The organism is Flavobacterium esculini (assembly GCF_048284325.1).
In the GTDB taxonomy this organism is placed as follows: domain Bacteria; phylum Bacteroidota; class Bacteroidia; order Flavobacteriales; family Flavobacteriaceae; genus Flavobacterium.
Map to the genome: position 1 here is coordinate 1 of NZ_JBLVPI010000017.1, position 102,256 is coordinate 102,256.

88 protein-coding genes and 6 tRNA genes are annotated in these 102,256 nt (G+C 34.6%); 36 read left to right on the forward strand and 58 right to left on the reverse strand.

Features of this window, described 5'->3' with window-relative positions; genetic code table 11:
• Positions 1 to 283 precede the first annotated feature (283 nt).
• Positions 284 to 1,228, forward strand: a complete 945-nt coding sequence (locus ACNQGG_RS14105; RefSeq protein WP_417965012.1) for an alpha/beta hydrolase family protein — start codon at positions 284 to 286, stop codon at positions 1,226 to 1,228.
• Positions 1,229 to 1,516: 288 nt separating this feature from the next.
• Here the strand turns inward: ACNQGG_RS14105 and ACNQGG_RS14110 are convergent, their stop codons facing one another.
• Complete coding sequence (locus ACNQGG_RS14110; protein ID WP_417965145.1) at positions 1,517 to 1,843, reverse strand: transposase; 327 nt, start codon at positions 1,841 to 1,843, stop codon at positions 1,517 to 1,519.
• Between the two features lie 228 nt (positions 1,844 to 2,071).
• Here ACNQGG_RS14110 and ACNQGG_RS14115 point away from each other — a divergent pair, with 228 nt between their 5' ends.
• The 5 genes from ACNQGG_RS14115 (at position 2,072) to ACNQGG_RS14135 (ending at position 6,816) form a co-directional block, all read left to right on the forward strand.
• Positions 2,072 to 2,842, forward strand: a complete 771-nt coding sequence (locus ACNQGG_RS14115; RefSeq protein WP_416856934.1) for a helix-turn-helix domain-containing protein — start codon at positions 2,072 to 2,074, stop codon at positions 2,840 to 2,842.
• Between the two features lie 78 nt (positions 2,843 to 2,920).
• The gene (locus tag ACNQGG_RS14120; RefSeq protein WP_416856935.1) at positions 2,921 to 3,547 is read left to right on the forward strand and encodes an NAD(P)-dependent oxidoreductase; all 627 of its coding nucleotides are present in this window, start codon (positions 2,921 to 2,923) and stop codon (positions 3,545 to 3,547) included.
• A gap of 176 nt (positions 3,548 to 3,723) precedes the next feature.
• A complete protein-coding gene (locus ACNQGG_RS14125) occupies positions 3,724 to 4,119 on the forward strand; it encodes a VOC family protein (RefSeq protein ID WP_417965015.1) in 396 nt (131 codons plus the stop codon).
• Between the two features lie 143 nt (positions 4,120 to 4,262).
• Positions 4,263 to 5,723 (forward strand): sialate O-acetylesterase, encoded by a 1,461-nt coding sequence (locus tag ACNQGG_RS14130; protein WP_417965017.1) that lies wholly within the window; start codon positions 4,263 to 4,265, stop codon positions 5,721 to 5,723.
• A 301-nt stretch (positions 5,724 to 6,024) separates the two neighbouring features.
• Positions 6,025 to 6,816: a C1 family peptidase gene (locus tag ACNQGG_RS14135; protein ID WP_416856938.1), complete on the forward strand. Its 792-nt coding sequence runs from the start codon at positions 6,025 to 6,027 to the stop codon at positions 6,814 to 6,816.
• Positions 6,817 to 6,968: 152 nt separating this feature from the next.
• Here ACNQGG_RS14135 and ACNQGG_RS14140 read toward each other — a convergent pair whose 3' ends face one another.
• A complete protein-coding gene (locus ACNQGG_RS14140) occupies positions 6,969 to 7,196 on the reverse strand; it encodes a CDGSH iron-sulfur domain-containing protein (RefSeq protein WP_416849124.1) in 228 nt (75 codons plus the stop codon).
• 404 nt (positions 7,197 to 7,600) lie between these two features.
• On the opposite strand from ACNQGG_RS14140, the gene ACNQGG_RS14145 reads away from it, so the two are divergent.
• On the forward strand, positions 7,601 to 8,653 hold the full coding sequence (locus ACNQGG_RS14145; RefSeq protein WP_417965020.1) for a glycosyltransferase family 9 protein: 1,053 nt from the start codon (positions 7,601 to 7,603) through the stop codon (positions 8,651 to 8,653).
• 46 nt (positions 8,654 to 8,699) lie between these two features.
• Complete coding sequence (locus ACNQGG_RS14150; protein ID WP_417965022.1) at positions 8,700 to 9,155, forward strand: VOC family protein; 456 nt, start codon at positions 8,700 to 8,702, stop codon at positions 9,153 to 9,155.
• A gap of 247 nt (positions 9,156 to 9,402) precedes the next feature.
• On the opposite strand, the gene ACNQGG_RS14155 is transcribed toward ACNQGG_RS14150, so the two are convergent.
• The 6 genes from ACNQGG_RS14155 to ACNQGG_RS14180 all read right to left on the reverse strand — a co-directional run bounded on the left by ACNQGG_RS14155 (position 9,403) and on the right by ACNQGG_RS14180 (position 20,100).
• The gene (locus ACNQGG_RS14155) at positions 9,403 to 10,893 is read right to left on the reverse strand and encodes a LysM peptidoglycan-binding domain-containing protein (RefSeq protein WP_417965024.1); all 1,491 of its coding nucleotides are present in this window, start codon (positions 10,891 to 10,893) and stop codon (positions 9,403 to 9,405) included.
• A 703-nt stretch (positions 10,894 to 11,596) separates the two neighbouring features.
• A complete protein-coding gene (locus tag ACNQGG_RS14160; RefSeq protein WP_039109077.1) occupies positions 11,597 to 11,917 on the reverse strand; it encodes a hypothetical protein in 321 nt (106 codons plus the stop codon).
• A gap of 201 nt (positions 11,918 to 12,118) precedes the next feature.
• Positions 12,119 to 14,386, reverse strand: coding sequence for an aconitate hydratase (locus ACNQGG_RS14165; protein ID WP_417965026.1), 2,268 nt, complete (start codon positions 14,384 to 14,386; stop codon positions 12,119 to 12,121).
• Between the two features lie 125 nt (positions 14,387 to 14,511).
• Positions 14,512 to 17,283 (reverse strand): bifunctional aconitate hydratase 2/2-methylisocitrate dehydratase, encoded by a 2,772-nt coding sequence (locus ACNQGG_RS14170; RefSeq protein WP_417965028.1) that lies wholly within the window; start codon positions 17,281 to 17,283, stop codon positions 14,512 to 14,514.
• Positions 17,284 to 17,637: 354 nt separating this feature from the next.
• The gene (locus tag ACNQGG_RS14175; protein WP_417965029.1) at positions 17,638 to 18,591 is read right to left on the reverse strand and encodes an AAA family ATPase; all 954 of its coding nucleotides are present in this window, start codon (positions 18,589 to 18,591) and stop codon (positions 17,638 to 17,640) included.
• A gap of 78 nt (positions 18,592 to 18,669) precedes the next feature.
• Complete coding sequence (locus ACNQGG_RS14180) at positions 18,670 to 20,100, reverse strand: peptidylprolyl isomerase (protein WP_417965031.1); 1,431 nt, start codon at positions 20,098 to 20,100, stop codon at positions 18,670 to 18,672.
• Between the two features lie 781 nt (positions 20,101 to 20,881).
• Between ACNQGG_RS14180 and ACNQGG_RS14185 the strand changes: the two genes are divergently transcribed.
• On the forward strand, positions 20,882 to 22,324 hold the full coding sequence (locus ACNQGG_RS14185) for an alpha-amylase (RefSeq protein WP_417965033.1): 1,443 nt from the start codon (positions 20,882 to 20,884) through the stop codon (positions 22,322 to 22,324).
• Positions 22,325 to 22,513: 189 nt separating this feature from the next.
• Positions 22,514 to 24,103 (forward strand): peptide chain release factor 3, encoded by a 1,590-nt coding sequence (locus ACNQGG_RS14190; protein WP_417965035.1) that lies wholly within the window; start codon positions 22,514 to 22,516, stop codon positions 24,101 to 24,103.
• 129 nt (positions 24,104 to 24,232) lie between these two features.
• On the opposite strand, the gene ACNQGG_RS14195 is transcribed toward ACNQGG_RS14190, so the two are convergent.
• The 20 genes from ACNQGG_RS14195 to ACNQGG_RS14290 form a co-directional block, all read right to left on the reverse strand.
• Entirely contained in the window at positions 24,233 to 24,592 is a 360-nt protein-coding gene (locus ACNQGG_RS14195; RefSeq protein WP_416856947.1) for a hypothetical protein, read from the reverse strand.
• Positions 24,593 to 24,884: 292 nt separating this feature from the next.
• Positions 24,885 to 25,196, reverse strand: a complete 312-nt coding sequence (locus ACNQGG_RS14200; protein WP_416844038.1) for a DUF3467 domain-containing protein — start codon at positions 25,194 to 25,196, stop codon at positions 24,885 to 24,887.
• A 52-nt stretch (positions 25,197 to 25,248) separates the two neighbouring features.
• Entirely contained in the window at positions 25,249 to 29,562 is a 4,314-nt protein-coding gene (rpoC, locus tag ACNQGG_RS14205; protein ID WP_417965038.1) for a DNA-directed RNA polymerase subunit beta', read from the reverse strand.
• 255 nt (positions 29,563 to 29,817) lie between these two features.
• The gene (rpoB, locus tag ACNQGG_RS14210) at positions 29,818 to 33,630 is read right to left on the reverse strand and encodes a DNA-directed RNA polymerase subunit beta (RefSeq protein WP_416854980.1); all 3,813 of its coding nucleotides are present in this window, start codon (positions 33,628 to 33,630) and stop codon (positions 29,818 to 29,820) included.
• A 278-nt stretch (positions 33,631 to 33,908) separates the two neighbouring features.
• A complete protein-coding gene (rplL, locus tag ACNQGG_RS14215) occupies positions 33,909 to 34,277 on the reverse strand; it encodes a 50S ribosomal protein L7/L12 (protein ID WP_039109063.1) in 369 nt (122 codons plus the stop codon).
• A 90-nt stretch (positions 34,278 to 34,367) separates the two neighbouring features.
• On the reverse strand, positions 34,368 to 34,880 hold the full coding sequence (rplJ, locus tag ACNQGG_RS14220) for a 50S ribosomal protein L10 (protein ID WP_039109062.1): 513 nt from the start codon (positions 34,878 to 34,880) through the stop codon (positions 34,368 to 34,370).
• A 22-nt stretch (positions 34,881 to 34,902) separates the two neighbouring features.
• Positions 34,903 to 35,592 (reverse strand): 50S ribosomal protein L1, encoded by a 690-nt coding sequence (gene rplA, locus ACNQGG_RS14225; RefSeq protein WP_416847062.1) that lies wholly within the window; start codon positions 35,590 to 35,592, stop codon positions 34,903 to 34,905.
• A gap of 13 nt (positions 35,593 to 35,605) precedes the next feature.
• On the reverse strand, positions 35,606 to 36,043 hold the full coding sequence (gene rplK, locus ACNQGG_RS14230) for a 50S ribosomal protein L11 (protein WP_416844032.1): 438 nt from the start codon (positions 36,041 to 36,043) through the stop codon (positions 35,606 to 35,608).
• A gap of 68 nt (positions 36,044 to 36,111) precedes the next feature.
• Positions 36,112 to 36,663, reverse strand: a complete 552-nt coding sequence (gene nusG / locus ACNQGG_RS14235) for a transcription termination/antitermination protein NusG (RefSeq protein WP_417965040.1) — start codon at positions 36,661 to 36,663, stop codon at positions 36,112 to 36,114.
• A gap of 10 nt (positions 36,664 to 36,673) precedes the next feature.
• On the reverse strand, positions 36,674 to 36,871 hold the full coding sequence (secE, locus tag ACNQGG_RS14240) for a preprotein translocase subunit SecE (RefSeq protein WP_039109059.1): 198 nt from the start codon (positions 36,869 to 36,871) through the stop codon (positions 36,674 to 36,676).
• Positions 36,872 to 36,889: 18 nt separating this feature from the next.
• Positions 36,890 to 36,960: transfer RNA gene (locus ACNQGG_RS14245), tRNA-Trp, on the reverse strand.
• A gap of 61 nt (positions 36,961 to 37,021) precedes the next feature.
• The gene (tuf, locus tag ACNQGG_RS14250) at positions 37,022 to 38,209 is read right to left on the reverse strand and encodes an elongation factor Tu (RefSeq protein WP_039109058.1); all 1,188 of its coding nucleotides are present in this window, start codon (positions 38,207 to 38,209) and stop codon (positions 37,022 to 37,024) included.
• Positions 38,210 to 38,268: 59 nt separating this feature from the next.
• Positions 38,269 to 38,340, reverse strand: a tRNA-Thr gene (locus ACNQGG_RS14255).
• A 68-nt stretch (positions 38,341 to 38,408) separates the two neighbouring features.
• Positions 38,409 to 38,489: transfer RNA gene (locus ACNQGG_RS14260), tRNA-Tyr, on the reverse strand.
• Positions 38,490 to 38,551: 62 nt separating this feature from the next.
• Positions 38,552 to 38,625: transfer RNA gene (locus tag ACNQGG_RS14265), tRNA-Thr, on the reverse strand.
• Between the two features lie 90 nt (positions 38,626 to 38,715).
• Positions 38,716 to 39,018, reverse strand: a complete 303-nt coding sequence (gene hpf / locus ACNQGG_RS14270; protein WP_039109464.1) for a ribosome hibernation-promoting factor, HPF/YfiA family — start codon at positions 39,016 to 39,018, stop codon at positions 38,716 to 38,718.
• Positions 39,019 to 39,052: 34 nt separating this feature from the next.
• Entirely contained in the window at positions 39,053 to 39,949 is an 897-nt protein-coding gene (locus ACNQGG_RS14275; protein ID WP_417965043.1) for a tyrosine-type recombinase/integrase, read from the reverse strand.
• A 69-nt stretch (positions 39,950 to 40,018) separates the two neighbouring features.
• Positions 40,019 to 40,213 carry a 30S ribosomal protein S21 gene (rpsU, locus tag ACNQGG_RS14280; protein ID WP_035670421.1) on the reverse strand — a complete coding sequence of 65 codons (195 nt, stop codon included), beginning with the start codon at positions 40,211 to 40,213 and terminating at the stop codon, positions 40,019 to 40,021.
• Between the two features lie 262 nt (positions 40,214 to 40,475).
• A complete protein-coding gene (locus ACNQGG_RS14285) occupies positions 40,476 to 41,618 on the reverse strand; it encodes an acyl-CoA dehydrogenase family protein (protein WP_417965046.1) in 1,143 nt (380 codons plus the stop codon).
• A gap of 17 nt (positions 41,619 to 41,635) precedes the next feature.
• Complete coding sequence (locus tag ACNQGG_RS14290; RefSeq protein ID WP_417965048.1) at positions 41,636 to 42,520, reverse strand: ComEA family DNA-binding protein; 885 nt, start codon at positions 42,518 to 42,520, stop codon at positions 41,636 to 41,638.
• A 278-nt stretch (positions 42,521 to 42,798) separates the two neighbouring features.
• Between ACNQGG_RS14290 and ACNQGG_RS14295 the strand changes: the two genes are divergently transcribed.
• Positions 42,799 to 44,436 carry an amino acid permease gene (locus tag ACNQGG_RS14295; protein ID WP_417965050.1) on the forward strand — a complete coding sequence of 546 codons (1,638 nt, stop codon included), beginning with the start codon at positions 42,799 to 42,801 and terminating at the stop codon, positions 44,434 to 44,436.
• A 76-nt stretch (positions 44,437 to 44,512) separates the two neighbouring features.
• On the opposite strand, the gene ACNQGG_RS14300 is transcribed toward ACNQGG_RS14295, so the two are convergent.
• From ACNQGG_RS14300 to ACNQGG_RS14320, 5 genes are all read right to left on the reverse strand, one after another.
• Positions 44,513 to 44,740: a PspC family transcriptional regulator gene (locus ACNQGG_RS14300; RefSeq protein WP_099714538.1), complete on the reverse strand. Its 228-nt coding sequence runs from the start codon at positions 44,738 to 44,740 to the stop codon at positions 44,513 to 44,515.
• A 97-nt stretch (positions 44,741 to 44,837) separates the two neighbouring features.
• Positions 44,838 to 46,109 carry a DUF2851 family protein gene (locus tag ACNQGG_RS14305; protein WP_417965052.1) on the reverse strand — a complete coding sequence of 424 codons (1,272 nt, stop codon included), beginning with the start codon at positions 46,107 to 46,109 and terminating at the stop codon, positions 44,838 to 44,840.
• Positions 46,110 to 46,165: 56 nt separating this feature from the next.
• On the reverse strand, positions 46,166 to 46,648 hold the full coding sequence (locus ACNQGG_RS14310) for a 3'-5' exonuclease (protein ID WP_417965054.1): 483 nt from the start codon (positions 46,646 to 46,648) through the stop codon (positions 46,166 to 46,168).
• A 99-nt stretch (positions 46,649 to 46,747) separates the two neighbouring features.
• Entirely contained in the window at positions 46,748 to 48,109 is a 1,362-nt protein-coding gene (locus ACNQGG_RS14315) for a pyridoxal-phosphate dependent enzyme (protein WP_417965056.1), read from the reverse strand.
• Positions 48,110 to 48,342: 233 nt separating this feature from the next.
• On the reverse strand, positions 48,343 to 50,301 hold the full coding sequence (locus ACNQGG_RS14320; protein ID WP_417965058.1) for a putative porin: 1,959 nt from the start codon (positions 50,299 to 50,301) through the stop codon (positions 48,343 to 48,345).
• A gap of 177 nt (positions 50,302 to 50,478) precedes the next feature.
• Here ACNQGG_RS14320 and ACNQGG_RS14325 point away from each other — a divergent pair, with 177 nt between their 5' ends.
• A complete protein-coding gene (locus ACNQGG_RS14325) occupies positions 50,479 to 51,138 on the forward strand; it encodes a ribonuclease HII (protein WP_417965059.1) in 660 nt (219 codons plus the stop codon).
• A 1-nt stretch (position 51,139) separates the two neighbouring features.
• On the opposite strand, the gene lipB is transcribed toward ACNQGG_RS14325, so the two are convergent.
• Positions 51,140 to 51,844 (reverse strand): lipoyl(octanoyl) transferase LipB, encoded by a 705-nt coding sequence (lipB, locus tag ACNQGG_RS14330; RefSeq protein ID WP_417965061.1) that lies wholly within the window; start codon positions 51,842 to 51,844, stop codon positions 51,140 to 51,142.
• A 283-nt stretch (positions 51,845 to 52,127) separates the two neighbouring features.
• Here lipB and lysS point away from each other — a divergent pair, with 283 nt between their 5' ends.
• The 3 genes from lysS (at position 52,128) to ACNQGG_RS14345 (ending at position 54,523) form a co-directional block, all read left to right on the forward strand.
• A complete protein-coding gene (gene lysS / locus ACNQGG_RS14335) occupies positions 52,128 to 53,837 on the forward strand; it encodes a lysine--tRNA ligase (RefSeq protein ID WP_417965063.1) in 1,710 nt (569 codons plus the stop codon).
• A gap of 94 nt (positions 53,838 to 53,931) precedes the next feature.
• Entirely contained in the window at positions 53,932 to 54,162 is a 231-nt protein-coding gene (locus ACNQGG_RS14340; RefSeq protein ID WP_417965065.1) for a DUF433 domain-containing protein, read from the forward strand.
• A 97-nt stretch (positions 54,163 to 54,259) separates the two neighbouring features.
• Positions 54,260 to 54,523: a DUF5615 family PIN-like protein gene (locus ACNQGG_RS14345; protein WP_417965067.1), complete on the forward strand. Its 264-nt coding sequence runs from the start codon at positions 54,260 to 54,262 to the stop codon at positions 54,521 to 54,523.
• Between the two features lie 137 nt (positions 54,524 to 54,660).
• On the opposite strand, the gene ACNQGG_RS14350 is transcribed toward ACNQGG_RS14345, so the two are convergent.
• From ACNQGG_RS14350 to ACNQGG_RS14370, 5 genes are all read right to left on the reverse strand, one after another.
• Positions 54,661 to 55,632: a transporter gene (locus ACNQGG_RS14350; protein ID WP_417965069.1), complete on the reverse strand. Its 972-nt coding sequence runs from the start codon at positions 55,630 to 55,632 to the stop codon at positions 54,661 to 54,663.
• Positions 55,633 to 55,636: 4 nt separating this feature from the next.
• The gene (locus ACNQGG_RS14355; protein ID WP_417965071.1) at positions 55,637 to 56,674 is read right to left on the reverse strand and encodes a cytochrome-c peroxidase; all 1,038 of its coding nucleotides are present in this window, start codon (positions 56,672 to 56,674) and stop codon (positions 55,637 to 55,639) included.
• Between the two features lie 169 nt (positions 56,675 to 56,843).
• Entirely contained in the window at positions 56,844 to 57,641 is a 798-nt protein-coding gene (locus ACNQGG_RS14360; RefSeq protein WP_417965073.1) for an MbnP family protein, read from the reverse strand.
• A gap of 113 nt (positions 57,642 to 57,754) precedes the next feature.
• Positions 57,755 to 58,093: a hypothetical protein gene (locus tag ACNQGG_RS14365; protein ID WP_417965075.1), complete on the reverse strand. Its 339-nt coding sequence runs from the start codon at positions 58,091 to 58,093 to the stop codon at positions 57,755 to 57,757.
• 214 nt (positions 58,094 to 58,307) lie between these two features.
• A complete protein-coding gene (locus ACNQGG_RS14370; protein ID WP_417965077.1) occupies positions 58,308 to 60,122 on the reverse strand; it encodes a hypothetical protein in 1,815 nt (604 codons plus the stop codon).
• A gap of 266 nt (positions 60,123 to 60,388) precedes the next feature.
• On the opposite strand from ACNQGG_RS14370, the gene ACNQGG_RS14375 reads away from it, so the two are divergent.
• Positions 60,389 to 60,808 carry a hypothetical protein gene (locus ACNQGG_RS14375; RefSeq protein ID WP_417965079.1) on the forward strand — a complete coding sequence of 140 codons (420 nt, stop codon included), beginning with the start codon at positions 60,389 to 60,391 and terminating at the stop codon, positions 60,806 to 60,808.
• Positions 60,809 to 60,851: 43 nt separating this feature from the next.
• On the opposite strand, the gene hemL is transcribed toward ACNQGG_RS14375, so the two are convergent.
• From hemL to ACNQGG_RS14400, 5 genes are all read right to left on the reverse strand, one after another.
• Complete coding sequence (gene hemL, locus ACNQGG_RS14380; RefSeq protein ID WP_417965081.1) at positions 60,852 to 62,138, reverse strand: glutamate-1-semialdehyde 2,1-aminomutase; 1,287 nt, start codon at positions 62,136 to 62,138, stop codon at positions 60,852 to 60,854.
• Between the two features lie 32 nt (positions 62,139 to 62,170).
• Positions 62,171 to 63,067 (reverse strand): glucosaminidase domain-containing protein, encoded by an 897-nt coding sequence (locus ACNQGG_RS14385; protein ID WP_417965083.1) that lies wholly within the window; start codon positions 63,065 to 63,067, stop codon positions 62,171 to 62,173.
• Positions 63,060 to 63,914: a 1-aminocyclopropane-1-carboxylate deaminase/D-cysteine desulfhydrase gene (locus ACNQGG_RS14390; protein ID WP_417965085.1), complete on the reverse strand. Its 855-nt coding sequence runs from the start codon at positions 63,912 to 63,914 to the stop codon at positions 63,060 to 63,062. The genes ACNQGG_RS14385 and ACNQGG_RS14390 overlap by 8 nt, the downstream gene beginning before the upstream one ends.
• 133 nt (positions 63,915 to 64,047) lie before the next feature.
• Positions 64,048 to 65,883 (reverse strand): T9SS type A sorting domain-containing protein, encoded by a 1,836-nt coding sequence (locus ACNQGG_RS14395; protein ID WP_417965087.1) that lies wholly within the window; start codon positions 65,881 to 65,883, stop codon positions 64,048 to 64,050.
• 429 nt (positions 65,884 to 66,312) lie between these two features.
• Positions 66,313 to 66,651, reverse strand: a complete 339-nt coding sequence (locus tag ACNQGG_RS14400; protein WP_417965089.1) for a hypothetical protein — start codon at positions 66,649 to 66,651, stop codon at positions 66,313 to 66,315.
• A 122-nt stretch (positions 66,652 to 66,773) separates the two neighbouring features.
• On the opposite strand from ACNQGG_RS14400, the gene ACNQGG_RS14405 reads away from it, so the two are divergent.
• The 8 genes from ACNQGG_RS14405 to ACNQGG_RS14440 all read left to right on the forward strand — a co-directional run bounded on the left by ACNQGG_RS14405 (position 66,774) and on the right by ACNQGG_RS14440 (position 74,365).
• Complete coding sequence (locus ACNQGG_RS14405; protein WP_417965091.1) at positions 66,774 to 66,950, forward strand: DUF5522 domain-containing protein; 177 nt, start codon at positions 66,774 to 66,776, stop codon at positions 66,948 to 66,950.
• Between the two features lie 238 nt (positions 66,951 to 67,188).
• Positions 67,189 to 69,171 carry a urocanate hydratase gene (locus ACNQGG_RS14410; RefSeq protein WP_417965093.1) on the forward strand — a complete coding sequence of 661 codons (1,983 nt, stop codon included), beginning with the start codon at positions 67,189 to 67,191 and terminating at the stop codon, positions 69,169 to 69,171.
• Positions 69,172 to 69,220: 49 nt separating this feature from the next.
• Positions 69,221 to 69,757, forward strand: a complete 537-nt coding sequence (locus tag ACNQGG_RS14415) for a DUF4136 domain-containing protein (RefSeq protein ID WP_416856981.1) — start codon at positions 69,221 to 69,223, stop codon at positions 69,755 to 69,757.
• A 262-nt stretch (positions 69,758 to 70,019) separates the two neighbouring features.
• Positions 70,020 to 70,415, forward strand: coding sequence for a group III truncated hemoglobin (locus ACNQGG_RS14420; protein WP_417965096.1), 396 nt, complete (start codon positions 70,020 to 70,022; stop codon positions 70,413 to 70,415).
• Positions 70,416 to 70,516: 101 nt separating this feature from the next.
• A complete protein-coding gene (locus ACNQGG_RS14425; RefSeq protein WP_417965098.1) occupies positions 70,517 to 71,650 on the forward strand; it encodes an esterase-like activity of phytase family protein in 1,134 nt (377 codons plus the stop codon).
• Positions 71,651 to 71,751: 101 nt separating this feature from the next.
• On the forward strand, positions 71,752 to 72,249 hold the full coding sequence (locus ACNQGG_RS14430; protein WP_417965100.1) for a hypothetical protein: 498 nt from the start codon (positions 71,752 to 71,754) through the stop codon (positions 72,247 to 72,249).
• Positions 72,250 to 72,418: 169 nt separating this feature from the next.
• The gene (locus ACNQGG_RS14435; RefSeq protein WP_417965102.1) at positions 72,419 to 72,562 is read left to right on the forward strand and encodes a hypothetical protein; all 144 of its coding nucleotides are present in this window, start codon (positions 72,419 to 72,421) and stop codon (positions 72,560 to 72,562) included.
• A gap of 45 nt (positions 72,563 to 72,607) precedes the next feature.
• The gene (locus tag ACNQGG_RS14440) at positions 72,608 to 74,365 is read left to right on the forward strand and encodes an aromatic amino acid hydroxylase (RefSeq protein ID WP_417965104.1); all 1,758 of its coding nucleotides are present in this window, start codon (positions 72,608 to 72,610) and stop codon (positions 74,363 to 74,365) included.
• 132 nt (positions 74,366 to 74,497) lie between these two features.
• Here the strand turns inward: ACNQGG_RS14440 and ACNQGG_RS14445 are convergent, their stop codons facing one another.
• From ACNQGG_RS14445 to alaS, 5 genes are all read right to left on the reverse strand, one after another.
• Entirely contained in the window at positions 74,498 to 75,118 is a 621-nt protein-coding gene (locus ACNQGG_RS14445) for a DUF4230 domain-containing protein (RefSeq protein WP_417965106.1), read from the reverse strand.
• A 2-nt stretch (positions 75,119 to 75,120) separates the two neighbouring features.
• Positions 75,121 to 76,077, reverse strand: a complete 957-nt coding sequence (locus ACNQGG_RS14450) for a GSCFA domain-containing protein (protein WP_417965108.1) — start codon at positions 76,075 to 76,077, stop codon at positions 75,121 to 75,123.
• A gap of 131 nt (positions 76,078 to 76,208) precedes the next feature.
• A complete protein-coding gene (locus tag ACNQGG_RS14455; protein ID WP_417965110.1) occupies positions 76,209 to 77,066 on the reverse strand; it encodes a hypothetical protein in 858 nt (285 codons plus the stop codon).
• Between the two features lie 130 nt (positions 77,067 to 77,196).
• Positions 77,197 to 77,976, reverse strand: a complete 780-nt coding sequence (locus ACNQGG_RS14460; RefSeq protein WP_417965112.1) for a hypothetical protein — start codon at positions 77,974 to 77,976, stop codon at positions 77,197 to 77,199.
• A 227-nt stretch (positions 77,977 to 78,203) separates the two neighbouring features.
• On the reverse strand, positions 78,204 to 80,840 hold the full coding sequence (gene alaS / locus ACNQGG_RS14465) for an alanine--tRNA ligase (protein WP_417965114.1): 2,637 nt from the start codon (positions 80,838 to 80,840) through the stop codon (positions 78,204 to 78,206).
• 384 nt (positions 80,841 to 81,224) lie between these two features.
• Between alaS and ACNQGG_RS14470 the strand changes: the two genes are divergently transcribed.
• The 7 genes from ACNQGG_RS14470 (at position 81,225) to ACNQGG_RS14500 (ending at position 88,072) form a co-directional block, all read left to right on the forward strand.
• Positions 81,225 to 82,202 (forward strand): M23 family metallopeptidase, encoded by a 978-nt coding sequence (locus ACNQGG_RS14470; protein ID WP_417965116.1) that lies wholly within the window; start codon positions 81,225 to 81,227, stop codon positions 82,200 to 82,202.
• A 92-nt stretch (positions 82,203 to 82,294) separates the two neighbouring features.
• Positions 82,295 to 82,627: a MerR family transcriptional regulator gene (locus ACNQGG_RS14475; protein ID WP_035670311.1), complete on the forward strand. Its 333-nt coding sequence runs from the start codon at positions 82,295 to 82,297 to the stop codon at positions 82,625 to 82,627.
• Between the two features lie 61 nt (positions 82,628 to 82,688).
• Complete coding sequence (locus ACNQGG_RS14480; RefSeq protein ID WP_416849188.1) at positions 82,689 to 83,282, forward strand: LemA family protein; 594 nt, start codon at positions 82,689 to 82,691, stop codon at positions 83,280 to 83,282.
• Between the two features lie 149 nt (positions 83,283 to 83,431).
• Positions 83,432 to 83,869 (forward strand): TPM domain-containing protein, encoded by a 438-nt coding sequence (locus ACNQGG_RS14485; protein ID WP_417965147.1) that lies wholly within the window; start codon positions 83,432 to 83,434, stop codon positions 83,867 to 83,869.
• On the forward strand, positions 83,869 to 84,666 hold the full coding sequence (locus ACNQGG_RS14490; RefSeq protein WP_417965118.1) for a TPM domain-containing protein: 798 nt from the start codon (positions 83,869 to 83,871) through the stop codon (positions 84,664 to 84,666). Before ACNQGG_RS14485 ends, ACNQGG_RS14490 begins: the two co-directional genes overlap by 1 nt.
• A 158-nt stretch (positions 84,667 to 84,824) precedes the next feature.
• Positions 84,825 to 85,238, forward strand: coding sequence for an RrF2 family transcriptional regulator (locus tag ACNQGG_RS14495; protein WP_417965120.1), 414 nt, complete (start codon positions 84,825 to 84,827; stop codon positions 85,236 to 85,238).
• A gap of 245 nt (positions 85,239 to 85,483) precedes the next feature.
• Positions 85,484 to 88,072, forward strand: coding sequence for a TonB-dependent receptor (locus tag ACNQGG_RS14500; RefSeq protein ID WP_417965122.1), 2,589 nt, complete (start codon positions 85,484 to 85,486; stop codon positions 88,070 to 88,072).
• A 95-nt stretch (positions 88,073 to 88,167) separates the two neighbouring features.
• On the opposite strand, the gene ACNQGG_RS14505 is transcribed toward ACNQGG_RS14500, so the two are convergent.
• Positions 88,168 to 90,993, reverse strand: a complete 2,826-nt coding sequence (locus ACNQGG_RS14505) for an outer membrane beta-barrel protein (protein WP_417965124.1) — start codon at positions 90,991 to 90,993, stop codon at positions 88,168 to 88,170.
• A 111-nt stretch (positions 90,994 to 91,104) separates the two neighbouring features.
• On the opposite strand from ACNQGG_RS14505, the gene ACNQGG_RS14510 reads away from it, so the two are divergent.
• A complete protein-coding gene (locus tag ACNQGG_RS14510; protein ID WP_417965126.1) occupies positions 91,105 to 91,854 on the forward strand; it encodes a DUF2490 domain-containing protein in 750 nt (249 codons plus the stop codon).
• Between the two features lie 138 nt (positions 91,855 to 91,992).
• Complete coding sequence (locus tag ACNQGG_RS14515) at positions 91,993 to 92,241, forward strand: hypothetical protein (RefSeq protein ID WP_417965128.1); 249 nt, start codon at positions 91,993 to 91,995, stop codon at positions 92,239 to 92,241.
• A gap of 50 nt (positions 92,242 to 92,291) precedes the next feature.
• Here the strand turns inward: ACNQGG_RS14515 and der are convergent, their stop codons facing one another.
• Positions 92,292 to 93,602 carry a ribosome biogenesis GTPase Der gene (gene der / locus ACNQGG_RS14520; protein WP_039109002.1) on the reverse strand — a complete coding sequence of 437 codons (1,311 nt, stop codon included), beginning with the start codon at positions 93,600 to 93,602 and terminating at the stop codon, positions 92,292 to 92,294.
• A 213-nt stretch (positions 93,603 to 93,815) separates the two neighbouring features.
• Positions 93,816 to 94,697 carry a GTPase Era gene (gene era, locus ACNQGG_RS14525; protein ID WP_416836183.1) on the reverse strand — a complete coding sequence of 294 codons (882 nt, stop codon included), beginning with the start codon at positions 94,695 to 94,697 and terminating at the stop codon, positions 93,816 to 93,818.
• Positions 94,698 to 94,814: 117 nt separating this feature from the next.
• Here era and ACNQGG_RS14530 point away from each other — a divergent pair.
• A tRNA-Met gene (locus ACNQGG_RS14530) sits at positions 94,815 to 94,887 on the forward strand.
• A 32-nt stretch (positions 94,888 to 94,919) separates the two neighbouring features.
• A tRNA-Met gene (locus ACNQGG_RS14535) sits at positions 94,920 to 94,992 on the forward strand.
• 218 nt (positions 94,993 to 95,210) lie between these two features.
• Here ACNQGG_RS14535 and istB read toward each other — a convergent pair.
• Genes istB through ACNQGG_RS14550 form a run of 3 tightly spaced genes read right to left on the reverse strand, consistent with a single transcriptional unit; the run spans position 95,211 to position 97,512 of the window.
• Positions 95,211 to 95,948 (reverse strand): IS21-like element helper ATPase IstB, encoded by a 738-nt coding sequence (gene istB / locus ACNQGG_RS14540; protein ID WP_417965131.1) that lies wholly within the window; start codon positions 95,946 to 95,948, stop codon positions 95,211 to 95,213.
• Positions 95,949 to 95,965: 17 nt separating this feature from the next.
• Positions 95,966 to 96,958 carry a Mu transposase domain-containing protein gene (locus ACNQGG_RS14545; protein WP_417965133.1) on the reverse strand — a complete coding sequence of 331 codons (993 nt, stop codon included), beginning with the start codon at positions 96,956 to 96,958 and terminating at the stop codon, positions 95,966 to 95,968.
• Positions 96,955 to 97,512, reverse strand: coding sequence for a hypothetical protein (locus ACNQGG_RS14550; protein ID WP_417965135.1), 558 nt, complete (start codon positions 97,510 to 97,512; stop codon positions 96,955 to 96,957). The genes ACNQGG_RS14545 and ACNQGG_RS14550 overlap by 4 nt, the downstream gene beginning before the upstream one ends.
• A 59-nt stretch (positions 97,513 to 97,571) precedes the next feature.
• Between ACNQGG_RS14550 and ACNQGG_RS14555 the strand changes: the two genes are divergently transcribed.
• Positions 97,572 to 97,697: a hypothetical protein gene (locus tag ACNQGG_RS14555; protein ID WP_417965137.1), complete on the forward strand. Its 126-nt coding sequence runs from the start codon at positions 97,572 to 97,574 to the stop codon at positions 97,695 to 97,697.
• A 108-nt stretch (positions 97,698 to 97,805) separates the two neighbouring features.
• Here the strand turns inward: ACNQGG_RS14555 and ACNQGG_RS14560 are convergent, their stop codons facing one another.
• The 3 genes from ACNQGG_RS14560 to ACNQGG_RS14570 all read right to left on the reverse strand — a co-directional run.
• Entirely contained in the window at positions 97,806 to 99,746 is a 1,941-nt protein-coding gene (locus tag ACNQGG_RS14560; protein ID WP_417965139.1) for an OmpA family protein, read from the reverse strand.
• An 11-nt stretch (positions 99,747 to 99,757) separates the two neighbouring features.
• On the reverse strand, positions 99,758 to 100,687 hold the full coding sequence (locus tag ACNQGG_RS14565; RefSeq protein WP_417965141.1) for a PorP/SprF family type IX secretion system membrane protein: 930 nt from the start codon (positions 100,685 to 100,687) through the stop codon (positions 99,758 to 99,760).
• 51 nt (positions 100,688 to 100,738) lie between these two features.
• The coding region (locus ACNQGG_RS14570; RefSeq protein WP_417965143.1) for a gliding motility-associated C-terminal domain-containing protein at positions 100,739 to 102,256 on the reverse strand (1,518 nt) is incomplete at its 5' end.

Genomic DNA, 102,256 nt, shown 5'->3' on the forward strand with positions numbered 1-102,256 from the left:
TTTTGTTCTCTCTTAACGCATCAGGATGCTTTTTTTTGTAGTCATAATATCCTATTTTAGTTATCTTCGTAAGATAATCAAAATCTACAATGATGCTACCGAAGGTTTAGTTCAACAGCCGTTTGGCAAGATTGGGGTTTTAGGCTGAATTTAAAGATGGTTTTGTACTTGAAAAGTTTAGTAATAATCCGAAAATAAATCTTAATTTAGCACCAAACCCGATGATTACCAGAACGTTGTAGGAAATGCTCCAAAAAAAACCTAAAAATTATAGATAAAATATATGATAAAAAAAAATATCGTGATTGAACTTAAAGCAGAAAAAAAACTAAAGAATCTCTCTTTTTTTTTCAGAATATTCTTTCTATTGCTTTACTTGATGACACTAAATCAAGTAAAAGCTCAATCATTAGACTTTATAAAAATAGAGAATGTAACATTTAAAAGTGAAGGAGTAACTCTTGCTGGCTCAATTTTAAATCCTAAAAAGCCATTTGCAGCAGTTGTAATTATTCATGGGTCTGACCCTGTAAAAAGGGAAATGGAGTTCGCTGAACGTCTTGCCAAAGAAGGCATAGCTGTATTAACATATGATAAACGCGGAGTTGGAGAATCTGGTGGAGTTTATGCTGGTCCAGAAGTTGGGACAAATAACATTGATTCAGTTAATTTAACTCTATTAGCAAAAGATGCAAGCGCTGCCGTGAACAAACTTCATCAACTGTATAAAAATATACCTATAGGTCTTGTTGGTTTCAGTCAAGCAGGATGGATAATCCCAATTGCTGCAAGTAAAAATCCGTTAATAGAATTTATGGTTTTATTTAGTTGCCCAACAATTACAACTTTGGAACAACTTAGATTTCAGTTTTATACCAATGGGAATAATAATTTTTGGGAAAATCACACAGAAGCAGAAGCACGTGAACATATCAATAATGATTCTGACAGGTATCAATTTACAGCTACTGACCCAAAGATTTCCTTGAATACTCTTTCTATTCCAGGACTTTGGCTTTTTGGTGAGAAAGATATCCAAATTCCAGTAAAGTTGTGTATAGAGCAATTAAATACATTTAAAGTTCAAGGCAAACCTTTCGAATATACCTTGTTTTCAACATTAGGACACAATACAGCTTCTGGCAATATTACAGCACCTGTTGATATTTCAATTCAATGGATAAAACAGAAAGCTTTGAACATTAAGAAGTCTAAAGCATCAAAATAAAGCACTGCCTACAACAGCTACAACGGATTTGAGCAATTGGCTTAATGGGAAAATGGTTTTGTATTTGGGAAATTAGGCAAATCCGAATAATGGGCTTAATTTAGTCCCATACTGCTTGTAGCGCGAGAACGTCAGGCTGTGAAAAAACCTCTTTTTTTTTCTAAAAACCTCCAAATTTCATGATACTGCAATTCAAATCAAGCCTTATAACGAAGTCTTTTTTTCAGGCTGCTATTTAATTGAATAAAAATTGTTAGCTGTATTTAGCTTTAAACAAATCTTTTTTTATTAAAAGCAAGGCTTTTGCCTTGTAGGGCGAGTTCCATTTTTGGGTTTGGCAATCAAATCCGGAACGCCGAGTATATTGATACTGCATTTAATGTTATACACAAGCATAATCAGGCTGTGTTCTCCATTTACTTTTTCCAATCCCGTTAAGTAGAGCCATTGTATTTCAATGTTTCTAAAACATTCGTTTTCTAATTTACAACTACTTCTTAAACCATTGTGATAACCGTATAAATAGATCTTAAGAAATACTTGGCTGGTATAACTCGGACGACCTTTTTTTTGAGTGTTTGAACTGAGAAACCAAGTTTTATCAAATCTATATATTCAACAAAAGCGTCTATAAACCGAACTTGATTGTCTAGACTTATTGCGTCTACTAAACTTGAAAAACGCATTTGTTGGCGGGAAATTCCGGTGATGTGTTGCATTCTTAAAAATAAGAATAATCTTCTTTTTATACAAGTATTTTGCTATATTTGGTTGTAGTACAACAGAAGTTTTTTCACAGACTGACGTTAGCGGTAATTCCACAAACCCTCACAATAAGAGTAAATGAACTTTAAAAACATCCTTCCTGATAAATCTATTTCGCTTTTTGTGAAAAATATTTGGGTGTTTGAAAATAAGGACAAAAACATAAAAACCTGTTTACCTTTTTTTGCAGATGGTTTCCCCGGATTAATGTTTCAGCAAACCGATAACGGATTAATCGTAAAGCCACACAACAAAATAATGCCAGAAATTTTTCTTTACGGTCAAACAATCAAACCCATTGAACTGGAAATTTCGGGAACATACCTCATCCTGATTTTCCAATTGTATCCTTTTGTTTTAAGAACATTTTTCAATATCGCTCCGCAAAGTATAAACGATAATTGCTACTATTTGGAAGACACCGTAGACAATATTGCTCATCTTAACCAGCAATTGGTATCGTGCAAAACCGTAAAAGATAAAATTGAAATCATCTCAAAGTTGCTTTTATTGTATTTTGAAAAGAAAAGGCAAAATCTTGATTTTGAAATACGACAAGGCATAGAAAGCATTATCCACACAAAAGGTCAGGAAAGCATTCGTGCGGTTGCCGAAAAATCAAATCTCAATATACGTACTTTTGAACGTAGATTTTTGAATGAAACGGGACTTTCAGCCAAACAATTTGCTAAAATCATCCAGTTTCAGGCTTCACTGGAACAACTAACCATAAAAGATTACACCAAACTCACCGATATTGTATATCAAAACGGTTTCTCAGATCAATCTCACTTCATCAAAGTATTCAAGGCTTTTACAGGCAAAACACCAAAAACTTTTAATAAATAAAAGAACTGTCGTTTTTATTCTATTTTACACGGTTTATCCGTCGCAATTTTGCCTCATCAATTTTAAAAATAGAATAAAATGAAAGTAATAATTTTTGGTGCAACAGGAACAGTTGGCGTTGAAATCGTAAAACAAGCATTAAATAAAGGCTATGATGTTACAGCCTTTGTTCGCAATCCTGAAAAAATACAGAACCTCAATCATGTCAATCTTACTATTTGCAAAGCTGATGTTTTGAATGTAAGCGAAGTAGAAAATGCACTGCAAAATCAAGATGCAGTTTTGTGTGTTTTAGGTGACGGAAAAGCCGGAAAAATAAGAGCCTCGGGAACAAAAAACATCATTGATGCAATGAATAAAAAAGGGATTAAAAGGTTGATTTGTCAAACCACACTCGGTATGGGCGAAAGTTATGGAAACCTCAATTTTATTTGGAAACACATTATGTTTGGAATGTTGCTCAAAAAAGCATTTCAAGACCATCAATTACAAGAAAAACACATCTTAAATAGCAATTTGGATTATACAATCGTAAGACCAAGTGCATTAACTGATGGCGAAATTACCAATCAATACAAAATTGGTTTTGAAGGAACATACAAAAAACTCAACCTTAAAATAGCACGGACTGCTGTTGCAGGCTTTATGTTATGCCAACTGAAAACCAACGAATATTTGAAAAAAGCAGTAAGCATATCTAATTAAAAAAAAATAAAATTCGAAGATCCCGCTCTTTACGCGCCTGCGAAAATACACGAAACCTTAGCGGTAAGTTTTCTGACAACCGCATAATAAACGTAATTGAATATAGCTTTTTGCATATAAAAAGCATTAAATCCATACCTTAGTTTTCGCAAATAGACATCTAAAAATTTAACCTTATGGAACCTAAAATGATATGGGCGAATCTTGTCTCAAATGACTTAGACAGGACAACCAAATTCTACACAGAATTAGATTTTAAAACAAATGGCAATCGTACGGAAGAGTTGTCGAGTTTCTTTTTTGGCAATGATAAATTTATTATTCATTTCTTTGCGAAAACAAGATTTGAAAGCTTTGCGAACAGTGAGGCTGCAAATCTTGAAAAACAAAACGAGGTGATTTTTTCTCTTTCTGCACAAAGTAAAGAAGAAGTTGATCAATGGTTCATAAAGGTCAAGAAAGCTGGCGGAAAAATTTATGCTGAACCGCAGGAATTCGACAAGGGATACACTTTTGGATTTGCAGATCCAGATGGTCACAAATTCAATGTCTTATATTGGCCGGGAATGTAATTCATCCTGCCGCAATCCCTTTCACCAAATTGACAACATCAGTTCTGAAAAACTTCTTCAAAATACCGACAATCAGAAAACTGAATAATCTTTATCCACGGGCTGAGCTTTAATCATCCCGTGCTTTTTTAAATTATAAAAATATGTGTTCCAAAAAATTGATTTTCTTATCTTTAACTGTTTTACTTTTAGTTACTTTCAACCTTTTTAGTCAAGTTACACTCCCGAAAATTCTGGGACATAACATGGTTTTACAACAACTGAAAGAAGTACCTGTGTGGGGAACTGCCAGTCCAGGCGAAAAAATAGCGGTTGCTTTTGCTGGACAAAGCAAAACAACGGTTGCCGACAGCTCTGGAAAATGGTCAGTGAAACTCAGCCCGATGAAAGCATCATTTACACCACGCGAAATGACTATTAAAGGAACAAATACAATCCTACTAAAAAATATATTGGTCGGGGAAGTCTGGCTTTGTTCAGGCCAATCGAACATGGAATATGCTATGCGAAAATATAGTAAATTCCAATCAGCAGTAAAGGGGAACCGACCTCCTGAGGATGATTTAAACACAGCAAATAATCCCAATATCCGCATTTTTCTCGACCGTCGAAAATACATGGATCCAAGTCCGGAACATCTCGGTTGGGACTCGGCAATTGGGCGGCCATTGGTTGATTTTTCGGCTGTTGGTTATTATTTTGCGAAAGACTTATATGCCAAATTACATGTGCCTATCGGAATGATTGCTGCAGCAGTGCCTGGTAGCCGGATTGAACCTTGGATTCAGGCTTCTAAAATGGAAATAGCTCCTAAAATGAAAAACGGAAAAACGCTAGACAAACTAAGTGCGGATGGTGGCGATCCCGGTAAATTTTATGACAGCATGATACAACCGCTAATTCCTTTTACATTGAAAGGAATTCTATGGTATCAGGGAGAATCAAATTGTTTTCTGAACGAAAATATCCGTTATGCTTATAAGTTAAAAACACTAATAGAAAGTTGGCGTACCGATTGGAAAGATAAAAAATTACCTTTTTATTTTGTTCAAATAGCGCCCTACAATTATTCTGCTGCCAAAGATGTTCGTCAACATACTACTGAAAATCTTCCCGAATTTTGGGAAGCACAGGCGCTGGCATTGCATTTAAAGAATACAAGCATGATAGCGATTACCGATTTAGTCGACAGCATTGCTGATTTACATCCTGGATACAAATGGGAAGTTGGTCACCGTTTAAGTCTAGTTGCCGCAAATAAAGCATATGGACAAAAAAATGTCGTTTGTTCCGGACCTGCATATCAAAAAATGAAAATAGTACACCATACCATTGAAATCACTTTTTCAAATGTAGGAAGTGGTTTAGCAAGCCGTGATAAAAGACCTCTTACCTGGTTTAGTATAGCAGGTGTGGACGGGAAATTTGTACCGGCAAAAGCGGAAATAGAGGGCTATAAAATAATCGTTTCTGCTCCCGAAGTTCCACATCCCCTTTCGGTGCGTTTTGGTTGGAACGAGGCTGCTCAATCCAATTTTATCAGCAAAGAAGGACTTCCTGCCATTCCTTTCAGAAGTGATAATCCGTGGGATAAACTTTTTTAATAAAACAATTTCATCAAACCAAAATAGAAGTTATATACTTCTATTTCAAATAGGTAAATCTTTAAATATTTGAAAAAAATAGGAAGTTTTTAATTTTTTGTAATAAAACACTATCTTTTAATGAATTATGAAGACTCGCTCGGATGTCTTATAATTTCTCATTTTTTAATAATCGACCAATCGAAAAGTAGATTATTTACAAGTACTTTAACAATGTATCCACACACTTGCTAAAACCAACCTTAACATCTATCTTGTGTCCGAATATACGTATAATTTCTAAACACTAAAACCAAAATTTATGCCAGCAGGAGGTAGAGTAACAGGTAGAATACTAAATTGTGTTCCCTCTTTTGATAAAGAAAACGATTGGACACTCGATAAGGCAATCGTTGAAGGACTAGTAATAACTGACTTTCCAGAGACTTTTGATTTGCGTGAAGACTGGTGGGAAATTGGGGACCAACTCGAAACATCCGCATGTGTGGGTTGGGCATCTACACATGGACTACTTAGATGGCATCTTGTTAAAGAAAACCGGATCAGTAAGGAAGATCAACTGTCATCATGGCTGACATGGATGGCTGCTAAAGAAACTGACCAAGATGATACTACAACATCTCAAGATATTAATTCCGGGGTATGCTTGAAAGCTGCACTGGACATATTACGAAAATATGGTGCTGTTCACGAAAAAGACCTTCCGCTAGATACAGACCTATTCAGTACGAAATTCAAAACAACAGAATTCACTGATTTGGCCGCGCAGATGAGGATTAAAGGCTACTACAGGGTAATCAATAACGATGACTGCAATGTGGATTATCTACGCATGTGGATTTCAAGTCAAGGTCCTGTACTTGCTTTGGTAGACACTGATAGTCAATGGGCTATAACCTCAGAACACAAGTTTGAAGTATATGATATGGAAAGTATGCATGGTGGTCACGCCGTAGCCATTGTGGGGTATACTGAAGATTATTTTATCGTTCGCAACAGCTGGGGTACCGATTTTTGCGACAATGGTTATGTTTATTGTTCAAACGAATATGTAACCAAGGCTTTTTGCGAGGCATACGGAATATTACTCTAAGAATAAACAGAACCAAAAAAATAAAGCCACATGAATTGTGCGGCTTTATTTTTTTCAGGAATACTTCAATGTTCCGTCTTAAAATAACGATACACAAAGCAATCTATACTAGATTATTCTATTTTTATCCAATAAAAGAAAAACGGTATTCTTTAATTCGTTTTCATTGGCGGCAAGTCAAATGCTTCTGCTTCATGTTCAAAATTATTGCGGTGTGAACCATCACAAAAAGGTTTATTGGATGATAATCCACAACGACAAAGACCCAATGCGGTTCTTCCTTCCAGTCCATAAACTTTACCTTCGAAGTCCATTATTTCGAAATCACCCTCTATTTTTATAGATCCATTGCGATTAATTATTAGTTTCGTCTTACTCATAGCGCTGTTTAATTTTTTAGAGTTCAAAGATTGCAAAAATATATCCTGACAGCTCAGCAATAGCGATTTTTTTATGATGTAAAAGGCTAATTTACATTAATTCTATATAATATAAAAAGTGAATTATGAATTAATAGCAGTCAACTGAACCAAGTAAAATCTGATACCAGATCAATTACAACCACACTTCCCCTCTTTAGGAAGGGGACTTTGCACAAGTATAAATTCTCGTTCTCTTTTTATTTTATGGGATAAGCCGAATGATTTCCATCTATATTGTACATTTGTCAAGTACGTAGTACATTTCTGGGCTGTGTTTAATTATTTCATATTTTGTTTCATGAATATTCACAACCTTTTTAATTTTAACTGAAAAGAATTCAATACCCTATAACATTAAAAGCATGAGTGTCTTAAAAAAAGTAAATGAATATAGAAGGATAATAACACACAACCTGACTAAAAACATTGGCAGTTCACAAAAGAATCAAAAAATTGATTTAACTCAAAAAATCGAAATTAAAAGAGTTTTAATTTCAAGGCCAAATCATAGATTAGGAAACCTTTTGTTGATTACGCCGCTAGTGCAAGAAGTTATCTTCACTTTTCCAGAGTGTAAAATTGATCTATTTGTAAAAGGAGGGCTAGCTCCTATTGTTTTTCAAAATTATGAAAACATCAATTACATTATAGAACTCCCTAAAAAGCCTTTTAAAAATTTAATAGCTTATTTTCAAGTTTGGATAAAAATCAAAAAACAACACTATGATATTGTTATAAATGTAGATAAAGGTTCTTCATCAGGAAGATTGTCTGCGCAATTTGCTAATGCAAAATATAAGTTTTTTGGCGAAGTTGATGAAAACATTCAATTAAAATATAGCGATTATGAGCATATTGCAAAATATCCGGTGTATGAATTTAGAAGTTTTTTAACCAAATTAGGATTTGAGAATAACGAGAATCCCGTCCCATCATTAGACATTAAGCTAAGTTCTTCAGAAATTGCTGAAGGTCAAAAAATAGTGAAAGAAATAGTAAAAAACGATATAAAGACAATCGCTATTTTTACCTATGCTACTGACGATAAATGCTATTCAGAATCCTGGTGGGAAGAATTTTATGACCGTTTAAAGAAGGAATACCCCAATTACAATATTATGGAAGTGTTACCTGTTGAAAATATTTCACAAATTGGATTTAAAGCACCTACCTTTTATAGTAAAGACGTTCGTGAAATTGGGTCAGTAATTGCAAATACCGTGATTTTTATTGGTGCCGATAGCGGTATTATGCATTTGGCCAGTGCTTCACTAACCCCAACTGTTGGTTTGTTCTCACGTCCTAATATAAACATGTATGCGCCTTACAACAATAATAGTGTGGCGATAAACACCAATAACAGTAATACGGATGATTGTATTAAAATCATCAATCGTATTCTTACTGCAAACTGATTTAGTACTACCCTTTTTCCTTATCAAAAACCAAAATTAAATAGCTATGAAAAAAACACTCTTTTTACTTCTTTCATTTGTATTCACTGTATCAATTTGGGCGCAGGACAAAAACTCATTTTCTTTAACTATGGATCATACTGCGCTATCAGTAAAAGATTTGGATCGTTCGGTTGATTTTTACACAAACGTTTTGAAACTTAAAGAAATTACTAACTTAACAAGAAAAGAAGGCATCCGTTGGATTTCTTTAGGAGATGGAAAAGAATTGCATTTGGTTTCTACTATTAAAGATCCCGTTACAATAAATAGAGCGGTACATCTTGCTTTTAAAGCCGTCAACTTTGATGGACTGGTAAAAGTATTGGAAAACCTAAAGATCACTTATTCTGACTGGCCAGGAACGCTTCATAAAATTAACGTTCGTGCTGACGGTATTAAACAGATTTATTTTCAGGATCCAGATGGCTATTGGATTGAAGTAAACAGCGTTGAAAAATAGATTACCACTTTTAAAAGCTACAGCTTCATCCTTATATCCCAAATTTAGGCAAGAGAACTGAATAATAAAGCGAATAAAAAGACCCGGAAATAAAAAAACTCAAAACAATAATGAGAAGTTAATCCTTGTCTTTTTTGGAAGGTATAAAAAGTTTAAAGATGAAATCACATTTGATAAAACAAAAAACTCCCCAGTTTCCTGAAGAGTTTCCATTATATGTAAGAGTCGTATATTTTCTAAAATTTGATTATTGTAAAACGCGATTGATTTGGGTTAATTTTTTTTCATAATATTTCTCTTTAACAGATGAAATTACAACACCTCCACCTACAGAGGCATGAATGAATTTTATATCACCATCGCAAACTTCAACAACCATTCCAACATGATTAATACGGCTTCTTCCATTAGTTTTAAAGAAAATTAAATCTCCTTTTTGAGCATCTTCTGGATTGACAACAACTCCTAAACGGGATTGTTCTAAAGAAGTTCTTGGCAATTTGATATCAAAAGCTTCAAATGTGTTACACATTAAACCCGAACAATCAAAGCCTGATTTTGAAGTTCCACCTGACTGGTATCTAGTTCCGATATTAGATGAAGCGGTTTCAATCAATTCATCTAAAAAATTAGGATTCGAAGCCGGTTTTACAAAACTTTTGAATTCCCAATTGTTGTTTTCAACATTTTTGTATTTCTCGTTATCATTACCAATATTTGTAAATTCATGTGTTGTATTTTCAGTATCCGAAACTGCTACACTTTCATTAGTTGTATTAGCGTATCGAATGTTTAATTTATACCCAACACGGAGCTTATTTTTAATTTCAGGATTTTGCTTTTCCAGTTCCTGAACCGTAATTCCGTATTGTTTTGCAATACCGTACTTGGTTTCTTTTGGCAACACTTCCCGAACAATATTTTCATTTGAAGTATTTAAACTTTCAGTTGGGTTTGTAACCATTACCAATGCTGCCTTTGAGAAATCATTTATTGGTTGAATAATAGCAGCCGGCTCTTGTATGGATTGTATTTTATTTTCTTGAGGTGCAACTGCGATTTCAGTTTTTAGTGATACGTTTGCAGGAATATTAATTTTTTGCCCCACTTTAAGTGATTTAACTCCTAATGTTGGATTGGCTTTATCGAATTCCTTGATTGTGATTCCGTATTTTTTTGTAATGGAATACTTTGTTTCTTTTGGCAAAACCTCTATAACAGTTTGTTCTGCAATAGCACTTTCGGTTTCAGCAATTTGAGGTTCAATTGCTACAGGTACTTTTTGTGAAGACTTTTTTACTTGGGGAACAACTGCGATTTCGGTTGAAGTTGCATTACCGGGAATTGTAATTTTTTGACTTATTCTTAATCCTGAAGTTTCTAATGTAGGATTGGCTTCGTTTAATTCTTTTACTGTAATCCCGTATTGTCTTGCGATTCCGTAAAGTGTTTCTTTGGCAAGTACTTCGTGTTCTTTCCCGAAATAATTTGTTGCAATCTTAGATTTGGTATTGGTATTTTTTGGTGCAGTAACAGGAATTAATAATACTGAATTGAGTTTTAATAGATTCTTGGCTTTTGGATTTAGTTTATAGATTTCACTTTGTTTTACATCATATTTCTCTGCAATACTCGAAATGGTTTCTCCTTTTACGATGGTATGTTTCTTGGTGCTTTCCTGAGAAAAAAGTACAATACTATTCAATAAAAACAATGTTACAACTAATCTTAAACTCATATTCATTTATTTCAAATTACTTACCCCATTTTTATTCTCCTTAGCAATTTCGGGATATAATTATTAAATCTCGCTAGGGTTTGTTCCAACTATCTTTATTTTAAAAATAAAAAAAGGCATCTCTTTTTAAAAAAGAGGGCAATAATATTTTATTTTAAAATCTAGTTGGTTTTTTTGTTCGAATTGCAAAAGCAACTTAAACTGTAACGCAGTACAATCCAAATGTATTGTTGCGCTGAAAATAAATATTTTAATGAAGAGATGATTTGTATTTACAATCAAAAAAAACTTCGCTGAAAAATTTATCTACAAAAAGGCTAATTTAAGTTATAAAATTCAAAAAACAACATTTTTTTTTGATTTTAACGTGTAAAATAAAGAAAACGCCTGTTTTTCAGCATTTTTAAGGGCTTTTAAGAATGAAAAATTACATTTTATTTAAACTGACACTATTCACTTCTTTTTTTTAAATCGTAAAATCCAAAAGAAATCGTCTTCCCGATTTCTAGCCCTGATGAAAGTGGAAAGCCTTTTAAAATGGAATTGTATTTTTTCCTGAGAAAGAAGAGCGACCGGCGGAAGCTCCTTTTTTATCTTGGAAAAAGCAATTCTATGAAAAAGCTTGAAGCGGTCAGCAGGAAATAGCTCCAAAAAAAACCACCCCATTTTATTTGAAGTGGTGCTTTTAGTTCTTTCGCTTTCTTTACATTACATGAACATCGTGCCATTTTTCTGCAAGTTTACTGAGGTTAGCCCGCATTAAATCATCAGGAGTCATTGCAATCCTAAACTCGCAATTGGCTTCAAAATTTAAAAACCAAGGTTCAGCAATAGATGGAATAGCGGAAGCATCAGGAACTTCAACTACCATAACCGCACCTCGATTACCGTCTTGTTCAGAAAAATAAATACTCTCTGGTTTAATATCTTCAATCACTCGACTGATGATCTCACCTGCTGTACCATTTCTAGCCATTGAGTTGAAAGGCTCAATAGGGAAGATAACATTAACTAACATTCTCATCGCAATTAGATTTAAAATTAATAGTAACTAAAGATACAAAATAGTCGAATCATTTTAAACCTCAAAATACTTATTATCAGTATTTTAACGTACAATTAATATGTTTTAAAATGAGACATACCGCTCTTCTAAAAAACCCCATGAAACAAAAAAACTCCCAAGTTACCTTGAGAGTTTTAAATATAAAATATTTTAATTTACTTATGCATTACTAGCAGCAGCAATTAAGTTTAATGCTGAACCAGCAACGAACCAACCAATTTGCCCTTCGTTATAAGTATGGTTTGCCAAGATAATATCTTTGGTTCCATCCGCATGAACGAATTCTAATGTTAATGATTTTCCTGGAGCAAAATCTACTAAATCTGTGAAGTTGATAGTATCATCTTCTTGGATTTTGTCGTAATCTGCTTCATTAGCAAATGTCAATCCTAAAAGACCTTGTTTTTTAAGGTTTGTTTCGTGAATACGAGCAAATGATTTTACCAATACTGCTTGAACACCTAAGAAACGAGGCTCCATAGCTGCATGCTCACGAGAAGAACCTTCTCCATAATTGTGATCTCCCACAACAATAGATGGAACTCCAGCCGCTTTATATGCACGTGCTACTGCAGGAACTGCATCATAAGTACCAGTCAATTGATTTTTAACCGAATTGGTTTTATCTGTGAAAGCATTAACTGCCCCAATCAACATATTGTTAGAAATATTATCTAAGTGACCACGGAAACGCAACCATGGACCAGCCATAGAGATGTGGTCAGTAGTACATTTTCCGAAAGCTTTGATCAATAATTTAGCTCCTGAAATATTTTTACCGTCCCAAGGTTGGAATGGCGCCAATAATTGCAAACGATCTGAAGTTTCGCTAACTACGATTTGAACTCCTGATCCATCAGCAGCTGGCGCTTGAAATCCTGCATCTTCTACAGCAAATCCTTTTTTAGGCAATTCATCACCATAAGGAGCGCTCAATTTCACTTCTTCACCGTTATCGTTGATCAAAGTATCAGTAATAGGATTGAAATCCAAACGACCTGAAATTGCTAAAGCAGCAACCATTTCTGGGGACGTTACAAAAGCGTGTGTGTTTGGGTTACCATCCGCACGTTTAGAGAAGTTACGGTTGAAAGAGTGAACGATTGTATTTTTCTCTCCTTTATCTGCTCCTGCTCTATCCCATTGTCCGATACATGGTCCACAAGCATTTGTAAATACTTTGGTTCCCATTTTTTCGAAAGTAGCGATGATTCCATCTCTTTCGATTGTATATCTAATTTGCTCCGAACCTGGGTTGATACCAAATTCCGCTTTTGGGCTAATTCCTAATTTAACTGCTTGGTTTACGATAGACGCAGCACGAGCCATATCTTCGTAAGAAGAGTTCGTACAAGAACCGATTAATCCCCATTCTACTTTAATTGGCCATCCATTAGCAGCAGCTTCTTCTTTCATTTTAGAAACTGGCGTACCTCTGTCCGGAGTAAAAGGACCATTAATGTGTGGCTCTAATTCAGAAAGGTTAATTTCAATAACTTGATCAAAATAAGTTGCTGGATCAGCATATACTTCTGGGTCTGCAGTTAAATAAGAAGCTACTTTATCAGCAGCATCTACTACATCTTGACGACCTGTGGCAGAAAGGTATCTTCTCATGGACTCATCATAACCAAATGTAGATGTGGTAGCTCCAATTTCGGCACCCATATTACAAATAGTTCCTTTTCCAGTGCAAGACATTGAAGTAGCTCCTTCTCCAAAATATTCAACAATAGCTCCCGTTCCACCTTTTACAGTAAGAATATCAGCTACTTTAAGGATAACATCTTTTGGTGCAGTCCAACCAGAAAGTTTTCCAGTTAATTTTACACCTATTAATTTTGGAAATTTTAATTCCCATGACATTCCTGACATTACATCTACGGCATCAGCTCCACCAACACCAATAGCTAACATCCCTAATCCACCTGCATTTACAGTATGCGAATCTGTACCAATCATCAATCCTCCAGGGAATGCATAATTCTCCAAAACGATTTGGTGAATAATTCCTGAACCCGGTTTCCAAAAACCAATTCCGTATTTATCAGATACTGAAGAAAGAAAATCAAAAACCTCTTTAGATTGTTTATTTGCTGCAGCTAAATCAAATTCAGCTCCATTTTTAGCCAAAATCAAATGATCACAGTGAACCGTTGTTGGAACAGCAACAGTTTTCTTTCCAGCGTGCATAAATTGCAATAAAGCCATTTGAGCTGTTGCATCTTGACAGGCTACTCTGTCCGGAGCAAAATCAACATAATCAACACCTCTTGCAAAAGCTTTAGATGGAGTTCCATCCCAAAGGTGCGTGTATAAAATTTTCTCAGTCAATGTAAGCGGGCGACCCACTATCTCACGTGCTGCATCAACACGACTAGTCATGTTCGCATACACTTTTTTAATCATTTCAATATCAAATGCCATAAGATTTATGTTATTGGTTTTGTTATTCTATTTTAGAAATCACAAGATACAAAAAAATAGAGTACAAAAAAAAGCCTGAGTCTCATGACTCAGGCTTTTAAATTATAATTAACTAATTATGTGAATTATTTAACTAATAGCTTATGAGAAGGCGCAAACTTAGTTAGATTGATACCTTCCACAGCAATTTTATATTCTTCTATTGTTGGAGTTCTACCAAGGATTGTAGATAAAACCACAACTGGTGTAGAGGAAAGTAATGACTCTCCCTTTTTACCTTCAGTATCTTCTACTACTCTTCCTTGGAAAAGACGAGTAGATGTTGCCATTACAGTATCCCCTTTGGCCGCTTTTTCCTGGTTACCCATGCAAAGGTTACATCCCGGGCGCTCTAGATATAACATATTTTCATATGAAATACGCGCCGCAGCTTTAGGAACATTATCGTCGAATTCGAAACCAGAGTATTTTTGTAAAATTTCCCAGTCGCCTTCTGCTTTTAATTCATCAACAATATTATAAGTAGGAGGAGCTACAACCAGTGGTGCTTTAAACTCTACTTTACCTTCTTGCTCATCAATATTCTTAAGCATTTGAGCAAGGATTTTCATATCTCCCTTGTGAACCATACAAGAACCGATAAATCCAAGATCTACTTTTTTAACTCCTCCATAGAAAGATAAAGGTCTAATGGTATCGTGAGTATATCGTTTAGAAACATCAGCATTATTTACGTCAGGATCAGCAATCATTGGCTCAGCAATCTGATCAAGATCTACAACAACTTCAGCGTAATACTTAGCGTTTGCATCCGGTCTTAGTGCTGGTTTCTCGCCAGATATAATCTCAGCGATTCTCTTATCAGCTATAGCAATCAATCCTTTAAGAACTTGATTTTTGTTATCCATTCCCTTGTCGATCATAATCTGAATTCTGCCCTTCGCTATCTCAAGAGATTCAATCAAGGTATAATCTTCAGAAATACAGATAGAAGCTTTTGCTTTCATTTCTGCAGTCCAGTCCGTAAACGTAAATGCTTGATCCGCATTAAGAGTTCCAAGGTGAACCTCAATGATTCTTCCTTGAAACACATTCTCTCCACCAAATGTCTTAAGCATCTGAGATTGTGTAGCATGAACTACATCTCGGAAATCCATATACCCTTTCATGTCTCCTTTGAATGTTACTTTCACAGATTCAGGAATTGGCATTGAAGCTTCTCCAGTAGCAAGTGCAAGAGCAACTGTTCCTGAGTCAGCACCAAAAGCAACACCTTTAGACATTCTTGTATGAGAGTCACCACCAATGATGATAGCCCACTCGTTTACAGTAATATCATTAAGTACTTTGTGAATTACATCAGTCATTGCGTGATAAACGCCTTTCGGGTCACGAGCTGTAATTAAGCCGAAGTCGTTCATGAATTTCATTAATCTAGGAATATTTGCCTTAGATTTATTATCCCATACCGAAGCAGTGTGACAACCTGATTGGTAAGCACCGTCAACGATTGGAGAAATCACAGTAGCAGCCATAGACTCTAATTCTTGAGAAGTCATCAAACCAGTTGTATCTTGCGAACCAACAATATTTACGGTAACACGAACATCTGAACCAGCGTGTAAAACTTTACCTGGAGTTGTACCAACCGCATTTTTATTAAATATTTTTTCTACAGCTGTAAGACCTTGTCCTTCAACAGAAACTTCTTTTGACGGAGCATATACAGGCACAATAGCAATACCAAGTGTCTTTGATGCAAATGTTTGCAATTTTTTTCCAAACACGATTGCGTATGATCCACCAGCTTTTATAAATTCAATTTTCTGAGGCGTAAATGCCTTAGAAATATCTATCAATTCTTTATCGCCTTTATAAAGTTTCTTTGTCTTTGTGTTGATTGTAAGAACAGTTCCAGTAGCAACAGAGTATGTTTCTTCAAGAACTGGATCACCACTTTCATTGCGAATAGAATTACCATCCGCATCAAGCTTTTTTACCCAGTTTTTAAGATCAAGACCAATACCTCCAGTAACATCAACAGTTGTAAGGAAGATAGGAGAAATCCCGTTTGTTCCTGCAACAATTGGAGCAAAATTAACAAATGGAACATAAGGACTTGCTTGTTTACCAGTCCAAAGGGCCACATTGTTTACACCTGACATTCTTGACGAACCTACACCCATCGTACCTCTCTCAGCAATCAACATCACGCTTTTGTCAGGATGTTGTGCTTGCAGCTCCTTAATTTCCTCTTGTGCTTGAGGAGTAATCATACATTTACCATGAAGTTCACGATCTGATCTTGAGTGCGCTTGGTTACCCGGAGAAAGTAAATCAGTTGAAATATCTCCTTCACCAGCGATGAATGTAACTACCTTAATTTCTTCAGCTATTTCTGGTAATTTTGTAAAAAACTCAGCCTTTGCGTAACTTTCAATAATTTCTCTAGCAATTTCATTACCGCTTTCAAATGCCTCCTTAAGACGGTCTGTGTCCGCATCATAAAGATATACTTGTGTCTTAAGAACTTTTGCAGCTTCTTTCGCAATAGCGGCAGCATCACCTAAGGCAATATCAAGCAATACCTCAATTGAGGATCCACCCTTCATGTGTGATAATAACTCAAATGCAAAAGCAGGCGTAATTTCAGCAACTACTGATCGACCTAAAACGATTTCCTTTAAAAACTTAGCTTTCACATTAGCAGCAGGAGTAGTTCCTGGAACAACATTATAAATAAAGAATTTAAGAGAATCAACTCTATTTGCGTTAGCTAAATCTTTAATTTGTGCAATGATTTCGCTTAGTAATTCAGCACCATCAATTGGCTTGGGATGAAGACCCTGAATTTTTCGTTCTTCGATCTCCTTGATGTAATCGTTATAAGTGTTCATAATGATATCTTTTCAATGTTGTATGGCAGATTTCCTTGATTATTTCAAAATAAAAAAGCCATAATATTAGTTTTTTTTATTGGTGATGCAAAGTTAAGAATTAAAGATGAGAATTTAAAAAAAACAGCAAAAGATGCCATTTGAATCATAATATTTATAAATAAAATAAATATTATGTGTTTTATTGAAAAATTCTGAAAATCAGAAAGATTATTTGTATAATTACTACTCTAGAAGACAAAATCACCTTTTTACGATGATTATTTTTTCATTTTTTTCTAAATAATAATACTAAATATGTGATATTGTACGAGTCAAAAGGGAAATTATTAATTTATGACTAAAAACAACTCCTTAAATCAATTTATCAATAATCATTTCCTCGGTAATTCCTTCCGCATCAGCTTTGTAATTTTTGATTATTCTGTGACGCAAAATTCCGGTAGCCACTGCTTTTACATCCTCGATATCCGGTGAAAATTTTCCATTAAAAGCAGCATTGGCTTTAGCAGCCAAAATTAAATTTTGCGAAGCTCTTGGTCCTGCCCCCCAATCCAAATAATTTTTCACAAATTCATTCGACAAAGGATTGTCTGGACGCGTTTTGCATACCAGCGTTACCGCATACTCAATCACATTATCAGCGACAGGAATCCTGCGAATTAACTGTTGAAAATCAATAATTTCCTGCGCCGTAAATAACGGATTTATAGTGTTATTCAAATCGGAAGTCGTACGTTTTACCACTTGTACTTCTTCTGAAAAAGAAGGGTATTCGAGTTTTATAGCAAACATGAATCGGTCTAATTGCGCTTCAGGCAAAGGATAGGTTCCTTCCTGCTCAATAGGATTTTGAGTGGCCAAAACAAAATAAGGCAAATCCAATTTATAATTCTCCCCGGCAATTGTAACGGAACGTTCCTGCATCGCTTCCAGCAAAGCTGCCTGTGTTTTAGGTGGTGTTCTGTTGATTTCGTCTGCCAGAATAATATTCGAAAAAATAGGCCCTTTTATAAATTTGAATTTTCGACTTTCATCTAATATTTCGCTTCCCAAAATATCCGATGGCATTAAATCAGGCGTAAACTGGATTCTTTTGAAATCAAGGCCTAAGGCTTGCGCCAAAGTATTTACCATCAATGTTTTTGCCAATCCCGGAACACCAACTAAAAGCGCATGACCTCCTGAAAAAATACAAAGTAAAATTTGATCTACCACCGCATCCTGACCTACAATGATTTTAGCTATTTCGATTTTTAGTTCATTTCTTTTTTGAACTAAGTTATGTATTGCTGCTACGTCAGACATTTTAGAATGTATTTTAAATTAAAAAGAGTTAACGATATGAATTCATAAAGCTAACTCTTTTTATTTATTTTATAAAAATTATTTTTTTAACCAGTTGTTTGTAAAAGCACAATCTCTGTATTCACCGATAATTTTAATGTAGGTTTCTTTGATTTTTTCATCAAACCATTTTCCGATTGCCTTGATTTGTTTTTCTTTCAATGCTAGGTCTTTAATTTTGATATAATCCTTAGCATAATCAGCCGTATGTTCGTTTATTCTATTAGTTACAGTAATCAACTTGAATTTTTTCTTTCCTTGCTCATCTTCCATGAATGGCGCAGTAATTTCTCCTTCTTTCAAATTTGAAACCTGACCGTATAAACTAGGATCCATTTTTGTTAATTCAAAACGAGTATCCTGTGTTTTTGGATTGATTAATGCTCCACCATTTGCTCTTGTTTCTTTTTCGTCAGATAAAGTTCTTGCTGCTTCTGCAAAAGTTATTTCCTTGTCCTCAATTCTTTTTCTAATCAAAGCAATTTTCTCTTTCGCCTCTTTCAGTGATTCTTCAGAAACTGCTGGAGTCAATAATATATGACGCAATTCTATTTCTTGTCCTTTTATTTTCTCTACATATATAATGTGATATCCAAAATCCGTTTCAAATGGAACAGATATTTCTCCTTCGGCAAGTCCAAAAGCAACATCTTTAAATTCCTTTACAAAAGGCGTTTTACGATTCATTTTATAATACCCTCCATTAGATCTTGAACCTGGATCTTGCGAATACAGAACTGCTTTAGTGGCAAAACTGGAGCCTTCCTGAATTTCTTTTTTGAAACTATTTAGTTTGTCAATCACTTTTTGTTTTTCAGCCTCGGAAACTTTAGGCTTAATCACGATTTGTGCTACTTCCATTTCCGCACCAAAAACTGGAAGATCAGTCGCAGGTATAGTTTTGAAAAAATTACGAACTTCTTCAGGTGTTATTTCAACTGCATCAATAATCTTTTTTTGCATTTCCGAAGTAAGCTTCTGTTCTTTTAGAATATCAAAGAAATAGGTTCTAAACTCTTCTTCAGAATTTTTTTTATAATACTTCACTACTTTATCTAGAGACCCTAATTGTTCCGTCATATAGTTAACTCGATCATCCATCATGCCTTTAACTTCGGAATCCGTTACTTTAAGACTATCTTGTATCGCTTGATGTGCATACAATTTGTCTTCAAGCAGTTTCCCTAACATTTGACATCTTGTAATGTCTTTTATTGAATTTCCTTGACTTGACAATTCTAGATAGGATTTATCAATATCAGAGTCTAATATAATGTAATCTCCAACTGTAGCAATTACACCATCAATTTTTTGTTTTTGATTGGATTGTATTTTATTAGTAGTAGTAACAACTGCACTATCTTTAATAATTTCCTGTGCTCTGGTAACCACACATGAAAAAAGCAAAAGAAAAAAAGAAAGTGCAATTTTATTATTTATGAATTTCATTTGTATTTTTTTTAATGGCATTTTTTTAATTTATTTTTATCGTAAAGTATCGTTATTTTTCTTGTCTTTAAATCCGTATGATAAAGGGTATATTAATTTTGGCCAAATATACACTTTAAGAATCAAGAAATGAATTGAATTTAACAATACAATTACTTTCAAATCTTTAAATTTAAAACGAACAAAAATAACAATTCAATTACATAATACAAGTTTCCTCACTAGTATTAACAAAAAATTATAAACGCATTTATTTATCGCCTTATTTACTTCGTAAATCTTATAAAAACCGCACTCTACAGACTAAATAAAATGTTTTAAATACAACTATTTAAATCGACTCTCCTTTATCTTTTTTTGGCTTCTACTCCTTTCTGAATTATTTATTTCCGAGACGAACTTGTTTTGAAATCTTTAAATAGGGCTCAATATTCTTAAAACACTTTTTAGACAACGTAGAAAAAACTCAAAAAGACGCCTAAAATTCTCATTTTAAGACTAGTATTCAAAAAGTTTTTAACACTATTACGTTTTCGTAAAGAATTAAAATACCCCTTATGCACATCATGTGAGAATTTGTATAAATTAGCCAAAAAATAACATTTTATTCAAATAAATAACATAAAATTATATTTAATACATTTATTTAATCCATTTGTTTTCATTTTGATAAAATCTAATTTTCACCTTCAACCGTAAACTAATAAAAAAGGGTAAAACCCATATTCTATAAAATTAACATCCTACTCTATTTTTAATTGCTATTAATCAAATCTATTATTTAACCTAAATTATTCATTTTATGAAAAACCAAAATTTCAAAATTTATCTTTTATCAGCCTTATTAGTTGGCTTTTACTCGTGTAGTTCAAATGATGCTATAGTAACAGATTCCCCTGCAACAGCTTTACAATTCAAAGTAATCGATGTAACTCATCATGACGGACACCCATTCAGTACCGGAAAAACGACTACTTCATTAACAGCGAAATATGTAGCCAATCCTGGAGGCGGTGTCATGATGCAAGCCTTTTATTGGGATGTGCCTTCGGGAGGAACCTGGTGGAATACAGTCAACACCAAAATAACCGAATGGTCCAATGCAGGGATCGGATCCATCTGGCTTCCTCCGGTATCCAAGGCACAAAATGGTGCATTTTCTATGGGATACGACCCTACTGATTATTTTGATTTTGGAAATTACAATCAAAATGGTTCTATAGAAACCCGATTTGGTTCTCGTACAGAATTAGAAAGTCTAATAAGCAAAGTACATACGGAAAACATGCAAGTATATGCTGATATTGTAATTAATCACAATAGTGGCGGTCAATTAGAAAATAACCCTTTTACGGGAACACAAACCTATACTAATTTCACTGGTGTATCTTCAGGAAAATTTCCAAGAACCAGTGCTGATTTTTATAAAAATTCCTATGCAAATAATGACGAAGGCGCTTTTGGAGGATTCCCAGACTTGGCCCATGTTGTACCAAATGTACAGGATTGGCTTTGGAAAAGAGCTGATGGCGTGGGTAAATACTATAAAAACACTATGCACTTTGATGGCTGGAGATTTGATTATGTAAAAGGTTTTGGTCCTTGGGTTGTAAATCAATGGAATGCTAATGTAGGCGGCTTCTCTGTTGGAGAATATTGGGACTCCAATGTAAACACGTTAGAATGGTGGGCAAATAATGCCAATAGTTCGGTTTTTGACTTTGCCTGCTACTACAAAATGAACGACGCATTTGATGGAAACGACCTTACTCTTTTGAATGATGATATGATGTGGAAAAGAAATCCGTACAAAGCAGTTACTTTCGTTACCAATCATGACACGGACGAAATTTGGAAAAAAGAATTAGCGTATGCTTATATTCTGACACATGAAGGGTATCCTACTATTTTTTACAGAGACTACGAAGAATGGTTGAATAAAACGAAAATGAACAACCTGATTTGGATTCACAACAATAAAGCAACCGGTACGACTTCAATTTTATATGCTGATACTGATGAGTATATTGCTCGAAGAAATGGTTACAATGGAAATCCGGGATTAATCGTTTACATTAATAATTCATCCACTTGGCAAGAAAGATGGGTTCCTAGCAATTGGACTAATGCTCAGATTAAAGATTTTACCGGTAACTCAACTTGGATACCTACAACTCAAGGAGACACATGGGTAAAAATTCAGTGTCCCCCAAATGGATATTCCGTTTGGTCTATTAATATGTAATCTACAAATATTCTAAAGGCTGCCTGAAAAGGCAGTCCTTTTTTATAGGTCAAATGAGCTTCAAAATTCTATAATTGATTTTAAAAATTAAAAGAATATCACCTTCAAAATTCATATAATCAATTAAGAGTATACTATTTTTTTAATTGGCATTTATAAATAGTACTTTTGCAAACTATTTATACAAACATGGGCTTTTTAGAAGAAATACAACGCAGAAGAACTTTCGGGATTATCTCACATCCTGATGCCGGTAAAACAACACTTACTGAGAAACTCCTCCTTTTTGGTGGGGCCATCCAAGAAGCAGGTGCTGTAAAAAACAACAAAATCAAAAAAGGCGCTACCAGTGACTTCATGGAAATTGAACGTCAGAGAGGAATTTCGGTTTCTACTTCGGTTTTAGCATTCAATTATAAAGACAAAAAAATAAACATACTCGATACTCCCGGACACAAGGATTTTGCGGAGGACACTTTTAGAACCCTAACGGCTGTTGACAGCGTTATTGTTGTTGTCGATGTTGCCAAAGGGGTTGAGGAACAAACAGAGAAATTAGTAGCTGTTTGCAGAATGCGAAAAATTCCAATTATCGTATTTATCAATAAATTAGATAGAGAAGGAAAAGATGCTTTTGACTTAATGGACGAAGTGGAACAAAAACTGGGCTTAACAGTTACACCGCTAAGTTTTCCAATTGGAATGGGATATGACTTTCAAGGGATTTATAATCTTTGGGAACAAAATATTAACTTGTTTAGTGGTGACAGTCGAAAAAACATTGAAGAAACTATTGCTTTTTCTGATGTCCAAAATCCAGAATTAGAGAAAATCATTGGACAGAAACCTGCTGACAGATTACGTGAAGAATTAGAATTAATAGACGAAGTATATCCAAAATTTGATCGTCAGGATTATTTAGACGGAAAATTACAACCTGTATTTTTTGGTTCTGCTTTAAATAATTTTGGGGTAAGAGAATTATTAGATTGCTTTGTTCAAATTGCTCCATCGCCAAGACCAAAAGATTCAGAAACTCGATTAGTTGACCCTAAAGAAGAAAAAATGACTGGATTTGTTTTTAAAATCCACGCCAATATGGATCCAAAACACAGAGACCGTTTAGCCTTTATAAAAATTGTTTCTGGAACTTTTGAAAGAAACAAACCGTATTATCACGTTCGCCAAAAAAAGAATTTAAAATTCTCCAGCCCAAATGCTTTCTTTGCCGAAAAGAAAGAAATAGTAGATATCTCCTATCCTGGAGATATTGTAGGATTACATGATACCGGAAATTTTAAAATTGGAGACACTTTGACTGAAGGCGAAATCATGAGTTTCAAAGGAATTCCTAGTTTTTCACCAGAGCATTTTAGATACATAAACAATGCTGACCCAATGAAAGCCAAACAGCTTGACAAAGGAATTGATCAGTTAATGGACGAAGGTGTAGCACAATTATTCACCTTAGAGATGAACAATAGAAAAATTATTGGAACTGTAGGTGCGCTTCAATATGAGGTGATCCAATATCGTTTAGAACATGAATACGGTGCAAAATGTACATATGAAAATTTTCCGGTTCATAAAGCGTGCTGGGTGAAACCAAATGATGTGAAAAGCGATGAGTTCAAAGAATTTAGAAGAATCAAACAAAAATTCTTGGCGCATGATAAATACGGGCAATTGGTATTTCTAGCCGATTCTGATTTTACGATTCAAATGACGCAAAATAAATATCCAAACGTTAAATTATATTTCACTTCTGAATTCGAGTAATTCGCAGAAAAAAAAAACAACTTCGTTTTTACATCAATTTTAAAATCTGAAGTAAAAAAATAATTGCATAAAAAAACGCTAATTTAAAAATTAGCGTTTTTTTTATGTCAATTAAAAATTAATTTAAGATTAAGCAACCATACTTTCTAAAGCTACTGCCTTTTTCAAAAAAGCTTTGATTAACAAACGGTTTGGAGCTGTTCCAGAAGTAATAACTTGTTTTTTTGTATTAATACCTTCCGTAGAAATAGTATTGTTTGGATCTTGTTTAGAACCCATGAACCAAAGCACAAAATTCATATTATTAGAAACCGTATTTGTCGAAACATTATTTTGTTTTGCAACACTAACCACTTCAATAGCATTAGCTGCTAAATTATTATCAGTAGATTGACCAAAAGCAGAAACATTAGATAATAAAATAATTACTAACAACATAAAAATGTTGCTAATCTTTTTATTACTTGCATGTTTTGAAAAATGATTCATTTGTATCTTTTTATTAAATCAAATAAGATGTTGTTCTTATTCTGATACGAAACTATACCATTAACTTTCTAATAAAAAATATTTTCGATGAACCACCGTTTTACCTGTTTAAGCGACAAAATTTCAATATCAGCACTGCTTAATCTTAGTATAAATGCCTTAATTAATATTTCAGCTCCACATCTCCAAAAAGGTTAAAAGAGACCGATTAAAACCATTATCCCTTAGAAAAAACGCATCATTAAAAAAATAAACAAAAAAAAAGGCTCCATTTCTGGAGCCTTTTCTATAACTATGCTTGTCCTGCTGGACCAAAATTAAGTGGAATTGGAGGTTGTTCGGTGTCTTTTATTTCGCCATGGGCGGCTTCAAAGCGGTGAATATTTTCTCCAATAGCTTTCAACAATCTTTTGGCATGCTGAGGTGTCAAGACAATTCTTGATTTTACCTTAGCTTTAGGAATACCAGGCATGATACTTACAAAATCTAAAACAAATTCTGAAGAGGAATGATTGATTATTGCCAAATTGGAATAAATCCCTTCGGCCGTTTTTTCATCCAACTCAATGTTGATTTGTTCTTGTTGTTGATTTGAATTGCTCATAAATATTTTATTTTTCCATTCCCCTCTCCAAAGGAGAGGGTTAGGATGAGAATTAATAAATGTATTCCTCTTTATTAGCCATCATATCATTGTAATCTTCTTTTGAACCTACAATCGTATTGTCATATTCTCTCATACCAGTTCCGGCAGGGATTCTATGCCCTACAATTACATTTTCTTTCAATCCTTCTAAGTAATCGATTTTACCTGCAACAGCAGCTTCGTTCAATACTTTAGTAGTTTCTTGGAAAGATGCAGCAGATATGAATGATTTCGTTTGAAGTGATGCTCTAGTAATACCTTGTAAAACTGGTGTTGCTGTTGCAGTAACAACATCACGAGCTACAACAAGATTTTTATCAGTACGTTTTAAAAGAGAGTTTTCATCACGCAATTCACGAGGCGTAATAATTTGTCCTTCTTTTAAAGCACTAGAATCTCCAGCATCTTCAACTACTTTCATACCATATAATTTATCATTTTGAACGATAAAATCTTTAGTATGAATCAATTGATCTTCTAGGAATAAAGTATCGCCTGGATCTTGTACTCTTACTTTACGCATCATTTGACGTATTACTACTTCAAAGTGTTTGTCGTTGATTTTTACTCCTTGTAAACGGTATACTTCTTGAATTTCATTTACCAAATACTGTTGAACAGCTGCTGGCCCTTGGATTCTTAAAATATCGTCTGGAGTAATTGCACCATCAGATAATGGCACCCCAGCTCTTACAAAGTCATTTTCTTGAACAAGAATTTGGCTTGATAATTTAACCAAGTATTTTCTAATGTCACCAAATTTAGATTCGATAACAATCTCACGGTTTCCTCTTTTGATTTTTCCAAAAGAAACTACACCATCGATTTCAGAAACAACAGCTGGATTTGAAGGATTACGAGCCTCTAACAACTCTGTAATTCTTGGTAAACCTCCTGTAATATCTCCTGATTTAGAAGAACGACGTGGAATTTTCACCAATACTTTACCTGCTTTAATTTTCTCACCGTTTTCAACCATCAAGTGGGCTCCAACTGGTAAGTTATAAGAACGAATTAATTCATTGTCTTTACCGTAAACCAATAAAGTTGGAATTAATTTTTTAGCTCTAGATTCAGAAATTACTTTTTCTTGGAAACCAGTTTGCTCATCAATTTCAACCATGAATGATTGACCTTGCTCTAGATCTTCGTAAGCAATTTTACCGGTAAACTCAGAAACAATAACTCCATTATATGGATCCCATTTACAAATTATATCTCCTTTAACAACCGATTGACCGTCTTTAACAAAGATACTAGAACCGTAAGGAATGTTATTAGTACTTAATAAAATACCTGTTCTCTCATCGATTAATTTTAATTCAGTTGAACGAGAAACTACAATATCAACTGCATTACCTTCACTATCTTCACCTTTAACAGTTTTTAAATCTTCAATTTCCAGTTTACCATTAAATTTGGTAACAATACTAGACTCTTCAGATATACCACCCGCAACCCCACCAACGTGGAATGTACGTAATGTCAACTGTGTACCAGGTTCTCCAATAGATTGTGCTGCAATTACACCAACCGCTTCACCTCTTTGTGTCATTTTCCCTGTAGCTAAATTTCTACCGTAACATTTAGCACAAATACCTTTCAACGCTTCACAAGTTAATGGTGAACGAACTTCCACTTTCTCGATAGGAGAAGCGTCAATTGCTTTCATTATAACTTCTGTAATTTGTTCACCAGATTTAACTAAAATCTCGCTAGTTAAAGGATTGATTAAGTCTTGTAATGCAACACGACCTAAAATTCTTTCTCCTAGAGATTCAACTATTTCCTCATTCTTTTTCAATGCTGATACTTCAACACCTCTTAATGTACCACAATCTTCGATATTAACAATAACATCTTGAGATACATCGTGTAATCTTCTTGTTAAATATCCTGCATCGGCCGTTTTCAAAGCCGTATCCGCAAGACCTTTACGCGCACCGTGAGTAGAGATAAAGTACTCAAGGATAGAAAGACCTTCTTTAAAGTTAGAAAGAATTGGGTTTTCAATAATTTCACCACCACCAGCAGTAGATTTTTTTGGCTTAGCCATCAAACCACGCATACCTGTTAACTGACGAATTTGTTCTTTGGAACCCCTCGCTCCAGAATCAAGCATCATATACACAGAGTTGAAACCTTGTTGGTCTTCTCTAATGTTTTTCATTGCTAACTCTGTAAGTTGAGCATTCGCTGAAGTCCATACATCAATAACTTGGTTGTAACGTTCGTTATTAGTGATAAGACCCATATTATAATTTGCAGAAATACCTTGAACTTGTTCTCTGGCGTCTGCTATTAATTTAGGTTTTTGATCTGGAATTCTAATATCACCAAGAGAGAATGACAATCCACCTTTGAAGGCAAATTTGTAACCCATGTCTTTCATGTTATCCAAGAAAGCCGCAGTTGTAGGTACATCAGTCGCGCTTAAAACGTGTCCAATAATATCTCTAAGGTTTTTCTTGGTCAATACATCATTGATATATCCAGCTGCTTCCGGTACTACTTCATTAAATAATACACGACCCGCAGTAGTTTTAATGATTTGGAAAACCAAGTCACCTGCTTCATTAAAATGTTTTGCTCTAATTTTAACAGAAGCATTCAATTCTAATCTTCCTTCATTCAAAGCAATATTTACTTCTTCAGCAGAATAGAAAGTGATTCCTTCTCCTAAAATCTTAAGCTCAGGAGTTGATAAACGTTCTTTGGTCATATAATATAGACCCAAAACCATATCCTGAGAAGGTACCGTGATTGGAGCACCATTTGCTGGATTCAAAATATTGTGAGAACCCAACATTAATAGTTGTGCTTCCAAAATAGCTTCTGGTCCTAATGGCAAGTGAACTGCCATTTGATCCCCATCAAAATCCGCATTAAATGCAGTACAAACTAAAGGGTGCAATTGGATTGCTTTTCCTTCAATTAATTTTGGTTGGAATGCTTGGATACCTAATCTGTGCAAAGTAGGAGCACGATTCAGTAATATTGGGTGACCTTTGATAACATTTTCAAGGATATCCCAAACTACAGGCTCTTTCTTATCTATTATTTTCTTAGCTGATTTTACAGTTTTAACAATTCCTCTTTCTATCAATTTACGGATAACGAAAGGTTTGTATAATTCTGCCGCCATATCTTTTGGGATACCGCATTCAGATAATTTCAATTCTGGCCCAACAACAATTACCGAACGAGCAGAATAATCCACACGTTTTCCAAGTAAATTTTGACGGAAACGTCCTTGTTTACCTTTAAGGGAATCAGATAATGATTTTAATGGTCTGTTTGATTCTGTTTTTACTGCAGAAGCTTTACGAGTATTATCGAAAAGTGAATCTACAGATTCCTGCAACATACGTTTTTCGTTTCTTAAGATCACTTCCGGAGCTTTAATCTCCATTAATCTTTTCAAACGGTTGTTACGTATAATTACACGACGGTATAAATCATTTAAATCGGAAGTTGCAAAACGACCTCCATCAAGTGGCACAAGCGGACGTAATTCTGGTGGAATAACCGGTACCACTTTCATAATCATCCATTCGGGACGATTTTCACGGTTCAAGTTAGACTCACGGAAAGATTCAACAACTTGTAATCTTTTTAATGCTTCTGTTTTACGTTGTTTAGACGTTTCATTGTTAGCATTGTGTCTCAATTGATAAGACAAAGCATCAAGATCAATTCTTGCTAATAAATCCATAATACACTCTGCTCCCATTTTGGCAACAAATTTATTAGGATCAAAATCATCAAGATACTGATTGTCAGCTGGAAGTGTATCTAAAATATTTAAATATTCTTCTTCTGTCAAAAAGTCTAGTCTTTGCAAAGATTCACCTTCTGCATTTTTAGCGATACCTGCTTGGATAACTACGTATCTTTCGTAGTAGATAATCATATCTAATTTCTTAGATGGAAGACCAAGGATATAACCAATTTTGTTTGGAAGAGAACGGAAATACCAGATATGAGCAATCGGCACAACAAGATTGATGTGACCTACTCTGTCTCTACGTACTTTTTTCTCAGTTACTTCAACACCACAACGGTCACAGATGATCCCTTTGTAACGTATTCTTTTATACTTACCACAAGCACATTCAAAATCTTTTACTGGTCCGAAAATACGTTCACAGAAAAGTCCGTCACGTTCTGGTTTGTGCGTTCTGTAGTTGATAGTTTCCGGCTTCAATACTTCACCTCTTGATTCTTTCAAAATAGATTCAGGAGAAGCAAGTCCTATTGAGATTTTATTAAACCTTTTTACAGGGTTTTTATCTTTATTGTTATTATTTCTATTATTCATCATAGTTTTTACTATTGATTTATTTGCAATTAAAAATTGATTTTGTACAGACGTAGCAGTGCTGCGCCTCTATCACCTCGAATTACTTCTCTAAACTTCAAATAAAATTTTGAAGTGCTAATTATCGTATAGACGTTGCAGTACAACATCTCTACCGTAAAAAATCGGAACGGGTTACGGGTATAAATCCTAAAAACTTATATAAATGCCAAAGTAGAGACGCGATTAATCGCGTCTCTACAGTTGACAAATTTTAATTTATTCTTCTAAACGAATGTCAAGTCCAAGACCTTTCAATTCATGCATCAATACATTGAATGATTCCGGTAATCCTGGTTCTGGCATAGATTCACCTTTTACGATGGCTTCGTAAGTTTTTGCTCTACCGATAACATCATCAGACTTCACAGTCAAGATTTCTCTAAGAGTACTTGATGCTCCATAAGCTTCAAGTGCCCAAACCTCCATCTCTCCAAAACGTTGCCCTCCAAATTGAGCTTTACCTCCAAGTGGTTGTTGTGTAATCAACGAGTATGGACCTATAGAACGTGCGTGCATTTTATCGTCAACCATGTGTCCAAGTTTCAACATGTAGATAACTCCTACTGTTGCCGCTTGATGGAAACGTTCTCCTGTACCACCATCATATAAATGTGTATGTCCAAAACGTGGTATTCCAGCTTCGTCAGTCAATTCATTGATTTGATCAAGAGTTGCTCCGTCAAAAATTGGTGTAGCAAATTTTCTACCCAAGTTTTGTCCCGCCCAACCAAGAACAGTTTCATAAATTTGACCAATGTTCATACGTGAAGGTACACCTAATGGGTTCAACACGATATCAACTGGTGTTCCATCTTCAAGGAAAGGCATATCTTCATGACGAACGATGCGAGCAACAATACCTTTGTTACCGTGACGTCCAGCCATCTTATCCCCAACTTTCAGTTTACGTTTTTTGGCAATGTATACTTTAGCTAATTTCAAGATTCCTGCTGGCAATTCATCTCCAACAGTAATAGTGAATTTCTCTCTACGCAATGCACCTTGTAAATCGTTCAACTTAATTTTATAGTTATGAATTAAATCATTAACCATTTTATTAGTTGCATCATCAGCAACCCATTGACCTTTACTTAAGTGAGCAAAATCTTCAACAGCATAAAGCATTTTTTGAGTATATTTCTTACCTTTTGGTAATACTTCTTCACCCAAATCATTCATTACACCTTGAGATGTTTTTCCGTTAACGATCAAGAAAAGTTTCTCTACTAATTTGTCTTTTAATTCAACAAATTTAGTTTCAAATTCCATTTCTAAAGCGCCTAAAGCATCTTTATCCTGCGTACGTTTGCGTTTATCTTTTACTGCTCTTGCGAACAATTTTTTGTCTAAAACAACACCATGTAAAGAAGGAGACGCTTTCAATGAAGCATCTTTTACATCACCTGCTTTATCTCCGAAGATTGCACGAAGCAATTTCTCTTCCGGAGTAGGATCTGATTCTCCTTTTGGAGTAATTTTTCCGATAAGAATGTCGCCAGGTTTAACTTCGGCTCCAATTCTGATCATACCATTTTCATCTAAATCTTTAGTAGCTTCTTCAGAAACGTTTGGTATGTCATTCGTTAATTCTTCGTTACCTAATTTAGTATCTCTAACTTCTAATGAATAATCATCAACGTGAATAGAGGTAAAAATATCGTCACGAACTACTTTTTCAGAAATCACAATCGCATCCTCGAAGTTATATCCTTTCCATGGCATAAATGCAACTTTTAGGTTACGACCTAAAGCTAATTCACCATTTTGAGTTGCATATCCTTCTGATAACACTTGACCAAGAATCACTCTGTCCCCTTTTCTTACGATAGGTTTCAAGTTGATACTTGTTCCTTGATTGGTTTTTCTAAATTTAATTAGATTGTATGTTTTTTCATCAGGCTCAAAACTTACCATTCTTTCTTCCTCAGAACGATCGTATTTGATAGTGATAATATTAGCATCTACATATTCAATAACTCCATCTCCTTCAGCGTTAATTAAAACTCTAGAATCAGAAGCTACCTGACGCTCTAAACCAGTTCCAACAATTGGAGCTTCAGGACGAATTAATGGTACGGCCTGACGCATCATGTTAGATCCCATCAAGGCTCTATTCGCATCATCATGTTCTAAGAAAGGAATCAAAGAAGCTGAGATAGAAGCAATTTGATTTGGAGCAACATCAGTGTAATCAACTCTTGTTGGTTCAATTACCGGGAAATCACCTTCTTGACGTGCAATTACATCTTCGGCAGTAATTTTTCCTGTAGCATCCATTTGAATATTTGCCTGAGCAATCATCATTCCTTCTTCTTCTTCTGCGCTTAAGTAAACTGGAGTAGACACTAAATCTACAGTTCCGTTAGTTACTTTACGATACGGTGTTTCGATGAAACCCATTCCGTTTACTTTAGCATAAACACCAAGAGAAGATATCAAACCAATGTTTGGTCCCTCAGGAGTTTCAATTGGACATAAACGTCCGTAATGCGTATAGTGAACGTCACGTACCTCAAAACCTGCTCTTTCTCTCGAAAGTCCACCTGGTCCTAGTGCAGATAATCTTCTTTTGTGTGTAATCTCGGCCAATGGATTCGTTTGATCCATAAACTGAGACAACTGGTTTGTTCCAAAGAAAGAGTTGATAACAGATGATAATGTTTTAGCATTAATCAAATCTATTGGTGTAAACACCTCGTTATCTCTAACGTTCATACGCTCTCTAATAGTCCTAGCCATACGCGCTAAACCAACACCGAATTGTTGAGACAATTGTTCTCCAACTGTTCTAACACGACGGTTTGATAAGTGATCAATATCATCAATCTCCGCTTTAGAGTTGATCAACTCGATCAAGTACTTTACAATGGTAATGATATCTTCTTTGGTAAGCACTTGCTTTTCCATTGGGATATCTAAACCAAGTTTTTTATTCATTCTGTAACGACCTACTTCACCTAAGTTGTAACGTTGGTCAGAGAAGAATAATTTATCTATAATACCACGAGCAGTTTCTTCATCAGGCGGTTCTGCGTTACGCAATTGTCTGTAGATATGCTCAACAGCTTCTTTTTCAGAGTTTGTTGGATCTTTTTGTAGGGTATTATGAATGATGGCATAATCACCTTGATTAGCATCTTCTTTATGCAACAAAATAGATTTAACGTTAGAATCAATGATTTCTTCCACATTATCTTTATCGATAATTGTATCTCTATCAAGAATTATTTCGTTACGTTCGATAGAAACTACTTCACCAGTATCTTCATCTACGAAATCTTCATGCCATGTGTTCAATACACGGGCAGCTAATTTTCTACCTACATATTTTTTCAGACCTGTTTTAGAAACCTTAATTTCTTCAGCAAGATCAAAAATTTCAAGAATATCTTTATCTCTTTCAAAACCAATTGCTCTAAAAAGAGTAGTAACTGGTAATTTTTTCTTTCTATCGATATAAGCATACATTACGCTATTAATATCTGTAGAAAATTCTATCCAAGAACCTTTAAAAGGAATTACTCTTGCAGAATACAATTTTGTACCATTTGCATGGAATGATTGACCAAAGAAAACACCCGGTGATCTGTGTAATTGAGATACAACTACACGCTCAGCACCATTAATAACAAAGGTACCACTTGGTGTCATATAAGGAATTGTACCAAGATATACATCCTGAACAATTGTTTCAAAATCTTCGTGTTCTGGATCAGTACAATATAGTTTTAACCTTGCTTTTAAGGGCACACTATACGTAAGACCTCTTTCTATACATTCTTGAATTGTATAACGTGGTGGATCTACAAAATAATCAAGGAATTCCAATACAAAGTTATTTCTTGTATCAGTAATTGGGAAATTTTCCATGAAGGTATTGTAAAGCCCTTCGTCGCCTCTTTCGTCAGATTTAGTTTCTAATTGAAAAAAATCTTTAAACGATTTAACCTGAACATCTAGAAAATCTGGATAATCAGGAATGTTTTTTGTAGAGGCAAAATTCAATCTTTCAGTCTGATTTGTTATCATCAATGGACAAAATTTTGATTAAAAAAGTAATTTTTTTTTGTACAAATATTGATTTATTTATACTTTCTTTTTACAACCATTACATCTTTAAAAACCAATTTAAGATAACTACTTTCTTATTATCTGTTAATTTTTTTTCCTCGTAATGGGTAAAATGAATTTGTTTTAAAAGGCTATTATGTAATTATACAAGGTAGACTTTTGTTATACGAAAAATGGTTTAGGTCATTGGGCGACTAAACCCAAGACCTAAACCTTATTCTTTAAACAGAGTTTAACTATTTAAGTTCAACCTCAGCTCCAGCTTCTTCTAAAGATTTTTTAAGCCCTTCAGCTTCTTCTTTAGAAACACCTTCTTTTACATTACTTGGTGCGCTATCAACTACATCTTTAGCTTCTTTCAAACCTAAACCTGTAAGTTCTTTAACTAATTTTACAACTGCTAATTTAGAAGCACCTGCTGCTTTTAATACAACTGTAAATTCTGTTTGAACATCTTCAGCAGCAGCTTCACCACCACCTGAAACTACTACAGCTGCAGCAGCCGGTTCGATTCCGTACTCATCTTTTAATATTGTTGCTAATTCGTTAACTTCTTTTACTGTTAGGTTAACTAATTGTTCTGCGAATTGTTTCAAATCTGCCATTTTTTCTATCGTTTTAAAATGATTTGTAAAAATATAATTTATTTATTGTGCGCGTTTTTTAAATAAAATTAGAGTAAGACTCTATTTTTATTATGCTTCCACTTCTTCTGTAGCCTCTTCGCTTTTTGCGAATTGGTTTTGAAGAGCAGATATAACTCTCTGTGCTGGTGACTGCAATAATCCAATAAGTTCGCCGATAAGCTCTTCTTTAGATTTAATAGTTGCTAATGCATCTAATTGATCATCTCCAATGTAAATTTCAGAGTTAATAAAAGCTCCCTTTAATACAGGTTTAGCTGATTTTTTTCTGAAATCTTTGATTATTTTACCAGGAGCGTTTGCTATCTCAGAAATGAATATAGCACTATTACCAGTCAAAACTGAAGGTAAATCTCCATAATCATTAGCTGAAGCTTCCATTGCTTTTGCAAGCAAAGTATTTTTAACCACTTCTAATTTAATACCTGCTTTAAAGCAAGCTCTTCTCAAGTTTGAAGTTGTTTCTGCATTCATTCCAGAAATATCAGATACATAAACAATGTTTGTACCAGCTAACTGTGCAGTTAAAACTTCAATCGCGATTGATTTTTCTTCTCTAGTCATACTAAAAATTTTTAACTACCAATTATACTGCTTTAGGGTCCAAAGCAATTGCAGGACTCATAGTGCTAGTTAGGTAAATACTTTTGATGTAAGTTCCTTTAGCAGCAGTTGGCTTAAGTTTGATTAATGTTTGAATAATTTCGTGTGCATTGTCAACGATTTGTTCGCTTCCAAAAGAAATTTTACCAATTCCTGCATGCACAATACCAGTTTTATCAACTTTGAAGTCAATTTTACCAGCTTTAACCTCTTGAACAGCTTTAGCAACATCCATAGTTACAGTACCTGTTTTAGGGTTTGGCATTAAACCTCTAGGTCCCAAAATACGACCTAATGGACCTAATTTACCCATAACAGAAGGCATCGTGATAATTACATCAACATCCGTCCAACCGTCTTTAATTTTTTGTAAATAATCGTCAAGACCTACATAGTCTGCACCAGCTGCTAACGCTTCCGCTTCTTTGTCTGGAGTAACTAATGCTAATACTTTAACGTCTTTACCAGTTCCATGAGGTAATGTTACCACACCTCTAACCATTTGATTCGCTTTTCTTGGATCTACACCCAAACGAACTGCGATATCAACAGACTCATCAAATTTTGCAGAAGCAATTACTTTTATCAATGCAGCTGCATCTTTTAAAGAGTATAATTTGTTCTTTTCAATTTTTGAAGCAGCCTCTTTTTGCTTTTTTGTCAATTTTGCCATGTCTTTCTCTTAATTAAAAAGGAGAATCTCCTGATACAGTTATACCCATAGATCTAGCTGTTCCAGCAATCATACTCATAGCAGAATCGATTGTGAATGCATTTAAATCTACCATTTTATCTTCAGCAATTGCTTTGATAACATCCCAAGTAACGCTAGCTACTTTTTTACGATTTGGTTCACCAGATCCTGACTTTAGCTTTGCAGCTTCCAATAACTGGACTGCCGCTGGAGGAGTTTTTACAACAAAATCAAATGATTTGTCTTTATACACAGTAATTTGTACTGGGCATATTTTGCCGGGTTTATCTTGGGTTCTAGCATTAAATTGCTTACAGAATTCCATGATGTTTACCCCAGCAGCTCCTAAAGCAGGTCCAACCGGTGGCGACGGGTTCGCAGCACCTCCCTTAACTTGTAGTTTAACTACCTTACTAATTTCTTTAGCCATTTTTTAAAAAATTTAACACTACAATCATTGGAAGCGATTGTAATGGATATTATAGATGTAACAAAAAATTATACTTTTTCAACTTGCATAAAACTCAATTCCAATGGTGTTTTTCTTCCGAAAATCTTAACCATTACTTCTAGTTTACGCTTTTCTTCATTGATTTTCTCAACTGTTCCATTGAAACCATTGAAAGGACCATCAATAACCTTAATAGTTTCTCCGATATTGAAAGGAATAGCACGAGTATCTGTATTCACAGCCAATTCATCTACCTTACCTAACATTCTATTCACTTCAGAAAGTCTTAAGGGGACAGGTTCTCCACCTTTAATTTCACCTAAAAAACCAATAACACTTGTTATAGACTTGATAATATGAGGTATTTCACCTATTAGATTTGCCTCAATCATAACATAACCAGGAAAATAAACTTTATCTTTTATTATCTTTTTTCCTTCTTTTACAGTAACTACTTTTTCAGTAGGAACTAGAACTTGCGAAACATAATCACCCATCCCTAATCTTGCAATTTCGGTTTCGATATACGCTTTCACTTTATTTTCTTGTCCGCTTACTGCTCTAACTACATACCACTTTTTAATACTACTATCTGCCATAACAAAAAAATTACGCTTTTATCCAGTTAAAAAATCCAGCCAAAGCTTTAGCGAAAATTTCATCTACTCCCCAAGTTGCCAAAGCGAATAATACTGAAAAAACAGCAACAACAATCGTTAGACGTTGCACCTCAGCCCAAGCCGGCCAAGTTACATTTGACTTTAATTCTTCAAATGCTTCTGATATGTAATTAACAACTTTTGTCATTATGATTTAGTTTATTTGCACGGGCGGAGGGATTCGAACCCCCATCAACGGTTTTGGAGACCGCTATTCTACCCTTGAACTACGCCCGTCTGTTAATAAAAGCCAGTAACAACCTAAGAAGTTACTGGCTTCTAATTTATTTAATTAGGATTATGCTACAATCTCAGTTACCTGACCTGCACCAACTGTTCTACCACCTTCACGGATAGCAAAACGTAAACCAACATTTAATGCAATTGCACTAAGCAATACAACATCAATAGTTAAGTTATCTCCAGGCATAACCATCTCTACACCTGCTGGTAAAGTAATGATACCTGTTACGTCAGTTGTACGTACATAGAACTGTGGACGGTAGTTATTATGAAATGGTGTATGACGACCACCTTCTTCTTTTTTCAAGATATAAACCTCAGCTTTAAAAGTAGCGTGTGGTTTAACTGAACCTGGCTTACAAATAACCATTCCTCTTTTGATATCTTCTTTTTGAATACCTCTTAAAAGAATACCTACGTTATCTCCAGCTTCTCCTCTATCAAGGATTTTACGGAACATCTCAACTCCTGTAATAGTAGAAGTTAATTTTTCAGCTCCCATACCAATGATTTCAACTGGATCTCCTGTATTAGCAACACCTGTTTCGATACGACCTGTAGCAACAGTTCCACGACCAGTGATTGAGAATACATCTTCAACAGGCATCAAGAAAGGTTTTGCAACATCTCTTACCGGCTCTTCGATCCAAGCATCAACAGCTTCCATCAATTCAAGAATTTTTGGTACCCAAACTGGATCATTATTCAATCCACCTAAAGCTGAACCTTGAACAACAGGACCATTATCTCCATCATATTCGTAGAAAGATAACAAGTCTCTGATTTCCATCTCAACTAATTCAAGTAATTCCTCATCATCAACCATATCCACTTTATTCATGAATACAACCATTCTAGGAATACCTACCTGACGTCCTAAAAGGATATGCTCACGTGTTTGTGGCATTGGTCCATCAGTAGCAGCTACAACAAGAATAGCACCATCCATTTGAGCAGCACCTGTAACCATGTTTTTTACGTAATCCGCGTGACCTGGACAGTCAACGTGAGCGTAATGACGATTAGCAGTTTCATACTCAACGTGAGATGTATTAATTGTAATACCTCTTTCTTTTTCTTCAGGAGCATTATCAATTTGATCAAATGATTTTGCTTGACAGTAACCAGCATCAGATAATACTTTCGTTATTGCTGCAGTTAAAGTAGTTTTTCCGTGATCTACGTGTCCAATTGTACCTATATTTAAGTGCGGTTTGGAACGATTAAAATTTTCTTTTGCCATTTTACTTAATTTTTAATCTTAGTTATTATAATTTATTAGTGTTCAAATATTTCATTTTGAGCCAATGTCGGGAATTGAACCCGAGACCTCTTCCTTACCAAGGAAGCACTCTACCCCTGAGCTACACCGGCAGAGAAATCTTCATTTCAAGTTCAATATTTCAAATTTATAAAATTCGATTTCCTTAAACTTCATTTTGTGGGGAGAGCAGGATTCGAACCTGCGAAGTTTACACAGCAGATTTACAGTCTGCCCTCGTTGGCCGCTTGAGTATCTCCCCTTTTATTGATTTCCAGTACTTTAAAAGAACTATTTCCAAACGCTTTGGAAACAAATTTTTAGAGCCGGCGGAGGGACTCGAACCCACGACCTGCTGATTACAAATCAGCTGCTCTAGCCAACTGAGCTACGCTGGCAATATCAATAAAAAAGTCCGCTATTTCTAACGGACTGCAAATGTAGAGATTTTATCTCTCAATCAAAACATTTTTTCAAAAAAATTTATATTAAATGTGCGAACTTATTTTTTCTTTCCTTTTTACTAACAATCGTTCTAAAGATTCAGCACAAAGCTCCACCGCTTCTTCAAAAATTTTACACTGCTTTTTAACCACAAAATCATCTCCCGGAACATTAATTTTTATCTCAGCAATTTTGTTCTCCTTATCACTTGTCTTTTCAACTTTCAAAAAAACATCCACTGATACTACCTTGTCATAATATTTTTCTAATTTGTCCATTCTTTCTTGAACAAAATCCACTAGCTTTTTGTCAACAGTAAAGTTAACTGCATGAACATTTACCTTCATAATCATTATTTTTTAATAGTTAAACATTTCCGAATTACTTCTGATTCCTTGGATGCGCATCTTCATATACTTTTTTTAGTTCTGCTAAACTACTGTGTGTGTATATTTGCGTTGACGCCAAACTGGAATGCCCTAATAATTCTTTTACTGAGTTCAAATCGGCTCCGTTATTTAATAGATGAGTTGCAAACGTATGTCGCAATATATGCGGACTCTTTTTTACTTTCTCGGAGACAGCACTAAAGTAAGAATTTATTAATCGATACACAAAAGAATCATTTAATTTTAACCCTTTTTTTGTGAGAAAAAAATAATCGTCATCCACTATCGACAACACAGAGGAACGCTCTTTAAAATACAAAGAAAGCTGATTTATAATTATCGGTAAAACTGGCAATATCCGCTCCTTATTCCTTTTCCCCAGCACTTTGACCGTACCGGCAGATAAATTAACATTAACTACTTTTAAATGAATCAATTCCGTTCTTCGCATGCCAGTAGTGTAAAACAAATCGACTATGAGTTTATTTCTGATTTCCTCAAAGCCCACTGGATTTTTTACATGACTCAACGCATCCTCAAGTTCTTTTTCAGAAAACGGAATTTGCAATAACTTAGGAGTCTTTAGCGCTTTATGTTTCAATAGCGGACTCACCTTTATTTGTTTTGTTTTTAATAGAAATTTATAAAATGCTTTTAAGGATGCAATTTTTCTATTAACCGATGTATTTGAAATATCATTATCAACAAGAGAAACAATCCAAGTTCTAATTTGACTATAATTGACTTGATCAATGCTCTCTTGATCAAAATGAATCATATTGAACGACTCAAAAGATGCAATGTCATTGCAATATGCAGTTACAGTATGCGAAGAGTATTTTTTCTCCAACTGTAAATAATCCCGAAATGCATCTTTATTTGTAGCCATAAAAAAACCGTTAGCATCAAAGTTATAAAACTTTAATGACTAACGGTACTTTATTCTAATAGATATTGACTAACTCTCTAAGTTATCTCTCATATTTTGGATATAAGCCGCTTTTTGAATTTTGATTCTATTGGTAACTGAAGGCTTAATAAAAGCAGTACGTGCTCTTAGTTGACGAACAGTTCCTGTTTTATCAAATTTTCTTTTGTAACGTTTTAACGCTCTATCGATATTTTCTCCGTCTTTAATTGGTATAATTAACATAATATAGACACCCCCTTTCTTTAAGTGTGCAAAAGTAAACATTATTTTGAATTACGAGTCATGAATTATAGATTATTTTTGGGCGTGCCGGCGGACACCTCTTTTATCATTCACAAAATGACTTTACATCCGCCGTCAGGCTGTTCGTTTCAAGTCCTCATTGCATTCCGGGCTTTCCTCTTCCATCCTTCACGCAAAAAAAAGAGCCAAGCTACAATTTAATGCATCTTGGCTCTTTCTTATATGTTCCAATTTTCAAAAACTATGCTTTCAACAAATTTCTGGAAATTACTATTTTTTGAATTTCAGTAGTTCCTTCCCCAATGGTACATAATTTAGAATCTCTATAGAATTTCTCTACCGGATAATCTTTAATATAACCATAACCTCCATGAATTTGCACGGCTTCATTAGCTACTTTCACACAAACTTCAGAAGCATACATTTTAGCCATAGCTCCCATTGTGGTAACTGGCCTGTGTTGTTGTTTCAAGAAAGCCGCTTTATGTAACAATAATTCCGAAGCTTCAATCTCTGTTGCCATATCGGCTAACTTGAATGAAATTCCTTGAAACTCACAAATTGGTTGCCCAAACTGATGTCTTTCTTTAGAATATTTTAATGCTGCTTCATACGCTCCTTTGGCAATTCCTAGTGACAATGCTCCAATAGAAATCCTTCCTCCATCTAAAACTTTCATCGCTTGAATAAAACCTTGCCCTACTTCCCCTAATCTGTTAGCATCAGGAATACGACAATTATCAAATATCAATTCAGCGGTTTCACTGGCACGCATCCCTAATTTATTTTCTTTTTTTCCTGAGGCAAAACCTGGCATTCCTTTTTCGAACACAAAAGCAGTCATTCCTTTCGAATCTCCTTTTTCACCCGTACGAACAATAACCACAGCTATATCTCCGGAAATGGCGTGCGTAATGAAATTCTTGGCTCCATTAACAATCCAGGAATCTCCATCTTTTTTTGCCGTAGTATTCATTCCACCCGCATCTGATCCTGTATCATGTTCTGTCAATCCCCAAGCACCTATATGCTCAGCGGTGGCTAACTTAGGAATCCATCTTTTCTTTTGCTCTTCGTTTCCAAAAGTTAAAATATGATTGGTACATAAAGAATTATGAGCAGCTACAGATAGCCCGATGGAAGGATCCACTTTTGATATTTCTTCTACAATAGTAATGTATTCATGATATCCTAATCCAGAACCTCCAAGCTCTTCCGGTACTAAAACACCCATAAACCCCATTTCACCTAATTTTTTAAACAATGGCACAGGAAATGTTTGTGCTTCATCCCACTCCATTATATTCGGACGAATTTCTTTTTCAGCAAAATCTCTTATAGATTGTGCAATCATAGATTGCATTTCATTGTAATCAAAGTTCATTGTGACAGTGTTTTATTTTAAAAGTCCAAATATAAGCCAATTATATTTGCTTTATCAACAGGAAATCCCTTAATTTTTGTTAAATCCTCAATATTCTTTATATTTCCTATCATACTTCTGTAAGTAACAATTTCTTTGGCCAAAGCATATCTAAAATAATAAAATTGAGAAAGCTCCTTTAAAGAAGCATTATTAACATCTATCTTTTTAAAATTCGGGAGTACTGAAATTTTAAAATGAGTATTCAAATTTTCAATAACGTCGGGTGATAGTCCCCAAACCTCTTTCATTTGTTCCATCGAAACAAAACCTCCTAAACTTTCTTTTTGTTTTAAAATCCGAAGCGATATAGCCTCACCTATTCCATAAATTCTTATCAAATCTTCTTTCGTAGCCAAATTAATATCTATTAAAACAATTTTTTCCTTTTTGGCGAAAGCCTGATTTGGATAATTTTTATATGCTTTGAATTCTTTTTTATTGTTTACCCAATCTGGAAATTTAAAAAAGGGAGCTATTGCATTTAATAACGAATCCGAAACTTTAGTCACGTTTTGAAATTCTTCTGAAGAGTTGACATATTTATTTTTTTTTCTAAAAGCCAACAAGCGGTCAATTTCCTGAACTGACATTCCTAGTTTATATCCTTTATAGTCTGTTATAAAATTAGGATTGAAAGGATATATTTTAGGGAAGATCTTAGGATTATCCGTTTTCATGGAATCAATTTCAGATTGTAGTGAAAGCCATTTTTGTTTCTCTGGATAATTCTTTATAATAGCACTAAAATCAACAAAAAAATATACCAGTTGCAAAACAATGATTATCGCAAATAATAAAAACACACCTGTACGTTGTTCCCGAGTGAACTTAAAATAAGCGAGAATTGTTTTATAACTCATAGAATGATTTCGTATTACTATATTTAAATAAGAATCCTAAAATTATAAATTAAATCAAGACAGATCAATTTCTAAAGGAAAATATTCAATGAAACAGAAAATTCATCTAAGAAACAATGCAATCTTCTACATAAATACATTCAACAAAGACTTTTCTATAGAATAAACCTCCAAAAAGAGTCATAGATTGATTTTTTATAACTTAAAACTGAATTATTGTTTTTATTTTTTATAAAAAAGAATACATTTGGAGCTTAATAACAAAAAAACCATAAAATATGTCTATTTGGAAAAGAAAACCATTAGCTCAGCTTTTAGCAGAGGCCGCTGATTCTGAAAAGGGATTAAAGAAAACATTAACCGCACCCGGACTAGTTGCACTAGGAATTGGGGCAATTATTGGAGCTGGATTGTTTTCAATAACCGGACTGGCAGCATCAATGAATGCAGGACCAGCAATAACAATTTCGTTTCTTGTAGCTGCATTTGGATGTATTTTTGCAGGTTTATGTTATGCCGAATTTTCTTCAATGATTCCTGTTGCAGGAAGTGCTTATACCTATTCTTTTGCCACAATGGGGGAATTTGTTGCTTGGATTATTGGTTGGGATTTAGTTTTAGAATATGCGGTAGGCGCGGCAACTGTTTCTATTAGTTGGTCCAGATATTTTGGTAAATTCTTAGGCGGCTATGGTATTCATATAAATGAAGCCTACATGCTTTCTCCTTTTGAAGGAGGAATAATCAATATACCTGCTGTATGTATCGTTATGCTAATGTCATTAATATTAATTAGAGGAACTCGAGAATCGGCATTAATAAACGGCATTATTGTTTTATTAAAAGTAACGGTTGTTTTAGTGTTCATTGCTGTGGGATGGCAATACATAAGACCAGAGAACTATACCCCTTACATACCGGAGAACACCGGTAAATTTGGAGAATTTGGATTTTCAGGAATAATTAGAGCTGCAGCAATCGTATTTTTCGCTTATATTGGTTTTGATGCCGTTTCAACTGCTGCACAAGAAGCTAAAAATCCAAAAAGAGATATGCCTATTGGGATATTGTTATCATTAGCGATATGTACTATTCTTTACATACTTTTCGCTCACGTTATGACAGGAGTTGTAAATTATCAGGCATTTGCTGGAAAAGATGGAATTGCGCCAGTTGCAATCGCAGTTGAAGCAATGGGAACCGTCGGACCTAACGGAATGATAACACCCGCTTACCCTTGGTTAAACAACGCTATTTTACTAGCCATTTTAGGTGGTTATTCTTCTGTAATTTTAGTGATGTTAATGGGACAAAGTAGAGTATTTTTCTCTATGAGTAAAGATGGCTTGATGCCAAAAGTATTCTCAGAAGTACATTCTAAATTTAGAACTCCTGCAAAAAACAATTTATTATTCATGGTAATTGTAAGTCTTTTTGCTGCATTTGTTCCAGCAAGAGTCGTTGGCGAAATGACAAGTATTGGAACTTTATTCGCTTTTATTCTAGTTTGTATCGGAGTATTAATTATGCGTAAGAAAATGCCAGAAGCACCAAGAGCTTTCAGAACTCCTTTTGTACCATTTGTACCAATTGCTGGAGTTTTAGTATGCTTGTTTATGATGGTTTTTTTACCATTAGACACTTGGATTCGTCTTATCGTATGGATGATGATTGGATTCGATTTATACTTATTTTACGGAATGAAACACAGTATTCTAAATAAAGGGAATTTTAGTTTAGATAGTTATAAGACTGTTTCAGCTTCAGGTTTAGGAATGGTATTTGCCTTAATTGTTATAGCATATATCAATCAATTAGACCCAAGTGCTGAAGGTAGTTTCTTGTTTTATTTCTCTCTAATATTTGCAGCAATTCATACTTTTATTTACGCTTACAGTTTCAAAAAAACGAGATAATAAAAAACGTTAATTAAAGAAGGGATTATAAAGTGCTTAAATACTTTATAATCCCTTTTCTTATTTATATATTATTTTACAAATCAAAAACTGAAGTGCGTTTGGCTCGGATTAAATCCTTCAAACGAATCCAAAAAGCCAATGTCAAATAAACAGCAAACCACAATCCAACAGTAACAAACGACAAATAAATAAAAAACAATCGCACACTACTGGCCCGCATTCCTAATGTATCAGCCAAACGGGAAGAAACATGAAAACCGTGTTTCTCAAAAAAAAACTTGAGCTTGATTACTACTGACATCTTTTATTTATTTTGTTGCACTGGTTATTCGTTTATTCTAAATAACAAATTTACAACATTACAGCAATCTCTGGTAAACAAATCCAAAATAACTGAATCAATTTTTTTTCAACAATTCCATTCCTACGCAACATTCTAAACACTTGCTTTTATTGCAATACTCATTCTTGAGCTGCAACAAAGATTGTGTTTCAAAAGCAGTTTTTGGTTGTATTCCAAAAGAACTAAATTTATCCATAATCGCATTTTTCTCTGGAGCGACCTCATTTAAAAGGCATATTAAATCCTCAGAAATTTCTTTTCCCTGATTTTTGGCAAAAGCAAACTGAAGTGGAATTATAGTATTTATGACAATCAAATCGACAAAAGATTTAGAAAGTGGTTTCTTTTTTTTGGGACTTTCTTTATCAAATTGATAATGATTCAACCAATATTCTGAAGCGGATACTTGAAACACTTCGTAAATATCTTTTAATGAATTTAAAGTGCATATTTTAGAAAATAAATTCTGCTGACTGTGGTATAAATTGGCCAATTGAGAAAGTCGTATCGTAGGAAAATTATCCGGACGATGCTTAAAAAACTGAACTGGTTCAATGCAACTTTTCTCTATCTGATATTTATGTAATAAGTAGAAATATCGAAATTTTAAATCTTTGAAATAATTATCTTCTTTTTCTGCATCCAATAATCCCGAAGCTCCAAAAATCAAAGCTTCCAGATTCTCCACTTCAAAACTTTCTTTTCTTATGATTGAAAAGGGAATAGATTGCGCTATTTTTAAAAAGATTTCCCCATTCGTATTCAGACCAAAATTCTTGGCCAACAGACAAAACAAAACCGCTTCCCAATCTTGATTAGTTTGTTCCAATAAATGAATTATAGGTTGGGATTTCCTTTCTAAACGTTCAAAAAACAACCGTTCTTGCCAATTTTTAAAAGCAAATTCGTCAATCCCTCTTAGCTGCTTTTCGCAAAAAATCCAAGATTTTGGAGCCATTAAAGATTGGTAATTTTCGACCGTTTCTTTCTCAACATATTTTTTAAGTTCCAAAACCGGAATTTCAGTATTGTTACTTCTAAAAACCCCTGTGTCATGTTCCCAAACCACATGTAAAATTACGTTTTCATAACTCGCATCTTTTTCGTGATGATGCACATACCAATCAGAAGATTTAAGATGAATTTCAACGTTTCCGGCCCATTTCTGATCACCAATAGTAATTTGAGCATTGAAGAAATCAGGACCTGCCAATTCCAGATATTGACCTACGTTGATAATTGTGACCTCCTCATTGTTGAATGTTTTTAAATTCAAAGTATCGAACTTCTTGAATTTCCAGAGGTAATGGAGGAAATCTTCTTTCATTTTGAAATTTTAGATGAAAGACTAAAGTAATGAAAAAAAACAGAAATGAAAGAAATTTATCTCAATAAATACAATTTGGCACAAGCCCGAGCATCAGATAACGCTTCGTGATGATTTAATGAAATATTCATTTCCCGACAACAATCACTTAATTTGGCTGGCTTTAATCCTTTGGCTTTATAGATTTTCACGGTACATTCCCAACGGGAAGCGATATTCAAATCAGCATAATTCAAATTATAAAGCGCCATTGATTTAGCCAGAACATTTCTGTCAAAACTCTCATTATGTGCCACAATCACTCTGTTTTGTAGCCGTTTTTGTATTTCAGGATATACTTGCGCAAATGATTTAGCATTCACCGTATCACGTGGATAAATCCCGTGAACTTGAATGGTAAAAGGAGAATATAGATTATTTGGCGGCTTGATTAAACTGACAAACTCATCTACAATTATTCCGTTTTCTACGGTAACAATACCTACGGAGCAAGGGTGGAATGCTGTTGCGGTTTCAAAATCTATAGCGGTGAAGGTCATTAAATTTGCATTTTTATAAAACTAAAAAACCACAAATTTAACGAATTTAATTCGTCAAATTTGTGGTTATAAAAATTTTAATACTTGAAAAATATATTATTATTTTATCGACCCAATAATATCGTATTTCGTAATAATATGGTGATTCCCATTTTCTAATTCAACCAAAACCGCATCATTTTCTTTGGTAAATAATTTAGAAACTTCTTCTATTGAGGTTCCTAATTTTACGATTGGAAATGGTTTCCCCATAATTTCTTTAATGGGTCTGTCCGCTACATTTTTATCGGCAACATAACTTTGGAACAAATCACTTTCATCAACAGAGCCTACAAATCCTGTGACATCAATCACCGGAATTTGAGAAATCTTGTATTTACGCATTCTTTCTATAGCGTGTGAAACTAATTCTTCTGTACGAACTACAATCAATGGTTTATCAATATGATCTTTAATAACATCTTCGGCTTTTTTAATTTCTTCATCCAAAAATCCTCTTTCGCGCATCCAATCATCATTGAACATTTTGCCCACATAACGACTTCCTGAATCATGGAATAAAACAACGACAACATCTTCCGGCTTGAAATGTTCCTTAAGCTGCAATAATCCTTTTACGGCTGCACCAGCAGAATTGCCTACAAATATTCCTTCCTCCAATGCAATTTTTCGGGTGTAAACCGCTGCATCTTTATCCGTTACTTTTGTAAAGCCATCAATCAAAGAGAAATCAACATTTTTTGGTAATATGTCTTCGCCAATTCCTTCGGTTATATAAGAATAAATTTCATTTTCGTCAAAAATTCCTGTTTCATGGTACTTTTTAAATACAGAACCATACGTATCAATTCCCCAAATTTTAATATTCGAATTTTTCTCTTTCAAGTATTTTCCAACTCCTGAAATCGTTCCTCCAGTTCCTACACCCGATACAAAATGAGTTATTTTACCACCAGTTTGCTCCCAAATTTCAGGTCCGGTTTGCTCATAATGTGCTAAAGAGTTGGATGGATTATCGTATTGATTTACATACCAGGAATTAGGTGTTTCTTCTGCCAATCTTTTAGAAACAGAATAATACGACCTTGGATCCGTTGGTTCTACATCGGTAGGACAAACTACCACTTTTGCTCCTACGGCACGAAGAATATCCATTTTTTCTTTGGACTGCTTATCCGAAATTACACAAATAAGCTTATATCCTTTAATGATAGCCACTAATGCTAATCCCATTCCTGTATTTCCTGAAGTTCCTTCGATAATTGTTCCTCCTGGTTTTAGTCTTCCATCCGCTTCAGCATCTTCAATCATTTTAACGGCCATTCTGTCTTTTACTGAATTTCCTGGATTGAAGGTTTCTACTTTGGCAAGTACCAAAGCATTTATACCAGCAACAACTTTATTAAGTTTAACTAATGGCGTGTTGCCTATTGTGCCTAATATGTTTTCAGCGTAATGCATTTTATTATTATTTAAAAGAGTGAGTTGTTATAAATCGCAATACAAATATAGCATTTTGTTACAAAACAACATGAATTACTAAATTTAGCGAGCATTATTACTTCACAAAACTTTTATCATATCATACTCTTGTAAATTTCATTTAAACCATCTTCTATATTTTTGCTATAAGCGAGTAAAAATATATTGGACACGATGAAAAAATGAGTTTTCTTCCTAAATTCTGCCATTTATTAATTGAAGAAATTCCAAACTAATCCGAAACGAATTGTAAAATCACGAGAAGGATTGTTAGGTGAAGAATAGAAATTATTCCCCGTTAAGACCGAATTAAAATGCTCTGCTTTTACGTAAACTCTTGTTCTCTGGATCTTCGCATTGATAAAGAAATCGAAGTTTGGATAATTACCGATTTCTTTTTTATTTTGGACGAAAAACTCACCGATTACCGCATTGTAATCATTGGCAAAATATTTCGTGAAATAATTAAAAGAAATACCTGTTTGTAAAAACAAAGCTTTCTTTTTGAAAAAAGAACCCGAGTAATAGAAGGTATTCCTCGTCACAATTTCAGGGACGTTTAAGACATTATCTTGCTGATCTACTTTTTGATACAAAATAGTATTATCTAATGCGAAACTACCAAATTTCAATTCTTTACTCACTTTAAGTGATAAGTAATTTATGGTGTTCGCATATTGTGCTGGCGCAACGATTTGAGTACGTGCCAATATTTGCGCATCTGTTGATACATCATTAAAAAACAAATGATCATTTAACACTGAATACTGTAACGATGCATTCACCCATGGCGTAATCGCATTGACGTTTATGGAATTTATTTTTTCATTCTTGAAATCATTTGACCAGTTGTACTGAATGTAACTACTTTGATAGAGATTATAATTATTATTCGGTAACTTATTTATGTTTTGATATTGAAATGATAATTCCGTTTCATCATTAAAATCATATTTTACCTTCGCGTCTAGATTTGACAAGGATTGATTCGTAATCGATCTTGAATACAAAAATTTACCGTTCCACTTATTTTTTTGGTATTCATACTGGCCGCCCGCATTATTTATGTTTTGACTTAAAGAGCTGCCAACCGTTTTATCATCAAAAATCAATATCTGGTTATAATAATAATTAGATCTGAAATCATCCACAAAAAACTGAAATTTTCCTAAAGTAGTATTCTCATAAATTAGTCCCGCTTTATTGTACATTTTATTGTAATGGGTTTGATCATTGATTCCACTATCTTTAAAAGAATCTCCAAATCTATCCACTATTGTTCCTGACACAGTTGATCGAACTGTTTCTTGATTGTATTCGAAAAATTTATTTTCGTAATTAAATTGATGCGTTACATATAAATTATTAGCACCCTTATTTGCATTTATTCTAAAATTGTGATCCAGAAATATTCTTTTCCCTTTCAGAAATGATTTAGCATCTAAAAAATAAACCTCAAATCGTTGTCTGTTATTGTATTTTGGATCTTCACTTTCAAAATCACTAATGGTTGTAATTCCCCCATTTTCTTCATTTAGAATATCCTGAGATGCGAAATGCGCATTAGAATAATAGCGCTTATTCTTAGTATTATAGCTTACCGTGAATCTGAAATTTCCCGTACTTGACAATTGATTTATGTATTCTCCCTGAGATCGCAATCCCCTATAAGCCAAAGAAAAATTAAGATTCTCCGTAATATTTAAAGCAATAAATGCATCTGTCGATTGTCCTTTTTGTATCGTCGACTTAAAATATAGTTCGGTAACAGGAGTGGCTACAGAGCTGTATCGTATTTGGTTTGCTTCTAGAAAATTAAAATGTTTTGCTTTGAAACCAAATTCCGGTAGAGGCGAAAAATCCGTTAAACTATATTGTAACGTATTATACGTTTGCCCATCATTTGGAAAAGGCAAAAGTCCAAAAATGTCTTTTCGTAAATAATTATGACTGTATTCTTTTTGAATGGTGAGTGATGTATCAATATATGTCGTATCGCGATCCAAAGTAATCACCCGATACATATCTATGGTAGCAACTGGTTGCTTCTTTTTACTTATTGAATCCGAACTATTGTATTTACTCTCGAAGTCTAAATTTTTACCGTTTTTTTCCTGAGAAAATAGTAAACTGGAGCATGATAAAAAGAATAAAAAAAAGAGAATTCTCATTTGAAAGTGGGTATAATTAGGCAATTATTTTTACAATTTTAATCAAGCAAAGGTAATTTATAAAAACTTATAAATAAAAAAACACAGCATTTTATAGGATTGTTATAACAAATAGATAACTAACGGTTTTTTACAGCGAAAATTTTATAATATTTGTTTCTTTAAAAAAAACAGAGCATGCTCGAAAACAATTTTTCGAAAATTATTCTTGAAAGTGGAACCGATGAAGCGGGTCGTGGCTGTCTTGCCGGTCCTGTAACTGCAGCAGCCGTCATATTACCTTTCGATTTTGAAAACGCAATCCTAAAAGACAGTAAACAATTATCCGAGAAAATCCGAGAAAAGTTAAGACCTATTATTGAGCAGCAAGCCATTTCCTTTGCGGTAACGCATCTTGAGCCTTTGGTAATTGATGAAATCAACATTCTAAATGCCTCTATAAAAGCAATGCAAGAAAGTATTCTAAAACTCCATCCCAAACCCGAATATATTATTGTGGATGGAAATGCGCCACTGATTCACAAAAAAGGAATAAAAAATCGTGGAGGAAAAATTTTTACTGCTACTGAACTCGAAATTTTAAATTCGATTCCAAATACGAGTATTGTAAAAGGCGATTCTAAATTTATGAGTATTGCCGCTGCTTCCGTATTGGCAAAAACCTATCGGGATGAGTATATGAACCGTATTCATGAGGAGTTCCCTATGTACAATTGGAAACAAAATAAAGGTTATCCTACCAAAGAACATCGTGAAGCAATACGGAAATATGGGATAACGAAATACCACCGAATGACTTTTCGATTATTACCGGAACAATATTCTTTTGATTTTTGATTTAAGATTTCTCAAATGTAGCTTCGAACAAATGGGAGAAATGTTTCAGGATTTTCTCTTTCACTTCTTCTTCATTCACTCTTTCAACTCCCAGTTCTACGTTTAATGTAGTTACCGCTTTACCGCGAATTCCACACGGAATAATATTGTCGAAATAACCTAAATCAGCATTTACGTTAAGCGCAAATCCATGCATGGTTACCCAACGGGAAGCGCGCACGCCCATAGCACAAATTTTTCTGGCAAATGGAGTTCCTGCGCCTAGCCAAACTCCAGTTTCGCCTTCGCTTCTGCCACAAGAAATTCCATATTCTTGAAGGGTAAGAATAATAGATTCTTCCAGAAAACGCAAGTATTTGTGAATATCAGTAAAGAAATTTTCTAAGTCCATAATTGGATAACCCACAATTTGTCCGGGTCCGTGATAGGTAATATCACCACCACGATTGATTTTGTAGAAAGTCGCTCCCTTCGCTTCGAGTTGTTTTTCGGATAAAAGCAAATTACTTAAATCGCCACTTTTACCTAAAGTATAAACGTGAGGATGTTCCACAAAAAGGAAATAATTAGGAGTTTGTAAACTCGTTTCCTCTCTCCTATTTTTAATTTTTAAGTCAACTATTCCTTTGAACAATTCTTCTTGGTATTCCCAAGTTTCCTTGTAATCTTTGTTCCCTAAATCTTGAAGTTGGATGGTTTTGTTCATTTTGAAAGCGCAAAAGTTCAGAGTGGCAAAGATACAAAGGTTTGTTGAATGTTTATTTTAAAAAAAATGATGGTTTGAAAGCCAATCCCTAGCCCAGATTAAAGTGGAAATCCTTTTTATTTTTTCTTTAAAAATAAAAAGATTACTTCACCATACTTCTATCTTTTTTGGTGTTCAGTGAATTTATTTGTAACGGAAAGCTGGAAATAGCTCCAAAAAACCTTTAGCACTTTGCTACTTTGCCACTTATACAGTATCTTTGCGCTCTTAAAAACAGCATAAAATGGCATTATCCGAACAAGAAATATTACGTAGAGAAGCACTTACCGAATTACGCAATTTAGGCATTGAGCCTTATCCCGCAGCCGAATTTACTACAACCGCTTATTCGAGCGAAATCTTAGCCGATTTCGAGAAGTACGAAGGAAAAGAAGTTGTTTTAGCAGGACGTTTGATGGGGAAGCGTATCATGGGAAAGGCGTCGTTTGCAGAATTGAAAGATGCTGAAGGACGTATTCAAATCTATGTTTCACGAGATGATATTTCGACTGATGAGGAGAAAACGATGTACAATGTGGTTTTCAAAAAACTATTGGATATTGGCGATTTTATTGGGATTCGCGGAACGGTTTTCAAAACACAAGTAGGTGAAATCTCGGTTCATATTTATGGATTGACAGTTTTGGCAAAAGCTTTGAAACCGCTTCCTGTTGTAAAAACGGATGCTGATGGAAAAACGCACGATGCTTTTGCCGATCCAGAACAAAGATACCGTCGTCGTTATGTGGATTTAACGGTTAACGATCATGTTAAAGAAACGTTTATCAAAAGAACAAAATTGTTCAATGCGATGCGTTCTTTCTTTAATGACAAAGGATATTTAGAGGTAGAAACTCCTGTTTTACAACCAATTCCTGGTGGTGCTGCAGCGCGTCCTTTTATCACACACCACAACTCGCTTGACATGCCTTTATACATGCGTATTGCAAATGAGTTGTACTTAAAAAGACTAATTGTTGGTGGTTTTGAAGGTGTTTATGAGTTTTCGAAAAACTTCCGTAACGAAGGAATGGACCGTACGCACAACCCAGAATTTACTGCCATGGAAATATATGTAGCCTACAAGGACTACAACTGGATGATGAAATTCACCGAAAACTTGTTAGAGCATTGCGCCATTAGCGTGAACGGAACTTCAGAAGCGACTTTTGGAGAGCATACTGTAAACTTTAAAGCGCCGTATGCAAGAGTTACAATGACGGATTCTATCAAACATTTTACTGGTTTTGATATTTCAGGAAAAAATGAAACCGAATTGTTTGAAGCGGCAAAAGGAATGGGAATTGACGTGGATGCCACTATGGGTATAGGAAAATTGATTGATGAGATTTTTGGCGCTAAATGCGAAGGAAATTATATTCAGCCAACATTCATCACAGATTATCCAAAAGAAATGTCTCCGTTGTGCAAACAACACCGTGACAATCCGGAATTAACAGAACGTTTTGAATTAATGGTTTGTGGTAAAGAAGTAGCCAACGCTTATTCTGAATTAAACGACCCAATCGACCAGAGAGAACGTTTTGAAGAGCAAATGAGACTGTCTGAAAAAGGAGATGATGAAGCGACCGGAATTATCGATGAAGATTTCCTTAGAGCGTTAGAATATGGAATGCCACCAACATCTGGATTAGGAATTGGAATGGACCGTTTGATGATGTTCTTAACTAATAATGCTTCTATTCAAGAAGTATTGTTGTTTCCACAAATGCGACCAGAGAAAAAACAAGTTCAAATTGAATTGCTAGACGAAGAGAAATTAATCATTGCTCTTTTGAAAACCAATGACAGCAAAATGGATTTGGGTTTATTGAAAGTAAAATCAGATTTGAGCGGAAAGAAATGGGATGCTGCCATGAAAGGCTTGGCTAAACATGGTTTAGTGAAAGTAGCTTTAGTAGGTGATAGTAAAGTGGTGGAATTAGCGGAATAGTTTATTCCGTTTGATTATATAAAAAAAGGAGCTTCGATTGAAGCTCCTTTTTTATATAGAATATTATCTTTATATTTGAGTAAAATTAAACAAGATGGAAAATCTAATTTCAAGAATCACTATAAACCCCGAGGTTTGCCACGGAAAGCCAACCGTAAGAAACATGAGATGGCCGGTGGAAGTAATATTGGATATGTTAGGTTCTGGTATGGAAACTAAAGAAATCCTAGAAGACCATCCTGAATTAGAGAAAGAAGATATTTTAGCTTCATTGTATTATGCCAAATTATCGATTTCAGGTGATATTCTAAAAGCAGTAAGTTAATGAAATTTCTATGTGATGTCCATATTCCAATAAAACTTGCAAAACACATCAATAACCAAGGATTTGAATGCATTCATATTAATACAATTCTTGATAAATGGTTTACAATAGTACTATTGCTAAATTTTCCGATTTAAACGATTTAATATTAATCACGAAAGATTTTGATTTTAAAAGCTCTTTCCTAGTTCATAAAACTCCAAAAAAATTAATAAAGATAAATTTAGGCAATATATCAAACACACAATTAATTGAAATATTCAACCAATTTATCACTGAAATAGAAACAATCAACAATAACCACAATCAATATATGATTGAAATTGACAGTAATTTTATTAAAGTGACCAGCAATCAATAAACTTATACAAACAGTCAAAAATTACCTAATTTGTGCTTTTTGTATTTTTTTTTGGATTGGATTTGATAGTTTCTCCATTCATTGTTAAAAAAAATCATAAAAAAAGGAGCTTCAATTGAAGCTCCTTTTTTTTTGTGTTATAAAGTATAATTCAGATTAACACTCCAACGGTAATTGGCTTCAATTTTTGAATTGGATAAATGTTGATTGATAGGAAGCATCGCATTAACACCGATGGAAAAGTCTCCTTTTCCTGCTTCTATCCCAAATTTACTAAAAAGAATATCTCCAGAAGTATCCGGTAACTTTTCTCCATATTGCTTATTGGTTTCATAGACTTCCCCAGCCAAGCCCAATTGTGGAACCAGTTTTACAGTCGGTAAATCAAAAAGATAAAACAGTGTACTGCCGTAATTAAATTGATTTCCAAATTGGTATTGCTTTTGATTTTCGGTTTTGAAAATATAATTAAGCATGGTGCTTAATCCTAAATTTTTATTTTTTATAACATATTCAGAAACCAAAAGATAATCCCAACTGCCTGTTCCCACTTGGAAGCTCTGATTGACACTTCCGGTATTGTTAGCTTCTTCAAATTTTCCTGTTGGTATTTTTACTCCACCACCTAATTGCAGTTTGTGGGTAAAAACGGTGCTGTCTTTTTGCGTTTGATAGACGGAGTACATCGCCATAACAGAGATATCCCCTAATCCTTGAATGTTTTCTGTTCCGGTGGAACGCGAGCGATTGTGAAAATGATACGGAACCAATGCTGAAATCTGGATTTTTTCTGTAATTGGAATTTTGGTCCAAATTTGGACTGTATTGAAATTTTCGTCTATCCACGGTGAGTTGGCAAAAATTCCATCTTGACTGGTATAACTTTGATTGAAATAGCGTAAGCCTACAAAATTATTATTCAACATGGAGCTGAATCCCATGCTGCCGCCACTTGCAGAACAGCCACAGGCATCACAATCATCTTCGAAATCTTCGAGTAATTGCATTTTCTGGAAAGTAAATCTCGAAATGCTGTCTTTTTCTATTTTGGCAGAAACAAACTGGTTTACAAAAAGAACTAAAACAATACTTAAAATTTTATTTTTCATGGTTTTAATATTCTGAGAATCGCTTATCGGTGAGATATTGATTATCGGTTAGTGTTTTTAGGAAGGCAATTAATTGTGCTTTTTCAGTATCAGAAAGCGGAATTCCTAAATTTCCGTTTTGATTTAAAATTGGGTCTAAAGTGGCTCCATTTACAACTCCGGAAGCATAATGATTCAAAACAGATTCTAATGTACCGAATCTTCCATCGTGCATATAAGGCGCCGTTTTTTCAACATTTCGCAAACTGGGCACTTTGAATTTAGAATAATCTGTTGCCACTTGCGTCACACGAAATCTTCCCACATCATTTATTTGCGGATTGTCTACCAAGCCATTATTACGATAGGAATTATCGGTCATCAAATCTGTGGCGTGACACGAAACACACTTTGTATTGAAAAGTGCATAACCCGAAAATTCCTCCGACGTTAAAGTACCGCCCGTTTCATTACGTCGGTATTTATCAAATTTTGAATTGGATGACGTCACCATCAACATGAATTGGGAAAGTGCTTTCAACATGTTTTCGGTATTTATGGCTCCATCAGTAAATGCTTGTTGAAAAAGCTTTTGATAGGTTTTATCCGCTTTCATCATGGCAACAATTGCCGTCAGGCTTCCATTCATTTCAATGGCACTTGTCAACGGAATAATAGGTTGTAAATCCAGATGCGTTGTTGCCCCATCATACATAAATGCCGTTTGATAGCCTAGATTCTGAATTGGGGGCGTGTTTCTGGTTCCTATATTATCTCCAACTCCGTGACTGAAAGTATGTCCGTGATGTGTAAATGCCTTTTCCTGAATGTGACAAAAACCACAAGAAATAAGACCATCCGAAGATAATCTTCCGTCGTAGAACAACTTTTTTCCCAGTTCAAATCCTTTCTCTGTTGGCGGATTCAGTGCAATATTATAAGCCAAATCCGGAAAATTAGACGGCACTTCGAAATCTAACCGTTTATTGACATAAACATCATCTTGATCCGAACAACTGGAAAGCAAAATCAAAAAGAAAAATAACACTATTAATTTGTACATCTTCACGTTTTTTAGCCCTGATAGTAATGGAAAGCCCGCAGCAGAAAAATGTAGTTTTTCTTGCTGGAAAAAAGCGACCAAAGGAAGCTCTTTTCCCAGCTTAGAAAACCACATTTTTTAGCGAGGACTTGCAATGTATAGCAGGAAATAGCTTCTAATTCAGTACGAATTAATCGTTATGAACGTGGGCTACCGTAAACATTCCGTTTAAGTTTGCTGTGATTAAAGGCAAATTTGTTCCGCCCATAATCATGGCTCCCATTCCGCCCATGTTATTGTCAGACAATTTGATTTTGTTTGTTCCGTCAATAATTTTAGACACATCGGCTACAACATGAATTTCTGGAGCGATAGTTGTACGTACCATCGCTTTTGTAGGCAAATCAAGTGTTACTTCGGTATAGTTGTAATTTGTTCCCGTTTGCCCTGTATGAACCATAAACGACGTGCTGTTAGCCACTGTTGGGGACGTAAATGCACCTTCGAAAGCAAGGAATTTATAGCCCGCAGACCAACTCCACAACATATCGGCAGCTTGAGCTGTAGCCATAAAATTTCCCTGACCCGTTGCGCCCAATTCCCATTGCGCTTTGTCAACTCCTATTCCAAATTTTACTTTGGTATAATTTGCCGCAGGAACATTCGTTAATTCCAATAAGTGACTGGCTTCCGTAGCTTCATCAACAATAAAATAGCTTTCGCTTTTGGGATAGGTAAAAGTAGTTCCATCCTCTTTTGTCAAGACGATGTTGCTGATAATGTATTTAACGGTATTGATTTTCAACACTTCCCCGTTGGAAGTTGTATTGGCTTGCGTTTTTAAAATCAAGTCATTTGAACCAAAAGAATTATCGAATTCAACGCCTAAGTTTCCTGTTCCGGAGATTACCTCATCATTATTAGTGCAGCTTGTTAATACAGTGCTTAATGCAATAATAGCTATTGCTTTATTCAGTAAATTTTTCATTTTTATGATTGTAAATTTCTTTGTTTTGTTTTAAAATAAATGCGCATACAAACTACTTTCAAATGAGATTTGTCAAATGAAAAAGCATGCATAAAAGTGTTTTAGCTAAAATTTTAGGAAATAAAAATGGGCGGATGAAAAATAGAATATAAATTCAGGTGGGAATATAAATTATTATATTTTGAATGTATTGTTGTTTTGGCATTTCCGTTATAAACGAATAAGGAGAAGTCGTTTTTGATGTCCAAGATTAAATCAACGGTATCAAATGTTGTATTTTTTTTGTTAGAAGATGTTTGCTTTTCTTCTTGTGCTTTGGCTAATTCTTTCATCAAATGGCACTTTCCATTACAATGAATCATCGGTTTTGCTTTATTAACACACAGTACTTTTGAAATATATTCATAATTAACAGCATATTCTAAAACCGGGAATAGTGGCTTTAGAAACATAAACAATACTATTATGAATGCTATTTTTTTCACGGGGCAAAGGTAGATTATAATTCTTTAAAGTAAATATAATTTGAAAATTAAAAGACCATTTTTTATTTCATTTTATCATTTTTCCGGCTATAGAAAATAATAAAAAAGGCTTGAAAAAAGACTGCCCTCAAATAGCGTCTAACTTTTTGGGGGCAGTGGAAAATTTCAAGCCTTTTTAGTATTAAACCAGAACTAACTCTGGAATTTCAATTTCAATCAATTCCGTTTTATAGGAATTAAATTGATTTAGAATCTCTTTTTTAGTGCTTTCGAAAAAAGGTGTTGCTAAGAATAAATCTTCATAATATGCAATTCCTTCCATCAAATTCTTTTGGAATGAATGCCATTTTTTTATTTGTGCCGCAGTAATTTCATCCGAAACTGCTGTGATTTCATTTTTCAAATAATCCAAATACATTTTTAATTCTTTGACAAAGAGATTCGGACGATTCGTAACCGTTACTACGGAAACGTTTCCATAAATATGTTGCACCATTCTAGAAAGGGAAACTTCTTGGTCAAAATAAGCCATATTTGGTCCGGGACAAATGATAACGCCTTGTGCCTGCCCTTTAATTTTAATGTCATTTTCAAGATAAGAAGCATTAGCCAAACCTACGCAAAGACAGGCTTTTTCAGTGATGTTGTTTTTCTTTTTTTCGAAAATTTCCGCAGATAAAACATCTTTTTGTTGTAATAATTCTTCCAGTTTTAAATCTTGGTATTTTTTGGAAGAAGTACAAATTCCTTTTACATCATATTCTTTGCTTAACGCCAAAAATCGTTTTGGACATGAACTTCCCGCTTTACTTTCCTCGATACGTTTCAGTTTTAATTTTTCATTAGTCGTTCCGCGCAACGTATTAAAAGGAATTCCCAACGGCGAAATATGACTTAAATACAAATCTTCTTCTTTGGCTCCAGCCAATAATGCTCGGGTGTGTTTATCTACCGAAGTCGCTTCAGGAACCAATAAAAACGGGGAACCCCAACCAACAGCATCAACTTTATAATGGTCCAATAGAAAATCATGTTCTTCAGCAGTTCCTACGCCACCTTGAACCGTGATTTTTAAATCCAATGGTTGTTCTGGAACATGCATTTCTTTTTGTCCCAAAGCTTTCACCATCAAATCATGGGCAGATTGAATCAATTGGCCCTTTTTCTGTTTGAATTCTTCTAAAATGGGTCCCAACAAATACCCTTCGGTTGCAAAAGCATGTCCGCCACAATTTAATCCGGATTCTATTCGGTATTCAGAAACCCAAAGTCCTTTTTTGGCTAAAAAATTTCCTTGAATCATCGCCGAACGAAAATCACTTACTTTTAGTGTGATTTTCTTTTTAAGGTTATTATTCAAATCGGGAAAGAAAGCCGTGAAATTTTCAAAATAACTGTACAGTCTTGGATTCATTCCCGCGGACAAAACAACTGATGATTCTAATGTGCTATTGGCAAAGCCTCGAAGGGCAGCATGTGCATCATTGAAAGCAATTGGTAATTGTTCGTCTTTATTGAAATTATCCTTATCGAGTTTGGTCATTATGTTCACATCAATAGTACCCGGATAAAGATTATTCTCCAGATAATTTTTGATACTTTCTTTGAAAGTAAAACCGTCTTCTAACAAATTTTGCAAGCCTAATTTAATCTCCGATTTATTAGGCACCATTGCCATGTAATTTTCCAATGCCAATTTGCTCTCGGACAACTCCGTTTTAAAATTTTCAAATTTTTCTTTTACGATTTTGTCAACCAAATTCAAATAAGAAGTAATGCGTTCTGCCCGATAATCATGATTTTTTTGAGTGATTTCTTGGTAAGGAAGATCAAATTTCTTACTGTAAAATGCATTCATTTTTTCGATAAGTTCATCATCCATAATTGAAATTACGGACGATATTCCATACTTCGCCACTCGTATCGGGCTATCAATTGTATATGCAAGCCCCATAACCGGAATATGAAATGTATGAAGTGGTTTAATTGTTTTCATGCCTAAATGATTTAATAAATAAACCACAAAACTCGAGAAACAAAACCGAATAAAAACTGATAAATATCATACGCTATTCTACTTTATCAAATACCTTAGTTTTCAAAGCCCTTTTGAGACTGTTTTAAAATCAATACGTTATGGCCAATCATACTAAACTATCATTTTTTTTTTAAACAACTAGGAATAAAAAATAAACTTTTGCTAACAGATTAAACCTTTGGTCTCTATCACTGTCTTATAATTATAACTTAAAAACAAAACAAATGAAAAAATTAATTATTGCTGCATTATTAGTTGTTGGAATGACCAGTTTTGCTCAAGACAGAAAAGAAAGACCAGCAAGAGCTGATATGGAAAAATTAACTCCTGAACAACGCAATGAATTAATGTTAAAAAAAATGACATTAGACCTTGATTTGAATGCAAAACAGCAAGAGCAAATGAAACAGGTTATTGCTGAACAAAGCGCCAAAAGAGAAGCCATGAGAGCGGAACGAAAAGCAAATCAGGAAAAAAATACTGACGAGCGTTTTGATATGAAAAGTAAAATGATGGATGAGCAAATTGCAATGAAAAGTAAAATGAAAAGCATCTTATCAGCGGAACAATTTGAAAAATGGAATGCAGAAAAAGAAAAACAACAAGAAAGAAGAGGTGATCGAAGAGGCGGTGATCGAAAATAAGAATAAAAAAACTTCCGGTTTCGCCGGAAGTTTTTTTTTATAATTAAAAAGTTTTAGAAACTTTATCTACAGCTTGAATTGTAAAATCTAAATCATCGTATGTTAATGCATCCGTAATGAACCAGGTTTCGTAAGCGGATGGAGCAATGTAAATTCCTTCTTGTAATAATCCATGAAAGAATTTCTTGAAAGTTTCATTATCTCCTTTGGCGGCAGTTTGAAAATCTACAACTGGAGCAGCGTCAAAATGTACTGAAATCATAGATCCAATGCTATTGATTGTAAAAGCAACATTATTTGCTTTCAAAACTTTTTCCATTCCTGCAGCTAAATACGCTGTTTTTTCTTCTAATCTTTGAAAAATAGCACGATCATTATCTAACGCTTCTAACATCGCTAATCCAGCAGCCATTGCTAACGGATTTCCTGATAAAGTTCCTGCTTGATAAACAGGACCTAATGGCGCCAGATAATTCATAATTTCTTCACGGGCAGCAAAAGCTCCAACTGGCAAACCGCCGCCTATTACTTTTCCGAAGCAAACTATATCAGCAGTTATATTGAATAATTCCTGAACACCGCCTCTGGCAAGTCTGAATCCCGTCATTACCTCATCAAAAATCAATAGAATTCCATTGTCTGTACACAAGTTGCGTAATCCTTCCAGAAAACCTTTGTTTGGAGGAATACAACCCATGTTTCCTGCAACTGGCTCAACGATTATTGCTGCAATTTCATTTTTATTAGCTTCAATTAAAGCCTTCACATTCTCTAAATCATTGTATCGTGCCAGCAAAGTATCTTTGGCAGTTCCTGCGGTTACTCCAGGACTATTTGGTGAACCAAAAGTAATGGCACCACTTCCGGCCTGAATCAAAAACGAATCAGAATGACCGTGATAACAACCTGCAAATTTTATTATTTTATCTCTTTTGGTAAATCCACGGGCTAATCTTACCGCACTCATACAAGCTTCGGTTCCTGAATTTACAAATCTGATTTTATCGATATTCGGAACCATGGAAACAGCCAAAGCTGCAATTTGAGTTTCTAATTCTGTTGGCATTCCAAAAGAAGTTCCCAATTTAGCTTTCTCAATCACGGCTTGTACAACCGGTTCAAAAGCATGACCTAAAATCATAGGCCCCCATGAATTGATATAATCGATTAAACGGTTACCATCTTCATCATACAAATAGGCACCTTTGGCACTTTTGACAAAAATTGGAGTTCCACCTACCGCTTTAAAGGCTCTTACTGGCGAATTTACACCTCCTGGAATTACTTTTTCTGCTTCAGCAAAAAGCTGACTGCTTCTTTTATATAACATTTAATAAATTATGAGTTATGGTTATTTTTTAATTATTTCACTATCAGTTTTTGCCCAATAGAAAGTATATTATTCGAAAGATTATTGATCCGCTTTAATTCATCCACCATCAGGTTGAATTTCTTCGAAATCGAATAAAAAGTGTCTCCTTTTTGAACTTCATATAAAGCTACATCTTGGCTTTTTGATTTTTTAGTTTCTACTGTCAATTCTTCGACCAATTGTTTTTCATTCGACACATAATTCACATCTAAAACCTGGCTGTCATATTGATGCAAATTATAGCGTTCAATATAGGAAATCAATTTATCAGGATATCTTGGATCAGTTGCATAACCAGCCGTTCTTAATCCTCTGGCCCACGCCTTATAATCTCCTTTTGGCAATGCAAATAATTTAGAATACCTGCTTCTACCGGTAAGAAATATAGCATGATCTTTAAACGATTCCGATGGATTATTGTATTTTCTGAAGCATTCCTGATCAGAATCATCATCATGCCGCACACTCTCTCCAGTCCAGCCTTCATGACATTTTATACCAAAATGATTATTGGCACTTATAGCCAAATCCCCCACTCCGGCACCAGATTCTAAAATTCCTTGAGCCAAAATAATACTTGCAGGTATACCAAAACTCTTCATATTTCCCATTGCAATTTCTTTAAATTGAGAAATATAAGCTTTCACAACAGCATTCGTGACTACCGTTTTTGAAGTAGAAACAATTACTTCCGTTTCACTAATCGTTGGTTCTTTTTTTACGGGTTTTGTAATAATTGATTTTGGGACATTCGGTTTTTTAACAGTGGTAACAACTTCTGATTTTGGTTTTAAAGCAACTTTTTTCGTAGTTACAATAACTGGCTTTGTAGCTTTACAACCTATCAAAGTTAGTATTGTGAGAATCAGCAGAATTTTTTTAAACATTGACATTGATTATTGGTAATTGTTTGTTTCTTAATTTTATATTCATTCCCTGAATTCCCTGAATTCCTCCGGTATGAATTAATAAGATTTTTGATTGATCCGGAAAATAGTTCTTATGTATCAAATCTATAACGCCAAAAACCATCTTTCCTGTATAAATAGGATCCAAAGGAATTTGATTATCTTCATAAAACTGATTAATGAACCCGATTAATTCGTTATTTACTTTTCCGTACCCTCCAAAATGGTAATCAGTAATTAATTCCCAATTCTCATTTTGTGCAAAATTACGAATTTCCTCTTTTAAAAAATCACCTTTTAAAGCGGGAAAACCTAAAACTTTTTGATGGGATAAAACACTGTTTATAATTCCCGAAATAGTGCCACCTGTTCCTACTGAACAACAAATGTAATCAAACACAGCATCGTCTTTAGTTAGAATTTCCTGACAGCCCTTGATAGCTAATTCATTGGTTCCGCCTTCTGGAATGAGATAAAAGCTGCCAAATTTTTGTTTTAAATTTTCTAAAAATGAAATCTCGTTTTTTAAGCGATACGCTTCTCTCGAAATAAATTCCAATTGCATTCCGCAGTTTTGAGCAAATAACAAGGTGGGATTTCCTGAGATTTTACTTCCCAATTCATCACCCCGAATAATCCCAATAGTTTTAAATCCTTTTTCTTTTCCTGCAAAAGCTACTGCTGCAATGTGATTTGAAAAAGCGCCCCCAAAAGTAAGTACTGTTTCCTGGTTTTCTTCTTTCGCCTGAAGCAAATTGTATTTCAATTTTCTAAACTTATTTCCTGAAACAAAGGGATGAATTAAGTCTTCCCTTTTAATATGCACTGAAATTGAGTTTGGAAATGATAGTGTTAACTGTTGATTCAAGCTGAGTTATTTTTTTACAAAGGTAAAATTTATATATAATAAAAATGCAACCTCAACCGATTGCATTTATTGTTTTCATTTCAAATGAGTTTTAGCTTTTAATAATTATTTTTTTACCAACCTCAATAGTGTCTTTCGTAGATAACCTAACTATATAAATTCCATCTCCAAGACCCGACGTCGAAAATTTATAAGAGGCATTTACTCCCAAATCTTTTTTACTAAAAATTAATTTTCCGGCTACATCATATAAACTGCAAGTAGCAAGATCCATTAACAATGGATTATTGATTGTTAGATTTTTAGTGGAATTATTTTGATAAACCACAAAACTTTCACTTGCTAAATCTTTAACTCCCAGAGAAAGATTAGTTTTAAACGTAATTTCAAATTGTGTTTTGTTGACCCCAGCAGGAAGAGTCATTTCATAGAAATTATTTTTAATATCAAAATATTTATCCGCCACTTTATCATGTAAGTAAACATTTTCAGCTTCTGTAAAATTCAAAATTTCTTTTACTGTAATTTTATAATTGGCTTGATCCTCATTTCTAAAACCAATAGGGATTTTTTTATCAACATTAAAGTTAACCGCATCTATCACATATTCGTTATCCTCTAATACAAAGTAAACATCTGCAGGAGAATCATCACTTGAAGACATAGCGTCCATAGCACGATCAACACCGTCAGTAGCTTCAGGAATAAATGCCAGCGCTAGTTGGCGTACTCCTTGATTATTCATCAAGGTATTGAATCTAATTTGTGGTGTTGGCAAAAGAGTCACTTTAGTATAGTCTAAACCCGAAACTGATTGAATATCCGACAAATAATAAGAAGAATTTTTCGTTTTACTTTTATTCCCATTTTTATTAAATTGTGAATAATTTACTGCATTTTCTTTAACAAATACTCGATAACTATTTTTCATTTCAACCGTACCGTTAACCAGACCATCGATCAAAAACCCCTGCCCAATAGGACTAAAACGTCTTTCGTAAACTGCTCCTGTACCTGTAACTGTTCCCTCATTTCCTGAACCATCGTAAGAATAGAATGTTGCAGGAACATAAATACCTGACCCCTGTCTGGAAACAGGGGAAAATGCTCCATACCCCCCCTTATAATCTGCTATATAATGAGAGTTCACTGTTTTATCTTGTTCCCAGAAATATGCAATTCCAGTACAATTTGTCGCATCGGTTAAAAAAGCAGATAAATCTATTGCCGATGGATAAGGATTTCCAGTTAATGTATATTGTTCAAATGCAACTGGAATAGAAATTGTTCCGTCATTCGGTTTTCCTCTAAAATCATATCTTTGCTGACTTATCGGATTGTTTTGAACACCATTTACCGTAGTTAAATTAGTTCCCGAAGTTCCCTTCATCGTAAAACCTTCTCCTGCATTTAGGCTAGAAGCAGAACCCACTTGAATCCAATTTGAATAATCCGATGTTGCTGACAATTTATATATCCAATATGGGGCAATTGCAAATGGACTTGCCGTACCATTATAATTATTGATTGCTAAAATAGTTGGATTATTACTGTTTGTCAAATCAACAATATCTTTAAGTTGGGTTATCCCAAAAGGAGAATTTCCTACAGTAGCACTACTCCCTCCAACCGGTGAACACCAATAATTGTATTGAAAATTGTTTGTAGTTCCTTCTTGAAAAACGGATAAGTTTCCTAACCCTTTATTAGTTCCTGCTACTGTGGATCCTTGTAATAATTGAGCATCTCTCCTTAAATAAAAATTACTGTTGGCTGCATTTAATTCCAAGTCTTGTTTAATATATACAACTTCATTACTTGCAAAGACAAAACTATTAGAACTTACATACATCTGCGCATTGACATTGCTCTGAAATAAAACTCCAGAAACAATCAAAAGTGTTTTTTTTAGTAATTTTGAGTTCATAAGCTTATGAATTAAATTAATTTGTAAGTTTTTTAATGATAAATTTTATTAGACACAATAATTTCTTTAAATAAAAGAAGATGAAGTTATTAGGAATAATAAAAAATTAAAGTAGCATTTATAATCACGATTTTCAGAAAATGAAACCCACTATTTAATATTTCATCTAAAGTTACGAAAAAAACAAGGTTACAACCTTTATAAATACCGATAAAAAGTACAAAAAATCGTTTAAATACATCTTTTATTATTTTAATAATATAATTTCTTACAATTAAAAAAATGAAATAAAACAAAATACATCTGATTAAAAAATTTATGTATCAGACAGAAAAAACTTAGGAGTCTTCGTGATTTGTATTTCTTGATTCTCAAACAGAAACAGGGAAAAATGTTCTTAAATTATCAAAGCGATAATCTGACAAGTGGCTACTGACTAAAAAAAAGATACTTTGAAAATTGTAAAAAAGGCCTGCTTTTCAAATACTCTAAATCCCTTTCATTGGCGTAAGCTTCTCTTTCAAAACTAATATTTCTATAAGCTAAATCAGCTTTCTTGTATTGAATCAAACGAAAAAAATATTCTATAAAATACCAAATAAAAAAAGGAATCACCAAGAGCTCTAATTGTTGGCGCAAGTGTATTTTTTCATGATTAACAAAAACCTTGTTTTCTATGTCAATACGGTATTTTACAAATACAAAAGGAAATGCGGCCAATCCACGATATCCTTTTGGAATTAAATATTTAGCAACAATTAGAAACATTCACTATAAAATTTATAAATTTGTAATGATAAATTGGCTCTATTTAATGAAAAACTCAATCGATTGAGTTCTTTTGTAAATTAAAGCAAATCGAACACTTTTACAATAGAATAATACCAGTTATGAATGAGCAAAGTAATGAAAATAAATTAATAGAAGGAGAAGATTTCTATTTCACGCCGGAAGGTTACAAATGTTTCACTGAAAAATACCATTTAAAACGTGGCTATTGTTGCAAAAGCGGTTGTCGTCATTGCCCTTATGGTTATGATAAAAAAACAGGCACAAATAAAAAGTAGTCAATATTCAGATACAGATAGTAGAATCAAGAGAATGCAGTTTTCAAAAAACATCAACAAAAAACTAAATGGATATTTGTTTACAGAAATATAGAATCAAAATTCATAAATCCTACCATAGGTCGGATATTCGTTATCCTTAGTGTATTCTTAAAATTAAAATGGTGTCCTATCGAGCGCAGTCGAAATCCTTTTCTTTTAAAATTACACATAAAAAATTTAACGAATAACATCAAAAATGACTTTCCAAGAACAAATTCAACAAGGAATTCCATCGGTTTTACCAAAAATAAAACCATACGAAACGGATATCAATCACGCCCCAAAACGCAAAGAAATCCTTTCTACTGAAGAAAAAAAACTAGCATTACGTAATGCCCTTCGTTATTTTGAACCTCAACATCATGCTGAATTAGTAAAAGAATTCTCAGTAGAGTTAGAAACATATGGCCGTATTTACATGTACCGCTTTCGTCCTGATTACAAAATGTATGCGCGATCTATTGCTGAATATCCGGGAAAATGCGAACAGGCAAAAGCAATCATGTTGATGATTCAAAATAATTTGGATTACGCCGTGGCACAACATCCGCATGAGTTGATTACCTATGGCGGGAATGGAGCTGTTTTCCAAAACTGGGCACAGTATCTTTTGACAATGCACTATTTGTCGGAAATGACTGAAGAGCAAACATTGACCATGTATTCCGGCCATCCTATGGGATTGTTTCCTTCGCATAAAGAAGCTCCACGAGTTGTTGTCACAAATGGAATGGTCATTCCTAATTATTCCAAGCCGTATGACTGGGAAAAAATGAATGCATTAGGCGTTTCTCAATACGGGCAAATGACTGCCGGGAGCTATATGTACATTGGTCCACAAGGAATTGTTCACGGAACAACCATTACCGTTTTAAATGGTTTTCGTAAAATAAAACGCAGTCCAAAGGCTGGTTTATTTGTTACCTCAGGATTGGGCGGGATGAGTGGTGCACAACCAAAAGCGGGAAATATTGCCGGTTGCATTACCGTTTGTGCCGAAGTAAACTCAAAAATCACCCATATTCGCCACAGTCAGGGCTGGATTAATGAAGTGGTAGAAAATGTAGATGAATTAGTAAAAAGAGTCGCTTTGGCGCAAGCCAATAAAGAAACCGTTTCTATCGGCTATCTTGGAAATGTGGTAGATGTTTGGGAAAAATTTGACGAGAAAAAAATCCATATCGATTTAGGATCCGATCAAACTTCCTTACATAATCCTTGGGCTGGAGGCTATTATCCTGCCGATCTTTCCTTTGAACAAGCAAATGAAATGATGGCTAATAATCCTGATTTATTTAAAGTAAAAGTACAGGAAACATTACGCAGACACACTACTGCTATCAATAAACATACTGCTAGAGGAACCTATTTCTTTGATTATGGAAATGCATTTTTACTGGAAGCTTCCCGTGCAGGTGCTGATGTAATGGCGGAAAATCATATCGATTTCAGATATCCGAGCTACGTTCAGGACATCATGGGACCAATGTGTTTTGATTACGGTTTTGGTCCTTTCCGATGGGTTTGTGCTTCGGGAAAACCAGAAGATTTAGCCAAAACAGATGAAATTGCCTGTCAAGTTCTGGAAGAAATGGCAAAAACAGCTCCTGAGGAAATTCAGCAACAAATGCAGGACAACATTCACTGGATAAAAGGTGCACAAGAAAACAAGTTGGTTGTAGGTTCACAAGCCCGAATCCTTTATGCTGATGCCGAAGGACGTGTAAAAATTGCTGAAGCTTTTAATCAGGCTATAGCCAAAGGCGAAATAGGAATTATAGTTTTAGGCAGAGATCACCATGATGTCTCTGGCACAGATTCACCCTACAGAGAAACGTCTAATGTTTATGACGGCTCCCGTTTTACCGCCGATATGGCGATACAAAACGTCATTGGAGACAGCTTTCGAGGAGCCACCTGGGTATCCATTCACAATGGCGGCGGTGTAGGCTGGGGCGAGGTAATTAACGGTGGATTTGGTATGGTTCTTGATGGTTCAAAAGAAGCTTCAAGACGTTTAGCATCAATGCTTTTCTGGGATGTCAACAACGGAATTTCCAGAAGAAGTTGGGCTAGAAACGATGGAGCATTATTTGCAATAAAAAGAGCGATGGAGACGCAACCTTTATTGAAAGTAACCATCCCTAATATAGTAGCCGACAATTTGTTGGATTTTTAAAAATTTGAACGTATCTTTAGTAAACATATAGATATCAAATAATCACACCATGAAAGCAATTAAACTCCTTCCCGTACTTCTACTTTTCGTAATTGCATCTTGCAGTTCTGTAAAAGTGTATTCAGATTATGACAACAATGTAGATTTTAGTCAATACAAAACGTATGCTTTTCATAAAAAAGGAATTGATAAAGTTGAAATTTCAGAATTAGACAAGAAAAGAATACTAAATGCCATAGACCGGGAATTAAGCAACAAAGGAATGACCAAAAGTGAAAATCCAGATTTGCTGATTAATATACTAACTAAAGAAAGAGAAAAAATTGATGTAAACCAATACAACGCCGGATGGGGTTATGGTTGGGGATGGGGATGGAATCCTTATTTATGGGGAGGCCGCAGCACTTATGTTTCGTCATCAACCGAAGGGACATTGTATATTGATTTAATCGATGCCAAGAAAAAAGAATTAGTTTGGCAAGGTGAAGGTGTAGGTTATTTGACTGAAAACCGCAGTGAAAAAGAAAAACAAATCAATGAATTTGTGGCAAAAATTTTAGAACAATTCCCGCCTGTTAAAAAGTAAGCAGTTTTCAGATTTATAGTAAACAGTAACAATAATCCTAGTATAAATAACCCTTAAAAAAATAGCCACGAATTAGCACCAATTTGAAATAAAAATAATCAAAAAAATTTGTGTTGATCCGTTTAATGTGTATAATCTGAGTGCTATTTTTGTTGTTAAGTAACATTGTGGACAAGCAACTAATCTAAAAAGTAGCAAGAACCTTTAAACTATTATTTGATATAAATGGCCTACCTTTACGTAGGCTTTTTTATATAAAATCATGACACAACTTACGGATATTACCACTCTCGAAGACATAAAATTACTTGTTGACACCTTCTACTCCAAAGTTCAAAAAGATAAATTTATTGGACCAATATTCAACGAAAAAATAAGCAACCGATGGCCGGAACATTTAGAAAAAATGTATCGCTTCTGGCAAACAATTTTACTCGAAGTTCACTCTTATTCCGGCAGCCCATTTCCGCCCCACAAACAATTACCGGTTGCCAAAGAACACTTTGAACGCTGGATGGAAATTTTCATTGAAACTACAGATAGTTTATTTGTTGGCCCATTAGCTGAAGAAGCTAAACTTCGCGCTATGAATATGGCTGAAATGTTCAATTATAAAATTGAGTATTTCAGGAATGCCAAAAAAGAACTAAATCCTTAACGAATTATTAAAGACTAACCAATCAACTTTTTTTCGATTACCAGTATCTTTGAAACAAAAATACAATTCAAAAACCACACGAATACTATACTAAATAAAATATGCGTAAATTTTCAATTCTCGTTGTTTTACAAGCTATTCTCCTTTCTTGTTCCAATTTAAAACAAACTGCTGAAAACAAATCAACTCCCAGTTTAAAGTTTATCAGTTCGCTCGAAATTCCTTTTAATCAAACTTTTCAAGATACTAAGGTTGGTGGTTTATCCGGAATCGATTATAATGCAAAACAAGACCTGTATTACCTCATATGCGACGACAGATCGGTGTTTAACGATTCCCGATTTTACACTGCAAAAATTCGTTTGGTCGAAAATAAATTAGAAAGCATCCATTTTCAAAGCGTCACTACTTTAAAAAATGAAACTGGAAAAAATTTTGGTAACTGGAATACTAGCCCAACAACAGCAACCGACCCTGAAGATATTCGATTCAATCCAAAAACTAATTCCTTAGTTTGGAGCAGCGAAGGCGCTCGTGTAATTACCGCAGATAAATTAATTTTACAAAACCCTTCTATTAATTTTATAGATTTAAAAGGTAATTTTCTTGGCAAAGCCAAATTGCCAACGAATTTAGAAATGCAAAAAGCAGAAAAAGGCCCTAGAAATAACGGAACTTTAGAAGGAATAACTTTTGACACAAAACACAAAAACATTTACACCAACATTGAGGAACCATTATTTGAAGACGGTGACCAAGCCAATACCAGCAAAGGAGCTTTTATCAGATTGTATCAATTTAATGCCAAAACCAAAAAGAACACTGCTCAATATGCATACAAATTAGAACCTATTGCATTAGAACCGAATCCAAAAGATGCTTTTGCCGTAAATGGAGTTTCAGCGATTCAATATTATGGTAAAAACCAGTTGCTGGTTGTGGAACGCTCTTATTCTGCGGGTACTCAAGCTTGCACGATTAAAGTTTATCTTTGTGATTTGAAAAAAGCAACTAATGTTAAAAACTACGGTTCAATAAAGAACCAAAATTTTGAATTAGCTTCCAAAAAACTGATTCTAAACATGGATGATTTGGGGATTTTTATTGACAATATCGAAGGACTTACTTTTGGACCAAAATTGGCTAACGGACACCAATCCATTATTTTTATTTCGGATAATAATTTTTCTGAAATGCAAAAAACGCAGGTGTTGGTGTTTGAGTTGGTAAAGTAATAAATCCAAAAAACATCTATCAATCCACAATACCGATGGCGCAAGATTATATTCTGTGCCAACAACAGTAAAAAAATAAAGTATTTAATTTAAAAGACACTATGAAACATAATTGGAGAATCTTTGAACTTATTTTGTCAGGTATTCAAATTTGTCTTGGATTTTTTATATTGTTTGTGGTCTATTTAACATTCAAAGATTATTACCTTGTTTTATGGAAAAATCCATTGATGGATCATAATGCAATTATTGAAGTAGCTTTAAGAAAAAATTTGACATTAGTACTTATGTCATTTTTATCAGTTTTATCAGCAGTTTTTTTAATTAAAAGCTTAACAAAAGGCTGGATCATGAGTATAATAACTTGGATTATGTTTACTGTTATATTGATAATTAATACTTATAGAATAAATCAACTCAATCCGAAAGAGGTGGATTTGGTTTCAAAATTTATTACAGGTTTCATCATAATTTTTTTTATAGCTATCACAATAGCATTAAACAACAATGCATTTATACAAAAATACAACCCAGCCAAATTTACTTGGATTACGATAGTGGTTTCTATTGTTGTCCTTACAGCTACAAAATTTATTTAAAAAACAGAAAACTGGGTCGAGTTTGCATTGGATATTTTTGTGTGATTGCGTCATTCCTCGCAATGACAAACTAAGCGAAAGTCAGCTTAAGTCAAACCTAATCTCAAATTACACCACCACTCCCCTAGCCTAGATTACTTCACTATACTTTTATTTTTATTGGAGTTCAGTGAACTTCGTTTGCAATGAAAAGCTTTTTGTGAAAGCCGTTTTGGTTTTTCTTGCTGCCGAAAAGCGACCGGAGGAAGCTCTTGCAGCAACTTTAGAAAAACAAACGAGTTTGCAAAAACTTGCAATGAAAAGCTGGAAATAGCTCCTTAAATTCGTACTTTTGCAACGTAACTACAACGATTTCGAAATGAACTCAACTATTGAAAGTAATCCGTTATTAGACCGATTGCCAACGCACTTAAAGCAATTTATTAAGCCTCAAGACTATAGCGATTACACACCTATAAATCAAGCGGTTTGGCGATATGTGATGCGTAAAAATGTGAATTACCTTTCGAAAGTGGCTCATAGTTCGTACCTCGAAGGATTGAAAAAAACAGGAATTGAAATTGACCACATTCCCAGCATGTATGGCATGAATAGGATTCTGACCGAAATAGGTTGGGCTGCCGTGGCGGTGGACGGATTTATTCCACCAAATGCTTTCATGGAATTTCAAGCGTATAATGTACTCGTAATTGCTTCCGATATTCGTCAACTCGAACATATAGAATACACGCCGGCACCAGATATTATTCACGAAGGTGCAGGCCACGCACCCATTATTGCCAATCCGGAATATGCGGAATACCTGCGTCGTTTTGGGGAAATAGGCTGCAAAGCGATTTCTTCCAATAAAGATTACCAAATGTACGAAGCCATCCGACTGCTTTCTATCTTGAAAGAGGCGGAAGACACACCACAAGCCGATATTGATGCTGCCGAAAAAGCGGTGGAGGATTTGCAAAACAATATGGGTGAATTATCGGAGATGGCACAAATTAGAAATCTACATTGGTGGACCGTAGAATATGGCTTGATAGGAACTCTCGACAACCCGAAAATTTATGGCGCCGGACTGCTTTCTTCTATTAGCGAAAGTGCATGGTGCATGACTGATAATGTGAAGAAAATCCCTTACGATATAGCAGCAGCCAATCAGAGTTTTGACATTACAAAACTGCAACCGCAACTTTACGTCACCCCAGATTTTGGGTATTTAAGCTTGGTTTTGGAAGAGTTTGCCAATAAAATGGCATTGCGTACCGGAGGATTATCGGGAATTAATAAATTGATTCATTCCAATGCTCTAGGAACTATTGAACTGAGTACCGGAATTCAGATTTCGGGTGTGTTTACCAATGTTATTGAAGAAGAAGGAAAACCCGTTTATATCCAAACTACAGGAAAAACTGCCTTATCGTATAGAGAAAAAGAACTAGTAGGCCATGGAACAATTAAACATCCCGAAGGTTTTGGAAGTCCTATTGGCAAACTAAAAGGTATAAATCTCGCAATTGAAGACATGAGTCCAAGAGACTTAAGTGCCTATTCTATCACTGAAAACAAAAGTATAACCTTAGAATTTGAAGGTAACATTACGGTAAAAGGAGAAATTATAACTGGCTCCAGAAACCTGCATGGCGAGATTATTTTAATCAGTTTAAAAAACTGTACCGTAACTCATAGAGAAACTGTTTTGTTTCAACCGGAATGGGGCAATTACGATATGGCGATAGGAAAAAAGGTGATTTCGGCTTTTTCAGGCCCTGCTGATGTGAATAGTTTTGATCTGATTTCGCATGTACCGAAAAGTAAAACCATCAAGGCGAAACATACCGCGGAACGTGATGATTTAGAGATTTTATATCAAACGATTCGAATGATCCGAGAATCCAAAGACATGCAAACTTCTTTAGCGCCCATTTTTGATAAATTACATACCAATCACCCAAATGACTGGTTGTTAGCAGTTGAAATCACGGAACTTTTGAGAGACCGAAACGAACCGCAACTGTTACAGGAAGTTATAGCTTATCTTGAAAATTTAAAAGAAAAAAGACCCGAAGTAGCGCATTTGATTGCAGGTGGTTTAGACTTGATTTTTGATAAGGATAAAGCGTAAAATTTTATTAAATAATTCTTTGAATCATAGGATTACAATAAAAAACAACCGCAAATTCGCAAATTATTTAGCGAATTTGCGGTTATTAAATTTTGAAAAGAAATATAACTCGAATCCAAACACGAATTTCATCTAAAGTTTTATTTTCCGTCCAAAATCTTTCTCGCTCTCAATTACTTTTCCTTCATATTGCAATTTCCAACCCATGGTATTGGTTAGAATCAATATTTTGGACAATTCACTAATTAAGCGATTTTGAGCATTCGTTTTGAGTGTTGATTTTTCTATTTTCTTGGCTAGATTTGCTTTAACTGATTTGTTGATTTTGTTGTAATCATCTCCTGTAAACGGATTCAATTTGCTTTGTTCGACATCGTAAAATTGAATATCTGGACTTATTTTTATCTCTTCTTTTGGAATACTAATAATCGTAATGGTTTTATTTTTTTCATCGATATCGTACTTCATTTTGTGTAAATCATACGCAACTGTCACATCGGCATTGACAATAACTAATGCTTTTTTTTCAAAAGAAAGCATATCCAACAAATATTTTTGCTGATTTTTATAGGTTATCACCTCTGAGAAGTGTCCTTCTGTAACGACAAGTTTCCCTACGTTTACAATTTGCTGCTGAATGAGATTGGTGTTGTAACTGATATCTTCATCATCGTTTTTCTTAAAATCACAAAATTTGAATAATAAAAATATTCCGGCAATAACTCCTATTCCAATACCTATTTTTCTAAGCATAATTAAAATTTCATGAATGAATATTGAGTTTCCAATTTAGTGATTTTATCTCGGAGTTTGAACTCAAACTTCAAATGACTTTTAGAATCAGGATTAAAAGGCTTGTGTGAAAGACTTTTTTGGATACTTTCTACTTCTTCCATTGTAGAAAAAACGGTTTCAGAAATGGAAGTTTCTTTGAAACGCTTCCAAATATAATCGATTGCCACTTGATTGGGATGCAACATATCTTCGGCATAAAAACGGTAATCGCGAAGTTCATCCATCATGATCTCGTAAGAAGGAAAGTATTCAGTGTTCAGTTTGCAGTGTTCAGAATTCAGAATACTGTGAATAGCCGAAATCAAATGTGCTTTACTCAACTGATTCTCCACAAAACCGTCTTTGATATGACGTACCGGTGAAACGGTAAAAATAAAATTACAATCAGGATTTATTTTTTTGATTAAATCAATGGTGTTTTTAATAGAATTCTCAATTGCTCCCACTGACAAAATTTCTTTTTTAAATTGATTTTGCGGCATTTTGTGGCAATTGGCAACGATAGCATTACTTTCAAAATTTCGATATACCCAAGACGTTCCAAAAGTGACAATTAGATGAGAAGCTTGAAATAGTTGTATCAATGAAATTCTTAAAATAGTATTCAAATTTCCAAGCAATTCTTTTTCATTAGCATCACTAAAATCTGAATGAACCTCATAACAATGCCAGCGTTCATTATGAAAAAAAATATCTTTCTCCGTAAAAAAAAATTGATTAGCAATACGGTAAATTAGTTTTTCAATGGAAACCGGATTGAAAATTATTCCGAAAGGGTTTATGCTATTTTCGAATTTAAAATAATTAAATTTTTCACCCATGTTTTCCGCAAAACAAGAACCCAAAGACACAATTTTAGAATTGTAATCTAAAGGATGACTACTTTTAGAAATGGGGATTGGAGTTCTGAATTGCATTATTTATAATTTAGTACAAATTTGAATAATTTTAGTGAATTAAATAGGGTTTAGTTCTTTTTTCATTGGTATAAAAAACCCTTCAGAGTTTTATACGTTGAATGGGTCCTTAAACCTATAAACTTAAATACTTATTCATAAAAGTATTTAAAAGTTACATCATGGATATTGTTTCCATTATAGATATAATATTCTTTAATCTCACTTGGATATCCATTAAGATTATAACTAAATTGATTGTATCTAGGAAAATACCCAGAAATATTAGATTTGAGAATATTATTAAACCTATTCAAATGATATCGCAATGTAGAAACATTATAAAGAGGCGGAATTTCATGAAAGACAATTTTATCTAAACCTAAGATACTCTTCTTAGGATTCGATTTTGTATCGTACTCAAAACTTCCAAAAAGTAAACTGGCGTCCAAAGATTCTGATTTAACAAGATTTTTATTTGTATCAAAAGAAAACTTACCTTCCCATATGAGCGTTTCTATATTATCCCTTGAATCACTGGAATACATTTTACAATTGACTGTATTTGTATTTATTTTAGTATAAACTACTCTCAATATGCCTTTAAACATGTCAAAATATTGTTCTCTGGTAGAAGAAATTAAATCTTCATTACTATCATAAAAAAAATCTGTTTTCAGAACAAGCCTATCCTGATTAGCCACAATATTTTTTACTTTTATACTGGTGATTAAATTACCCGTATACGTATATTCAGTCTTATAACTATACAAAAAACCGATGTTTCCAACTACCGAAAGATCTTTTTTTGCTATAACTTCACTAACAATTTTGTTTCCATTGTAAACAAAATCAGTCGTACTCATTTCTTTTCCATCCTTATCTAATTCAATAATTTTTTTAACTAATACAGATGCAGGTACAACTGGAGTATCATTTCCAGCATTATCACTTGAACAAGATAGTAGTAGTGTCGTAAAAACAATCGATCCCAATGCAAATTTTCTCATACTTATTTTTTTTATAAATAAAAGCAAAAAAAAAAAATTAACACTATTAATTGTATAAAAACTCAAATATTTTTCAGAGTATATTTGAGTTCTAAATTGTATTTTTGATTCTTATCAACTTATGGATTTCTTAGTAGAAATACTGCGATTTCAAATAGCCTATATTTCCATCATCCGAAATAGCATTATCCGAAACCTGTTCCGTTGGATAATTCTCTAAATCGTATGTAAAGGAGTTTTTATAAAATTTAGCCGAAGAGGCTATTTGCCCGTCTTTGGTAGTACTTATAATTACAGTACTGATCAAACTATTATTCGATGAAATTGCTTCATTATAATCCAATAGTTTTTTATATCCCAATACATTAAACAATGGATTGTGTTTAAAATCATAATCAAAACTTATACTATAACTAGAAGTAACTCCTACTACTGTGTTGTCTATTATTCTTTCGTCCTTGATGAAATTTTTGTTTTGAAAATACAAAATTCCATGATACACTTTCACTTCTTGATTCCCTGAATTAACCGCTAATTTTTCATAAGAAACAGTTTCATCTGAATTATGAATGTAATTTATTATATAATTGTTTGGAGACTTTGAACGTATCAATTCACCGGCAACATAAGTATATTCTATAGTTTCGAGAAGTTGATTTGTTTTGTTTAACGTTACTGTTTTCGAAATCAAATCATCTGTATAAGTAAAATCAACATGTTTCTGAACGCCATCAATACTTACAATTTTATTCCCATTATAAGTAAACAAAGTTGTTGCTGAAGTTCCATCTGCTGAAGTAGCAACTACCTTTTTTAGTAATTTTATGTTATCGTCGGTATCATTTGAACACGAATAAAGAGTCAATAAAAAAATCGATAAGACACAAAATATTTTTTTTGTTTTTTTCATAATACTAAATAAATCGCATAGATCTCTATCAAACCTTTTATTCAAACCTAAAAAAATAAAACAAAAGCTACAATATTCATCGTTACAATCCCTATATTTCGGTTAAACTACTTTTTTTAACTTAGCTATAACACTATGTTAATACCTATAGTATAGTGCGTTGAACAAAAAAAAACCTTTTAGACATATATCCTAAAAGGTTTTTTATTATCAAAAATAAATTTGTTTTACTTTACAAACTCAACCGCTTTTTCCAAAGCTTGTTGAATTCCTGCAACGTTTTTTCCTCCCGCTGTTGCAAAAAAGGGTTGTCCACCTCCGCCACCTTGGATAAACTTACCCAACTCACGAACTACTTGTCCCGCATTTAGGTTTTTATCCGCAACTAATTCTTTCGAAACATAACAGGTTAACATTGGCTTTTCTTCGTCGGCTGTAGCCAAAACAAGGAATACGTTATTCCCTAAATTTCCTAATTCATACGCCAAATCTTTTGCCCCTTCCGGATTCAGATCCACTTGTTTCGCCAAGAATTGTATACCGTTTATTTCCTGTATTTCAGCCGTTAAACTCGCTTTCAAAATTTTAACTTTGTCTTTCACCAAAGCCTCAATTTGTTTGGCCAATTTGGCATTTTCTTCTTGCATCGAATGAACGGCTTTCAAAATATCCTGAGGATTTTTCAATGCATTTTTCACTTCATTCAATGTATTTTCATACGATGCAAAATGTGCCTTAACAGCATCACTTGTAATCGCTTCGATACGACGAATTCCTGCTGCAACTGCTCCTTCTGAAATTATTTTAAAATGCCATATTTCAGCTGTATTTTTCACGTGGATTCCACCACATAATTCCATGCTTTCGCCAAATTTTATCGCACGGACATTATCTCCGTATTTTTCACCAAACAACGCCATTGCGCCTTCTTCTAAAGCTTGTTGAATTGGAATATTTCTTCTTTCAATTAATGGCAATTGCTCTTGAATTCTTGCGTTTACAAAATCCTCAACTTGCTGCAATTCGGTTTCCGTCATTTTAGCAAAATGAGAAAAGTCAAAACGCAAATAGTTTGGGTTTACCAACGAACCTTTTTGTTCTACGTGTGTTCCAAGAATACTTCTCAACGCTTGGTGCATTAAGTGTGTAGCCGAATGATTTCTAGAAGACAAACTTCTCAAATCCTGATTCACTTTAGCAATAAAACTGGCATTTACATTTTCTGGTAATTTTTTTGCAAAATGTAAAATCAGGTTATTCTCTTTTTTGGTATCGATGATTTCGATAGTTTCATTTGCAGAAACCAAAGTACCTTTATCCCCTACTTGCCCTCCACCTTCTGGATAGAATGGCGTGTTGTCTAAAACGATTTGGTATAAAATTCCGTCCTTTTTACTGTCGACTTTTCGGACACGAGCGATTTTCACGTCACTTTCTGATTGATCGTACCCCACAAATGTTTCTACATTTCCTGGAATCAACACGGACCAATCTTCGGTAGAAACTTCTGATGCGGCGCGCGAACGGTCTTTTTGAGCTTGCATGGCAGTGTTAAAACCTGCTTCATCCAGTTCAAATCCTTTTTCTCTAAGAATTAATGCTGTTAAGTCAATTGGAAATCCGAAAGTATCGTATAATTCAAATGCCTTAACACCTGAAACCGTTGAACCTTTAGTTTCGGCAACTACATTTTCCAACAATTGCAATCCTTGGTCTAACGTTCTTAAGAACGATGCTTCTTCTTCACGAATCACATTAGTGACCAATTGTTGTTGCGATTTGATTTCCGGGAAAAATTCACCCATTTGATTGGCCAAAACGGATACCAATTGATTGATAAACGGTTCTTTGGTATTCAAGAAAGTAAATCCGTAACGAATTGCACGACGCAAAATTCTACGAATTACATAACCAGCACCTGTGTTTGATGGCAATTGTCCGTCAGCTATGGCAAAAGCTACGGCACGAACGTGATCTACCACTACACGAATAGCGATATTGGTTTTATTTTGCTCTTCGCTGATATTCAAAACTTCGTTTGAAGTATATTTTAATCCTGTAATTTGTTCTACTTTTTCAATAAGTGGTGTAAAAACATCGGTATCATAATTTGATGTTTTTCCTTGCAATGCCATGCATAAACGTTCAAATCCCATTCCGGTATCAACGTGTTGCGCGGGTAATTTCTCTAAAGAACCGTCCGCTTTACGGTTGAATTCCATAAATACGTTATTCCAGATTTCGACTACTTGCGGATGGTCATTGTTCACTAAACTTTTTCCTGAAACTAAAGCTTTTTCTTCTTCTGAACGTAAATCAACATGAATTTCGGAACAAGGTCCGCAAGGTCCTTGGTCACCCATTTCCCAGAAATTGTCTTTCTTGTTTCCAAGAATGATTCGGTCTTCATCAATCAATCCTTTCCAAATATCCCAGGCTTCTTGATCGAATGGTACGTTTTCTTCTGGATTCCCTTCAAATACGGAAACGTATAAATTTTCTTTTGGGATTTTATAAACTTCTGTCAAAAGTTCCCAAGCCCAGTTGATGGCTTCTTTTTTGAAATAATCCCCAAAAGACCAGTTCCCAAGCATTTCAAACATGGTGTGGTGGTAGGTATCAAAACCCACATCTTCTAAGTCATTATGTTTTCCTGAAACCCGAAGACATTTTTGTGTATCGGCAATTCTATTGCTTTTTGGCGTGGCGTTCCCAAGAAAATATTCTTTGAACTGTGCCATTCCCGAGTTGTTGAACATCAGGGTTGGATCATCTTTTAGAACTATGGGTGCTGATGGAACGATTAAGTGTCCTTTTGATGCGAAAAAATCCAGAAATTGTTTACGTACGTCTTGTGATTTCATTTACTAAAATTTGTTTAAAGTCTAAAGTTTAAAAGTTTGTTAAACCTAAAACTATCTTTAAATATTTGAATTATATTATTGTTATTTTGCCCCCAGATTATCTCACACGCTCTTATTTTCATCGGAGTTCACTGAACACTTCGTGTTTGTAATGAAAAGCTTCGCGGCTTTGAAATTTATTTTTTCTTGAGATGGCAGAGCTACCGGAGGAAGCCCCTGCTGACTCAATAGAAAAAAAGATTTCAAGACGAGAACTTGCTACGAATAGCTGGAATAGGCACATTATTATATTTATTCCTTAAAAAAGGGGGGAACGAATGAAACATTTATTAAATTTGTTCGACTAACCTTTTACGAAGGTGCAAAAATAGGGTATTTTAAAATATGGCGAAAGTAAAATATTATTACGATTCCGAAAATCTAGCATACCGAAAAATAAAAGTAAGAAAAAGAAAGAAATTTGGTGTCATAGCCTTATTTTTAATAGCATCGGCCTTGTTTGGATTTTTATGTTTTATTGTTTTATTGAACACTCCCTATTTTGAAACGCCAAAAGACCGTTTGCAAGCGCGTGAAATTGACAATTTGAAGTTGAATTTTTCTATTTTAAATAAGAAAATGGATCAGGTTGATGGTGTTATTGAAGACATTGAAGATAGGGATAATAATCTATACAGGGTATATTTTAATACGGCAGCGATTCCTGACTCAGTACGAAAATCAGGTTTTGGTGATATCAATCGCTATAAAACATTAGAGGGTTATGATAATTCCCAACTGGTAATCAACACGACAAAAAGGATTGATATGCTTAGCAAAGAATTGGCGATTCAGTCAAAATCACTGGATATTATTTTGGATTTAGCTAAAGCAAAAAATAAATTATTGGCAGCGATTCCAGCAATTCAGCCGGTAAGAAATGAGAATTTAAAACAATTGGCATCTGGTTTTGGATATCGAACAGATCCTTTTACGAAAGCGAGAAAAATGCATAAAGGAATGGATTTCTCTGCAAATACTGGAACTCCTATTTATGCTACGGGAGACGGAGTTATAGCAAAGGCGGATAATTCGGCATCAGGTTATGGAAACCATATTGTAATTAAACACGGGTATGGTTATGAAACATTATATGGACATTTAAGCAAATATAAAGTTCGGGCTGGGCAACACGTAAAACGCGGTGACATTATAGGATATGTGGGCAGCACTGGAAGATCTGAAGGTCCGCACTTGCATTATGAAGTGCACAAAGATGGGAATGTCGTGAATCCATTAAATTTTTATTATGGAAATATTTCGGCAATTGAGTATGTTGCCATTTCAAAATTGGCTAATCAAGAAAATCAGTCATTAGATTAATGCTTATAAAAAAGAGTGGTTAGTGATCAGATTTTAGGAATGAAAAAGTCTACAGATAGTGGTAGCAGAATTAAAAGTCAAATAAAAACAATATGCATATTGAACTTTCTAAAGATAAAAGGTATTACAGCATTGGCGAAGTAGCCAAAGCATTTGACGTGAATGCCTCACTGATTCGTTTTTGGGATAATGAATTTGATATTCTGAAACCTAAAAAGAATGCCAAAGGCAATCGCATGTTCACTCCTGAAGATGTGACTAATTTACAACTCATCTTTCATTTAGTGAAAGAAAGAGGTTTTACACTGGAAGGTGCCAAAACACATTTGAAAGAAGGCCAGAAGAAAACACTGGATAAATTTGAAATTATTAGAAAACTGGAAACCATACGAACACAATTAACAAATATTAAAAATCAACTGTAAATTGTTGATTCCCGATTTTATAAAAATAACAATTAAACACTAAACTTTAAATTAAACAAAAATGGATTTTAAAAAATTTTTACCTTGGATTATTGCAGCTGTATTAATCATTGGAATTTACAGCTGGGTTAAAGGCATTAACAATACTGCAGTAACTTTAAATCAAACAGTAGAACAATCTTGGGGAGATGTACAAACGGCTTACCAAAGAAGAAATGACCTTATCGGGAATTTAGTCAATACTGTAAAAGGTGCCGCTGATTTTGAAAAATCAACTTTGACTGCTGTTATTGAAGCTAGAGCAAAAGCTACTTCCGTAAAGATTGATCCAGCAAATATTACTCCAGAACAATTAGCTGAATTCAACAAAGCACAAAGTGGTGTGAGCAGCTCTTTGTCAAGATTATTAGTAACCGTTGAAGCGTATCCTGATTTGAAAGCGAATCAAAATTTCTTGAAATTACAGGACGAATTGGCCAGTACTGAAAACCAAATTCTTACGGCTAGAACCCGTTTCAATGAAGCAGTAAAACCATATAACTCGCATATTAAAACGTTTCCAAATTCATTATTTGCAGGAATGTTTGGTTTCAAAGAAAAAGCATATTTTAATGCTGTTGAAGGTGCAGACAAACCCGTTGAAGTAAAATTCTAAAGTTAGATTATTAGACTTCTTAGATTTTTAGAAGTCAAAATAAATCAAATTTAAATTGAAGAAACAACCTTTAAAAATTACGATTTTTGATTTCAGATTTAACAATTTTGAAATCAAAAATCGCTAATCTTAACTCAAAAAATATTTCAATGTCTAAAGTAGAAGATTTTTTAACCAAAGAAGATGAGCAAGCAATTGTTGAAGCTATTCGCATGGCCGAAAAAAATACTTCTGGTGAGATTAGAGTTCATATAGAAAAAACAACTTCTATTGATGCTTATGATCGCGCAATGGAAGTTTTTCATGAACTGAAAATGGATGAAACTGAACTTCAAAACGGCGTTTTAATTTACTTAGCTGTAGAAGATAGACATTTTGTAATTTGTGGTGACAAAGGTATTAATGATGTGGTTCAAGATGATTTTTGGAATTGCACTCGTGATATCATGGTGGCTGAGTTCAAAAAAGGAGATTTTAAGCAAGGACTTATCGATGGAATTGCTAGAGCCGGTGAACAATTGCAGAAATATTTTCCTTGGCAAGAAGGCGATACGAATGAATTATCAAACGAAATATCTAGAGGATAATGCTATTACAAAAAAAGAATACCCTAATTTCCCTAAAGCTGTTTGTTTGTTTTTTGTTCACACAAATTAGTTTTGCTCAATTTACCATTCCTGAAAAACCAAGTTTTCAAACTAGTGTATATGATTATGCTAACGTTTTAAGTGCAACTGAAAAAGCACAATTAGAAGAAAAACTCATTAAATATTCTGATTCGACTACAACCCAAATTGTGATCATTACAATTGAAAGCCTTAAAGGGGAAGATATTGGTATTCTTACTCCAAAATGGGGTCAAACTTGGGGCATCGGTGGAACTGCAAAAGATGATAATGGTGTCCTTATTTTATTGGCTAAAGCTGAAAGAAAAATATGGATTTCACCAGGTTATGGACTTGAAGATCGTTTAACTGCTGGAATTGGCGGAGAAATTACCAGAAACATTATTATTCCAGAATTTAAAACCGGAAGTTATTATAGAGGTCTTGATAAAGGGACCGATGCTATAATTGATGTTTTTAAAGGGAAATATAAAGGAGAACGAAAACAAATCAAAGGAAAAGAGAAAGGTTTTCCAATTATGCCAATTATAGTTATTGTCATTATTATTCTTGTGCTAATTTCAAGAAATAAAGGTGGAGGTGGGAATTCTGGTAACAGAGGTGGCGGACCTAGTTTACTTGATGTTCTCATCCTTAGTAGCCTAGGCAGAAGCAGTGGCGGTGGAGGCTTTGGAGGTTCTTCCGGCGGCGGCGGAGGTTTCGGTGGTGGATTTGGTGGCGGAGGTTTCTCCGGTGGTGGATCTGGTGGAGATTGGTAGATTTAAAATCATTCTGTTCCGTTTGGCATTAACACTTTCAAAAATAAACATTACTTTTAAAATTATAAATTAAAATAGTTTATGTTTGTTTTAGTTTCATTTTTTTTAAATTTGAAACGCATCTAATTTAAAAGTTACACTTATAAAATACATTAAAAATGCTTTCACATAAAGCCAAATATGCTCTCAAGGCATTACTTTTTTTAGCGCAACAAGACGAAAATCACATTTCAAGAACTATTGAAATTGCTGAAGCAGCCAATATTCCAAAAAAGTTTTTGGAACAGATTTTATTGGATTTAAAACGTGGCCATTTTGTAGGGAGCAAACAAGGTAAATTTGGCGGCTATTATCTTTTAAAATCCAAAAATGAAATTACCTTAGCTGATATTCATCGGTTATTTGATGGTGCAATTGCATTACTTCCATGTGCTTCATTAAATTTTTATGAGCCCTGCTCCGATTGTAAAAGCGAGTCTGAATGCCTATTACGACACGGATTAATGACTATTCGAGACGAGACTTTAAAGGCTATGCAAGGCATTACAATTTCTTCATTGGTAAAAAAATAAAAAAATATTTTTTAAACTCTACTATTTTTATAGAATTAATTATACATTTGCATTGAATTTAACGCATAATTAATAATCCAATTTTAAACGTATGAAAACGTATTTAAACACGTTCGTTATTTTAAATGAACAACTAGGAAATAAACAAGTAATTGCAAGCAAAGAAGAGAGTAACCAAATGATGTGTATGTGCTAGTAAAAAAAATTTAATTTAAACTCTACTAATTACATATAATAAACATATAATGAAAACTATTTACACAAAAATAATTACAACGCTATTATTACTATTCATATTCTCTCCATCTTTTGCACAAACCGCGGTCACTGGAGTGGTCACGAATAGTCAAAAATCATCCTTAGAAGGTGCTAATGTGGTATTAAAAGGCACTAAATATAGTACTACTGCGGATTCCAGCGGCAAGTTCACAATTGACACCCAAGGAAAACTTCCTTTTTCGCTTATTATACAATATGTGGGATATAAATCTAAAGAAGTTACAATTACTGAACTACAAGATACACCCTTAGAAATAATCCTTTCGGAGGAAAATCAACTTATTGAAGTGGTCATCACATCCAGACGCAGAATTGAAAAAGCACAAAACGTTCCCATTCCAATTTCTGTTGTGAGTGGAAAACAGGCCGAGGAAGCTGGAGCTTTCAACGTTAACCGTTTGAAGGAACTAGTTCCATCAGTTCAATTGTATTCATCAAATCCAAGAAATACAACCATTAACATTCGTGGTCTGGGTTCTACTTTTGGACTTACTAACGATGGTATTGATCCGGGTGTGGGTTTTTATGTAGATGGTGTTTACTACGCCCGTCCTGCTGCGACAACATTAGACTTTATTGACATCGACCGAATTGAGGTATTGCGTGGACCACAAGGTACATTGTTTGGTAAAAACACGACTGCGGGTGCCTTTAACGTAACCACTCGCAAACCTAGTTTTACTTCAGGTGCCAACTTTGAGGTTAGCTTTGGAAATTACGGATTCCTTCAGGCTAAAGCCTCTATCACAGGTGCTTTAAGTAAAAAGCTTGCCGGAAGATTATCTTTTTCAGGAACGCAACGTGACGGTCTGATAGAAAATGTAGCAACAGGAAAATGGGTGAACGATTTGAATAATCAAGGAGTTAGAGGACAGCTACTTTATAAACCAACAGAAAATACAGATATTACATTAGCTGCTGATTTTTCGCGTCAACGTCCCGATGGATATGCGCAAGTTATTGCTGGTGTTGCCCCAACAAAACGTGCCGCTTACCGACAATTTAATCAGATTATTGCTGATTTAAACTATAGTCTTCCAAGTCAGAATGCATTCGACCGTAAGATCGACCACGATACTCCTTGGCGTTCCGGACAGGATTTAGGAGGTATATCACTAAATGTAGAAACTAAAATTGGAGAAGGAACGCTTACTTCAACCTCAGCATGGCGTTATTGGAATTGGGATCCATCCAATGATAGAGATTTTACAGGTCTTCAAGTACTTAAACTATCGCAAGCCACATCAAAACACCAACAATGGTCTCAAGAGGTTCGCTATGCAGGAGATTTCTCCCGTAGATTAAGTGGTGTAATTGGCGTATTCGCCATCGGACAAGAACTTAAAGCAGATCCTATCCAAATTGAAGAAGCTGGATCCGCACAGTGGCGCTTTTCTCAAGACACACCAAACGATTCCAATGGCTACTCATTATGGCAGACAACTGGGCTTTTAGACGGATATGGAATAAAAACCAAAAACACACTAAATACATTCAGTGGGGCACTATTTGGTCAACTTGATTGGGAAATTACTGAAGGTCTTCACTTATTACCTGGCTTAAGGTATAATTATGACAAGAAAAAATTGGACTACAGTAGAGAAACTTACGGAGGTCTTCAAACAACCGATCCAGCTTTACTTGCCTTGAAAAAGAAAGTTTATTCTAATCAGGCTTTCAAAGTGGATGTAGACGACACCAACTTTTCCGGAAATTTAACATTGGCTTACAAAGCTTCTGACCGTGTCAATACTTTTGCAACTTATGCGAGAAGCTACAAACCTGTAGGTGTTAATGTAGGTGGTATCCCTACCGATGCTAATGGTCCAATTCTAGCACTTGCTGAAATAAAACCAGAACAAGTAAATCATTTTGAAGTTGGAGTAAAAACCTCCCCTTTTGACCGAACTATACTGAATGTTACTCTTTATAACACAGACATCAAAAACTTTCAAACGCTGGTTCAAAGTCCGGATGTGAGTCTAAACCGTGGTTACCTTGCTAACGCAGAAAAGGTACGTGTACGCGGTGCTGAACTTGATGCTAGTGTTGCTGTCAACAAATATCTATCGTTCACCGGTGCCGTATCTTACACTGATGGTAAATATGTTTCTTTCAAGAATGCACCACTTCCATTGGAAGAAACCGGATTAAAAGATGCAAATAATAATGCGATATATGCTAAGGATATTTCGGGTGGTGCCCTTCCTGGTATCTCAAAATGGGCAGGATCTTTAGGTGGTGAAATCACTGATTCAGGTAAATTATTTGGTAATGTAGGGAAGTTCTTCTTAGCCTTAGACACTTACTATCGTTCCTCGTTTTCTTCTAGTGCATCTCCTTCGAAGTATCTAGTAGTTGATTCATATGCGCTGCTTAATGGTCGTATCGGTTTCCGAGCTTCAGAAGGTTTATCCGTTTACTTATGGGGACGCAACCTATTGAATAAGGATTATTTTGAACAATTATTACCTGCGGGTGGTAATGCCGGACAATATGCTGGTGTATTAGGAGACCAAAGAACTTATGGAATTACCCTTCGTTATTCATTATAGTTAAGTTTTTCTATCCGTTATTTAATGATATCTCTATTTCAGGACGGACAATATATAGCAAAAAAAAGCGGTTGTGAATTCACAACCGCTTTTTTTTAATTCCCCATCAAATCTCCTCTTCCTTCTCCTGGTCCTCCTCTTCCTTCTCTTCCTTCTCCTGATCCTCCTTGCCCTCTATTTTCAGCTCTTGGAAGCTTCTTCATCCCCGAAAAATCTTGAATTTTATAGGTTAGCGAAAACATGGCATATCGTTTTAAAATTGTATTTTCTTCATCACGAATTGTAGTAGCCGAAATTGTTCTGGAAAAACTCTGATTCTGATTTAGAACGTCATACACTTTTACTTTCGCAATCATGTTTTTAGCAAAAAAGCTGTAAGATAAACTGGTGTTCCATAAATAAAAATCTTTCTTAAAACCACTTGCAATTCTGGAATTATAGGTATATCCGAAATCATTTCCAAAAATCCAGTTTTTAGGCCAGTAACTGGTAGTTTGTAAATTAATTCGGTGTACCACATTAGAGCTTCCACTGGTTACATAATTTGAATATTTTGACTCATTATAAGAAAAACTATATGACGGAGCTATAGTCAACACTTCCCCATAGTCATAATTCACATATACCCTTGGTGTAATCTCCAATGATTTAGCACTATACAAAATGCCATTGGTATACCCTTTATCCAAAGAATAAATACTGTTTAAAGCAATCCCATATCTGAACGCATGTGCTTCTTTTTTTATGGATTGATTCCAATTTCCTCCTACAGCTGTGGAGTATGTTCCTGAAATATTTTCATAAGTCGTAGACCTTTTTCTACTGGCATCGTATACCGAAATGGAAACCACTTCGCTATTATTATAATTCCCCCTTACAAACAAACTATAACCCGAACGCGTGCGGAAATCAAAATTCCTGAAATTAATATTAGCACTATGTTTTTCATTAGGATTTAAATTAGGATTTCCTATTATCGTATTCAAAGGATTAGCTAAATTTTCTACAGCCAGCAATTGACCAGAAGAAGGTAGACTATTGGAATAATCATATCGCAAAGTAATAAATTTTGAACGATCCAACTTGTATCTAATTTGGGCTCTTCCATAAGGCAGCACATATTTTTTATTCAAATCGGTTGCTTTATTTAAGTATAGCGAATGATTATCAAAATTAATAATGGAAGTACTGGAATTCAAATTGAATGTAAATTTATTCTTTTCGAAAGTGATGCCTACTTTTGGACTAATAGAATTTTGGCTGGAAGTAATAAAATTAGACAAGGACTCATTTAAAACAGAATACGTTTGAGAATTATCCTCAAAATCGAATGTTTTCAAATCTTTAATCTCCTTCGTCCATCCAAAATCAGAACCAAAACGAACTCGTATAGAATCGGTTATCGGCTCTGTATATTCAATATCAGCCGAGTAGGAATCATACGTATTTTCATTTTTACTCTTTTGATTTCTCTCATCATCAGCTTGTCCATTTTGATAAAAAATAGTTTTAGATTCCGTTAAAGCATCTGAGCCACTATTGGTATTACTATTAGTGAAAACAAAACTTAAATTACGAGACTTTTTTTGGAAAGCTTTATTAAAGTTTATCGTGTTCCCAAAATTAGTTGATTTATTTTCTCTATATGATTTTGATCTGCTTTCGTTTAAAAGTTCTTCATCTTCACCTCTGGATAAACTTTCAGCACTAGAATTACTATTAGAATTTGACAGATTCACTTTTGGCATAAAAGCAATTCGTGTCGTTGGATTAATTTTATATTCAAACTCCAAATTCACCTTATTTACGGTATTCTCATCTCTTGATTTCGACTCCGATTCGGTGGAGAAGTTACCCGTAGGCAAGAAATTGGTTTGTTTCGACTTACTTTCATTATCAGTAACTGTATTCAAAAAAGAATATCCTGCAGTAGCATCAAAACCTTTGTACCATTCATCGGTATAATTGAATCCGGCCGAATTAGATTGGGTAATTCCCTTACCGCTTCCTGAAGCCCCACTGCCTCCTCCTCTAGTGTTTCTTCCACCACCCATACTATCAAATACCTCATCCATTGAAAAACCGGTAGAATTGATGTTATTTGAGGAAGCTAAAACACTTATTTTTTGTTTATTATTAAAAAAGTTCATCACAAAACTGCCCTCATAACGATCATCCGTACCATAGCCACCTAAGAATTTACCAAAGAACCCTTTGTTTTTCTTCTCATCTATAGTCAAATTGATACTCGAATAATCTGAAGTTGATTCTTGTTTAGACAATTCTTCTTTTTTGGTTTTAAAATCAGAAACCTGAACTTTATTAATGATTTCAGCTGGCAAGTTTTTCAAAGCCATTGCCCCATCTCTATCAAAAAAAGTTTTCCCATTTACCAAAAACTGGGTCACCTCTTTACCGTTTACAGTAATTTTACCATCACTATCCACTTCAAAACCGGGCAATTGTTTTAATAAGGCTTCTACATTGGCATCTGGGCGTACCTTAAAAGAATTGGCATTAAACTCTAATGTATCTTTTTTTACACGAATAGGAGGAGCTTCATTTTTTATAACTACACCAGCTAATGCATTTACACTTTCTAATAAATAGACTTTACCAAAATCTTTATTCTCAGCAATCTCTTTTTGTTCCTCAACATAACTCTGGTATCCCATGTAGGAAACTTTCAAAAAAACTGGTTTATCGTATTTCTTGGTCATAATTTTAAAAAGACCATTTTTATCAGTAGTAGCATATTCTAATACTGTAGAATCTTTTACGTTAGAAAAATAAACTGTTGCTGCCTCTAAAGGAATCTGGGTAGTAACATCGAGCACAGTTCCTTTAATAGTAAACTCATCCTGAGCCTTAGCAGAAAAACAAAAAAGCAAAAAAAGTAAAAAGGAGTAGAACTTAGACATGTAAACTTTATTTAGATAAAATGATAAGATACTAAAATGAATAAAAGGTTTAATCTATCCCATCATTTTTATAGAGTTTATGTAAATTTGCCAAAAATTGAATGAACCTTCATGAAAATAGCTAAAATACTTTTCTTTTTCTTAGTCGGCTTTATATCCCGAGCTCAAACCGAAAAAAATATAGACCATCAAAGCATCCTTTGGACACGCTATAATAACCAATTGACATTAAACAACAAATGGTCCTTAAATTGTGAATTTGATAATAGGGTTTTTCTAAAACCTGTTACCGAAAATTTATATGTCATACGCGTGCAAGGGCGCTATAAAATCAATGACCACTTAGAAACAGGAATTGGTTTTGTCCATTTCTCTGTCGCTACGCAAGAACCTGAACTAAATTACGATTTTAACATCCCCGAATATAGAGGACAACAAGATATTACTTGGAAACAAGAGGTGGACAAAATCACTTTCAATCAGCGTTTTCAACTGGAAGAACGATTTATTCACAATGCCAGTAAACAAGAATTATTATCCGGAACTACTTTTACTTGGAGATTTAGATATCGTATTCAAGGTGATTATAATTTTTGGAAAAAAGAAAACCAGTTTTTAAAAGCTATAGTATCCGATGAAATAATGATCAATTTCGGTAAAAAAATCATCAAAAACACCTTTGATCAAAATAGGATTTATGCCGCAATACAATATGGCATTAACAAAAATTTCGCTGTAGAACTTGGCTATTTAAACAGTTTTCAACAACGGGCCAGCGGAGTAGATTATTTTAATAGAGAAATTATCCGATTTAGTATTTTCCACAAAATAAGATTACAAAAAAAGGTTAAAACTATATAGGCTATATTTAACTGAACTAAAAATCGCAATAACAAAAAAAATTAATCAATCAGTATTAATAAATATTTAAATATTGATTATGAGCTAATTAACTAATAATTTAACTTTTATGGCGTAACTTTAATAAAAGATATAGCCATGAAAAATTTTGCAATCAAACTCGTGTGGTTTACCACCATTTATGCTTTTGTATTTGCCGGTTTATGTCAAACTAACGTTGCTTTACCGGTTATAATGACCCTGTATTGCATTGGTATACCATTAATCTTGTTTATGGTATACACTGTTCTACATGATGATTACAAAACGGTAAGAACTTTTAAAGATTGGTATGGTGACCATCCAATGGAAACTTTAGAAGAAGACGAAGAAGAAGAAAAACAGTAATATTTATAATAGCTATTTACAAAAAAATCCCGATTACTCGGGATTTTCTCTTATTTTTCTCTGATATAAATATCAATTGGCACTCCTGAAAAGTCCCAGTTTTCTCTAATTTTATTTTCCAGATAACGTTTGTAAGGTTCTTTTACATATTGTGGCATATTGGCAAAAAACACAAATTGTGGTGTTGGTGTTGGCAACTGCATGCAATATTTAATTTTTACATACTTCCCTTTTGTCGCTGGTGGTGGGTATGCTTCAATCACTTTCAACATAAATTCGTTGAATTTTGAAGTCGCAATACGTTGTTGTCTGTTTTCAAAAACCTTTACAGTAGCTTCCAATGCTTTCAATAAACGTTGTTTCGTTAATGCAGAAACAAAAAGAATAGGCACATCGGTAAATGGCATTAATTCTTCTCTGATTTTAGCTTCATAATCACGAGTTGACATCGTTTCTTTTTCGACCAAATCCCATTTGTTCACTAAAATTACAACTCCTTTACGGTTTTTCTCAGCCAACCAAAAAATACTTTGATCCTGACCTTCAAAACCACGGGTGGCATCAATAATCAAAATACAAATATCAGCATGCTCAATTGCACGAACGGAACGCATTACCGAATAAAACTCTAAATCTTCCTTTACTTTCGCTTTACGACGGATTCCTGCCGTATCAACCAAGTTAAATTCGAAACCAAAACGGTCAAATTTTGTATCAATAGAATCCCGGGTAGTTCCCGCAATATCAGTAACTATATATCTGTCTTTACCAATCAACGCATTGATAAAGCTTGATTTTCCAGCATTAGGACGCCCTACAACCGCAAAACGAGGTAATACAACTTCTTCCTGAGTTGGCTCTGGTTTAATAGGAAAAGCATCGATCAACGCATCCAATAAATCCCCTGTTCCACTTCCAGAAATACTGGCAAACGTATAATATTCACCTAAACCAAGGTTGTAAAACTCAATCGCATCTTTCTCACGCATCGCATTATCCACCTTATTTACAGCAAGTAAAACCGGTTTCGTCACTTTACGCAACAATCTCGCAACAGCGTCATCCATTGGTGTAATACCTTCTTCCACATCAACTACAAAAATGATAACATCAGCCTCATCTATAGCAAGTTCTACTTGTTTACGTATTTCACCTTCAAAAACGTCATCCGACCCACGCACGTAACCGCCTGTATCAATTACAGAAAATTCCTTTCCGTTCCATTCGCTTTTTCCGTAGTTTCTATCACGGGTCACTCCCGAAACTGAATCTACAATAGCTTCTCTTCTTTGGATTAATCGATTAAAAAGCGTCGATTTCCCTACGTTTGGCCTTCCTACAATGGCAACAATGTTATTCATAATCCTATTTTCAAATATTTTGCAAAGGTATACTTTTTGTTTAAGCTTTCAACTTTAAAGTTTTAAGGAGCTATTTCCTGCTATCCGCTGTATCTTTTTCTGTCTAAAAAAGCCAGAAAAAGGATGCCGCTCCTATCAGGGCTAGGCATTTCGAGATTAAACAGCTTTTATTTTCAAACGATTAAACAAATAACCGAATAAACAAATCAACTCTTATTGATTATAACCAAAACGCTTCAACATATTCGCGTTGCTTCTCCAGTTTTTATTCACTTTCACCACCAACTCAATATGAATTTGCTTTCCAAAGAATTTCTCTAAATCGACACGCGCTTCCATTCCTACTTTTTTCAAAGCGGCTCCTTTATGACCTATAATGATTCCTTTTTGGGTTTCACGCTCCACCATAATCAAAGAACGGATTCTAATGATGTTTTCATCCTCAAAAAACTCTTCGGTTACAATTTCTACCGCATAAGGAATTTCTTTGCTGTAATTCAACAAGATTTTCTCACGGATCGTTTCATTTACAAAGAAACGTTCCGGTTTATCGGTCAATTGATCTTTCGGGTAATAAGCAGGAGATTCCGGTAATAATGAAATGATTCTTCCAAAAACTTCTGGTACATTAAAATTCTGTAAGGCTGATATTGGAAAAATTTCTGCATTGGGAACTTTCGCAGTCCAGAAAGCCACTTGTTCTTCCAGTTGCGCCTGATTTGAATTATCAATTTTATTCAATAATAATAAAACAGGGATTTTGGCATGAATAATTTTATTAAAAAACGCTTCGTCTTTCAACTCTTGTTCTCCAATTTCCACCATATAAATCAGAACATCAGCATCTTCAAAAGCGGACTTCACAAAATTCATCATTGATTCCTGCATTTCATATGCTGGCTTAATGATTCCAGGTGTATCCGATAAGATCATTTGAAAATCTTCACCGTTTACAATTCCAAGAATTCTATGACGTGTTGTTTGTGCTTTTGAAGTAATAATTGATAATCTTTCTCCAACAAAGGCATTCATTAATGTTGATTTCCCAACATTTGGATTCCCGATGATGTTTACAAAACCTGCTTTATGTGACATTTCTATTATAATTTATTTTGCAAAGGTAGACATATCAAGTCAATAGACGAAATAAAACATTTTTTAAAATTTTAGTTGGAAATACGGAAATTCGTCGTACATTTGCACCCGAAACAACGCGGGATAGAGCAGTAGGCAGCTCGTCGGGCTCATAACCCGAAGGTCACAGGTTCGAGTCCTGTTCCCGCTACTAAGAATTTTATTGAAATTACAAACGCACATCGCGGGATAGAGCAGTAGGCAGCTCGTCGGGCTCATAACCCGAAGGTCACAGGTTCGAGTCCTGTTCCCGCTACTAGAAAAGCTTCAGAGAAATCTGAAGCTTTTCTTTGGCTCTTCGCCTAAATTAATGGAATTGTGTTTTTAGGTATTCCCTGCAAATTCCAGTTATATTGACCACCTGATTCCAATTCAAAATGAGCACCTAATTCCGGAGCAAAATGACCACCTCCATTTTTCATTAAAAACTACTTTTTTTTCATCTGTTAATTAGTATTCAAATATACTTAATAATTAGCCTTTGTTTATCCCTCTTTTCTTTCTCATAGATTCCCCGTGTAATTCGAGTCGGTGGGATTGATGTATCAGTCTATCCAAAATTGCATCAGCTATTGTTTTTTCTCCAATGATATCGTAACAACCTTGCACTGGGATTTGCGATGTCACACTTATAGAACCATTATTATGCCTGTCTTCAATGATTTCTAAAAGGGTAATTCGGTTATGACTATCTAATGCTTGGAGTCCAAAATCGTCCAATATAATAACATCTTGCCTTTCAATTTTGGCAAGTTCTCGCAGGTAAGAACCATCTGCTTTGGCCATTTTTAATTTAGCAAATAGCTTCGAGGTATTAAAATAACTTACTTTAAAACCTTGTATGCAGGCTTGGTAACCCAATGCGGTGCCTAAATAACTTTTACCTACACCGGTACTTCCCGTGATTAAAATGTTTTCATTTTTTTCTACAAATTCACATTCTGCCAGACGCAGTACAGTGTTTCGGTCCAGATTACGGGTTTGGTCAAAATTGATAGTTTCAATGTTTGATTTGTAATGGAATCGGGCATTGGTGATACTGCGTGCAATACGCCGATTGTGCCTTTCATCCCATTCGGCATCAATAAGCATCGATACAAACTCATCGAGTGTGTAATGGTCTGTTTTTCCGCTTTCAATAGCCGTTTTAAAAGCATTATGCATGCCATAAAGCTTCATTTGTTTCATTTTTGTCACTGTGGATTCATTCATGATTATTGGATTTTAATTTAATTATAATACTGTTTTCCTCTGATATTACCGTGAATAGGGAGTTCTTGCTGGGGTTCTTGGTCAAAATCAATATGGTCTAAGTTGTTTTCTAAAATATTTTGAATGGTCTTAAAATTGTAAATCTTATAATCAAGTGCCCGCCTGCAGGCATTTATTAATCGCTCTTTCCCTACCTTTTTCTCGAAGCCCAGTATTCCTAAACAACTCTTATAAGCCTGTTCAGGATGGTTTCTGCTTTGGATGATCTGCATAATATATTCTGCTACTGACTCATCAATGCTACTTGCCCAATCAATAAATCGAACAGGACTCCACTGGGCTACAAATTGATGTGTACTGGCTAAATGCTCTGGGATTGTGGTATAGAGATAAGGTTTGTAATTCCTTGGATGAATGGCTATTCGATTGTATTTATAGTATATCTCTACAGTTGATTTGGTATACAATAGTTTCACTTTTTTCTTTATATATTGATACGGAACACTGTAATAATTTTTGTCTTGACTTAATTGAACATGTCCGTTTTGCATGACTGTTGCAAAGGATTGGTATTTAATTTCAAAGCGTTCTTGTGGTAGTGGGCGGAGTTTTTGTTGCTCATCTTCTAAAAATAATTCTACACGAGAGTAAGGACGTCCTGTGAGTTTTCGACTATTATGAGCATCCAATAAATCCCATATCTGCTGGTTTAATTCTTCCAGAGAAAAGAATTTAATTTCTTTAAGATTTACATAAATCCTTCGATACAATATCTTGACAGCTCCTTCAACCAATGACTTATCTCTTGGTTTATAAGCCCTGGCAGGCAAAATTGTAGTTTGGTAATGCTCGGCTAAATCAGCTAAAGTTTCATTGATAGTAGGTTCAAAACGACTGCTTTTTATCACTGCCGATTTTAAATTATCGGGGACAATTGCCGCAGGAGTGCCTTCAAAAAAACGCATGGCATTTTCTACCGAAGTAACAAAATCTTCTTTTTGCTGGCTCATTGAAGCTTCGGCATAGGTGTATGACTGGCTCCCAATATGGCTACAAAAAACTGTACTTCTTTGATTTCTCCCGTGTCTTTATCAATGAACGAGAGTGTTTTTCCAGCACAATCCACATACATTTTATCACCCGCTTTGTGATTCATGTGCATCACTGGATTGACTCGTTTACCCCATGTTTTGTAATGATGGCCAAATTGTGAGCTCCTGTAGCCATCAGGGTTTACGGCAATATATTGCTCCCACATATGTTGTACTGTAACTCCAACTTTTTTTAGTTCCCGTTCCATTTTAGGAAAAAAATCATGAAGTTTCTGCAATTTGGGGCTAATGGATTCCACTGTAGTGTGTGAAAACAAAAGTTCTAACTCGGCATCTGTTTTTTCGTTAATTACTTCAAAACTTAATCCTAGCACTTCAAATAAAGAAATATACTTCTTTACCGTATTTCTAGAAAGAGATAAGTACTTGCTTATGAATAACTTACTTTTCCCGTTACAATAGAATTTAATTGCTTTTCTAATTTTACTCATGTCTGTTATTTTGCTTGCCATAATCCGTATTTTTTAACGAATGTATGGTGCTAACAACATAAAAAAGTCAGTAGTTTTTAATGCTCAATTTTACCCCAAAATCAGGTGCTCAATTTGAACTGGAAAGTGGTGGTCAGTTTGCTCCGAAACTGGTGGTCAATTTGCACTGGAATAGGGTGGTCAATTTGACCGGTTTTTCCAATTGATGAACAAAAAAGACAAGTAATTTCAGGACAAGACAGTCAATATCACTGGAATTTGCAGCCAGAAACAATAATAAATGATGTTAATTAATTATTCGATTTTTTATTTGTTTAAATCGACGTAATAATAAACTCGCTACGTCTATTGGCTTGATGTTCTGCTTCGGTACATTGCATACCATCGGAACACTTGTTTACAAGTTGAGTTTCTCCGTAGCCTTTAGCAGTTAATCTGCTCGCTTTTATACCATTTTTAACCAACCACGCCATTGTAGATTTGGCTCTTCCATCGGATAATGTATCATTGTACTGTATCGTTTGCCTACTATCGGTATGTGAACGTATATCAATTTTCATATTTGGATATTCTTCCATTACTGCAAGTACTTTGGCTAACTCAAAGGCTGTATCTTTACGGATGAAAGATTTATTCAAATCAAAATAAATTATTGGAATGTCTAAGGTTTTAGCTAAATTTGTTCCTATCCCAATTGGTTTAATACGTTGCTCTAATGCTAAATCCAATTCACTCTTGCCTGATATTTTGGCTATGTTGATGGTTCCTTCCTTGGTTTGGCACTCTTGTTTCTCGGCTCTTACAAAATACGTTTTACCACAAAGTACTTCAAATTTATAGTATCCGTTTTCGTCCGAGATACCTTCTTTTAGTATTTGGAATTTCTCATCAAACAAACTTAACTTGGTATCGGGCAATATCTTGGCTGTTTCCTTATTCGTGATTATTCCCGTCAGGCTTTGCTCACAAGCTAGTTTTCGGGTTTCGGTGAACTTATAAATGTCATCATATCCTTTGCCTCCTTTGCGGTTCGAGGTGAAAAAACCATTTCTGCTTTTGCTATCTATTAAAAAAGCAAAGTCATCATCGGTGCCGTTTATTGGCGCTCCCACATTTTGTATGTCATTAATACTGTTGTCTTTTTCTACTTTGGCTACATAAATATCTAATCCTCCAAGTCCTGTCCTTGCGTCACTGGCAAAATACAGCTCATTTTCATCGCTGATAAATGGAAAAGTTTCTCTACCTTCAGTATTGATTGTTGCTCCTAGATTCTCTGGTGTGCCATAAGTTCCGTCTTGGTTTACGGTTACTTTAAACAAATCGGATTGTCCTAGGGTGCCGGGCATATCCGAGGCAAAGTACAAAGTCTTCTCGTCTAGACTTAACTCCGGATGCGCTACGCTGTAGTTGTCGCTATTGAAAGGTAAGGCTACTACGTCTTCCCAATTACCGTCTTCGTTTAGGATGGCTTTGTATAACTTTAACAAGGTGATGCGTTTGCCATCTTTTCCTTTCTTACCGTCTAAATAGTTGTTTCTAGTAAAGTACATCGTTTTGCCGTCTTGGGTAAAAACGGGGGTCGATTCATGAAACTTGGAGTTTATTCTTTTGCTGAAACGCTCGGGCTGGCTTAGGGTTCCGCTTTGATTTACTTCAGAACTGTATAAATTGGTAAAGGATTGGTTGGTCCATTTGAATACTTTCTTGGAAACTCCACCGGTATCGCGAGCCGAGGCAAATACTAATTTGTTACCTGAAAACGAACTTCCATAATCTGAAAACTCCGAGTTTATTCCCGCATCTGCGATGTTGAAGCGTCCTGAATTGGCCTTGATTTCTTCTAAATAATTTTTATGGCTTACGTAGAGTTGGGCTCTTTTGTCGTTGCCAGCTTTTTTGTTGAACTCCACCAGCATTTTATCGGCTTGACCATAATCTCCTATGGCCTTCAAGCATTGGGAATACCGATAACAGTATTCGGCTTCTTGGTCTTTGTTCATCGCAAAAAGTTCTCCATACCATTTCTCGGCTTTCTCTAACTCGGCATTAAAATAGTATGCATTCCCTAGGTTCTGAAATATTTTTTCGTCCTTATAACCTTTCTGGGCAAGGCGCTCGTAGATAGTAATCGCATCCACATAGGCATAACGGTCGTATTGCTTGTTCGCAGAGGCTACTTTGGCTTTTTGGGCATAGCTTTGCTGCACTGTTACGCTCAAAATAAGGCTGTAAATTATAATATTAATTTTCATAATATGTCGTATTAGAAGAATCTTGGGGAGATGATTTTATTATATTTGTTGAACAATTCGTATCGTAAAAATAGTTCGTGAGAACCTGAATTGTAATTTGATAATCTCGTGGTTTCTAGGTCATAGCCGTAGCCTATAAACCAATTGTCTGTAGCTTGAAATCCTACCATCGCGCTCATCGCCGCACTCCAACGGTAGGCTATTCCTGCCAAAAATTTATCGTTCAACATAAAATTTCCTGAAATGTCCACTTGTAAGGGAGCACTGCCCACCATTTTTGTCAGTATCGACGGCTTGAATTTGATATCTGCCGATAAATCAAATACGTGGCCTACGATTAAATAATAATGATTTTTTTCACTGGCTACGTGGCTGTTGGATCCTGTACCTGCATATCTATCAAAATGTTTAGTTTCCAATAAATTCGGAGCTGATAATCCTATATACGTGTTGTCTGAATGCAAATACAATCCTGCTCCTATGTTGGGTGAAAATTTGTTGTCAATATTCGTGTCAAAACTATAGTCGTTCTTGTCATATTGATTCAACTTGGTGAAATCAATATTCAACAAGTTGGCAGTGGCTTTTAATCCAAAGGATAACTTATAAGTCTCTGAAACGGAAATCGTGTACGAAAAATCAACCGAAATGTTGTTCTCGTCCGATGGCCCTATCTTGTCGTTGATAATCGATACGCCCAATCCTACATTGCTGCCGTTGATGGGCGTATGAATCGATGCCGTATTGGTTACTGGTGCACCATCTAAGCCTACCCACTGTGTACGGTGTAAGGCAAAAATGCTCATCGTTTCTCGTGAGCCTGCATACGCCGGATTGATGTTGATCGTGTTGTACATGTATTGCGTGAACTGTGAGTCTTGCTGGGCGTAACTCGCAACGGACAATAATAGAAAGACTGCTATTTTAAGTGTTGTTCTCATATCTCTTTTTTTAATCCCAAGGGAAAAACTCTCCTTTGGGAATTAATTTTTTTATCTATTTAAATATAAATAACCCGATTTTTCATGTCCTTTCGAATCCGTGTCTTTGTATTTAAAAATATAAAAATACGTACCCGTTGGTAATTCTTCGGATTGTCTAATGGTTACTCTTCCTTCGGAGAGACCTCTAAAGACTCTGTCGTCATTGTTGTATCCTGTTCTTTCAAATACCAATACACCCCAACGGTTGTATATCTCTACTCTATTCTCAGGATAACAATCTAATCCCTCTATTCTAAAGAAATCATTACTACCATCACCATTGGGAGAGATGGCATTAAAAACTTCTATCGCACATTCTAATTTTCCTAAAACAATAGGGTAATCTGGCGTCATATCGACATTTGTTCTACTTACAATTGAGCAATCTGGCGTCATATCGACACTTGTTCTACTTACAATTGAGCCGTTTATTTTACTAACAAATGTGTATGTACATACAGGTGCCGTTCCTGAGAAACTTGAGCCTATTATAGATTTCGTATCGTATTTAACCGACAACACATACTGTGCACCCTTAACTGCATTGCTTATGTGTATTTGTCCTTTTCCTAGGACAGTCTGAGTTCCAGTAGCAACTTTGTTGTATTTAGCATCCCATAAGGTGATTTGATTTTTTTGATTAATTTCAAAAAGAGCAAGTCCTGACTCCGATTTTGTTTCTTCTATATCAACATAGAAATCATTAGATGGTGCTTTTATTGCGGTGTAATAAAACATTTGACCAGGAGTCACATTAGTTACCTTACCATTTTTTGTTGTATAACAAAGTTGTCCAATCAATTTATCTGTAGCACCGCTTATAAAGTCTGAACTTGTAACAGTAGTATGAAAAATTCCAGGGTTTGGTGGAGCTTGTTCTTTTACAACCACATCTACTGTTGCAGCTACTGAACATGGAGATGTTGCGGCTACTGTATAAGTGTAAGTTCCTGCTCCTCCAGAAGTTGCATTCCAGGTTCCTGATTGGTTTCCAGAAATATGTGCGTTCAATAACTCTAATGTTACAGATCCACCAACTACGATACTAAAGTTTGTTGTTGTTCCAGCTATTGGCGCAGCTTGTACGGTTACTGTTACTGTTGCAGTGCCAGTTCCAGTACATGGTGCAGTTGCTGATACAGTATAAGTATAGATTAAACCTGAGTTTGTCCATGTTCCTCCTACATCTTCACCTGTGACAGCAGCATTCAATTGTGCTGTAGTCGGAGTTGCTCCTGAACATACTGTTAAGGTTCCGTCTGTTCCTGCATTTGGTTCTGCTGGCTCTGTGCCTGTTGTTTTCCAAGTACAAGTTGTTGCATCAAAGCTTCTGGTTTCCCAACATGCTAATGCGGTTGTTGGTTCTGCTGGCTCTGTGCCTGTTGTTTTCCAAGTACAAGTTGTTGCATCAAAGCTTCTAGTCTCCCAACATGCTAATGCGGTTGTTGGTTCTGCTGGCTCTGTGCCTGTTGTTTTCCAAGTACAAGTTGTTGCATCAAAGCTTCTGGTTTCCCAACATGCTAATGC

Coding starts and splice junctions, on each gene's coding strand:
- ACNQGG_RS14105 (WP_417965012.1), top strand. CDS start 284: ATGATAAAAAAAAATATCGTGATTGAACTTAAAGCAGAAAAAAAACTA.
- ACNQGG_RS14115 (WP_416856934.1), top strand. CDS start 2,072: ATGAACTTTAAAAACATCCTTCCTGATAAATCTATTTCGCTTTTTGTG.
- ACNQGG_RS14120 (WP_416856935.1), top strand. CDS start 2,921: ATGAAAGTAATAATTTTTGGTGCAACAGGAACAGTTGGCGTTGAAATC.
- ACNQGG_RS14125 (WP_417965015.1), top strand. CDS start 3,724: ATGGAACCTAAAATGATATGGGCGAATCTTGTCTCAAATGACTTAGAC.
- ACNQGG_RS14130 (WP_417965017.1), top strand. CDS start 4,263: ATGTGTTCCAAAAAATTGATTTTCTTATCTTTAACTGTTTTACTTTTA.
- ACNQGG_RS14135 (WP_416856938.1), top strand. CDS start 6,025: ATGCCAGCAGGAGGTAGAGTAACAGGTAGAATACTAAATTGTGTTCCC.
- ACNQGG_RS14140 (WP_416849124.1), bottom strand. CDS start 7,196: ATGAGTAAGACGAAACTAATAATTAATCGCAATGGATCTATAAAAATA.
- ACNQGG_RS14145 (WP_417965020.1), top strand. CDS start 7,601: ATGAGTGTCTTAAAAAAAGTAAATGAATATAGAAGGATAATAACACAC.
- ACNQGG_RS14150 (WP_417965022.1), top strand. CDS start 8,700: ATGAAAAAAACACTCTTTTTACTTCTTTCATTTGTATTCACTGTATCA.
- ACNQGG_RS14155 (WP_417965024.1), bottom strand. CDS start 10,893: ATGAGTTTAAGATTAGTTGTAACATTGTTTTTATTGAATAGTATTGTA.
- ACNQGG_RS14160 (WP_039109077.1), bottom strand. CDS start 11,917: ATGAGAATGTTAGTTAATGTTATCTTCCCTATTGAGCCTTTCAACTCA.
- ACNQGG_RS14165 (WP_417965026.1), bottom strand. CDS start 14,386: ATGGCATTTGATATTGAAATGATTAAAAAAGTGTATGCGAACATGACT.
- ACNQGG_RS14170 (WP_417965028.1), bottom strand. CDS start 17,283: ATGAACACTTATAACGATTACATCAAGGAGATCGAAGAACGAAAAATT.
- ACNQGG_RS14175 (WP_417965029.1), bottom strand. CDS start 18,591: ATGTCTGACGTAGCAGCAATACATAACTTAGTTCAAAAAAGAAATGAA.
- ACNQGG_RS14180 (WP_417965031.1), bottom strand. CDS start 20,100: ATGCCATTAAAAAAAATACAAATGAAATTCATAAATAATAAAATTGCA.
- ACNQGG_RS14185 (WP_417965033.1), top strand. CDS start 20,882: ATGAAAAACCAAAATTTCAAAATTTATCTTTTATCAGCCTTATTAGTT.
- ACNQGG_RS14190 (WP_417965035.1), top strand. CDS start 22,514: ATGGGCTTTTTAGAAGAAATACAACGCAGAAGAACTTTCGGGATTATC.
- ACNQGG_RS14195 (WP_416856947.1), bottom strand. CDS start 24,592: ATGAATCATTTTTCAAAACATGCAAGTAATAAAAAGATTAGCAACATT.
- ACNQGG_RS14200 (WP_416844038.1), bottom strand. CDS start 25,196: ATGAGCAATTCAAATCAACAACAAGAACAAATCAACATTGAGTTGGAT.
- rpoC (WP_417965038.1), bottom strand. CDS start 29,562: ATGATGAATAATAGAAATAATAACAATAAAGATAAAAACCCTGTAAAA.
- rpoB (WP_416854980.1), bottom strand. CDS start 33,630: ATGATAACAAATCAGACTGAAAGATTGAATTTTGCCTCTACAAAAAAC.
- rplL (WP_039109063.1), bottom strand. CDS start 34,277: ATGGCAGATTTGAAACAATTCGCAGAACAATTAGTTAACCTAACAGTA.
- rplJ (WP_039109062.1), bottom strand. CDS start 34,880: ATGACTAGAGAAGAAAAATCAATCGCGATTGAAGTTTTAACTGCACAG.
- rplA (WP_416847062.1), bottom strand. CDS start 35,592: ATGGCAAAATTGACAAAAAAGCAAAAAGAGGCTGCTTCAAAAATTGAA.
- rplK (WP_416844032.1), bottom strand. CDS start 36,043: ATGGCTAAAGAAATTAGTAAGGTAGTTAAACTACAAGTTAAGGGAGGT.
- nusG (WP_417965040.1), bottom strand. CDS start 36,663: ATGGCAGATAGTAGTATTAAAAAGTGGTATGTAGTTAGAGCAGTAAGC.
- secE (WP_039109059.1), bottom strand. CDS start 36,871: ATGACAAAAGTTGTTAATTACATATCAGAAGCATTTGAAGAATTAAAG.
- tuf (WP_039109058.1), bottom strand. CDS start 38,209: ATGGCAAAAGAAAATTTTAATCGTTCCAAACCGCACTTAAATATAGGT.
- hpf (WP_039109464.1), bottom strand. CDS start 39,018: ATGAAGGTAAATGTTCATGCAGTTAACTTTACTGTTGACAAAAAGCTA.
- ACNQGG_RS14275 (WP_417965043.1), bottom strand. CDS start 39,949: ATGGCTACAAATAAAGATGCATTTCGGGATTATTTACAGTTGGAGAAA.
- rpsU (WP_035670421.1), bottom strand. CDS start 40,213: ATGTTAATTATACCAATTAAAGACGGAGAAAATATCGATAGAGCGTTA.
- ACNQGG_RS14285 (WP_417965046.1), bottom strand. CDS start 41,618: ATGAACTTTGATTACAATGAAATGCAATCTATGATTGCACAATCTATA.
- ACNQGG_RS14290 (WP_417965048.1), bottom strand. CDS start 42,520: ATGAGTTATAAAACAATTCTCGCTTATTTTAAGTTCACTCGGGAACAA.
- ACNQGG_RS14295 (WP_417965050.1), top strand. CDS start 42,799: ATGTCTATTTGGAAAAGAAAACCATTAGCTCAGCTTTTAGCAGAGGCC.
- ACNQGG_RS14300 (WP_099714538.1), bottom strand. CDS start 44,740: ATGTCAGTAGTAATCAAGCTCAAGTTTTTTTTTGAGAAACACGGTTTT.
- ACNQGG_RS14305 (WP_417965052.1), bottom strand. CDS start 46,109: ATGAAAGAAGATTTCCTCCATTACCTCTGGAAATTCAAGAAGTTCGAT.
- ACNQGG_RS14310 (WP_417965054.1), bottom strand. CDS start 46,648: ATGACCTTCACCGCTATAGATTTTGAAACCGCAACAGCATTCCACCCT.
- ACNQGG_RS14315 (WP_417965056.1), bottom strand. CDS start 48,109: ATGCATTACGCTGAAAACATATTAGGCACAATAGGCAACACGCCATTA.
- ACNQGG_RS14320 (WP_417965058.1), bottom strand. CDS start 50,301: ATGAGAATTCTCTTTTTTTTATTCTTTTTATCATGCTCCAGTTTACTA.
- ACNQGG_RS14325 (WP_417965059.1), top strand. CDS start 50,479: ATGCTCGAAAACAATTTTTCGAAAATTATTCTTGAAAGTGGAACCGAT.
- lipB (WP_417965061.1), bottom strand. CDS start 51,844: ATGAACAAAACCATCCAACTTCAAGATTTAGGGAACAAAGATTACAAG.
- lysS (WP_417965063.1), top strand. CDS start 52,128: ATGGCATTATCCGAACAAGAAATATTACGTAGAGAAGCACTTACCGAA.
- ACNQGG_RS14340 (WP_417965065.1), top strand. CDS start 53,932: ATGGAAAATCTAATTTCAAGAATCACTATAAACCCCGAGGTTTGCCAC.
- ACNQGG_RS14345 (WP_417965067.1), top strand. CDS start 54,260: ATGGTTTACAATAGTACTATTGCTAAATTTTCCGATTTAAACGATTTA.
- ACNQGG_RS14350 (WP_417965069.1), bottom strand. CDS start 55,632: ATGAAAAATAAAATTTTAAGTATTGTTTTAGTTCTTTTTGTAAACCAG.
- ACNQGG_RS14355 (WP_417965071.1), bottom strand. CDS start 56,674: ATGTACAAATTAATAGTGTTATTTTTCTTTTTGATTTTGCTTTCCAGT.
- ACNQGG_RS14360 (WP_417965073.1), bottom strand. CDS start 57,641: ATGAAAAATTTACTGAATAAAGCAATAGCTATTATTGCATTAAGCACT.
- ACNQGG_RS14365 (WP_417965075.1), bottom strand. CDS start 58,093: ATGTTTCTAAAGCCACTATTCCCGGTTTTAGAATATGCTGTTAATTAT.
- ACNQGG_RS14370 (WP_417965077.1), bottom strand. CDS start 60,122: ATGAAAACAATTAAACCACTTCATACATTTCATATTCCGGTTATGGGG.
- ACNQGG_RS14375 (WP_417965079.1), top strand. CDS start 60,389: ATGAAAAAATTAATTATTGCTGCATTATTAGTTGTTGGAATGACCAGT.
- hemL (WP_417965081.1), bottom strand. CDS start 62,138: ATGTTATATAAAAGAAGCAGTCAGCTTTTTGCTGAAGCAGAAAAAGTA.
- ACNQGG_RS14385 (WP_417965083.1), bottom strand. CDS start 63,067: ATGTTTAAAAAAATTCTGCTGATTCTCACAATACTAACTTTGATAGGT.
- ACNQGG_RS14395 (WP_417965087.1), bottom strand. CDS start 65,883: ATGAACTCAAAATTACTAAAAAAAACACTTTTGATTGTTTCTGGAGTT.
- ACNQGG_RS14400 (WP_417965089.1), bottom strand. CDS start 66,651: ATGTTTCTAATTGTTGCTAAATATTTAATTCCAAAAGGATATCGTGGA.
- ACNQGG_RS14405 (WP_417965091.1), top strand. CDS start 66,774: ATGAATGAGCAAAGTAATGAAAATAAATTAATAGAAGGAGAAGATTTC.
- ACNQGG_RS14410 (WP_417965093.1), top strand. CDS start 67,189: ATGACTTTCCAAGAACAAATTCAACAAGGAATTCCATCGGTTTTACCA.
- ACNQGG_RS14415 (WP_416856981.1), top strand. CDS start 69,221: ATGAAAGCAATTAAACTCCTTCCCGTACTTCTACTTTTCGTAATTGCA.
- ACNQGG_RS14420 (WP_417965096.1), top strand. CDS start 70,020: ATGACACAACTTACGGATATTACCACTCTCGAAGACATAAAATTACTT.
- ACNQGG_RS14425 (WP_417965098.1), top strand. CDS start 70,517: ATGCGTAAATTTTCAATTCTCGTTGTTTTACAAGCTATTCTCCTTTCT.
- ACNQGG_RS14430 (WP_417965100.1), top strand. CDS start 71,752: ATGAAACATAATTGGAGAATCTTTGAACTTATTTTGTCAGGTATTCAA.
- ACNQGG_RS14440 (WP_417965104.1), top strand. CDS start 72,608: ATGAACTCAACTATTGAAAGTAATCCGTTATTAGACCGATTGCCAACG.
- ACNQGG_RS14445 (WP_417965106.1), bottom strand. CDS start 75,118: ATGCTTAGAAAAATAGGTATTGGAATAGGAGTTATTGCCGGAATATTT.
- ACNQGG_RS14450 (WP_417965108.1), bottom strand. CDS start 76,077: ATGCAATTCAGAACTCCAATCCCCATTTCTAAAAGTAGTCATCCTTTA.
- ACNQGG_RS14455 (WP_417965110.1), bottom strand. CDS start 77,066: ATGAGAAAATTTGCATTGGGATCGATTGTTTTTACGACACTACTACTA.
- ACNQGG_RS14460 (WP_417965112.1), bottom strand. CDS start 77,976: ATGAAAAAAACAAAAAAAATATTTTGTGTCTTATCGATTTTTTTATTG.
- alaS (WP_417965114.1), bottom strand. CDS start 80,840: ATGAAATCACAAGACGTACGTAAACAATTTCTGGATTTTTTCGCATCA.
- ACNQGG_RS14470 (WP_417965116.1), top strand. CDS start 81,225: ATGGCGAAAGTAAAATATTATTACGATTCCGAAAATCTAGCATACCGA.
- ACNQGG_RS14475 (WP_035670311.1), top strand. CDS start 82,295: ATGCATATTGAACTTTCTAAAGATAAAAGGTATTACAGCATTGGCGAA.
- ACNQGG_RS14480 (WP_416849188.1), top strand. CDS start 82,689: ATGGATTTTAAAAAATTTTTACCTTGGATTATTGCAGCTGTATTAATC.
- ACNQGG_RS14485 (WP_417965147.1), top strand. CDS start 83,432: ATGTCTAAAGTAGAAGATTTTTTAACCAAAGAAGATGAGCAAGCAATT.
- ACNQGG_RS14490 (WP_417965118.1), top strand. CDS start 83,869: ATGCTATTACAAAAAAAGAATACCCTAATTTCCCTAAAGCTGTTTGTT.
- ACNQGG_RS14495 (WP_417965120.1), top strand. CDS start 84,825: ATGCTTTCACATAAAGCCAAATATGCTCTCAAGGCATTACTTTTTTTA.
- ACNQGG_RS14500 (WP_417965122.1), top strand. CDS start 85,484: ATGAAAACTATTTACACAAAAATAATTACAACGCTATTATTACTATTC.
- ACNQGG_RS14505 (WP_417965124.1), bottom strand. CDS start 90,993: ATGTCTAAGTTCTACTCCTTTTTACTTTTTTTGCTTTTTTGTTTTTCT.
- ACNQGG_RS14510 (WP_417965126.1), top strand. CDS start 91,105: ATGAAAATAGCTAAAATACTTTTCTTTTTCTTAGTCGGCTTTATATCC.
- ACNQGG_RS14515 (WP_417965128.1), top strand. CDS start 91,993: ATGAAAAATTTTGCAATCAAACTCGTGTGGTTTACCACCATTTATGCT.
- der (WP_039109002.1), bottom strand. CDS start 93,602: ATGAATAACATTGTTGCCATTGTAGGAAGGCCAAACGTAGGGAAATCG.
- era (WP_416836183.1), bottom strand. CDS start 94,697: ATGTCACATAAAGCAGGTTTTGTAAACATCATCGGGAATCCAAATGTT.
- istB (WP_417965131.1), bottom strand. CDS start 95,948: ATGAATGAATCCACAGTGACAAAAATGAAACAAATGAAGCTTTATGGC.
- ACNQGG_RS14545 (WP_417965133.1), bottom strand. CDS start 96,958: ATGAGCCAGCAAAAAGAAGATTTTGTTACTTCGGTAGAAAATGCCATG.
- ACNQGG_RS14550 (WP_417965135.1), bottom strand. CDS start 97,512: ATGGCAAGCAAAATAACAGACATGAGTAAAATTAGAAAAGCAATTAAA.
- ACNQGG_RS14555 (WP_417965137.1), top strand. CDS start 97,572: ATGCTCAATTTTACCCCAAAATCAGGTGCTCAATTTGAACTGGAAAGT.
- ACNQGG_RS14560 (WP_417965139.1), bottom strand. CDS start 99,746: ATGAAAATTAATATTATAATTTACAGCCTTATTTTGAGCGTAACAGTG.
- ACNQGG_RS14565 (WP_417965141.1), bottom strand. CDS start 100,687: ATGAGAACAACACTTAAAATAGCAGTCTTTCTATTATTGTCCGTTGCG.